General features: G+C 39.9%; 89 protein-coding genes and 1 pseudogene. 39 read left to right on the top strand and 51 right to left on the bottom strand.

Annotated elements, in window-relative coordinates:
- The coding region (locus T530_RS0110620) for an IS3 family transposase (RefSeq protein ID WP_027728370.1) at positions 1-322 on the top strand (322 nt) is incomplete at its 5' end.
- Positions 323-377: 55 nt separating this feature from the next.
- On the opposite strand, the gene T530_RS0110615 is transcribed toward T530_RS0110620, so the two are convergent.
- The 4 genes from T530_RS0110615 to T530_RS0110600 form a co-directional block, all read right to left on the bottom strand.
- The gene (locus tag T530_RS0110615) at positions 378-2,729 is read right to left on the bottom strand and encodes an RND family transporter (protein WP_027728994.1); all 2,352 of its coding nucleotides are present in this window, start codon (positions 2,727-2,729) and stop codon (positions 378-380) included.
- Between the two features lie 113 nt (positions 2,730-2,842).
- Positions 2,843-4,684 (bottom strand): ABC transporter ATP-binding protein, encoded by a 1,842-nt coding sequence (locus T530_RS0110610; protein ID WP_027728993.1) that lies wholly within the window; start codon positions 4,682-4,684, stop codon positions 2,843-2,845.
- 86 nt (positions 4,685-4,770) lie between these two features.
- Positions 4,771-6,570 (bottom strand): ABC transporter ATP-binding protein, encoded by a 1,800-nt coding sequence (locus T530_RS0110605; protein ID WP_027728992.1) that lies wholly within the window; start codon positions 6,568-6,570, stop codon positions 4,771-4,773.
- Between the two features lie 128 nt (positions 6,571-6,698).
- Positions 6,699-7,502, bottom strand: a complete 804-nt coding sequence (locus tag T530_RS0110600; RefSeq protein WP_027728991.1) for a class I SAM-dependent methyltransferase — start codon at positions 7,500-7,502, stop codon at positions 6,699-6,701.
- Between the two features lie 112 nt (positions 7,503-7,614).
- On the opposite strand from T530_RS0110600, the gene T530_RS0110595 reads away from it, so the two are divergent.
- Complete coding sequence (locus T530_RS0110595; RefSeq protein WP_027728990.1) at positions 7,615-8,226, top strand: TetR/AcrR family transcriptional regulator; 612 nt, start codon at positions 7,615-7,617, stop codon at positions 8,224-8,226.
- A gap of 19 nt (positions 8,227-8,245) precedes the next feature.
- Here T530_RS0110595 and T530_RS0110590 read toward each other — a convergent pair whose 3' ends face one another.
- From T530_RS0110590 to T530_RS14855, 8 genes are all read right to left on the bottom strand, one after another.
- Positions 8,246-8,545 (bottom strand): HMA2 domain-containing protein, encoded by a 300-nt coding sequence (locus T530_RS0110590; RefSeq protein WP_197018273.1) that lies wholly within the window; start codon positions 8,543-8,545, stop codon positions 8,246-8,248.
- Between the two features lie 126 nt (positions 8,546-8,671).
- Entirely contained in the window at positions 8,672-10,762 is a 2,091-nt protein-coding gene (locus tag T530_RS0110585; protein WP_027728988.1) for a heavy metal translocating P-type ATPase, read from the bottom strand.
- A 3-nt stretch (positions 10,763-10,765) separates the two neighbouring features.
- Positions 10,766-10,999: a DUF6110 family protein gene (locus T530_RS0110580; protein ID WP_009103403.1), complete on the bottom strand. Its 234-nt coding sequence runs from the start codon at positions 10,997-10,999 to the stop codon at positions 10,766-10,768.
- A 123-nt stretch (positions 11,000-11,122) separates the two neighbouring features.
- Positions 11,123-13,063, bottom strand: coding sequence for a dihydroorotate dehydrogenase (locus T530_RS14860; protein WP_027728987.1), 1,941 nt, complete (start codon positions 13,061-13,063; stop codon positions 11,123-11,125).
- Between the two features lie 145 nt (positions 13,064-13,208).
- Positions 13,209-14,171: an iron ABC transporter permease gene (locus tag T530_RS0110570; RefSeq protein WP_038074457.1), complete on the bottom strand. Its 963-nt coding sequence runs from the start codon at positions 14,169-14,171 to the stop codon at positions 13,209-13,211.
- 35 nt (positions 14,172-14,206) lie between these two features.
- Positions 14,207-15,580: an ABC transporter substrate-binding protein gene (locus T530_RS14200; RefSeq protein ID WP_051537949.1), complete on the bottom strand. Its 1,374-nt coding sequence runs from the start codon at positions 15,578-15,580 to the stop codon at positions 14,207-14,209.
- A gap of 41 nt (positions 15,581-15,621) precedes the next feature.
- Positions 15,622-16,776 (bottom strand): sirohydrochlorin cobaltochelatase, encoded by a 1,155-nt coding sequence (locus tag T530_RS0110560; protein WP_027728985.1) that lies wholly within the window; start codon positions 16,774-16,776, stop codon positions 15,622-15,624.
- 83 nt (positions 16,777-16,859) lie between these two features.
- Positions 16,860-19,328, bottom strand: coding sequence for a bifunctional diguanylate cyclase/phosphodiesterase (locus T530_RS14855; protein WP_027728984.1), 2,469 nt, complete (start codon positions 19,326-19,328; stop codon positions 16,860-16,862).
- Positions 19,329-19,402: 74 nt separating this feature from the next.
- Between T530_RS14855 and T530_RS0110550 the strand changes: the two genes are divergently transcribed.
- A complete protein-coding gene (locus tag T530_RS0110550; protein ID WP_027728983.1) occupies positions 19,403-19,681 on the top strand; it encodes an acylphosphatase in 279 nt (92 codons plus the stop codon).
- Positions 19,682-19,722: 41 nt separating this feature from the next.
- Here the strand turns inward: T530_RS0110550 and T530_RS0110545 are convergent, their stop codons facing one another.
- The gene (locus T530_RS0110545) at positions 19,723-21,816 is read right to left on the bottom strand and encodes a methyl-accepting chemotaxis protein (RefSeq protein ID WP_027728982.1); all 2,094 of its coding nucleotides are present in this window, start codon (positions 21,814-21,816) and stop codon (positions 19,723-19,725) included.
- Between the two features lie 194 nt (positions 21,817-22,010).
- Between T530_RS0110545 and T530_RS0110540 the strand changes: the two genes are divergently transcribed.
- The 3 genes from T530_RS0110540 to T530_RS0110530 are packed head-to-tail and all read left to right on the top strand — an operon-like array spanning position 22,011 to position 25,368.
- Entirely contained in the window at positions 22,011-22,925 is a 915-nt protein-coding gene (locus T530_RS0110540) for a hypothetical protein (RefSeq protein ID WP_027728981.1), read from the top strand.
- A gap of 13 nt (positions 22,926-22,938) precedes the next feature.
- On the top strand, positions 22,939-24,342 hold the full coding sequence (locus tag T530_RS0110535; RefSeq protein WP_027728980.1) for a hypothetical protein: 1,404 nt from the start codon (positions 22,939-22,941) through the stop codon (positions 24,340-24,342).
- 54 nt (positions 24,343-24,396) lie between these two features.
- Positions 24,397-25,368, top strand: coding sequence for a Gfo/Idh/MocA family protein (locus T530_RS0110530; protein ID WP_027728979.1), 972 nt, complete (start codon positions 24,397-24,399; stop codon positions 25,366-25,368).
- A 12-nt stretch (positions 25,369-25,380) separates the two neighbouring features.
- On the opposite strand, the gene T530_RS14850 is transcribed toward T530_RS0110530, so the two are convergent.
- From T530_RS14850 to T530_RS0110495, 7 genes are all read right to left on the bottom strand, one after another.
- Positions 25,381-26,292 carry a DUF2156 domain-containing protein gene (locus T530_RS14850; RefSeq protein ID WP_197018272.1) on the bottom strand — a complete coding sequence of 304 codons (912 nt, stop codon included), beginning with the start codon at positions 26,290-26,292 and terminating at the stop codon, positions 25,381-25,383.
- A 54-nt stretch (positions 26,293-26,346) separates the two neighbouring features.
- On the bottom strand, positions 26,347-27,228 hold the full coding sequence (locus T530_RS0110520) for a radical SAM protein (RefSeq protein WP_027728978.1): 882 nt from the start codon (positions 27,226-27,228) through the stop codon (positions 26,347-26,349).
- A gap of 14 nt (positions 27,229-27,242) precedes the next feature.
- Positions 27,243-28,295, bottom strand: a complete 1,053-nt coding sequence (locus tag T530_RS14185) for a haloacid dehalogenase-like hydrolase (protein ID WP_051537947.1) — start codon at positions 28,293-28,295, stop codon at positions 27,243-27,245.
- A 239-nt stretch (positions 28,296-28,534) separates the two neighbouring features.
- A complete protein-coding gene (locus T530_RS0110510; protein WP_027728977.1) occupies positions 28,535-29,668 on the bottom strand; it encodes an SH3 domain-containing protein in 1,134 nt (377 codons plus the stop codon).
- Between the two features lie 88 nt (positions 29,669-29,756).
- The gene (locus T530_RS0110505; RefSeq protein ID WP_156011630.1) at positions 29,757-30,482 is read right to left on the bottom strand and encodes a hypothetical protein; all 726 of its coding nucleotides are present in this window, start codon (positions 30,480-30,482) and stop codon (positions 29,757-29,759) included.
- An 83-nt stretch (positions 30,483-30,565) separates the two neighbouring features.
- Positions 30,566-31,642, bottom strand: coding sequence for a hypothetical protein (locus T530_RS0110500; protein ID WP_156011629.1), 1,077 nt, complete (start codon positions 31,640-31,642; stop codon positions 30,566-30,568).
- Positions 31,643-31,710: 68 nt separating this feature from the next.
- On the bottom strand, positions 31,711-32,667 hold the full coding sequence (locus T530_RS0110495) for an aromatic acid exporter family protein (protein ID WP_081773718.1): 957 nt from the start codon (positions 32,665-32,667) through the stop codon (positions 31,711-31,713).
- Between the two features lie 57 nt (positions 32,668-32,724).
- Here T530_RS0110495 and T530_RS0110490 point away from each other — a divergent pair, with 57 nt between their 5' ends.
- From T530_RS0110490 to T530_RS0110480, 3 genes are read left to right on the top strand one after another with little or no spacing between them, the layout of a single operon-like run.
- The gene (locus tag T530_RS0110490; RefSeq protein WP_038074452.1) at positions 32,725-34,707 is read left to right on the top strand and encodes a beta-galactosidase; all 1,983 of its coding nucleotides are present in this window, start codon (positions 32,725-32,727) and stop codon (positions 34,705-34,707) included.
- A gap of 52 nt (positions 34,708-34,759) precedes the next feature.
- Positions 34,760-36,580 (top strand): methyl-accepting chemotaxis protein, encoded by a 1,821-nt coding sequence (locus tag T530_RS14180; RefSeq protein WP_051537946.1) that lies wholly within the window; start codon positions 34,760-34,762, stop codon positions 36,578-36,580.
- Between the two features lie 3 nt (positions 36,581-36,583).
- Positions 36,584-37,690 carry a tyrosine-protein phosphatase gene (locus tag T530_RS0110480; protein WP_027728972.1) on the top strand — a complete coding sequence of 369 codons (1,107 nt, stop codon included), beginning with the start codon at positions 36,584-36,586 and terminating at the stop codon, positions 37,688-37,690.
- Here the strand turns inward: T530_RS0110480 and T530_RS0110475 are convergent.
- From T530_RS0110475 to T530_RS0110460, 4 genes are read right to left on the bottom strand one after another with little or no spacing between them, the layout of a single operon-like run.
- Positions 37,680-40,658: an insulinase family protein gene (locus T530_RS0110475; protein WP_027728971.1), complete on the bottom strand. Its 2,979-nt coding sequence runs from the start codon at positions 40,656-40,658 to the stop codon at positions 37,680-37,682. The two genes, T530_RS0110480 and T530_RS0110475, sit on opposite strands and share 11 nt — an antisense overlap.
- On the bottom strand, positions 40,648-41,070 hold the full coding sequence (locus T530_RS0110470; RefSeq protein ID WP_027728970.1) for a hypothetical protein: 423 nt from the start codon (positions 41,068-41,070) through the stop codon (positions 40,648-40,650). Before T530_RS0110470 ends, T530_RS0110475 begins: the two co-directional genes overlap by 11 nt.
- Before the next feature lie 17 nt (positions 41,071-41,087).
- Entirely contained in the window at positions 41,088-43,529 is a 2,442-nt protein-coding gene (locus tag T530_RS0110465; RefSeq protein ID WP_027728969.1) for an AAA family ATPase, read from the bottom strand.
- Positions 43,529-44,602 carry a DNA repair exonuclease gene (locus tag T530_RS0110460; RefSeq protein WP_027728968.1) on the bottom strand — a complete coding sequence of 358 codons (1,074 nt, stop codon included), beginning with the start codon at positions 44,600-44,602 and terminating at the stop codon, positions 43,529-43,531. The genes T530_RS0110465 and T530_RS0110460 overlap by 1 nt, the downstream gene beginning before the upstream one ends.
- Positions 44,603-44,692: 90 nt before the next feature.
- Here T530_RS0110460 and T530_RS14845 point away from each other — a divergent pair, with 90 nt between their 5' ends.
- Positions 44,693-46,396 carry an HD-GYP domain-containing protein gene (locus T530_RS14845; protein ID WP_051537944.1) on the top strand — a complete coding sequence of 568 codons (1,704 nt, stop codon included), beginning with the start codon at positions 44,693-44,695 and terminating at the stop codon, positions 46,394-46,396.
- Here the strand turns inward: T530_RS14845 and T530_RS0110450 are convergent.
- Genes T530_RS0110450 through T530_RS0110440 form a run of 3 tightly spaced genes read right to left on the bottom strand, consistent with a single transcriptional unit; the run spans position 46,393 to position 48,313 of the window.
- Positions 46,393-46,824: a MarR family winged helix-turn-helix transcriptional regulator gene (locus T530_RS0110450; RefSeq protein ID WP_027728967.1), complete on the bottom strand. Its 432-nt coding sequence runs from the start codon at positions 46,822-46,824 to the stop codon at positions 46,393-46,395. The two genes, T530_RS14845 and T530_RS0110450, sit on opposite strands and share 4 nt — an antisense overlap.
- Positions 46,821-47,726 carry an NAD(P)/FAD-dependent oxidoreductase gene (locus T530_RS0110445; RefSeq protein ID WP_027728966.1) on the bottom strand — a complete coding sequence of 302 codons (906 nt, stop codon included), beginning with the start codon at positions 47,724-47,726 and terminating at the stop codon, positions 46,821-46,823. Before T530_RS0110445 ends, T530_RS0110450 begins: the two co-directional genes overlap by 4 nt.
- A gap of 47 nt (positions 47,727-47,773) precedes the next feature.
- Entirely contained in the window at positions 47,774-48,313 is a 540-nt protein-coding gene (locus T530_RS0110440; protein WP_027728965.1) for a glutathione peroxidase, read from the bottom strand.
- A 143-nt stretch (positions 48,314-48,456) separates the two neighbouring features.
- Between T530_RS0110440 and T530_RS0110435 the strand changes: the two genes are divergently transcribed.
- Positions 48,457-49,878, top strand: a complete 1,422-nt coding sequence (locus T530_RS0110435) for a clostripain-related cysteine peptidase (protein ID WP_081773717.1) — start codon at positions 48,457-48,459, stop codon at positions 49,876-49,878.
- A 3-nt stretch (positions 49,879-49,881) separates the two neighbouring features.
- Positions 49,882-50,151, top strand: coding sequence for a hypothetical protein (locus T530_RS0110430; RefSeq protein ID WP_027728963.1), 270 nt, complete (start codon positions 49,882-49,884; stop codon positions 50,149-50,151).
- A gap of 6 nt (positions 50,152-50,157) precedes the next feature.
- Here T530_RS0110430 and T530_RS0110425 read toward each other — a convergent pair whose 3' ends face one another.
- From T530_RS0110425 to T530_RS0110380, 10 genes are all read right to left on the bottom strand, one after another.
- Positions 50,158-52,653 carry an SH3 domain-containing protein gene (locus tag T530_RS0110425; RefSeq protein ID WP_027728962.1) on the bottom strand — a complete coding sequence of 832 codons (2,496 nt, stop codon included), beginning with the start codon at positions 52,651-52,653 and terminating at the stop codon, positions 50,158-50,160.
- Between the two features lie 35 nt (positions 52,654-52,688).
- Positions 52,689-53,393, bottom strand: a complete 705-nt coding sequence (locus T530_RS0110420) for a methionine ABC transporter permease (protein WP_197018271.1) — start codon at positions 53,391-53,393, stop codon at positions 52,689-52,691.
- Between the two features lie 9 nt (positions 53,394-53,402).
- Complete coding sequence (locus T530_RS0110415) at positions 53,403-54,398, bottom strand: methionine ABC transporter ATP-binding protein (RefSeq protein ID WP_027728960.1); 996 nt, start codon at positions 54,396-54,398, stop codon at positions 53,403-53,405.
- Between the two features lie 85 nt (positions 54,399-54,483).
- A complete protein-coding gene (locus T530_RS0110410) occupies positions 54,484-55,335 on the bottom strand; it encodes a MetQ/NlpA family ABC transporter substrate-binding protein (RefSeq protein WP_027728959.1) in 852 nt (283 codons plus the stop codon).
- Between the two features lie 110 nt (positions 55,336-55,445).
- On the bottom strand, positions 55,446-56,528 hold the full coding sequence (locus T530_RS0110405; RefSeq protein ID WP_027728958.1) for a substrate-binding domain-containing protein: 1,083 nt from the start codon (positions 56,526-56,528) through the stop codon (positions 55,446-55,448).
- A gap of 13 nt (positions 56,529-56,541) precedes the next feature.
- Positions 56,542-58,626, bottom strand: a complete 2,085-nt coding sequence (locus T530_RS0110400) for a methyl-accepting chemotaxis protein (protein WP_038074450.1) — start codon at positions 58,624-58,626, stop codon at positions 56,542-56,544.
- 52 nt (positions 58,627-58,678) lie between these two features.
- Positions 58,679-58,960, bottom strand: coding sequence for a hypothetical protein (locus T530_RS15210; RefSeq protein ID WP_197018270.1), 282 nt, complete (start codon positions 58,958-58,960; stop codon positions 58,679-58,681).
- Between the two features lie 231 nt (positions 58,961-59,191).
- The gene (rpsU, locus tag T530_RS0110390; protein ID WP_009104963.1) at positions 59,192-59,398 is read right to left on the bottom strand and encodes a 30S ribosomal protein S21; all 207 of its coding nucleotides are present in this window, start codon (positions 59,396-59,398) and stop codon (positions 59,192-59,194) included.
- A 116-nt stretch (positions 59,399-59,514) separates the two neighbouring features.
- Positions 59,515-61,122, bottom strand: coding sequence for an ankyrin repeat domain-containing protein (locus tag T530_RS0110385; RefSeq protein ID WP_156011627.1), 1,608 nt, complete (start codon positions 61,120-61,122; stop codon positions 59,515-59,517).
- A gap of 134 nt (positions 61,123-61,256) precedes the next feature.
- Positions 61,257-62,261: a hypothetical protein gene (locus T530_RS0110380; RefSeq protein ID WP_027728954.1), complete on the bottom strand. Its 1,005-nt coding sequence runs from the start codon at positions 62,259-62,261 to the stop codon at positions 61,257-61,259.
- A gap of 158 nt (positions 62,262-62,419) precedes the next feature.
- Between T530_RS0110380 and T530_RS0110375 the strand changes: the two genes are divergently transcribed.
- From T530_RS0110375 to T530_RS0110320, 12 genes are read left to right on the top strand one after another with little or no spacing between them, the layout of a single operon-like run.
- The gene (locus T530_RS0110375; protein ID WP_027728953.1) at positions 62,420-64,252 is read left to right on the top strand and encodes an NAD(P)-binding protein; all 1,833 of its coding nucleotides are present in this window, start codon (positions 62,420-62,422) and stop codon (positions 64,250-64,252) included.
- Positions 64,249-66,948, top strand: coding sequence for a formate dehydrogenase subunit alpha (gene fdhF / locus T530_RS0110370; RefSeq protein WP_027728952.1), 2,700 nt, complete (start codon positions 64,249-64,251; stop codon positions 66,946-66,948). Before T530_RS0110375 ends, fdhF begins: the two co-directional genes overlap by 4 nt.
- Positions 66,948-68,144, top strand: coding sequence for a gephyrin-like molybdotransferase Glp (glp, locus tag T530_RS0110365; RefSeq protein ID WP_038074447.1), 1,197 nt, complete (start codon positions 66,948-66,950; stop codon positions 68,142-68,144). Before fdhF ends, glp begins: the two co-directional genes overlap by 1 nt.
- A 3-nt stretch (positions 68,145-68,147) precedes the next feature.
- Positions 68,148-69,224 carry a molybdopterin-guanine dinucleotide biosynthesis protein B gene (mobB, locus tag T530_RS14840; protein ID WP_027728950.1) on the top strand — a complete coding sequence of 359 codons (1,077 nt, stop codon included), beginning with the start codon at positions 68,148-68,150 and terminating at the stop codon, positions 69,222-69,224.
- Positions 69,224-70,264, top strand: a complete 1,041-nt coding sequence (locus tag T530_RS0110355) for a molybdopterin-binding protein (protein WP_027728949.1) — start codon at positions 69,224-69,226, stop codon at positions 70,262-70,264. The genes mobB and T530_RS0110355 overlap by 1 nt, the downstream gene beginning before the upstream one ends.
- A gap of 16 nt (positions 70,265-70,280) precedes the next feature.
- Positions 70,281-70,769, top strand: coding sequence for a cyclic pyranopterin monophosphate synthase MoaC (moaC, locus tag T530_RS0110350; RefSeq protein ID WP_027728948.1), 489 nt, complete (start codon positions 70,281-70,283; stop codon positions 70,767-70,769).
- Positions 70,766-71,530, top strand: coding sequence for a molybdate ABC transporter substrate-binding protein (gene modA, locus T530_RS0110345; RefSeq protein ID WP_027728947.1), 765 nt, complete (start codon positions 70,766-70,768; stop codon positions 71,528-71,530). The genes moaC and modA overlap by 4 nt, the downstream gene beginning before the upstream one ends.
- 8 nt (positions 71,531-71,538) lie before the next feature.
- On the top strand, positions 71,539-72,204 hold the full coding sequence (gene modB, locus T530_RS0110340) for a molybdate ABC transporter permease subunit (RefSeq protein WP_027728946.1): 666 nt from the start codon (positions 71,539-71,541) through the stop codon (positions 72,202-72,204).
- Complete coding sequence (locus tag T530_RS0110335; protein ID WP_027728945.1) at positions 72,201-73,334, top strand: sulfate/molybdate ABC transporter ATP-binding protein; 1,134 nt, start codon at positions 72,201-72,203, stop codon at positions 73,332-73,334. Before modB ends, T530_RS0110335 begins: the two co-directional genes overlap by 4 nt.
- Positions 73,335-73,336: 2 nt before the next feature.
- The gene (gene moaA / locus T530_RS0110330) at positions 73,337-74,317 is read left to right on the top strand and encodes a GTP 3',8-cyclase MoaA (protein ID WP_051537943.1); all 981 of its coding nucleotides are present in this window, start codon (positions 73,337-73,339) and stop codon (positions 74,315-74,317) included.
- Position 74,318: 1 nt separating this feature from the next.
- A complete protein-coding gene (locus T530_RS0110325) occupies positions 74,319-75,236 on the top strand; it encodes an MOSC domain-containing protein (RefSeq protein WP_252507369.1) in 918 nt (305 codons plus the stop codon).
- Positions 75,233-75,979 (top strand): formate dehydrogenase accessory sulfurtransferase FdhD, encoded by a 747-nt coding sequence (locus T530_RS0110320; RefSeq protein ID WP_027728942.1) that lies wholly within the window; start codon positions 75,233-75,235, stop codon positions 75,977-75,979. Before T530_RS0110325 ends, T530_RS0110320 begins: the two co-directional genes overlap by 4 nt.
- 15 nt (positions 75,980-75,994) lie before the next feature.
- On the opposite strand, the gene T530_RS0110315 is transcribed toward T530_RS0110320, so the two are convergent.
- The 6 genes from T530_RS0110315 to T530_RS0110290 form a co-directional block, all read right to left on the bottom strand.
- On the bottom strand, positions 75,995-76,489 hold the full coding sequence (locus T530_RS0110315; RefSeq protein ID WP_027728941.1) for an S-ribosylhomocysteine lyase: 495 nt from the start codon (positions 76,487-76,489) through the stop codon (positions 75,995-75,997).
- Positions 76,490-76,567: 78 nt separating this feature from the next.
- Positions 76,568-79,090: a heavy metal translocating P-type ATPase gene (locus T530_RS0110310; protein ID WP_027728940.1), complete on the bottom strand. Its 2,523-nt coding sequence runs from the start codon at positions 79,088-79,090 to the stop codon at positions 76,568-76,570.
- Positions 79,091-79,104: 14 nt separating this feature from the next.
- Positions 79,105-79,422: a metal-sensing transcriptional repressor gene (locus T530_RS0110305; RefSeq protein WP_027728939.1), complete on the bottom strand. Its 318-nt coding sequence runs from the start codon at positions 79,420-79,422 to the stop codon at positions 79,105-79,107.
- Positions 79,423-79,993: 571 nt separating this feature from the next.
- A complete protein-coding gene (locus T530_RS0110300) occupies positions 79,994-80,995 on the bottom strand; it encodes a replication initiation protein (RefSeq protein WP_027728938.1) in 1,002 nt (333 codons plus the stop codon).
- A 453-nt stretch (positions 80,996-81,448) separates the two neighbouring features.
- A complete protein-coding gene (locus T530_RS0110295; RefSeq protein ID WP_027728937.1) occupies positions 81,449-81,760 on the bottom strand; it encodes a hypothetical protein in 312 nt (103 codons plus the stop codon).
- A 15-nt stretch (positions 81,761-81,775) separates the two neighbouring features.
- Positions 81,776-82,534 carry a ParA family protein gene (locus T530_RS0110290; protein ID WP_027728936.1) on the bottom strand — a complete coding sequence of 253 codons (759 nt, stop codon included), beginning with the start codon at positions 82,532-82,534 and terminating at the stop codon, positions 81,776-81,778.
- Between the two features lie 889 nt (positions 82,535-83,423).
- Between T530_RS0110290 and T530_RS0110275 the strand changes: the two genes are divergently transcribed.
- On the top strand, positions 83,424-84,812 hold the full coding sequence (locus tag T530_RS0110275) for a DNA methylase (RefSeq protein WP_027728935.1): 1,389 nt from the start codon (positions 83,424-83,426) through the stop codon (positions 84,810-84,812).
- Positions 84,809-85,006 (top strand): hypothetical protein, encoded by a 198-nt coding sequence (locus tag T530_RS14165; RefSeq protein WP_038074444.1) that lies wholly within the window; start codon positions 84,809-84,811, stop codon positions 85,004-85,006. Before T530_RS0110275 ends, T530_RS14165 begins: the two co-directional genes overlap by 4 nt.
- An 18-nt stretch (positions 85,007-85,024) precedes the next feature.
- On the opposite strand, the gene folE is transcribed toward T530_RS14165, so the two are convergent.
- Complete coding sequence (gene folE / locus T530_RS0110265; RefSeq protein WP_027728934.1) at positions 85,025-85,624, bottom strand: GTP cyclohydrolase I; 600 nt, start codon at positions 85,622-85,624, stop codon at positions 85,025-85,027.
- Positions 85,625-85,881: 257 nt separating this feature from the next.
- Here folE and T530_RS0110260 point away from each other — a divergent pair, with 257 nt between their 5' ends.
- Positions 85,882-86,643, top strand: a complete 762-nt coding sequence (locus T530_RS0110260) for a hypothetical protein (protein WP_252507368.1) — start codon at positions 85,882-85,884, stop codon at positions 86,641-86,643.
- Here T530_RS0110260 and T530_RS0110255 read toward each other — a convergent pair whose 3' ends face one another.
- The 4 genes from T530_RS0110255 to T530_RS0110240 form a co-directional block, all read right to left on the bottom strand.
- Positions 86,644-87,441 (bottom strand): hypothetical protein, encoded by a 798-nt coding sequence (locus T530_RS0110255; protein ID WP_027728932.1) that lies wholly within the window; start codon positions 87,439-87,441, stop codon positions 86,644-86,646.
- 40 nt (positions 87,442-87,481) lie between these two features.
- Positions 87,482-87,850, bottom strand: a complete 369-nt coding sequence (locus tag T530_RS0110250; RefSeq protein WP_027728931.1) for a hypothetical protein — start codon at positions 87,848-87,850, stop codon at positions 87,482-87,484.
- 20 nt (positions 87,851-87,870) lie between these two features.
- On the bottom strand, positions 87,871-88,491 hold the full coding sequence (locus T530_RS0110245) for a flavodoxin family protein (protein ID WP_027728930.1): 621 nt from the start codon (positions 88,489-88,491) through the stop codon (positions 87,871-87,873).
- Positions 88,492-88,564: 73 nt separating this feature from the next.
- Entirely contained in the window at positions 88,565-89,005 is a 441-nt protein-coding gene (locus T530_RS0110240) for a hypothetical protein (protein WP_156011625.1), read from the bottom strand.
- A 174-nt stretch (positions 89,006-89,179) separates the two neighbouring features.
- On the opposite strand from T530_RS0110240, the gene T530_RS0110235 reads away from it, so the two are divergent.
- From T530_RS0110235 to T530_RS15160, 3 genes and pseudogenes are all read left to right on the top strand, one after another.
- Positions 89,180-89,650 (top strand): GNAT family N-acetyltransferase, encoded by a 471-nt coding sequence (locus tag T530_RS0110235; protein WP_027728928.1) that lies wholly within the window; start codon positions 89,180-89,182, stop codon positions 89,648-89,650.
- Positions 89,651-89,701: 51 nt separating this feature from the next.
- Positions 89,702-89,836: pseudogene (locus T530_RS15325) on the top strand (winged helix-turn-helix transcriptional regulator); the annotation flags it as partial.
- Between the two features lie 5 nt (positions 89,837-89,841).
- Positions 89,842-89,988 (top strand): hypothetical protein, encoded by a 147-nt coding sequence (locus tag T530_RS15160; protein ID WP_156011623.1) that lies wholly within the window; start codon positions 89,842-89,844, stop codon positions 89,986-89,988.
- 10 nt (positions 89,989-89,998) lie between these two features.
- On the opposite strand, the gene T530_RS14160 is transcribed toward T530_RS15160, so the two are convergent.
- Complete coding sequence (locus T530_RS14160; RefSeq protein WP_038074438.1) at positions 89,999-90,544, bottom strand: flavodoxin family protein; 546 nt, start codon at positions 90,542-90,544, stop codon at positions 89,999-90,001.
- A 285-nt stretch (positions 90,545-90,829) separates the two neighbouring features.
- Here T530_RS14160 and T530_RS15250 point away from each other — a divergent pair, with 285 nt between their 5' ends.
- The 4 genes from T530_RS15250 (at position 90,830) to T530_RS0110210 (ending at position 93,662) form a co-directional block, all read left to right on the top strand.
- A complete protein-coding gene (locus T530_RS15250; protein ID WP_051537942.1) occupies positions 90,830-91,042 on the top strand; it encodes an AAA family ATPase in 213 nt (70 codons plus the stop codon).
- A 70-nt stretch (positions 91,043-91,112) separates the two neighbouring features.
- The gene (locus T530_RS14155) at positions 91,113-91,991 is read left to right on the top strand and encodes an ATP-binding protein (RefSeq protein WP_252507367.1); all 879 of its coding nucleotides are present in this window, start codon (positions 91,113-91,115) and stop codon (positions 91,989-91,991) included.
- A 150-nt stretch (positions 91,992-92,141) separates the two neighbouring features.
- Positions 92,142-93,119 (top strand): hypothetical protein, encoded by a 978-nt coding sequence (locus T530_RS0110215; RefSeq protein ID WP_027728927.1) that lies wholly within the window; start codon positions 92,142-92,144, stop codon positions 93,117-93,119.
- A gap of 3 nt (positions 93,120-93,122) precedes the next feature.
- Positions 93,123-93,662: a helix-turn-helix transcriptional regulator gene (locus T530_RS0110210; RefSeq protein WP_027728926.1), complete on the top strand. Its 540-nt coding sequence runs from the start codon at positions 93,123-93,125 to the stop codon at positions 93,660-93,662.
- A gap of 83 nt (positions 93,663-93,745) precedes the next feature.
- Here T530_RS0110210 and T530_RS15360 read toward each other — a convergent pair whose 3' ends face one another.
- Positions 93,746-93,982, bottom strand: coding sequence for a transposase (locus tag T530_RS15360; protein WP_371180460.1), 237 nt, complete (start codon positions 93,980-93,982; stop codon positions 93,746-93,748).
- A 203-nt stretch (positions 93,983-94,185) separates the two neighbouring features.
- Between T530_RS15360 and T530_RS0110200 the strand changes: the two genes are divergently transcribed.
- Positions 94,186-94,818, top strand: a complete 633-nt coding sequence (locus T530_RS0110200) for a GNAT family N-acetyltransferase (protein WP_027728924.1) — start codon at positions 94,186-94,188, stop codon at positions 94,816-94,818.
- A gap of 12 nt (positions 94,819-94,830) precedes the next feature.
- Here T530_RS0110200 and T530_RS0110195 read toward each other — a convergent pair whose 3' ends face one another.
- Positions 94,831-95,778: a YafY family protein gene (locus T530_RS0110195; RefSeq protein ID WP_027728923.1), complete on the bottom strand. Its 948-nt coding sequence runs from the start codon at positions 95,776-95,778 to the stop codon at positions 94,831-94,833.
- An 80-nt stretch (positions 95,779-95,858) separates the two neighbouring features.
- On the opposite strand from T530_RS0110195, the gene T530_RS0110190 reads away from it, so the two are divergent.
- Genes T530_RS0110190 through T530_RS0110175 form a run of 4 tightly spaced genes read left to right on the top strand, consistent with a single transcriptional unit; the run spans position 95,859 to position 97,975 of the window.
- Entirely contained in the window at positions 95,859-96,491 is a 633-nt protein-coding gene (locus T530_RS0110190; RefSeq protein WP_027728922.1) for a GyrI-like domain-containing protein, read from the top strand.
- 11 nt (positions 96,492-96,502) lie between these two features.
- On the top strand, positions 96,503-96,763 hold the full coding sequence (locus T530_RS0110185; protein ID WP_027728921.1) for a DUF3781 domain-containing protein: 261 nt from the start codon (positions 96,503-96,505) through the stop codon (positions 96,761-96,763).
- A gap of 1 nt (position 96,764) precedes the next feature.
- Positions 96,765-97,406: an SAP domain-containing protein gene (locus T530_RS14150; RefSeq protein ID WP_051537940.1), complete on the top strand. Its 642-nt coding sequence runs from the start codon at positions 96,765-96,767 to the stop codon at positions 97,404-97,406.
- Between the two features lie 11 nt (positions 97,407-97,417).
- On the top strand, positions 97,418-97,975 hold the full coding sequence (locus tag T530_RS0110175) for a ClbS/DfsB family four-helix bundle protein (protein ID WP_027728920.1): 558 nt from the start codon (positions 97,418-97,420) through the stop codon (positions 97,973-97,975).
- Positions 97,976-98,106: the final 131 nt, after the last annotated feature.

The raw sequence follows: 98,106 nt of genomic DNA, 5'->3' as shown, positions 1-98,106 counted from the left end.
AATTCCTGACGGGACAAATCTAATTCTTCATTCAGATCAGGGCTGGCAGTATCAGATGTATGATTATCAGAGGCGTTTGAAAGAAAAAGGAATTAGACAGAGTATGTCCCGAAAAGGGAACTGTCTTGATAATTCGGTAATGGAAAATTTCTTTGGTTTATTAAAATCTGAACTTTTATATTTACAGGAGTTTGAGTCTGTTGAAGATTTCAAAAAAGAATTGGTTGAATATTTGTCTTGGTACAACGAAAAGAGAATTAAGGTTAAATTAAAAGGACTGACCCCTTTACAATTCAGGAATCAGTCCTTAAAATCAGCCTAGTTAAAGTGTCCAATAATTGGGGTGCACTTCAGTTTTCGCTCACCAGTTTTTTTTGCTATTTCTTATTTCCAAAAGGCTTAGTTATGTAAATCAGCACCGGAGTAATTGTGTAGTCTGCAATCAGAGCGCTGCCAAGACCAACAATTGAAAGCCAGCCGATATTTACAAGAACATTCATAGTGCTTGTAAGGAAAATCGCGAACATAGCGCAGAGGATAATTGTTGTCATAATCATTGTCTTTCCAATTTCGCGGTATGAATTTTCTATTGCGCTTCGGTAATCGCCTGTAAGTTCAAAATGATATTTGATGTGGTTGGTAAAGTGGATTGTGTCGTCTACGGCAATACCAAGGATCATAGGCATAATCATTGCAGTAATCATGTCCAGGTTTACACCGGCATAGCCCATAATACCGCCAATCAGAATAATCGGTACCACATTCGGAATCATTGCGATAAATCCAGTCCTGAACGAAGTAAAAGCAAGCACAAGAAGAACCAGAATTATAATAAGGGAAGTTCCGATTGACTTAATTGAACCGCGAACAAGTTTTCCGTTCATCTGGGCATACTGTACGACTTCACCTACTACACCAGCATTCTGAGCGTCCGGGAAAAGTTCAGCCACCCATTTTTTTACATCAGCAAGATTTTTTACGATTTCTTCGCCGTCGTAGCCTGCAAGTTCAACCTTAAGATATGCCGCCCTAAAATCATCGCTGATATAATCATACAAATCCGTTCCGCCGGAAATTTCATAAAGGAACATAATCTGCGAAACCAAATCCTGATCATCAGGAATAATATAAGCGTCAGCCTTATCCTCATTTAAAGTGCGGTTCATTTCCTTAATAATTTTTGTTACCGAAGAAACTCGCGGCTTTCCGTTGGAAACCTTTGTCTGACTCAAAGTTCCGATTCTGTCCGCCAGAATATCCATTTTTTTGAGCAGGTCCGGATTTTTGATGGCATCTTCATCGGCATATTCTATAAGAACTTCGTAATCATACTGACTTCCAAGCTGACTTCTTGTGATTTCCAGAAGACGCTTGATGTAAGGAGTACGCTCGCCCATCATATCAGAATAATTCATATTTACCTTGATTTTGAAAATGCCCGGAATAACTGCCGCGGCAACGATGGCTGTAACAATCACAGTCAGCCATTTTTTATTGAGGATTGCCTTTCCCATTGCTTCCACCTGAAGGTCAGATTTTGTAGCCCCCTGTGCCTGAACAAAATCAGGATCAGGTGCCTTGTCTTTTCCAAAACTGTAGAGAACCGGAAGAAGAATTATGATATAGGCAAAAACTGCAAAAACCGTAGCGGCTGTAATTCCTCCTACCCAGCGCATAGGCTTGATTCCGGCAGCAAGGAAGGAAAGCATACCAGCCATTGTCGTGATTACCGTAAAGAAGAGAGCCCAGTCGGAATCCCGAACGCCCATTACAATAGATTCCTTTCGTTTACCGGTTTTTCGGAAGTACATCTTAAAACTGTTGATGTAGTGAACCGAATACCCGACTGCAAGTGCCATGGAAAGAAGGACTGTAATCATAATCATGGAGTTGTTGCCCTTAATTCCCATCCAGCCGGAAAAACCAAGCGTTGTTGTAAGAGCGCCAACAGTAGAAATTGAAGGAACGACAATTCCCCTCATGGAACGGATAAAAATTATAAGGCAGACAAGCATTACTAAAAAACCGATTGAAATGCGGCTGACAAGCTGATTCATTGTTACCGCTTCTTCTTCGAACTCTGTGTAGCTCATTCCCGCCGGGCGGATTTCCCATTCAGCTGATTTATACTTGGGGTCATTGAAAATCTTCATGGCAGGAGGCGCAATTTTTACCATTGCATCTGTCATATTTTCTGAATAATGCTCCAGATTTACGATAAGCCAGGTTTCTGTAGCGTCATCACTGACAAGAGTATTCAAAAGCGACTCGCGGCTTAAGATAAATGCCTTCTTTTGTGCAAGCTCCTGCGGGTCAGAAGGCAATCCGTCCTTAAAGGGGCTGGTAACTTCTATGCTGTCTTCCCCGCCAATCGGGATAGAAAGCTCCATAAGAGAAGTGATGCTTTTTGCATAAGGGACATTTTTCAAAAGGTCGTCACCAAGCTCTTTAATCATCGTAAGAACCTCGGGAGCAAATACATCCTCCGCCTTGATGTGGGCAAGCACGCTGTCTGTCGAGCCGAAAATGTCTTCAAAATGATCCTGATTCTGTTTTGTGGTCTCCCAGTCATCAAACCAGTCTTCTTCTCCGTTATCAAGCTTAAGACGGGAAAGTCCCATGCTTCCGATGACAGAAACAAGAATAAGACAAATCAGAAAAAGCCAGCGGTGCCTGACTTCAAAACGTCCGAACTTTTCAAACCAGTCGTTAATCTTTTTTACTTTCATAAGATATCTCCCATATGATTAGCCACAGATGGGACACAGATTTACACAGATGTTTTTTATCTGCTTCCTATCTGTGTGTATCTGTGTGTATCTGTGTTTATCTGTGGCTATTTTTACAACTTCCAGCTGACAGCCTTTTTACGGCTGTCTATAAAGCGGGCGTAAATTCCGCCGCGTTTTATCAGTTCTTCGTGAGTGCCATGCTCTGCAATGCGGCCTTTGTCGATTACAAAAATCTGATTTGCATTGCGCACTGTCTTTAAGCGATGGGCAATCATGATTACAGTTTTCTCCTTTGTAAGCTCGCTTACGGCAGTCATAAGGTCGCGCTCATTTTCAGGGTCAACGTTGGCGGTAGCTTCGTCAAGAATGATGATTGGAGCGTCTTTCATAATGGCGCGGGCGATTGAAATACGCTGCTTCTCTCCGCCGGAAAGATTTGCGCCTCCTTCACCAATTATTGTGTCGTAGCCGTCCGGCAGGGCTGAAATAAATTCATGGCAGCAGGCCTTTTTTGCGGCTTCAATAACCTTTTCCATAGGAGCGTCTGGCTGACCAAAACGGATGTTGTTTGCAATCGTATCGTGGAAGAGATAGACGTTCTGGAAAACAAAACTGAAGTTTTTCATAAGGCTGTCCATGTCGTAATCGCGGACATTTTTGCCGGCAAGAGTAACAGAGCCGGAATCTACATCCCAGAAGCGGGAAAGAAGATGGCAGAGTGTTGTTTTTCCGCCGCCGCTCGGCCCGACAAAGGCTGTAGTGCTGCCGGCCGGAATTGTAAGCGATACGCCGTCGATGATTTTGCGCTTGTCGTAGGCGAAGGTAATGTTTTGTGCAGAAATATCCAACGGGGGAGTTGTTGTTTCCGTCGTAATCTTAACACCACCTCTAGTTTCTCCCACGGAAACATCAGCATCCTGCTTTGCAGTCTGCTGACATTCAAAATCCCCTCCTTCGTCTTTTCCGGAGATATCCATCGTAGGCAAATCCAGAATTGCATCTGCCTTTTTAACGCCGATGTCGATTATTCTTAAAAGCGCAGAATAATTTCCGCCGACTTCCAGAGCGGTAAAAAGCATAAATGAACAGATAAGCATAACGGCGCAGTTTGTAAGCTCCATGCTGCCGCCCAGATAAAAGATAATTGAAGAAAACATAATTGCAACGCCGGTAAGTTTCGCGACAAGGCTCTGAATGGCGGCAATCGGGATACAGCGCATTTCCATTCCGATGCAGGCATTTATACAGCGGTCAATTTTGGCATTCAAATCCTGACGGCGGTTTCCGGTAAGGTTATAGGCTTTTACTTCGGCAATGCCCTGAATGTATTCCAGAATTTTTCCTACCTGGGCTTCGTCGGCCTGGGTCTTCTGCGAGGAAATATTTTTTACGGCAAGGCGCATAAAAACATTTACAAACTGAAAGAGCAGAAAACCTGCAAGGGCAACAAGCGCGATTCGCCAGTCAAAAAAGAAAATCATAAAGATAATCAGAGCGGAATCCAAAAGCCCCTGCATGACAAGCATTACGGCGCGGGTTGCAACGTCACCTAACAGCTCCATGGTGTTCGTAGTTACCGAGGTAATCTGGCCGAGGGAGTTTGCATTGAAGTAGCCCATCGGAAGGTAGCGCAGGTGCTCGGCAATTTCGATTCGCTTTTTTGCGCAGGTTCTGTAGCCGCCTTCGGTCTGCAGCATCGACATATTCTTTTTTGTGATGATGGCGCAGACTGTACTTGCAAGAATTATTCCAAAAGAAAGCCAGACTGTTTTTGCTTCAAAAGGCAGGTTCTCGCTCAAATTTTTAATCACCGCCTGAATCATTACGGCAACGGCAGCAATTCTCAGCGCCATAAAAAAGGAATTCACGACTCCAAGCGCAATTGAAAGGTGGAACTTTCTTCGGTTTTCGGCATCGCAAAATTTAAAAAATCTTCGTAAAATTTCAAACATATTGTCTCCTGTTGGGGGAAGTCTCCCCCTACGCCCGCACTTTGTTGCGGGCTACCCTCTCTGCGGGGACACCCCGCAACGCCCCGTTAGACGCTGTCTCTGGCACTTATGTGTGCCTCCCACATATCCTTGTAAAGTCCGCCTTTTTTAAGCAGTTCTTCGTGAGTGCCCTGGCTGTCAATCTGGCCATCTTTGATAACAACGATTTTGTCTGCATCGGCAACGGTGGAAAGCCTGTGGGCAATTACGATGAGAGTCTTTCCTTTTACAAGACGGGCAACACTCTGCTGGATGATTGCTTCGTTTTCCGGGTCGGTGTAGGCAGTGGCCTCATCAAGAATTACAATCGGAGCGTCCTTCATCATGGCGCGGGCAATTGCAATTCGCTGACGTTCACCGCCGCTCAAATGAGCGCCGCTTCCGCCGACAATCGTGTCAAAACCATTTTCAAGGCTCATGATAAAATCATAGCAGCCGCTCTTTCTGGCAATTTCTTCGACCTCGGCATCGCTTGCATCGCGTTTCCCGAGCCTGATGTTTTCGCGCACGCTCATGTCAAAAAGGAAGTTATCCTGACTGACATAGGCAACGCGGCGGTTGTATTCTTCAAGTGAAAGATTCTTGATATTCACGCCGCCGATTTCCACAGAGCCGGAATCAACATCCCAAAGTGAAGCAATCAGGCGGGCAACAGTTGACTTTCCGCTACCGGAAGGACCGACAAGGGCTGTGTATGAGCCGGCAGGAAGAGAAAGGTTGATACCGTGGAGTATCTGTCGTTCGCTTCGCGAACTTACCGAGTTTTCTATCGAAAACTCGCAGTCTGATGTGTCTTTCTTATATGAAAACCTAACATCCTTAAGCGTAATCGAATTGTCTTCAGGCACTGCGGCGTCAAATGCCGGGCGGTCAAGTTCCGGCATATCCATAATGCCGCCTACCTCACCAAAAATTACACCGGCCTTGGCTATGTCGTCGTGGTAAGAGTAAACCGTAAGAAGGGGCTGGATAATGCTCATAGAAAGAATGATGATTGTTATAAAATCGACGGCAGTAAGAGTGCCCTTAAGGAAGAAAAGTCCGCCGATTGGAAGAATTGCAAGCAGAGTTGAAGGCGCAATTACAAAGGCAATCGTAAAAGGCCAGATGCAGTCGCGCATCCATTCAACATAACAGTCAGAACCTTCCTTTGCGGCCTTTGTAAACTTTTCGTAGGAAGCCTTAGATTTTCCGAAAGCCTTGATGACTTCGATTCCGTTGATGTATTCGACGGCTGTGTCATTAAGCACTTTTGTCTTTTCAATCGCGTAATTAAAGCGTTCCTGCATGTTTATCATCATAAAGCAGGATGAAACAAGACCGATTGGAAGGGTTATCAGCGAGGCAAGTCCCATGCGCCAGTCCAGGGTAAAAAGATATACGAACATTACGACCGGCAGCAGCAGGTTACTTGTCCATTCAGGAAGAATATGGGCAAGTGTTGTTTCCATGCTGTCGATTCGTTCTATCAGGATGTTTTTGAGAGTGCCGGACGGCATGTCAAGCACACTTCCCAGAGGCAGGCGGGCAAGTTTGTCACAAAGGCTTTTACGAATATTTCCAAGCACATTAAAAGTTGCAATGTGACTGAGCGTTGTAGAAATCATGTGGAAGATTGCGTTACCCGCCCAGAAGACTGCAACTATTCCACATTCCTTTATGTAAAGGTTGATGTCGCGGATGCCGCCTAAAAGCTGACGGACAATCTGTGCAATCATAATGTAGGGCATAATGGCGCAGGCTACACAAAGCACCGCAAAAAATATGCTCAAAACATACATTGGCTTTTTCTGTCCTGCAAAGCGGAAAATCCAGCTTAACAGGCTTTTCTTTTTTTTATCAGACATTTTTCTCTCCTGTGGAGGCGGGCCGGTCAGAGCCCGCCATGTTCTATAGCAAAGCGTTAAAAAAAATTGCGATGTAGCAATTTTTTAGCTTTACTTCTCTGGAGGCGGGCCGGTCAGAGCCCGCGCTACTAAAATTCAAAACTTGCCCAGCGGTCGTTCATTTTTGGAAGAAGCTTTGCAAAAAGCCAGCCGCCAAAAGTGTAGCGGCTCATTTCTTCATTAAAGCTGTGCTCATCTATAAAGCGCATTCCGTCGCAGAGGGCGCAGAGTTCCTCGCCGCTCCAGGTGCCGCTTTTGAATGTGGCATTTGTTGCCTTTACGGTGTCGTGGAGTTTTTCATTTCTTACCATAAGAGGATTGTTCATTTCGGCGTAGAGAGTTGCCTGCGGGAAATGTTTTTTTATGATTTTCAGGCACTTTCCGATTTCTTCAAGGGTAAAGTACATAAAAAGGCCCTCGGCAAGGAAAAGCACCCTTGCATTCTTTTTCTGGATTTCTGCAAGGACCTGGGGGCACCAGGTGTCATCAAGAATAGAGCCCGCAAGCATTTTTACTCTGTCGCGTTCTTCGTAAACTTTCTTTCTAAGCTCGATTGAATCGGGCAGGTCTAAATCAAACCAGGAAATACGGCCGTTATCCACACGGGAAAATCTGTTGTCAAAACCGGCGCCCATGTTCACGATGACGCAGTCAGGATGCTTTTCTATAAAGTCCTTTACCATGCGGTCAAGCATAATGGAACGGGCAATTACGCCTTCATGCGACATAAACTTATCAAAGGGCTTTGTATCAAGCTTCAAATGCTCAATAATCTTTACCGCCATTTCGTCCTGAAATCGTGATTTTTTTCGCAGAGTTTCGCTTGCCTTAATTGCAAGTGGAATTAAAGCTGTTGTTTCAACATCCCCAAGCTCAAGAGATAATTCTTTCATAAAACGCCTCGTAAACTTTTTTTGCAAAGTTAGCCATATCTAACTTTCAATCGTGATTCTATATAACACTGTTATAATTGTCAATATAGCAGTGTTATATTATAATAAAAATATGGCAGAAACCACGACCCTAGAAAAAATTCATAAAATTGCGACTGAAGAATTTCTTCAAAACGGATTCCGGGGAGCATCCCTGCGCGAAATTGTAAAAAAAGCAGGAGTTACTACAGGGGCGTTTTACGGATATTACAAAAGCAAGGAAGAACTTTTTGATGCAATAGTTCAGCCCCACGCAGAATACATAAGAAATTGTTTTGATAAATGTATAAAGGATTTTCTTTCAGTACCAAAAGAAGAATGGTCACAGCACATGAGTGATTTTTCTGAAAACGGAATGGCAGCCATGTTCGATTATGCATTTGAGCATAAAGATTCCTTCCGCCTTATTTTGAATGCTTCAGAAGGAACAAAATGGGAAAATTACATACATGACCTTGTAGAAACAGAAATAGAAATAACCCACAAGTATTATGATGTAATTCGCGAGCAGGGGTTTAAGCCCCACTCTCTTCCGCCCATGCTGGAACACATGATAATCTCTGGAGAATTTACAGGGCTTTTTGAAGTAATTATTCACGACATTCCAAAGGAAGAAGCCATGCTCTGTGTAAAAGAGCTTCATGACTTTTATGAGGGGGCATGGGCAAAACTGCTGGGCTTGTAAGCTGGGATTTATCTGTTTTTTAAATCAGCTGATTCAGTTTTTCCAGCATTTCAATAATTTTGTCCCTATTGCTGCCGTCAAAACGTTCTGCTTCTTTTGCAAGTTCCATAAAAAAATCACGCAGAGAAATAAGTTTTTCCATAGGAACCTTGTCAGCCTCGTATTCGATAAGAACGCTTCCGGTTAATAAATTATTTTCAACATTTTTCAAAGCCGGGAATTTTCTCAAAATTCCGATTGCCTTTTCAACTAAATCTGCTTCCTTAAATACGGGGGCACGGAGTCTTATTCTCCCCGGAAAAAAACTTGTTACCATCATTGTCACTTTCCTGTGTAAGACCGCCGGTCAGAGCGGTCGGTGTTCTATAGCAAAGCGCGAGCTCCGGAGGAGCTCGGTAAGCTCTGCGACTTAAAACTAAAATTGCGATGCAGCAATTTTTTAGCTTTACCTATCCATAATCGGCTGCATTGCTTTGATGCTGATTCCCACCGTTGCCGAATTATGCAAAACTGCCGCAAGCTGAGGAGAAATAAGTCCGAACATTCCAAGCAGGAGCAGAAGTGAATTCAATTCCACAATCAAAAGATTGTTATCATTGATTTTAGAAATCAGTTTTTGTCCGATTTTTCTTGTTACAACGACATTTTCAAGGCCACCTTCCGTAAGTACAATATCCGCAGTATCGCTTGCAATCGATGAGCTTCCCTCAATTGCAATACCGACGTCAGCAGCCCCAAGAGCAGGTGCATCATTTATGCCGTCTCCAAGCATAATGACCTTGCCGCCTTTCTTTTCCTTTTCTATTAAAGACACCTTGTCTTCCGGCAATGCCTGTGAATAATAAAAATCGATTCCGGCAGCAGTGGCAATCTTTTTAGCGGCACCTTCTGTATCGCCTGTAATCATAACGCAGCGTTTAATACCAGTCTTGCGGAGAGCCTTAATCACACCCGGCGCTTCATCTCTAACCGGATCGCCTATTGCAAGAATTCCGCAAAGCTTATCATCATAAGAAAGATACAAGAGCGACATTCCGCTTTCCATTGTCTCTTTTTGAATATCAGTCACCTCATCAGGACGAGGAATGGCCTCATCGTCAAAAATAAAATGGGCGCTTCCTATACGGACTTTTTTGCTGTCGATTGTGGAAGCTATTCCGTGTGCAACAATATATTCAACCTTACTGTGATTTTCAGGATGTAAAAGACCTTTTGCTTCTGCGGCATTAACAACTGCCCGTCCAAGTGGATGCGGGAAATGCTCTTCAAGACAGGCTGCAGTTTGTAAAACAAAATCTTCATCATATCCCTTCATCGGATAGATTTTTTCAAGAGCAGGATTTGCAAAGGTCAGAGTTCCTGTTTTATCAAAAATAATCGTTCCTGCTGTTGCGGCTTCTTCAAGATATTTGCCGCCTTTTACAGAAATACCAAGGCCCGCAGCCTGCTGCATGGCAGACAAAACCGCAATCGGAGCGGCAAGCTTCATAGCACAGGAATAATCGACCATCAGAGTGGACATTGTTTTTACAATATTGCGGCTAAAAAGCCAGGTAAGACCAGCAAGAGCAAAATTAAATGGTACGATTTTTTCTGCCAAAAGCTCAGAACGTTTTTGAACACTAGCCTTAAGATTTTGAGAATTATCAATCATACGGATAATGTTCTGAACCTTTGTATCCTGACCTGTAGAGCGGACACGGATATAAAGCTCTCCTTCTGTCAAAATTGTTCCGGCAAAAAGACCGGCACCTTCCTTCTTTTCAACAGGAAGAGATTCCCCGGTTATACTGGCCTGATTTACCATCCCTTCGCCACATTCAACTGTTCCGTCGCAAGGAATCATACTGCCTTCACGAACAACAACAAGATCTCCCTTTTTAAGCGCGTCAACTGGAACAGTTTTTTCTTCCTTGCCTTCAATAATGTGCACCTTTTCATCAGAAGCAAGAAGGGAATGTGCAAGATTTCCGTATGAGCTTCGTTTTGTTACATCCTCTATGTCTTCTCCCATCTGTAAAAGCATTGCAATCTGACTTGCAGTATTTGTGTTTCCGGTAAGTGCAGCAACTGTAAGAGCTGTTGCGTCCAGAAGCTGGGTACTGAAAAGTTTTCCACCGCTAAAGAGAGCTTCAAGGGCCTGGCAGATACGCGGAATTATATTTTTATATAGAAGAATTTTTCTCAAAGGAAGAGGAAGACATTTCTTGAAAAAATAATCAATCATTGTGGAAATAAAAATTCCCATAATGCTTTCTGTTTCCGGAATCTGAGCCACAGCTTCCAGAAGTTTTTTATCTTCCAGATATTTTGCTCCAAGAGCCTTAAAAAGATTTTCTATTTGAGTCTGACTGATAACGGAAGGATTAAAGAAAACAAGATAAGAGCCGATTTTTGTATTCACAGAAATATCGGTTATGCCTTCCTGAACTGCAATTAAACTTTGTGCAAGAATTGCCTGTCGGGAAGTCACCTCACCCATATTATAATGGATTCGGATTCTTCCCGGCAGAGCGTGATGGATTGAGACAGTCACTTTTTATGCCTTTGCTTCGGCTTTTTTCTGATTGTTGTATTTTGCTTCTGCAACAATATCCTGAGCATCTTCTTTTACAGATTCTGCAAAAGCTGCGGCTTCATCTTTAAGCTGCAAGCCCTTTCCAACAACTGCTGCACAAGCCTTTTTGAAAGCAGGTGTTTTTACCAGTGTAACTGCTGCAGCTCCTGCAAGAACTCCAACACCAAAAGCAACCCATTTGTTAGCAAATGCCATTTTTAAATCCTCCTAAATGCCAGTTTAGTTAGGCATTCCTAAGTTAGTTATATATAACAAGATATATATTTGAGAGGATTTAGTCAATTAGGTTTAACTAACTTTTACAGGATTAAACGTCACTTAATTAATACAGTTACATCCGCTCAAGTTGGAAACAATCGGCTTGTCGGCAAGAATCATGCTTTTTAATTCAGCATATTTTGCACGCTCATCACCCGGGCCAAGCACTGTAGGATGTTTTACCTGTGCAATTCCACGCATTTCTTCAAGGTTGTGATAGCCGTGAGTCTTCATAAAGGTACGCAATCCATTCACAACATCAATTGCAACATTCGGGTTGGTAAACTTAGCCTGCCCTATTTCAACCGCGCTTGCACCCGCCATGATGAACTCAACTGCATCCTGCCATGTGCTGATTCCGCCAATTCCAACAACCGGAATACGCTGTTCCGGCGGAAGTTTGTTGATTTCTTCTACAACGTCGTAAACAATGCGGAGAGCAAGAGGCTTAAGACCAGGGCCAGAGTAGCCCGCATGAACGTTATTAAAGAAGGGCTTTCCTTTTTCAATGTCGATTGCAACGCCGTGAACCATGTTAATCATGCTGAGGGCATCGGCACCGGCCTTAATGCAGGCAAGAGCAATCGGACGGTTATCAGGCGCGTTTGGCGAAAGCTTAACCATTAAAGGCTTTTTGGTTACGGCGCGGACAGAGCTTACGCAGTAGTAGGCAGTATCAGGACTGAGTCCCCATGCAAGACCGGCGGCCTTTACGTTTGGACAGCTGATATTAAGCTCAATCATATCGCAGTCTGTTTTATCAAGAAGTTTTGCGCCTTCTACATAAGATTCAATGTCACTTCCGGCAAGGTTTGCAATTACAACAGGTCCAAGCCCAATCATGCCAGGAAGCAGTTCTTTTATAAATGTCGGAATTCCAGGGTTCTGCAATCCGATTGAGTTCATGTTACCACCGGCAACTTCAAGAGAGCGTTCTCCGTGATTTCCTTCGCGCGGCTCAAAGGTACAACCCTTAGAGGCAATGCCTCCCCACGCGGCCACGTCGCTTACCCCGCGGAAGTTCTGTCCAAATGCAAAGGTACCTGCACTGGCGATAGTCGGGTTCTTAAAATGCACTCCAGCAATGTTAACGCTCAAATCAGGTTCTTCGTCTTTTTCCAGAGGAAGACGGCGGCGGAAAGGCTTTTCAAAAATGATTTTTGAGGCATCAAAAACAGGTCCATCCTTACAGCAGCGTTTAAGCCCTTCAGTAGTTTCAAGCGTACAGCCAAGGCAGGCGCCAAGACCGCAGAGCATTCTGTGCTCCATGCTGATATAGCATTTTATTCCAAGTTCTTCTGCAACAGCTTTTACATAAACAAGGGCAGGTGTCGGACCGCAGGCAAGAATAAGTTCGTAACCAGCTTCTTTGATTGCTTCTTTAGAAAGAGCACAAGGAAGCATTCCCTTAAGTCCGCAGGAACCGTCGTCTGTTGTTACAGCAAGCTTATTTGCCTTTACGTGTTCAAGGCCGTAAGAGCCGGATTTAAAAGCGGCATAAAAGTCATAAGAGCCGTCTGGCAAAGTGTGGGCAAGATTTGCAACAGGCGCTACACCAATTCCACCGCCGACAATACAGATTTTTGCCTTTCCCGGATTTTTGCGGGCAATTTCCTGACATTCTTCCACCGGCCATGGATTTCCCAAAGGTCCGATTACCGAAATATCATCCCAGAGAGTCATATGGCAGAGTTCGCCTGTTCCACGGCCTTTTTCCAGCATCAAAAACTGAACTGTAACCTTCTTTTTGCCCTCGTTATTAATCCATTCTTCGGCATGATAAACGCTTATCGGACGGTTATAGTTTACGGCAGATTTAGCACTACGAATCAGATAAAACTGTCCTGACTTAGGCGAAAGCTGAGTCGGACGCTCAAGTTCAATGGTAGTCTGCAAAAGATAAACATTCGGCTGCCCTTCAACCTTCTCAAGGCGTTCAACCTTAGTGTTTCCAAAAAACAATAAACCCTTTCCATTCTCATCGATTTCAGCTAAGTCCATATTCATACCTCTGTGAAAAAACAATACCACGCTCTAATGGGAAATTATGTTGTAATAACAACAAAATGATTTTGTTAGTTTTAACTAACCTATAATAAAAATACTGATATTTTTCAGAGGCGTCAAGAGACTTTTATTTGCCTTTTTACTTTCGACTTAACATCATATAAATTACGACAGGAACAAGCAGAACTGCGGTAACAGAACTTATGCTGACTTCAGAGGGAGAGAAAACTGTGCGCGCAATTCCATCGCAGAAGACAGTAACAATTGCACCTCCAAGAAAACATGCTGGAACCAGAATAAGAGGTTTTGCCGATTTTAATGCAGACTTCACAAGATGCGGAACGGCTATTCCTACAAAGGAAATCGGACCGGCAAAAGCTGTAACACAAGCAGAAAGAAGACTTGAAATAATAATCAAAGTAATGCGGAGAAATTTTACATTTACCCCCATATTTCGGGCATAGTTTTCTCCGAGTTGAAAAGCACCTATTGGTTTGGAAAGAAAAAAAGCTGAACAGGCTGATACAAGCACAAGAAGGGCCATCATTTTTACTTCATTCATATTGATGCCTGAAAAACTTCCCACCGACCAGTTATGAAGATTTACAATATTAGAATCCTGTGCAAAGGTGATAAAAAAATCAGTTACCGCAGAACAGATATAACCGATTAAAATTCCGCATACAATCAGAATAGTCATACTGCGTACCCGTACAGAAAACAAAAGGACAAGTCCCATTGCCAGAAGAGAGCCGGCAAATGCCGCTGCAACCATTCCCAATGAACTGAGATAAATTCCTCTGTTCAAAAAAAATATCAATGTAATTGCAACAAAAAGTTTTGCTCCTGAAGAAATTCCTAATACATATGGTCCTGCAATTGGATTTTGAAAAAAAGTCTGAAGCAAAAATCCTGAGAGAGCCAGGGCTCCCCCAAGAATAATGGCAGCTAGAATACGAGGAAGCCTTATGTTCATAATAATTTTTTCATTTACATTACCATTATTTGTACCTAGCAGAATTGAAATCACTTCATTGCAGCTGATGCGAACCGATCCGATTGATAGATTCCATACAAAAAGCAGGACGAGAAAAATGAGCATCAATATAAATGTAAGTATAATTCGTCTTTTTCCCACTATTCAACCTTCTCAATAAACGTCAAATCCTTGTTTTTTCCGGCCAAAATTTTATTTACATCAATAATAAAATCTCCAAGTCCGCATGACATTTGAAAGAATTTCTTTTGCGAAGTATAAACCTTCTTATTCTGAACAGCCTTAAAATCTTTGAAAGCAGCATTCTTCTTTATAAGTTCATCAATACTTGCTAATTCTCCGTCGACAGTTCCATTATAAATTATTATATCAGCATTTGATGCGCTTGCAAAAAAATCTTCCATCTGAATATTACTTGTTCCGCCCATCGATTTTACAGAGCCATCCTTACGCTCAATTATCTGAGCTGGAAAATATTTTCCGCCTGCCATTTCAATCATTCTTGCAATATAGTCGTCGGTCTTACGAACATTTACAGCGCCATTCTTATTAATATAGAAGAAAGCTACGCTTTTACCTGTATTTTTTTTATTTAAAACCGGCTGAATTTTTGCAACCTGCTCTTCAAAAAACTGATTTGCCTGCTTTTCCTTTCCAAAAAGAAGACCATACAATTTAATCCATTCAAGACGACCAAGAGGATTCTTTTCATAAGTAGAATATTCAACAAGAAGTGGAATTCCAAGTTCATTTAATTTTTCAAGAACCTCAGGCTTATGATAAATCATTGTATTCTGAATTGCAAAATTGCAGCCCTGGCTCAGCAAAAGTTCATAATCGGGTGCGCTGTATTTTCCCGCATATAAGAGTTTTCCCCCCTGCATGGCATTTACGGCTTCATCGATATACCAGTCATCCTGTCTTGTTCCGGAAAATTTAAGCTTATCCACTGCCCCTATTTTAGCCAGTAAATCCATTACAGAAGTTGAAACAAGATAAGTTTTATCAAGCGGCTGCTTTAAGACAATTACATCAGAAGGCAGATTTTTTGGAAGCTCTTCCCCCTCCGGCTGCAATACAAAATTCTGATTATTTGGAAGGCTTATATAGCGGCATCTCGAATCTTTGATTTTTTTTACCGAAAACTGATTTGCGTATTTTAATTCAAGGGCAGATTCAAGTTCATTTTCAAAGTTATCAGCAAGTTTTACACAAACTTTGTGGTCATACCAGATTCCTTTTTTTCCAATAAGGGCAAGGTCAAAATCTTTTCCAAGTTTTTCTTTTGTAAGGGGAATGTCAAAACCAAAGACTTGATCTGTGGAACCGTCGTCATAGGTTACAGTATCAACAGTTGGTTTAAGCCAGTTTGCCTGGTCATTTTTTGCGTCTTCAGCTTTTCCGCAATAAAGGTTTACAATTTTTTTACCTGTCAGCGTGATGTGGGCACTCATTTTTCCGTCTTTTACGGTGAGCATCGCTTTTCCGTCCAAAACTTCGTTCAGACGGAACATCGTGCTGTCAGTTTTAAAAGTAACGGAATAAATTCCGTCTGCTAGTTCAATTTTTTTTTTGCGTCTTCTGTATGAGCTACATATACAGACTGAACGGCAGGAATACCACCAAGACCTTCAATCTGACAGTCAATTTTTTCGAAGGCAGCTGATGCTGTAAACATAGACTTCCAGCTGTCATCATCATCGCCAGCCATATCGTTGTTCGCGTGATCACCTGCAACAACCATAAGAGGACGAAGTACAACCTTCTTATAACCTGCAGCTTTTACAGCTTCAATTACATTTTCGCAGGCAGTTTCTTCAGGTTCCCCTTCTACAGTTCCAATAAAGACATTACCATAATCAAGGTTTGCCATCTGGGAAGCCATCTGACTGTAAGTAATTTTAGCAGCATGAGAAGTTCCATGTCCCATAAATACGAAAGCTGTGCCGTCTTTATCTGCCTGTGCAAGTGAATCATAACCAGCAAGGCTAACTGCACAGTCAGTAATTGCAATTGCAACTGTTCTTTTATCCTCATTTGTAATTGCAGAAGTTTTTCCAACCTTTCCTAAAAGAGGTTCAGCAATTACAACCTTCTCAAATTTATCTTCATATGCTTTTACAGATTCTGAAAGTTCATCATATTCTGCGCCATGCATAAGGTGAGTTGGCTGAACAATAAGGGTTTTTACACCATTTTTTACAGCACGATCAAGTGCCTGCTGCATGTTATCAATTTTTTCACCGTCACGGGCCTGAACGTGATTAATAATAATCTGAGCAGTAAATGCACGTCGAACAGAAGCATCTGGATTTGCAGCCTGAATTGCCTTTTCAATTCCGCCAATATCCTGAGCGCGACTTGCATTAAAAGAAGTACCAAAACTTACAACAAGGATTTCTGTTTCACCAATTCCGTCCTGATTTAAAGGATTATCAAGACTTGCATCACCAGTATCGCGACCAAAATAATCAGGATCTGCATTTTCGCCTTCAACAAGTTCTTTCTGTGCATCAGAAAGTTTATCCCAGGCTTTTTTTGCCTGTGCACAAAGCTTGTCTGTATCAGAAGTTCTTTCCTGAACATAAATAGCATCAATTAAAGCGGCAACTTTGTCTGCAGCAGCTTTATCTTTTGCTGCCTTATCGCCACAACCAGTCATTCCGAGCAAAATACCCAGAGCCAAAACACAAGAAAAAATTTTTTTCATAATAGTTACACCTACTGACTAAGTTGGTAAAAAGATAACATTTTGTAAGAGAATATGCAATTATTTTGGCTTGAACTAAGGACTTATTTCGGCTGGAAAACAATAGCTTCGTCAGCAGGAAGAGGCTTACTAAAGTAGTATCCCTGAATAATGTCGGCTTCAAATTCCTTAAGCCTGTCGTACTGCCACTCTTCCTCAACACCTTCAATAATCATTTCCTTACCCAAGTCATGCATAAGGCGGATAATATCACGGATAAATGAATCCTTTCCGTCTACAAGATAGGTATCTACCAGCGACTTATCAAGCTTAATAACATCTACTGGAATATAAGTAAGGTAACCAAGAGAAGAATAACCTGTACCAAAGTCATCCATCAAAAGCTTAATGCCCATTTCCTGGAAGTTCCTGAAAATGGCATCTGAAAGAGCACTCTTTGCAAGGAAAAGACCTTCGGTAATTTCAATTTCAATTAAATTTGCAGGAACTTTATACAAATCAAGAAGTTCCTTCATAAAATCAATATAGCCGTAGTCATTCAACTGATTGCTGGAAAAGTTAATTGAAACAGGATAGAGTTTTAACCCCTGATCGCGCCATGAAGCAAGCTGCTTAATTACAAGTTCAGTTGTAATTCGTCCTATTTTCCATATCCAGCCGTTTCGTTCTGCGACAGGAATAAACTGTCCAGGATATATACCCTGCTCTTTCATGCGGACAAGAGCTTCAAAACCGCTGACCTTTTTAGTCTTGGTATTAATCTGAGGCTGGTAAACCATATAGAAACCATCGTGGTCAAATGCTTCCTGAAGCTTTGCCTTAACATGCGATTCTTCATCGTCTTTTTTCTTCATTGCACTGTCATAAAGTGCAACGCGATTCTTTCCGCTGTCCTTGGCAAAATACATTGCCGTCTCAGCATTAATAACCTGACGTTCCGGCAAAGTCTGTCCGTCAGAATTTGCAATACCAAAACTTGCTGTAATTACTAAAGATTCATCACCAAGCGGAATTGGAGCATGAATTGCATCCATTAATTTTACAATAAGTTCATCATCCGGTGTCAAACTTCTGTCCTGGAAGTAGAGGATAAATTCATCTCCACCATAACGGGCAATCTTACAATTATCATCAGTACAGACACCTTTAAATACGGCAACCATGTACTGCAAAATACTGTCAGCAACATGATGTCCGTAGCTTTCATTTAAGTTCTTAAAACCGTCGATATCAATTATGACAAGACTGAACTTACTGGCCGGTGAAAGTTCATTTATAATAAAGTTAGTAATAGTTCGACGATTTAGAATATCAAGGACTTCATCATAATCAACAAGATAGCGAAGCTGCGCTTCAGATTCTATAAGACCATCGCGGGAAGATTTTAGTTCAGCATTAATTTTTCTTCCTTCAGCCTCAGAATAATTCAGGAATATAATTGTTATTAACAGAGCCGTAACTATAAGCCCCATTGCAGGAAGAATTCTTCCATAATAATCAAAAATACTTGCAGGCTTATTGTAGAAAATCGTACCTTCCTGGAAAACTGAAGTGTCCAGCTTCATTCCTTTTACCATCTGCCAGTCAAAAGCACAGCGACTATCTGTAATTTCTACCAGCGGAATTTTTGAAACATCAGCACCGTTAAGAATTTTTGCAACCGTCTGACCGGCAAGATAACACTGATTTTCAAAATCCATATAGATTCCGCCAAGAACACCATGACCTTCACCACCCGGATAGTTTCTGAAAATAGGGGCAGAAGTATGTTTTGAAATTGTCTTAGCACGGGAATTTACAGTATAGATTTTTCCTGTGTTATCATCATAACAGTTCATAAAGAAGACAACTGCATCGGAAGGAATTTGTTCAATTTTTTCTATAAACTCTTTATTTGAAAGTACAGAAGTATCTATATCTGAAAAATCGTATTCTGGATAATTTCTGGAAAGTGCATAGAATTTCTTTGCATCAGAAAGACCTGCAACTGTTTCATCATGAATGGCAACAAATTTCTTGTAATTAGGAAAGAGTTTGCTGGTCAGTTCTACAAGAACATCAAAATAAGTTTCTTCATAAAAGCCGGTAATAAAGTGATTTTTTGCAGCCTGCTGGGCAAGTTCAAAATCATTTATACCAAAGAAAACCATAGGAAGGTCTTTAAATAATTCATCCTGATATTCAAGACCGAACAGGAGAGCATTATCATCACCTAAAATAACTGCCTCATATTCACCCGGTCGCAGCCTGTCCTTCAAAAAATCGTGGAAAACTTGTATATCATGCTTTGAACCATATTTTTTGGCGTCCATAAAAAAGGCATCATAATCAATGCCGTTTTCATCAAGCGCCCTTGTCATACCGGCAGCCTGAGTTTTATAGGTAAAATACTGCGTATTGTAAGAACCAATGCAAAGTACCTTATGTTCAGACTCAGAAAGGTTATCCGTATGTTGTATGGATTTATCTACAGCAAAACTCAAAAGAAAAACTGCTGCAATCAAACAGAGGAAACTAACAGTATGAGAAATAATTCGGATTCTTCTTTTCAAATAATCCCCCGTTAAAATTATACTCTGCCTTTTTTAAAATCGTCAAATTATTTTTTTTGTGCTATAATGCCAGCATGTCAGAAAAAATCAGGCAGCAAATAAGATTTACAGGCCGCGTTCAGGGAGTCGGCTTCCGTTACACAGCGCAATATGCAGCCCAGGCATTCGGACTTACCGGCTGGGTTTTTAATGATGACGACGGCTCTGTACTTATGGAAATCCAGGGTGAAGGAAGTTCCATTAAACGCATGATCGAACGTCTGGATTCCGACAGATTTATCCGCATAGATAATATAGAAAGAAAGTTCATTCCTATTGATGAATTTGAAAGAAGCTTTAAGGTAAAATACTAAAAAAGTCTGCCGGGGTATCCGACAAACTTTTTTTAATCATTCTAAACCTTAAACTGGTCTATCTGACCGCCTATTTCCTCAATTGACTTTTCCAGTTCAGCTGCAATATTTCTGAGCGCTTCACCAGTTTCATTAATCTTTTTAGCACCAATTTTCATCTCATTCATGCTTTCTTCCATAACACCAGTCGCGTTCTGAAGGTTATGAACTTCTTCCAGAATCGCCTTGTTTCCTTCTGCCATTTCCTGTCCGGCAGTATGAACTTCAACTGTACTGTCATTCATAGAATGAAGGGCATTACTGATCTGCTTAGAACCTTCGTCCTGTTCTTCCATTGCAGCCTTAATTTCGCGAACAAGTTCGTCTGTTTCGGTAACCTTTGTTGCCATTGTATTAAAGGCGCGGCTTGATTGCTCAGAAGCATTAACCACATCAATAATGGCATTTTGAATATTAGTAAGCTGCTCACCGATTGTTTTAGACTGCACGGTAGAAGTTTCAGAAAGTTTACGAATTTCATCAGCAACTACAGAGAAGCCCTTACCTGCTTCACCGGCATGAGCCGCTTCAATTGCCGCATTCATGGCAAGAAGATTTGTCTGTTCTGCAATATCTGCAATTGCAGTGTTTGCTTCCTGCAAAGTTTCGCTCAAATCCTTAATCTGTTCAATTTTTTCATTTACGTCCTGCTGAACCTGAACGCCGTTTTTAGCATTCTGATTAAGTTCATTAAAGGAAGTACTCATCTTTTCTACAGAGCCGTTTACTGCGTGAATGTTTCCTATCATCTGCTCAACAGCGCTTGAAGCATCAGAAACGCCGGCACTCTGTTTTTCAATCATCTTTTCAAGTGATTCAATATTCGATGCAATTTCGTTTACCGCACCCGCAGTTTCGTGAACACTGTTAGACTGATTGCTGATTTGAGAATGAACAGATTCAATATTTGCAAGAATCTGTGTAATAGAAGAAGCTGTGTCATTTGTACTGTTTTTAAGGGTTGAACCGACAGAGCCGAGTTGATCTTTTGACCCCTTAATCTGAGAAATAATATCCTGAAGTTTTGCCATAAAGGTATTAAAACCGGCAACGACATCAGAAACTTCATCGTTTCCTTTCTGGGGAATACGCTTCGAAAGATCTGCATCACCAGAAGCGACATCATCAATTGCAATCCTAACTCTTTTAAGAGGCTTAAGACTGATAGACATTGCCGCACCTACTGCAATGAAAGCAACAATAATTGTTCCGATTGCAAGGAAGCCGATAATCTGGCTCATAGTATCAAGCTCACTGTAAAAATCATCGTAACCGCAGACACCAAGAACCGACCAGGTGGTACCAGGAATATCACGATAAGCTGCAAGCATCTTCATTCCGTTTGCCGGATTAACAAAGGCTTCGCTTCCAACCTCACCCTTCATAAGCTTTTCAAGAATAGGACGAATTCCTTCATCTGCATCTGTATCAACCTTCTGGAAAGAGGTAACCTGCTCAAAATGATTTGATGCAATTGTTAGACCTGTCTGGCGGTTTACAACCTGAATATGAGAATCAGAATAGCCGAAGCTCATCTGTTCAATTTTTTTTGAAAGGGTATCACCCAGAAGATTTGCTGAAAGACATCCCACAGGTTTGTGGTTGTAATCATAAACAGGAACAGAATAAATCTGAAAAAGTACGTTTGTTACAGGATTTATAGCTGTATCAGCAACGTAGCGCTCGCCTTTTTTTGCAGCATCAATATAGGCACGTTTTAGCTGAATTTTCTGTCCCTGGGCAGTATAGCTGTTTCCGTCAAGATCATAAAAGCCAAGGTTTTCATATTCTGTACTTACACGGGCAACACTCGTAAGCTGCTGACATTTTGCCAGAAGCGGAGTATCTTCACGGCGAATAAAATCCATCATTGCAAGGGCTTCCAGCATACGGTACTGCTTATCCATTTCGCCCTTAATTTTATTTGCAACACTGTCAGTCACAGCATCAAGAAGATGCTCAACATTATCTGATGTTGATTTTGTAGAAAGTTTGAGTGCAGTACTTACAATAACAACATTAGCTATAACAAAAATCGCAAGAACAATCGCAATCAGTCTGAACTGAAGGCTCTGGAAGAACTTAGTAATTTTCATACAACCTCGCTATGAAATAAACATTATATTTTCTATTGTAAACCCTAATGTTGTTTTTAACAAAAAAATATTATGTTTTCGGAAATCATAGCAAGGTGTAATTTCTTCTATATATATACTAGAATTTATCAGTGATTATTTTTTTCCATTTTGCTAGAATTAGACATATTTTAAATAAATGGAGAAAAAAAACTATGAAAAAAATTACAGCATTAATTCTAACAGCTTTTACAGCACTCTCTCTCACTTTTGCAGATACCGCAAGTGATATTGCAAAAGCCGGGGATTCAGAATGGGACAAAATGGTTTCAACATACAAGGCTAACGGTCAATGGAAAGACACAATAAGCGCAAGTATTGTTGTAGACAACTTTCCGGCTTATTACAACAAAATCATGCCCTTCCCTGCAATCGACTTTTCTGATTTTGTAACTGATAAAAATGGTACAAAATATTACTGGTGCGGCGAAAAAACAAACTGGAATATTTTTGTAATCAAATATAACGATGGAATTCAGGATTATCTCTATAAGCTTAACAATGCACTTGGAAACTACAAAGGCTCTTACGAAGTTCTTGGTAGAATTACAGACGCTTACAGCTGGTGGGGCGATGTTGTAGAAATGGAAGTTGTTGCAGTTCGTGTAAAAGGCCGTGCAACAATCAAAATTGAGGGAGGAAAACCCCTTCTTGTTGGCGAAAAACTCTTAAATGATGCAATGAATGAAAAAGCAGCAAGCTGGACAAAAGGAATTCCTGACAATGCTTCATCTGTTCCTCAGAATCTGACTGCCGAAGAAACTGCTAAGTGGTTTTTGTATTATGGCTCTGTAAAAAAGAATCAAGATATATGGAAGAAATTATGTTCTGCAGAAGAAGAAGCTGTAAAAGCTGATGGAACTTTACTTGCAAAAGGCGAAAGCTGGTGGAGAAATCTTTCAAAAACAGACCGCGACTACTACTTTGTTCGTTCAGATGATTCACGCGGAAGCGCTTCAGAAAAATTCTTTATGTATCAAATTCGCGTAAACGGACAGGATGCTGGTGTTGCAAAACCAATGTGTGTTATTAAGGAAAAAAACGGAAGCTGGAAAGTTAAATCTTTCTAAAACAGGAAATTTTATGAGAAAAATCCTATTTGTTCTGATTTCCTCTCTTTGTCTTTTTTCCTGCAAAGGAAAAAAGGTTGAAGCTGAGAAGCCTGCAGACATCATTAAAACAAAGATGAATGCTGATAACACTGAAAATGAAGAAATCTTTAATACTGAAGATATACCTCCTCAGTTTTTTATAAAGGACAATAAACTTGTAGATACAGTTTATGTTTCACAAAAAGAAGCCTCTATATATTCTGCTCCGGATTGTAATAATCCTACTTCCTTAAAAATCAAAAAAGGACATGCATTAAAACTTATTGCAGTCGGTAACTACGTGGAAATTGGAAGAAAAATAGCTCCAATGCTTAAAGTTTACTATCCGCCTGCTAATAGTTTCGTATGGATTTTTGGAGGCGATGTGGAACTTACAAGAAGAAGCTTTAACCCGGAAATTGACGGCATAGAAGACCTTGAAAATTATCTTTCTTCATCAAAATGGAGTACAGATAAGGAATCATGGAAATGCTTTTCGATTAATTCATTCAGAAAAGACGGCCAATATGATTGGTATTTGATTGAATCTGGTGGAAGCTACTACGGATATTGGCATGCAATATCTTCAAATGTAATCTCAGTTGAATCAAAATTTGTTGATGAGGCACAGGAAGATGAAAACTACACCACAAAAGAGTGGATTTTGACAGACATCAAGCCAAATTCGTTTAAATGTGATGGAAAAACCTATTACAGAAATATACCAACTTATGATTGTGATAAATTAATTGAAACCCGCTATGACGGTTCAATCAATGTATTAAATGAAGACTCTCAGCAGACAGCTTTTACTCTTCAGGCCATTGATTATTCAGACTACCCGCTTACATCCGGTGACTGTTTCGGTGCAAATGACTGGATTCTGGAAAACAACCTAAAGCTTTTGGTTAAATACGGTGTGCCTATAGAAAATTTTGATTTCAGCAAAAGCCCGAATTCAGAAAACAGAAAATACCAAGATTATAATATCGATGATTTGTATCTCTATGAATATATGAGCTACTGGTATCCGATTATGGAAAGAGAACAGAAAAATATCGGGATTCTGGATTTAGAATATCCTAAAGTTGTCCCGCTGGCATTTCATGATCAGCTTGCCGTTGAAATCACAGAGAATTTAAGACTTAGAGTTTCAGCGGGTACAGATTCCGATGTGATTACCACTGCAAAAGCCGGCTCAAAGGCTTATATTGAAAAAATCGGTCCGGCAGATTTCAGAGATAATATTTATTCATATTGGGTTCAGCTGAATTTCCTGGAAGGTGATGCCCTTGATATCGATGGAAATGAAATTCTTGATAACTTTAAGGAAATTCCTTACGGCTGGTGCTTCGGCGGCTATCTGAAACCTGTTATCGGAAATAAAGATGAGTAAAGTCATCAAAAATAAAAATTCTCTTTTTGTAAAAGGCATAATATAATCTTAGCTATGAATGTAGGAATTTTAGGCGCAGGACGAATTGCGGGTACGCTCGCACAGACGATGGCTGGTATGAAGACAGTAAAACTTTATGCGGTGGGAGCAAGGTCGCTTGAACGGGCCCAGGCTTTTGCAAAAGACTACAAGGCAGAAAAAGCCTACGGATCTTACGAAGAGCTGGTAAGTGACCCGGCAGTTGATTTAGTTTATATTGCAACGCCGCATTCTCACCACGCAGAGCACGCAGAACTTTGCATAAATCACGGAAAGCCGGTACTTTGTGAGAAGGCCTTTACGATGAATGCAGCTCAGGCAGAAAAGATTATCGAACTTTCGCGCAAAAAAGGCGTTTTCCTTACCGAAGCGATCTGGACCCGCTATATGCCAAGCCGAAAAATCATCAATGATGTGATTAACAGCGGAATCGTTGGAAAAATCCGGGTTCTTACGGCAAACCTTTCTTACACAATTACTCATAAAGAACGAATCGTGGAGCCGGCCCTGGCAGGAGGAGCACTTTTGGACGTTGGAGTTTACACTCTGAACTTTGCCGCAATGCATTTTGGAAGCGACATCGAGCGCATAGAAAGTTCAGTTCAAATGACGGATAAGGGCGTTGACGGACTTGAATCAATTACGATTTTCTACCGCGACGGAAAGATGGCTGTTTTGAATGCAGGCATCTATACCCGCAGTGACCGCAAAGGCATTTTCTACGGCGAAAAGGGTTATATAATAGTAGAAAACATTAATAATCCTCAGTCTATCAGCGTTTTTGATGATTCTGACCGCCTGATAAAGAAGATTGACGTTCCGCCTCAGATTACAGGCTATGAATACGAACTTCTGGAATGCGAAAAATGTCTTGCGGAAGGCAAAATCGAAAGTAATTCAATGCCGCTTGCAGACTCGCTTTACATGATGAAGCAGATGGACGGCCTTAGAAAAGACTGGGGACTGGTTTACCCTCAGGAAAAATAGCAGATTCCTACACTACTCCAGCGTCACATTAAACTTTGGAAGGAGGATTTCCGGGTAGTAAGAGCGCTTTGCTTTGCGAAGGCCTTCAATACCCAGATCCTCCTCTCTGTTTATATACCTTGTTGTGATAGTTTTGGCATATTCATTGTTGATGACTGCATAACCGCCGTCTCGGGCAAAATCAGAAAGGCATTTTTCAAAATGAATGTCGGTTACATCAGGGCTCAAGGTGCTCGAAAGACAGAAGGCGGCAGGCTCATCAGCCACAAAGAGGATTCCGCCCTTCATGCCAGCCTTTAAAGCAAACTCTTCATAATTCTGGAGTGCCGCACAGATAATTTCAGCTTCCTGCTGCAAATCAAGGCTTTCCGAACTTTCAGAAAACCACTTCTTTTCCAGTGCGCAGACAGTTTTAAAATTGTCAGGTGAAATAAGTTCCAGCCTGAATTCAGGATATTTTTTTCTGAACTGATTTATGTGATTTCGCTTTTTGCTGTATTTTGAACCTGGAAGCCCGGCTAAATCTTCCTGATTATAAATGTAATCGCTTAGATCTGGAGCTTCTTCAATTTTTGATGCTGTAAAATTGGCAAGTAAAAGCTCTTTTTCTTCCGTGGTGATATTTCTAAAAACGCAGGGACGATTATTCTCTTTTGCGTCCTCTACCAGAAGAGAAAGTGCCTCCCTGACCCCGTCAGTTTTTCCGTCCATGCAATGAGGAAAGGCATAGGCAGTTTCGCCCGAGGCATAATATTTTTCAAAAATCCAGCCGTCCTGGACCGCAATCTGAGAATCATATTTTTTTGCGTATAAAATAGAATTTACTGCGCTGTAATTATTTGCAAAAACACCGTTATTTACAGAAGTTTTCTGCAAAAGTTCCAGTTCTTCAATTGTCGCTTTATGCCAATTCAAATTATTCACATAATAAATGTAACATCAAAAACACAATTCGTGAAAGAAAAAAGCGTTATTCAGCTAAAATAATTCAGGCTGATTGGGGTCGCCTTCCGGGAACTCCTCCATCCATTTAAAAACGCTGTCAGTTCCCAGAATGATGTTGTTTTCGTGGCAGAGTTTAGAAAGGTAGGTCATAAGTTCGTGATTATGAGGACTGTTTACTTCGTAGGAATAACCGAAGGTCTTGATGTAACGCTCTTTAAGAGACATTTCTCCGGGACGCGCGGGAAAGCTGCGGTCTAAGGCGGCGTAAAAATATTCTCGGTTGCCTTCCCTCAGTGTCAACCCGATTCCAAAAGATATGATTGCATGAACACCGGCACGCACGCAGTAATCAATAATGCCGTCTATATTTTCTTTTGTGTCGTTAATAAAAGGAAGCAGCGGACTGAACCATACGACAGTCGGAATTCCAGCGTCACGGCAGGCAGTCAGCACTTCAAAACGCCTGCTTGTAGGACAAACACCGGGTTCAATTTTTTTGCAGAGGGCATCATCAGCTGTGGTAAGCGTCATCTGCACAACTGCCTTAGTTTTCTGATTTATCCTTCTAAGGATATCAAGGTCACGAAGCACAAGGTCAGATTTAGTAATCAGTGCTGCCCCAAAATTATACTTATCAATAATTTCAAGACAGCGCCGCATAAGGCAAAGCCCTTTTTCCGCTGGGATGTAGGGGTCACACATAGAGCCCGTTCCAATCATACAGCGTTTGCGCTTTTTACGAAGAGCCTCCTCCAGAAGCTCCGCCGCATTCTGCTTTACCTCAATATCTTCAAACTCGTGCGTAAACTGATAGCACTTACTCCTCGAATCGCAATAAATGCACCCGTGCGAACATCCCCGATAGATGTTCATACTATGAGGCGTAAGAATTGATTTCGCGTTTACAAAGTGCATCAGTTCTAACTATTCTAAAACTTGAAATCCACTTTCTTAACGTTTTCGCCGTAGATTGTCTTAAAATCATCCCGCATGGAAATTACAACATAGCCGGCTTCTTTCCACTGCTGGCCCAGTTTTAGGGCTTTTTCACGGTTGGCGTGGTCGTCTTCGTCGTCATCGGCAATCAGCATAAAGGCGCGGGTCTTGTATTTTTTGTTTGAAAGGCAGTAGTTATGCATTGCAGAATCACCGCCGCTGTTTCCAAAGGAAAGAACAGGCACTTTTCCGATTTCCTGGGCAATATTTTTTACCTTGTTTGTCTTAAGGTTTTTAATAAGCAAAACATCAGTTCTAAGAAGAGTGTCGGAAGTCTTAAAAGTATAGTCAACGCCTTCTTCATCACCCTGATTATCAGATTTTAAAAGCACATCCATACCGATAACGCGGTTAGGAGTAATTCCAAGAGAATCTACAAGAGCACGGCAGATAAAACGGTCAGAACCGGAAACTACATAAAAAGTAAAACCATTTGCAGTCAGATAATCAAAAACTTCCAGCATCGGTTTATAGAAAGATTCCGCATAAGTCATGCCTTCAAAACCATTTGGTGTCTTTTTTGCAAAATTTTTGACATAGGCATCAAATTCAGGAATTGTAAGACCAGCATAAGCCTTTGCAGCAGCACGTCCATGAATCACATCAAAATGGTCTGGGAGCGGCTTTCCGTTACGAACAAAATCCCTGATTGCATTTGCGACAGCAATTTCACTTTCAGAAGCCTTGTCCTTATAATCCGGATCTTCAAGCACGCGGTATTCCAGCATATTGTATTCAAAATATGAAGGATAAAGCTCGCCGATAAAAGTTCCGTCCATATCAAAGGTTGCAATTCTGTCTTCTACCGGAATATAGTTCGGCGATTTTTTATTTGTTACGTCCTCAACATATTCGATCAATGCATTTAATGAGTCACAGTCATTCCACAGCTTAAAATACTGAGCGCTTTTCTTCCCGCAGCTCATAAATGTCAGCATTAAAAGTGCCAGAAAAAATCCACAAAAAGCTTTTCGCATTTTCTTCATAAAAAAGACCTCCTAGGTTAATACTAAGCATATCACGAAAAAGCAGATTTTTGTAACATAATATTATATTTCTGGGGCCATTTTTGCCTGCGGCAAAAACCGGGCTTTTCGCAGTTCCGCGTCTTGCGCGCTCCATACTTTGCTTTGCAAAGTACGCCTGACGGCGCTGCTACAATCCCTTGTCCGTACAAAATCGCAAGGGAGGATTTACAGCTGACAAAGGATTGTTTTGTATTCATTTACTCTAAATAACCACCGTAACACCAGCCGACTGTTCCTGCTTTAATCGGCTTTCCCTCGCGGTCTTTTGCTCCTTTTTGAACTTCAACTTTTACCCAATTTGAAGAAATGCCATCAATTGTTTCTGCTTTGCCAAGCTCCAGAATTTTTACTTTTGTACCTGCAGACATTACGGTAAGAACCTGTGTTGATGTTGCTTCGCCGGAACGGAGTTTGAGGTTCTCACTTACAGTCATTGTTTTGTTTGGAGCAACGTTGGTAGCATTTGTTTTTGTTACTTCCGTTTGCACAGAAACATTGCCATGTTTAGGCATTACAACTTTTGATAAATCGTTCGATTTTCCTTTTATCCAGTTTTCTATCTGATTACAGGCTTCCGGGCTTGTACGTATTAATGTTTGAAATAGATTTTTTTCTGAAACTTCATCTATATACATTTTCATATAATCGCCGTCGATTATCAAATAAATATAGAATGGAGTTTCTTTCTTATATAATGGTAAAAAGTTTTCTTGCGGATGTGCAGTTCGTTTTGTATATTTTTGAAAATGGCTATACATCTTGCACACTTTATATTTTATCGATGAATCGGATACATCTTCTGTTTTTACAAGGAAAGTTGCTTCACCATTACCAATATAGCTGTTTCTGGCAAAAAAATAAAAATCATTAAAACCATAATAGCCAAGAAAGAAATCTTCCTGCCATGTTGAAGGATTTTCAAATTGATTCTGCCATTCTCTCCATAAAGGCTCATTTTTGTAAAGGATAGAATATCTGTCTGTTTTGCTACTTATCTGCTCATAATAATATGCAGGCACCCAATAATTGCTCTTTATGCTATCTTGAATTACTTTTACATTCTCATTAAATGTCAAAAAATTTATAGGAACATTTAAAGATTCATTTTCGCTATTCTTAACCCATATCTCAATTTCTTTTGGGGAATTCGGATAAACAAAACCAATTCCATCATCATCCAATTGAAGAATTTCATCTTTTGAAATATGATATTTTTTCCCAATTATTGAAGTCCAAGTAAAGTCTTTTTTAGCAACAAACTCCAATTGCTGTGCATATAAGGTTGTACATAAAAATAACAAAGTAAATATAGTAAAAATTCTATTTTTCATTTTTATAAGTCTCCATATAATTAAAAGGATTATTTCGTATTCATTTACTCCAAATAACCGCCATAACACCAGTCGACTGTACCGGGTTTTATTGCTTTCCGTCGTAGTCGCATGAGCCGTCGGCATGCCGCGGCCAGGTTACTTTGGAAAGATCTATTTTATTTGTATATATCAATGATTTTAGCTGTTCAAAAGTTTCTTCTGTACACCTAAAATATATCTGCTTGAACTTATCTTCATTTGCATAAACTGTAAGATAATCACCGTCAAAAATAAATTTTGCGTCAATTTGAATTTCATCAAATTTATATTCTTCTTCATCATAATATGCTGGATTTTCAGAATATAAAGGGGTTTTTCGAAGATTTTTTTCTTTAATAAGTTTATTTTCAACATCATTTACAAATGTTAAATACTTAGAAGCTTCTGTCTGCTCTAAATTTAGAAGATAAATATTATTGTTTTCTTCTAAATTTTTTATATAGTATGAATACGAAAAAGAAAAGTGTAATATATAAATATCTTTATTAAATTCTCTTTTTTTTTCTAGTTCTAATTTTTCTGGATCATATACAGACTCATCATACCAATTTTTATATTCATCGAGATAATCCACATAAATCTTATTATCTCCTATTTTTGGTAAATATTGTTTTATCTTTTCCCTATCTACAGATTTTATTACATATAAATATTCAATAGGAATCCATTTACAATCATTAAATTCATATAAATGTAATAAATCATTTGTATTTGCAAACGAAAGAGATATGGAAAAGAATATGACAATAATTATAGAAACTTTCTTTTTCATTTGAATGGTTCCGTATAATCTAAAGTATAATTATTTGCTACATTATTAGTATGCGTCAAGTAACACTTTCTTTCATTCCAAGATTACAACAATTCCTTTACAAAACAGCTATTAAGGCAGGCTGCATAACGCGCAATTGTATAATCAGAAATATCTGTATATTTGTTAAAGGTATTTTTCATCATATTATAGAGACGTATTTCTGTTTCGACAGATTTCTTTGCTTTTTCTTTTGCAACATCATTTATAAAGCTGCCCCAATTATAACCAAGAGAAACAATATCATCGTGTATTGGAGGAAGGTCTTCTAGCAGATCCGGATTGTATAGTTCATATTCGCATATACGGAAAACCTCATAAGTATAGGCTATCTCTTTTTCAAAATTCGTCATTTTTTCCATAGCTATAGTTTCTTCATAGCCCAAAACAACATCTTCAACATGCTTTACAAATCCATAAAAATTTTCCCGGATAAAATATTTGTCTTCATGCTTATCACTCTTGATGCAAAGAATTTCATACAATTCATTGCTGTACAAAGTGTAAAATTCGTACAAATCTTCTTCGCAACCCTGAAAATATTCTTTTACATTAAAATTACTTGTGTATCTTCCGGGATTCTCTTCTCTTAAAGTAAACTTAAAACCTTGGGCAAGCGACATTAAAAGAGCAGGATTAGGCTTCCTTTCTTCATCAGAAAAAAATCCGTAAGCCTGACACAAGGCAAATAACGTGGAAGCCGGTTCAAAATCAGTATTTTTTGCATTTTCGCCAATTTCTCTTTCATACTGATATAAATAGTCGGAGGAAAGGATTCTATCTATTTTATGTGGTGCATCCTCTGCACTCTCTTTTTCCATTCTATTATTATCTGCATTAGCAAAAGTTAAAATACAGAAGATAATCAAGGCTATAAATGAAAAACCAACAGAAGGAAAGCAAAGCGTATGACCTAAAGACTCGTTATTTCCATTTACAAGTCCGATTATTGCAAAAAATAAAGACAACGCAAGGCACAAAAGTCCAATTAAAAAAGTATCAATTTCATTGTCAGTAACAAACCCTGCAAAATCAATAAAAAATAATACAAATGATGCAATCACAAGCAGGCTTGAAATAAGTCCGGCTATTTTGGTTCGGTTTTGTAATAAATATTTCATATTCTCCCTTTTTTTTATCATACCAAAAAATGCAGTTTTAATGATATAAGTTTCCCAATTAAATTTGGTCAAAAATTTTTATAGAAAAAAGTATGCTTAATCTCTAAAAATTCCTGCAGGCGGTCTAAAAGCGCAAAAAGATTTGCCCGGTCTTCAAACTCCGGGCGGGTCTTTGGAAGCAGGACTGCCTTCATTTTTCCCATTATTTCCGATAGTTCGGCAAGCAGCGACTGAACATCATTATCTTTGTGGTATTCAACAGAAACTTTTTCTAAAAAGTCGGCAACCATCTGTGCAGTGGCGGGAACGGTTTTAATCTGGCGGACACACTTGAACATTTCATACAGAACACGGGTTTGATTTTCGCGCATCAAAAGGTAGCGGGAATCGTAAGTGTCCTTACTTGTAAACTGATTGTTGAAATTTTCTTCTGCCTGTTTTTTTGCCGTAAAAAGACTTTCGTTCAGGCTTGCAAAACATGAACCGTCGTAATCAGCAAAATCGGGATTAAGGATACGCAAAGACATTCTGTGAAGAAGGAGTTTTATTTTTTCATCTGTCTGAGCCTTAAGTTCTTCTATATAATCTGTCTTTTTATGAAGAAAAATATTTACAAGAATTCCAAAACCCACACCAATCACAAAAAGAAGGATTTCATTTATGATTTCTGCAGAGCCCGTCTTTCCAAAATTCAAAAAATGCGAAATCAAAACTGAATCCATTGCCATGGCAGAAGTCCAGCCGCGCCACTGGCAGACTAGAATAAAAAGAGCAAGATAGATAAAAAAGACATAAAAGGTAAAACCAAGCAGATTAAAAAGCAGGACGGAAATTACAAGGGCCACTGCAAAGGCAAGAAAACGCGAAAACGCAGTACGAAGCGTTTCTTTTTTGGTAGGCTGCACAGAAAGAATGGCAACAATTCCTGCCGAAACCGCAAATTCCAGTTTTAATTCCATTGCAAGTAAAATTGCCATCACCGCTGCGGCAGAGATTTTAAGAGTGTTTATAAAAATCTGCTTCACATTGCCTCCTGAAAATATTTTATCACAGATTTAAAAATTCCGTGCTATAATTTGCCTATGAATAAAAACGAATTAATTTTTGGCGCCGCATATTACAACGAATATATGCCATACGACCGCATTGAAAAAGACCTTAGCCTGATGAAAGAAGCGGGAATGAATACAATCCGCATTGCAGAATCAACCTGGAGTACGGAAGAACCTCACGATGGAGTTTTCAACTTTAAGCCGGTAACTGATGTTCTGGACGTAGCCCAAAAACTGGAAATGAACGTAATTATCGGAACTCCTACCTATGCTGTTCCTGCCTGGCTTGTAAAAAAATATCCGGACATAATGGTAACAAACCGCAATGGTCAGGTAAAATACGGGCCGCGCCAGAGTATGGATATCCTCAATCCTGATTTTCTGCGCTATGCCGAACGAATTATCAGAAAACTTGCTGAAGCCGTTCAGCCATATAAATGCGTAATAGGCTTTCAGCTTGATAACGAAACAAAACACTACGACAACTACGGAAAATACGCCCAGAAAAAATTTCTGGAACACCTGAAAGCCAAGTACAAAAGCACAGACGAATTTAACAAGGCTTTTACCCTAGCCTACTGGAGCAATTCCATTCACGACTGGGACGATATGCCGGATATTTCCAACAGCATAAACTGGAATCTTCACTGTGAATACGAGCACTTTTTGCGCACTTGCGTTGCCGAATACCTAAACTGGCAGGCAAAAATCATTAAGGAATACAAACGCCCTGATCAGTTTATAACCCACAACTTTGACTTTGGCTGGATCGGCTATTCTTACGGAGAACAGCCGGGAATAAATCATGCAGAGGCAAGTTCTGCCGTCACCATAGCAGGCTGCGACATCTATCATCCTAGCCAGAACCAGCTGACTGGTGCTGAAATTGCCTTTGGCGGCGACAAAATCCGTACCCTCAAAAATCAGAATTACCTTGTTCTGGAAACAGAGGCCCAGGGCTTTAAGGAATGGACACCTTATCCAAAGCAGCTGCGGCTCCAGGCCTTCAGTCACCTTGCAAGCGGCGCCAATGGTCACATGTACTGGAACTGGCATTCAATTCACAACAGCATGGAAACCTACTGGAAAGGCGTTCTTGGACATGAACTTCAGCCTGGTGTAATCTACAATTATGCAAAAGAAATTGGCAAAGAATACAAAAAATACGGTCCGCAGCTAATCAACCTAAAAAAGAAGAATGACCTTGCGCTTGTTATAGACACCGATTCTCTAACTGCACTCAAATTCTACCCGATGGACTTCCCGACCGGCGGTCTTTCTTACAACGATGTTGTGCGCTGGACCTATGACGCTCTTTATAAAATGAACGTTGAATGTGATGTAGTAGACATTAATGCCCTTAATCCTTCCGATTACAAAATGATTGTCACTCCAGCCCTATACTGCATCAGTCAGGAAAATGCCGGCAAGCTCTATGACTTTGTAGCGGACGGCGGCGTTCTCTTTTCAACATTCCGTTCATTTTACGCTGACACTAAAGGCACCGTATACGATGCCCCTCACCCATATAAGCTTACCGACGTTTTTGGCATGGAATATTCTATGATTACTCAGGCAGGTGACGCAAAAGTTCTTGGCTATCCTGCACAGGTTTATGCAGAACTTCTGGAAAATAAAAATGCTCAGATAATTTCAACTTACGAGCACAAATACTGGTCTCAGTATGCCGCCATAACCAAAAACAAGTTCCGAAAAGGTACCGCCTATTACTTTGCTACAAAGACACAGCCTGAAGTTTTTTCTCAAGTTTTAAAGGATGCGCTCGAAGAAGCTGGAATTCCACTTTACCCAGTAAAATTTCCTGTCATCATCAGAAACGGAGTAAATTCCAGAGGTAAAAAGGTTCACTATATTTTCAATTATTCAAGTGAAGATTATTTTATCGATAATCCTTTCCCGGACTGCGTTGATATAATCACAAAGAAGCCTTATTTTACCGGCAACAAAATTGAAATTGCAGACTGGGATCTGGTTATTCTGGAAGAACAGTAAACTTCTAAAAGCTTTCTATTAATTTTTGAAGTAACATATTATAATTATCCTCATGTCAAAGAAAAGAACCTCTATTTCCTTTAAGATTATTTTATGGGCATCGCTTGTGATGACATTTATCCTTATGATTATGGGTGTAGCCCTTTATTATCGTATTTCCGGAATTGACGAAAAACAGTACACAAAGCTTACAAAAAAGAACCTGGCTACAACCGATGCTGCAATCAACAAGTATTTTCATGGACTCGAACAGGCCGGACAGCCTCTGATTATGAATCAGATTGCAATGCTGAGCGGCTCAGTTAATCAAATGGAAGATTTTGCTTCATTTAAAGCCTTCCTTGCAGGTGTAATTGCACATGATGAATCTGAAGTAAATGAAAAAATCATCGTTGTAGATAAAATCGGTACTGTTCTTATCGACCAGCTGGATTCTTCCTACGAGAATAAAAAACTTGCCAATCACAATCTTGCTGGGCTTGAAAATTATAAACTTGGCGACAAAGTATGGTACCGAACAACCTTTAACGGCACAAAATACGAAATCCGAAGCTATCAGTCTGAAAACCTTTACGTACCTATGGACTACGTTTTTGTAATTCCTCTTTCAATTGTTGATGCAGCCGATAATTCCATTTACATCACGCTTGCACTCGCCCTTGTGCTTGGTCTTCTTACAACAATTATCGTTATGAAGATTGTATGCGGTACAATTATTCGTCCGCTTAAAAATGTTTCCCGAATCCTTAAGGATATATCAGAAGGTGAAGGTGATTTAACTCAGCGTCTTCCTGTTCAGGGAAATGACGAAGTAACAGACATTGCAAATTACTTTAACAGCACGATGCAGAAAATAGACGGCACAATGCAGACAGTTCAGGGTGAATCTTCTGTAATGAAAAATGCGGCAACAGTTCTCTCAAACAATATGACAGAAACTGCCTCTGCCCTCAACCAGATTACAAGCAATATTTCAAGCATCAGAGGTCAGGTTACAAATCAGACAGAAGCCGTTGAGCAGAATACAAATATTGTGAACGAAATTTCAGACAGCATTACAAACCTGAACCATAGCATTGAAGCACAGTCCAACAGTGTTGTTCAATCTACAAGCGCCGTCGAAGAAATGGTAGCAAATATCCGCTCGGTAACAGAAATTCTTGAAAAGAATGCGCTGGCCGTAGAAAAGCTGACCAATTCAGCTGATAATGGACGCGAAATTGTCCAGAAGACAGCAGATACCATCCATCAGATTTCTGAAGAATCGGAAGGTCTTATGGAAGCCACCTCAATTATTCAGAATATTGCCGAACAGACAAACCTTCTTGCCATGAATGCAGCAATTGAAGCAGCTCACGCAGGGGAAGCTGGAAAAGGATTTGCAGTAGTTTCAGATGAAATCAGAAAACTTGCGGAAGATTCTAACGAACAGAGTAAGAAAATTTCTACTGTACTTGGCGGTCTTGAGGAACTAATTGCAAAAGTTACCGAAGATTCAAAGGAAATTCAGCACCAGTTCAACATTATTTTTGAAAATACACAGGACGTAAAAAATCAGGAAGCTGTAATTAAAAGCGCAATGGACGAACAGAGTGCCGGAGGTCAGCAGATTCTTGATGCAATGCAGCAGATTAATTCAATTACCTCTCAGGTAAAAGATGGTGCAAAGATAATGTCCAGTGGCGGGGAAAAAATCCAGAGCGAAATGGAAAAACTTGCCTCTGTTACACTCGAGATTTCTGGCAGTATGAATGAAATGTCTACTGGAGTAAGCGACATCAACAATTCAATGCAGGCTATAAATGACCAGAGTCGTCAGAATATGGAAAGTATTGAAAAGGTAACCGGCGAAATCAACAAATTCAAGGTGTAAAGAATGTATAAACTTTCGGACATCGGAAAAACTGTTACTTTTGAACTGAACTTAAAAAATTTCGCTGTTTCCAATGCAGATCCGGATAACATAGAAAGCATTACAGTTACTGCAAGCTTTACTCTCTGGCGGAAAAATCCGGATTTTGAAATGAAACTTAGCCCGGAAGGCATCTGGATTTTAACAAAACCTTATGAGGAAGTATCTGCCCCAGGTAATATCGGCTTTCCAGAATTCAACTTTCTTATTTATTATAAAAATGGAAACTGTGATTACGTGACAGCAGATACTCCTCTTTCTGAAAGGGCTAGTAAAAACGCTTTTTTCCACGCCCCTGAGAAATTCGGAAGCAATTTTGTAATTCTTCTTGATAAATCATTTATCCCGGAAATCAAAGAAAATGAAAAATACCTGGAAAATATCGAAGAACTTTGCAATATCGACCTTAAAAAACCTGAAGAAAGGGCAAGGATTTCAAATGTGAGAAAAGTTCCCGGAACGACAAAACTCTGGAGAGGCTATCATCCCTACAAAAAATCACGAGCTTCTTTCAGCACTGAAAATATAAGAATAAAACTTGTAAACAAGGCGCTTTCAAAAAATAAAATCCGTTCAGTAATTACTCTCTGTGGTGATGAAAACCTTAACAAAGAGCTTGGAGAAAGATTTTTCCACTCTATGAAGAAAATCCGCAAGGCAGGAAATCAGCTGATTATAGATACGTCCTACGAAACAGTTTATTTTGAACCTCAAAGTGAAGAATACGGTCAGACCGTACAAAAAATTGCAAGATTTATAATAAATCATCCTGCTCCCTTTTATATCCATTGCCGGCTTGGTTCAGACCGGACAGGAACAATGAGCAGTATTCTGGCAGCCCTTTGCGGCGCCAGCTGGCAGGAAATTACACAGGATTATTTTAAAACTTCGCTTGCAGGATTTGGTGAATTCAGAAGTCCTCGCCTTCTGGAATATTCATATAAAAAACTTCTGGGAAAGTCCCCGGCAGAAATCCCGAACCTTCAGCAGGCCCTGAGCGATTACTTTATAAATGCCGGAATCCTTTCCCAAGAAGACATTACAGACCTAAGAAAAAAACTTACTTCATAAACTCTGTGATAATTAAATCAAACATGTCTTTGTTGGCATAAATCTGCTCGGCACTTCCGGCAACAACTCTTACACCATTCTTTTTCAGCAATTCAAGATAGCCTGCAAATTCCTTAATATCTTCGGGCTTTACAGATTTTACTTGCTTCATCATGCGCAGGACTTTTCCGTCCTCAAAATCATTGGTTAAATAACTGGAAATTTTGTTGCTGAGGGCAGCTGCATCAGAAATCGGTTCCTGCAGTCCTGAATAAATTGAAGTGATATAGCCTTCCAAATCCTTTTGTGTGACATAGGTAGTTTTTAAATAATCTGCTGCTTCATCAAAAATTCGGAAGGTATTTTTAAGCTCAGGATCGCGGTATGAATAAAGGGTAAGCCCGTTATCATTTATCTGGCTTGAAGCCCCGTAGGCTCCATACTTAAAACGAATCTGAGTATAAAGATAAAAATATTCCAGAAAAGAGCTGATAACCTTATACTTTGCGTCCAGCTTTTCTGTTAGCGAATCAAGTGAAATAGAGCTAAAGCAATAGTTTGAATTTCCGGGAATAATTACCGCAATATTCTTTGGGAAAGGTTCATGCTGTGCAAAAGGATTTACTTCCTTAAGTTCATCCTGCCCCAAAGTTTCTGCAAAGGCTCGTTCATATTTAAGATATTTTTCAATCTGTTTTTTATCACCTACGCAGGTTACAGTAAGATTCTGTCGGTTAAAGACGATTTTTAAGCCCTCGCGGATTTTTGCAACAAGCCCGTCCAGCTCTTCTGTATCCATCTTAGAAACCTTTTCCAGGAAATCCCAGTAATTATATCTGACGGCATAGTAACGTGATGTATAAGCAGGGTGAGCCGCAGTAAAGGCAAGCTCATAAGCCAGATTTGCCGGATTATTCATATTTCCCTGACGTTTTGCCTTTGCAAACTGTCCGGCGGAACTTTTTATCGTATCATAATCCTCAAGACTTGTTTCTGTAATAAGCTCATGAACAAGATCCAGTGTATCAGTCAGATTTTCATTAAGACACATAAAATCAGAAGTTGCATACACTGCCGAGCCGCCGCTTTCATATTTGTCCTTCAGCATATAAGAGGAAGTATAAAAAGACGATGAATAAGTATAAATCATTTCTCTTGCTTCAAGCTCTTCCAGACTGTGTTTTTCTGTAGGAAGATTTTTCAAAAGCTCAAAATAGAACATTACCGGGTGAAGATATTCCGGCGGCAAGGTATTCAGGCTGAAAAGCAGAGAGCCAGACACATACTGAAGTCCTGGTTTTTCTCCAATCAGAGCCCTGAAACCATGCTCTTTTGTGTCAGTAATTTCAACATCTTCATCTTCTTCCGGCAAATTCTGGGCACTTACAACCTTCACCTTATCAATAAGGTTGATTTTTTCATTCTCAGAAGCCCATTCATTATACCGCTTATTTTCTGCAACAAGATCAGCAACATTCTTCGGCGTCATCGATTCCTTTTTATCAGCAAAATACTTTGCATTTTCTTCTGCCTTCTTTTCTGCAAGACCTGCAACAGGCTTGGTTACCAGAACTACACTCTGCTGTGGATTCAAAAGGTATTTTCTGGCAGTCGCAAGAACTGTTTCAGGTGTGGAAGTTTTTGAAAGTTTTAAAAGATTCTTTCTGTATGTAATAAAATTTACAGGATCATCAGAAATTGCCCATAAAATACCTGCAGAACGTAAGTCAGTAATTCCATCAGGATTTTCTTCATCCAGAATTGTATCCAATTTAAAATTATTTGCAAAAATTTTGATGTATTTTTTGTCGATTTTTTCTGTACAAAGCTGATTTACTGCCTCTTCAAAAATCTTTTTCAGCTCATCTTTATCATCTTCATTAATATTATGAACTTCAAAAGTATAATAGGGTCGTCTGCAAAGATTATTAAAATAACAGCTGAAATTTGCGTCTGGAAAATGCTCCTTGAGTGTACGGCTCAGCCAGGAAGATTCCTGCCCGATATAATTGTTGATAACACGAAGGTCGTTGAAGTTGTCAGGACTTATATCTTTAAGCGCAAAGGCATATGAAAAAATAGAGGCATTATTAGTATTTGTGTCCTTTGTAACCGGGAATTCTGCTGTCTGTTCGCGGAAACCTTCCCATTCTTCATAATATTTATCTGAAAGATCAACTTCTGTGCGTTCGTATTTTGAAAGGAATTCTTCGTCAAAATATTTTAAGAAGCGGTTTACATTAAGCTTTCCGTAAAGGTAGATTACCATGTTGGAAGCTTTGTAATATTCTTCGTGATAATCCTTTACGCTCTGCCAGGTGACATTAAGAATATCCTCCGGTCGTCCGCCGGTTATAAAGCTTTCTGTACTGTTAGGATAAAGAAGCTTACGGAGATTGTAAAAATTCACTGTGTTTTTATTCGCCATTACACCTGTAAGCTCATTGTAAACAGCGCCGGTTGCCGTAATCTGACCGTCCGGGGAATCAAGAACAAAACGTACGGCTTCGCGCTTGAGGTCATTTTCCTCTGTAAGAACAATCGGGTCAAAAATACCGTTCATGTAAACGTCGAGGCTGGCAAAAAGCTGCTCTTCTGAAAGTGAAGCAATCGGATAACAGGTAAAAAGCTGATATGTCAGGGCGTTCTGAAAGGTATTATAGGTCTGAACCCCCATCTGGAAGGTAAGGTTTGAGCTTGGATATTTTGGAGAACCTGCAAGACAGCAATGTTCAAAAATGTGAGGAAGTCCCACATCATCATAAGAGCGGGTCTGGAAGGCAATATTAAAGGCACGGTTTGTGTCATTGTTTTTTAGCCAGACAAGGCGGGCACCGGATTTTACGTGTTCATAGTAAAGAACCTGAGTTCCAGGTGTATATTTGAGGGTTTTCAGCTGACGGAAACCAAAGCTTTCCTTTGAAAAAAGACTTGTAAAAATCGAGATAAAACCAAGCAATAAAATAGAATAAATACGTTTATTTTTCATTTTTAAACTCCGAAAGTTTTTTATTTACTGTTTCCAGCTCTTGATTTGCCTTTTCTGCCTGAGAATTCAGGTTTTCTTCATCTTCAATAGATGCCGATATCTGCTGGGTATGAAGGTCTGAAAGAAGAGCTTCAAGTTCATTTTTCTGTTTTTTAAGATCGGTTACAAATTTAGGAGGTCGCCCACCCTTTTTTCCGTTTTCGCGACTAGCAGCAACCTTAGCGTTACTTTTTGAAGTGCCGTTATATTTGTAAAGCATGCTAATCCAAAGTTTTAGGTTTTGTAATTCAGATTTCATCTGTTCGCAAAGAAGACTTACTTCTCCTTCTGACGAGACTGCCTCACAGAACTTAATCTGAATTTCTTCCAGTCGTGCAATAGATTTTTTTATTTCATCAGTTTTTCGAGACAATTTATCCTCCCAAACTTTTATTTTACTTCGCGACTCTTATGGCAGGCAAAATACAAAATCTGCTTTTCCTTTGCCATCAGCTTTAATAAGCCCAGTGCCCGCGGAATTTTATCATCATCAAGATTTACAAAAGGGTCATCAAGAATTACAGGCGGTTTTTCATCTTTAAAAAGTGCATCCACAAGCGCCATTCTGGAACAGAAATTCACCAGATCCTTATAGCCGTCGCTTAAATATTGGCTTTCACGCAGTTTTCCATTTTCGTCCACGCAAACCTTAAGTTCTGTATCAATTACAAGTTTTTTGGAAAGTGCCTCCGACTCTGTTCCTGCATCAATCATTCCAAGATATTTTGCAAACCCCTCTTTCATAGGATCACTGTAATTTGCATCAAGCTGCTCTTTTGCCCGCCTTAAGAAATCCATTGTCTGCAAAAGAAGCTGATGTTCACAAGTTTTTTCCTGCTTTTCTACAGCAAGCCTTTCAATCTCATTTTCAAAATCATCTTTTTTTTCAATGAGCGAATTATTATCGTTCATTTTCTTCTGATATTCTGCCCTCAAGGCAACTTTTTCATTAACCTGCTGATTTATAAAATCAAGTTCCGACTTTAGCTGCTCGTTAGATTTTTCCGGCTTTTTAAGCGACTCAAAAGACTGAACATCATTCTGCGGATCGTTCTCAAATTCACTGACTTTTGCCTCTGCCTGTCTGATATAGGCCTCCGCATTTTTTAAATCATTAATTCTGTCGTGAAGTTCCCGTACCTGAGCAGGATAATCAAGTGTTTTTTCCGTTTTATACTGACTCAAAATTTGCATAAGCTTTTCTTTTTTTTCACTTTGAAGCTGAAAATTCTGGCTGCTCGTATTTATGCGTTTTTCCAATTCGGAAAGCTTATTCATTTTTTCATTAAGAATTTGAATTTCTGTCGGAATGGAAGAAATATCATCTGTCTTACAAAAGCGTTTTACAAAAGCACGGAGTTCTGCCTCATATTCAGACGCCATTTTTGGCTGAGCCTGCAGCCATTCAAAATGCGCTTTTGACTTTTGCTGAAGTTTTAAATAACGGTCAAGATCAACCCCTCGCTGTATAAGAACCGAAATCTCTTCCGGGCTTGTTTTTGCACTGCGAGTACTTACAAAACCGAGAACAAAAAACAAGGCCGCAAGTCCAAGCGACATTGCAGATACAAATAAAGGAAGCCTCTGAAAAAAACAAAAAGAAGCGCCAATCAAGATGAAAAATCCGAGGCCCATAAATACTGCTGTAAGAATATTTTTACCTTCCTCGGCCGGAAGTTTTGACTGGTCACTTCCTGAACTGGCAGTTTCAAGATCCTTGTCACTGAATTTCAGTTTAAGCTCCTTAAACTCAGCTTCTTCCAAAGCCGTAAGTTTTCTTTCGCTTTCCTGCTGCTTAAAAATCTTGAATTCTCCATCAGTTTTCAAACATAAATCAATCTGAGCTTTTGAAGGAATATCACCTGCAAAATAATTTTTCAGACTCTCATATTGGTCTTTTTCACTCTGAGACATCTGGCCGCTTTTAAGATTAGAGGCAAGAGTTGTATATGAACTTGAAATTTCATCAATTTCTTTTAAGACACCAGCTTCCGGTACCTTTCCATTAAAGAAATCTACCAGAGCCTCTTTCCCTCGTTTCGCCTCTTCCAGATCCTTTTTTAGCTGTTCGTAGCGTAATTTTCCTTCGTATTTTATGAGCACCGTAAGTTCACGTGTCATGCTATGATGTTGTGTCTTGAATTTTTCTATTTCCGCACCCAAAGCAGCTGCCTTTTTTTCAAAATCCTCGTTCTGAACTTCCCTTGCCTTAATTTCTTCAAGAGTTTCACGGTCGCGGTCAATCTGATTTTGGATTTCAAAGAGTTGACCGATTTTTCCTTTTTTTGCCTTAAGGGAAGTTGCCTTTTTATCAAGTGCCAGCACAGCCTTATCAAAGGATGCAACATCACCTGCTTCTACAAGATTATTCAGACGGGCAGAAATATCTGTTGAACCAGCAGGAGATTCGCTGAGCACAACATGAACGCTGCGTCCGTAAGTTTCGCGGTTAATTCCAAAAAGTTCGCTACCCAAATCCGATGTAAAATCTGAACTAGGAAGATTTGTTTTCAAATCACGAAGTTCATAGGTATCATCATTTTTTTTAGGTCCAAAAGTTCGAGTCACAAGATAATTTTTTCCCTTATAAGAGAACTCAAGGCTGCCACCGTATTCGCCACCCTGCCATGGAGCATATTTCAGTTTTTCATTTTTTTCTAAATCACGTGAAGTCGTATACTCCATTCCATAAAACATCGCCTTTATAAAAACCGAAAGTGTCGTTTTTCCCCAGCCGTTTTCATGGATAAAAGTATTGAGTCCTTTTTTAAAATCCACGTCATAATTTCGTAGTTTTCCAAAATTCGTAATATGAGCTTTAATCAGTTCCATCAGTTCATTCTCCCCGCAAGAGCCCGAATTCCTGTCATTATAATTTTTGATTTTTCCTCTTCGCTCAGCTCTTTCTGCGCCTTTACCAGACGGATAAACTCACCTTTTAGAGAAACATCCTTTTCGTATTTTTCGTAATCAATCTTTGGTTCGGTCTGGTTTTTAAATCTGATAAAATAAAAATTTGATGCCAAAGCAGCTTCATATGAATCGGTTTCAATTTCCGTATCCTCAGAAATTTCGCCCTTTAAATCAATTTGAACAATATCTTTTGCAGAAATTGATGCCGTCGCTGCTGCACAGGCCTTAAGAATTTCGTTGTAAGACATTGTTCCGCTAAGAGGCACTTCAATTTCGTGAATCACCCGTTGAGAATTGCGTACAAAAGTCGGCTCAACCTTCCCGCCTTCAATATTCAAAAGCACAAACCCTTTTTCTCCGCATTCATCAAATCCGCGTCCTTCAAGACACCCCGGATAACACCAGAGCCCGCGGCTATCCAGTTTTTCCAGTCTGAAATTATGAATATGTCCGAGAGCAAGATAATCAATGTTCTGATTTACAAGTTTTGGAAGGGAAATTACAGGAGCATCTTCCTTTGGCGCGTAATCTGCAAGCTGCCCGTGAAGCATAACAATATTAACTTTCTGAGCTTCAAGCTTTAGCTGGCTGTAGGCAGCGGCAGGAATTGAAGAACCGAACTCTCTGCCTGAAATTTCGACATCGCCGTATGAATAGGAAGACCAGGCATCCTTAGAAAAAAGCTTGAGATTAGGATAATTCTCTTCGATATGAAATTCTTCATCATGATTTCCACGAAGATACAGAAAATCAATCTGGGGATGATTTGAAATAATATAAAAAAGTCTGTTTTTAAGAGTTTTATGCTGGTTTTCCTTTGTATCAAAAAGGTCTCCCGAAATAATTATGGCACGAACACCATTTTTCTGGGCAAAATCTACCATGCGGGCAAAAGCATCTACAATTTCTTCCCTGCGCTGAGAGGCAAGCTTTGAAAAATGCCCCTTCATTGCAGAATCCGCATGAATATCGGCACAATGAATAATTTTCATACTATTATTTTAACCGATTTAAATACGAAAAAACAATAAAATTTTGCCACATGGCTTTTCATGGTGTAAAATAATCATAGGAATTAAAAAATGCTTTTATATTACTACATCCTGCTTTTTGTAAGCTCAATTTTACTGACGACATTTTTCTTTGTTAAATGGGGACGTAACGTTTCCATTTATCTTGCATTGCTATTCCTGCTGATTCCTCTCATCAATCTCTGTTATTTGAAGTTTGCTCTTTCTACCTCAACCTCAGAAGCACTTTTACTAAACGGACTTTTGTATTTCCTAAACTTCGGAGTCCAGTTCTTCAGTTTTCTTTACGTTTTTACCTTCTGTAAAATTAAATTAAACCGGTACATCACCTCAATTTGTTTTTTGATTCTTTCCACTGGAATAGTGATTATGGCTTTAAGCCCATGGACTGTTGGAATCCTTTATAAACAGGTATTTCTAAGAAATACAAACGGAATCGCCTATCTTAGAAAACAATATACTTCAGTTCACACAATTTATTACTGTATTCTTGTTATTTTCATCATAATAGACTTCCTGATAATGCTGCTTAGTATGAGAAAGAAACACATTTCCAGACGTAATGCTACAGTAATGCTTCTTTCTTACAGTATTATTTCCATTGCCTTCATTATTGGACGAGCCATCGCTCCAGAATTTGACGTAATGCCTTGTTCCTACACAATTTTACAGATTATGCTGCTTATTATGATTCGCAGACTTGCCATTTACGATATCGACTTAATGGTAAGTATTGCGATTCAGCAGAGTGAAACTATAGGTGTAGCATCTTTTGATAATGAGCACCGCTATCTGGGTTGTAATTCAATTACGGAACATTTCTTTCCGGAATTTAAGGAACTTTATGTTGATTCCAAACTGGACAACTCCACTGAACTTTTTGCTACCGTAAATCACCTTATGGAAACTGCTGAATCTCATAAGGGTATTGCAGAAACCACATTTAAATATCAAAAGCAGAGCTTTAAAATTAGTGTTTCAAATCTTTATATTTCCCGCTTTTTTTCAAAGCGGCACAAACCTGTTGGTCATCAGATAAAAATTGAAGACAATACCCGCGAACAGCTTAATCTGCGGCTTTTAAATAATTACAATGAAACACTTTCAAAAGAAGTAAATGAAAAAACAGAAAAAATCGAAAGATTGATGGAACAGTTTGTATACGGAATGGCAGAAATGGTACAGAACCGTGACAATAATACAGGAAGCCACATCCGACGAACAAGCCAGATTGTAAAGATTTTGACTGATGATATGAGAATAGAAAACCGACTGGGACGTCCGGAATCATTTTATATAAGCCTTGTAAAGGCCGCCCCTATGCATGATTTAGGAAAAATAGCCGTTGATGACCAGATTTTACGCAAACCCGGCAAGTTTACTCCGGAAGAATATGAAATTATGAAAAGTCACGCTCAGAAAGGCGCTCAGATTGTAAGAAATATTTTTGGAGATTATGATGATACCGAATTTTCTCAAATCTGCGAAAATGTTGCTCATTACCATCACGAACGTTTTGACGGTTCTGGATATCCGGAAGGATTAAAAGGCAGTAAGATTCCTCTTGAAGCCAGAATTATGGCTATCGCCGATGTATATGATGCTTTGGTCAGCGAACGCTGTTATAAAAAAGCCATGCCACCTGAAGAAGCTTTCCAGATAATTCAGGATGGAATGGGCATTCATTTTGATCCGATGCTAAACTATTACTTCCTTCGCTGCCGTGAAAAGATTGAAGAATATTATAAATCCTAATTACCTATAATCTTATAGAGAATTTTATAAAGAGTTTCGGCTTCCTGCTGACTAAGATTTACACAGCTGCCAATTTTCTTAGGAACAGAAGAAGCTTTTTCACGAAGAGCTTCACCTTCCTTTGTAATTGCAACCATTACAATGCGTTCGTCGTTTTTACTGCGTGTACGGCAAAGAAGTTTTTTCTTTTCCATTGATTTTAAAAGCGGAGAAAGAGTTCCTGTGTCCAGAAAAAGACGACTGCCAAGTTCTGTAACCTTAAGTTCCTTTTCTTCCCACAAAACCATCATTACGATGTACTGTGTATAAGTTAAATCTAACTCTTTAAGAAGCGGCGTATATTTGCGTAAGATTTCGCGAGATGCCGCATACAAAGGAAAGCAAAGCTGATTTTTCAAAAGAAGGCAGTCATAGTTCTGTTCACTCATTTTTTAATACCTCTAACATATTCTACCGCACTTAAGCCTGCAACGCCACCTTCATATACAGCTTTACATACCTGTAAAAGGCCGCCATTTACGTTACCGCAAGAATATACGCCAGGAGCATTTGTCGCCATTTTTTCATCAGTCTTGATGCTGTCGCCTTCAAGTGTAAGGCCAAGTTTCTTTGCAAAATCAGCGCCACCGGCACTTCCAAGAGCAACAAAGAATCCGTCGGTTGCAAGTTCACTGCCGTCTTCAAATACCACAGCTTCTACTTTGCCTTCGCCCTTAATTTCTGAAAGATTCTGATTATTAAGCTGGATTTTTTCTGCAGCACCACCCTTTGCTTTTTCTTCATCCAAAAGGGCTTTTACTTCTGAATCGTCCATTCCGTTTGTAAGAATGGTAACCGACTCTGCCATATTGGCAAGGTGCATGGCTTCTTCAAGCGCATAAAGTTTGTTTCCAAGAACACAAACCTTCTTTTTTCTATAGAAGAAACCATCACAAACTGCACAGTAACTTACACCTTTTCCTTCATGCTCCACAAGGCCTTTAAGGCTGGGACGCAGTTTTTTGTTTCCTGTAGCAAGGATTACCGCGTGACCTTCGTAATCGTCATTTGTTGCAGATACCATGTACGAATTCTGACTTGCCATCTGAATATTTGTTACTTCAGAATCAAGAACCTCTACACCAAGATTCTTAGCCTGCTTAATTCCTGCAGCATACAAATCAGGGCCTGAAATTCCGTTTTCAAAACCATAGTAATTATCAATTTTATTTGCCTTTTCCAGCTGGCTTTCGCCGTGGTAAAGCACAAGAACATTCAGATTTGCACGTTTAGCGTAAAGAGCCGCAGAAACCCCCGCCGGCCCCGCTCCAATTACAATTACGTCGTACATGGTTTCCTCCTTGTCTAAGGCGACCGGTCAGAGCCGCCGGTGTTCTATTATAAAAGACCTGCTACCTTATCATCAATCTTCTTTGGTTCAACTGTAGATTCAAAGCGGTCAATAACATTACCTTCGCGGTCAACAAGGAACTTTGTAAAATTCCATTTGATGTTAGGGTTATTCTCATAGTCAGGATCGAATTTAGAAACCACAGTCTTCATAAGAGCACCTTTTACACCTGTAAATCCAGTAAAGCCCTTCTGCTCTTTAAGATAATTATACAACGGAATTGCATTTTCGCCATTAACATCAATCTTCTTAAACTGATCAAAAGTTGTGTGATACTTCATTGTACAGAACTCGTGGATTTCATCATCATCACCAGGAGCCTGATGTCCAAACTGATCACAAGGGAAGTCTAAAATCTCAAGTCCCTTATCGTGATACTTCTGATAGAGTTCTTCCAGACCCTTGTACTGAGGTGTAAAACCACAGCCTGTGGCAGTATTTACAATCAAAAGAACCTTTCCTTTGAATTCCGATAAAGAAACTTCGTTTCCTTTTCTGTCCATAACCTTAAAATCATAAATTCCCATTTTTTATACCTCTTATATAAGTGAAATATTAAGTTCAACCATGCCGTTTCATTTAATCATATTATATTGTATACAACTTAATATGTCAATTAATTTCTTTTATTTTTGTTTGAAATTCAGTTTTTATAGGTTATGATTTTTGTATGAAGATTATCTTCCGGTTAAGCAGATATATTCTCCTGACCGCTTTTTCATTTTTAAGCTTCTCTTGTCTGTGGAATCCCGATAATTCCTCCTACAGAAACGGGCATCTGTTAAATCTTATTTCCCCTTCTGGAGAAAAAATCAACACAGATTATCTCTTTATGATGTATCTGGATGGGGACAACAATCTGAACGATGTTTCATATAACAATTTAATGCAGGCTAAAAATGGTCTGAAAATCAAAAATGGCAACGCATCAATAACCGTACTTGCCTTAATTGACGGAAATATTTCAAGCAAGGGTGGCAAAACAATGGACGGAAAAAGCCACCTTTATATTCTGGAAGCTTCTGTTGCAACTGATTATTCCCGCTATATAGACTGGGTATACCTAAATGGCAGTCAGGAAGTAAATATGGCAAGCGGGAACACCCTTTACAACTTCTTATACGAGGCATCCAGTTCTTTTAATGCAAAAAATACAATCCTAATCATGCATAATCATGGTTCAGGCCCCTTAAATGAGATCTCAACTTCAATCTCACAAGACTCCGCAAGAGCTCTCTGTTATGACGACACAAACGGCAATAATGGTTACCTGACATCAAGTGATATTGCTCTTGCAGTTAATCGCACCTTTGGAAAAATCGATATGCTTGTCGAAGATGTTTGCCTTGAATGTTCAATAGAAGCAATATATGGTCTAAAAAACAACATTCACTACCTTGTAGCATCTCCAAACTCCACTCTTACAAATACCTACAATTACGACCGGATAATTTCATATGCAAGTTCAGGACCATTAATTGAAGATATAGGAAAGAGATTCATTGATTATAATTATGAAAAATGCAAATACTTGTCATTAAACAATAATTCCAGTCTATACTGCAAGGAATTATCACTCACCCTAGTTGACTGCTCTAAAACTAACATTTTGGAAAATATAAAAATGCACACAAGCCAGCTGTACAGTGCAATATCTGATTCCGTTGCTGGGACACAACAATGTTTCAGGTACCTCTTAGGCGAAAACCTCAATACTGATGATTTCCGCGGATTTATTTTTCCGGCAGCCTGCGGCCGAACAGCAGATTTAGGGCTTATGGCATATCTGCTGGCAAATAAAACTACTGATGGAAATGTAAAAACAGCAGCAGAGAATCTTTATTCTGACCTGAAAAATGGAGGACTTATAGTTTATGCCTGGGCTGGCGACACTAGCAATAAATGGTATTATAGCGGCGCCCCTGATTACGGACAAAAAGATTTTTTAAAAATCTCTGATGGAAAATGTCCATGGGGAATTTCCATAACAAGCGGTATGCAAGTGAAATATTCCGGGCAATATAAAGGCTGGTCCTTATTTGCCAAGAACAACAATTGGTCGTATTTATTTGAAAATCTTGGAGTAAACTAAAATATGAAAGGTTTATACTCTCTTGCACTTATATTTGTAATTATTTCCGGTCTTCTCCAATATAACAATAAGAGCTTTGTAATCCTTACAAATTACGAATCACAAAGCCGTACAAGTTATATTATCGATAAGAAATCGAGCAGCAGAAATGCCTGGAAAAAACTGAAAAAGCATAACGGAAAATACGTCACCGCAGAAGTTGAAATACTCAAGTCTTCGAGTCCTTTTTCACACACGGCAAAAATTATAACTATCGAAGAATTACAGCAGTAATTATAACTACTCCAGATATCCGCCAAAAACCCAGCCTGCTGTCTGATTTTCAGATTTATACCCTTCCACAAAAGGTACGTCATTTACCAGCTGAACCTTCACCCAATTTGAAGAAAGTCCATCAATTTTTACTGTTTCACCTTCTTCAAGAACTTTCAGAAGAAAACCTGGTTCAAGTGTATAAAGTTTCTCAGAATTTACAGTCGGACCCTCCCGCATTTTCAAACGGCATACAGGATTAACATATTCACCAGTTTTTTTAACTCTGCTATTGCCAGAAGGTTCTCCCCCCGGATAAGCAGATAATTCGAACTCGTAAGGATTTTTGCTATTTTGTTTCCATACTACATGAATGTCCTTAAAGACCTGACCATACTCCTGCTCATAAGAATAAGTATCAAGAGTGTCTTTTGTAAAATAATACCAGCCGGTTCCCGTAGGACCACCGTCTGTATCATTATATTCATACTCACAAACAGGATTTAACACTGCACTGTAATTATCTCTAAGTTTTAGAGCTTTTGGGTCAAGAGAATAGATTTTTGTAGTATAGCAGCCTCCACCATTACCACCCTTATACAAACGCTCAACAATAAAGGGAACTGGTTTTTCCATATTCAGCGGATATACGAGAGAAAGGTTTCCATGTGAATCAATATCAACTTTTGATTGAATTCCATCAGAATCAATATATAAAGCTTTTTGTATTTTCCATCCGCCTCTTAAATATGCCACTTCATAGGTCACCCAGTTGTTCAGGAATTCTTCAATTTCTTCCTTTGAAGGTGAATGCATACCGTTTTTTCCAGGCGCCACAAGAGAAGGCTGACAGTAAAGACTCATTTTTCCGCCCTTTCCATCACTTACAAAACATATGTTTTCAGGTTCAGTAATGTCTACCCCGCGTATAAGACCGACACAAGAAGCGTTGTTTTCCTCATCATAATACTCTGCAAAATAAATCGGATAAAGAAGTCCACTTTGAGTTAGCCCATAGCCCATAACATCCTGAAGCTGAACTTCTGTCCCTGTTTTTAATAGGAACAGTGAATTATAGACCCCGTATGTTTCAGGCATGTAAAGAAAAAGTGCCTGGTCACTTATAGTTACAGCAGTTACCGAGCCTGACTTCATGCTGATATAATTTGGAAGAATATATTCACATTGAGCATACGTCTGGCGTTCCCACTCCCAGCCTGTATTTTCTCTCATAAAATCATAGCCATAATCGCCTGTTTCCGGGAAAAAATCAGAAACATAAAAATCATTTTTCCTCATATATTCATACATTTCTTCAAGCGACAGAGGGCACTGGAGCGAAAGATTACCAGCAAATATCCAGCCATATTCTTCAGTCTTAGATTTCCATTCATCCTCATAAAGAACAATTTTTACCCATGAATCAGTGATACCGTCAATGGTATCTTCATTACCGATTTCACGTACAAGCAGATAATCACCGTGTTTTAGTTCACAAATTTTTGCAGAAGAAGAATCTGCATCTTCATAAACGGCAGCTCCTTTTAAGGAATCTACATAAACTCCCTTTACCTGACTTTCTTTGTTAATCAGGCTTTTACGTTTTTTTTCAATTTTATGATTCTGGTCGCCTGCAAAGTCACGAATTGCACAGGCATATAAATCACTATTCTCAGTAAAAATTGAACCGTCATTGAAATCTAATACAAAGGCAGCAAGTTTATCTGCTGAATATGAAGAAGAAACAAAAGGGTGCTCCCTTTTCGAAATTTTGTCACCGCCACAAATTGCCAGAGCTCCATTAACAGCCGGCATAGACTTCCAAAGCTGATATAATTCAGCGATAGAAGGCAAATACCAGCCATTTTCATATGCAGTTTTCAGAAGATGTCCGCCTTTTGCCTTTTCGTATGAGCTTGCATATTGTTCAGCAAGAAAATAATCCGGATTAGATACATACAAATTTATTTGATGATGGTTAACATAGTCATGAATCCGAGCCCAAAATTTATAACCATTCTTATTTCCATAAAAAGAATAGTTATCTGGAGTACCTTTAACATTTACCTGAATTGCTTCAATATTGTTTTTTCGTGCAAACTCATCCTTCAAATCAAGCAAGAATTTTTGGTGTAAGCCGACACCTAAAATACGTTTTTGATTAATTGCCTGATTATTTGAAAAATCGGAACATTCAGTTCCAATATAAAAAATTACAGCAACAGCATTTTCTTTTTGCTCATCCGTAAGATACAGATGCTCGTTGTAAGCAATCGCAGAACCGTCTGCAAACAAAATGTCACCCACACTATCCGGATGAAGTTTTTTTCCCAGAAGTCCGAGTTCTCTGGCTTTTCTTGCTTCTTCCTCAGCTTTTTCTGCTAAAGAAATCTCATCTTTTATGGAAGAAATATCTTTAAAATTTGGATTGAGGTTCGTCTGTTTTCCTGAATTTTTTCCACAGGAAATAAAAATAGCACTTGCCCAAAGCAGCACAAATAAAACAGATACGTTTTTTTTCATAAACTCTCTCCAATAATCGATTATTAAAAAACAGGCTATTTTTTCAAAATCTTATTAGACTTGATGGCAAAATATGTTCCAATCGACTGCAAAACCTGAACAAGAAGAATCAAAAGAATTACAGCAAGAATCATAACTAAAGTCTTATAGCGGTAGTAACCGTAATTAATTGCAATTTTTCCAAGTCCACCGCCACCGATGATTCCACTCATTGCGGTATATCCCAAAACAGTTGTGATGGCAATTGTCATATTCGAAATCAAAGAAGGCACACTTTCAGGAATCATAACCTTAATGATAATCTGTAGAGGTGAAGCTCCAAGACTCTGAGCCATCTCAATAGTATTAGGGTTTACTTCCCGCAGGCTAGATTCAACAAGACGGGCAATAAAAGGAAATGCTGCAATTACCAGAGGAGGAATTGTTGCAACAGTTCCTACGATTGTACCAACCAGAAGGCGTGTAAGCGGGAATACAACAATCATAAGGATAAGAAAAGGAACCGAACGCAGAATATTGATAATCACATTGAGCGCATGCATAAATCCCTTTGGAAGAGGCTTAATTCCCTTCTCTTCTCCAGTTACAAGAATAACTCCAAGCGGAAGTCCGATTACAAATGCAAAAAATGTTGAAAGGATTGTTACGTATATAGTTTCCCAGGTAGAAAGCAAAAACTGAGAACGAATAATATTCCAGGCATCTTCAAGTGCCTCTGCAGAAAAAATTTCACCAAACATCAGCGACTCCTATATCTCGTTAATAATTACATCCTGCGTTGCAGAAAGATAATCTTCAGCAATCCGCATCTCTTCTTTTGTAGCAAAGCCCAAAATCATAGAACCATAAGCCTTGTCCCCGATACTTTTTGTGCTTGCCCAGCAGATGTTAGCCTTTATGTTCTTTTCAAGCGCAAGAGTTGCAACCATAGGTTGATTTGCAGCAACAGCGCCATTGAAAACAATGCGGACTACATACTTCTGCTTGTCCGAAATACCGCCTTCTTCCTGTCCTTCAGGAAATACAAGAGTTTTAGCTGCCTTTGACTGTGGACGGCTGAAAATTTCTTCTACATCGCCCTGTTCAACTACACTTCCGTTTTCAAGAATTGCAACACGGTTGCAGACACTTTCTACAACACTCATCTGATGAGTAATGATGATAACTGTAATTCCAAGACGTTTATTGATGTCGCGGATAAGTTCAAGGATTGAGTTTGTAGTATTTGGGTCAAGGGCACTGGTTGCCTCGTCACAAAGCAAAACCTTTGGGTTTGTTGCAAGGGCTCGGGCAATAGCCACACGCTGCTGCTGACCGCCCGAAAGCTGAGCCGGATAAACCTTTGCCTTATCTTTAAGGCCTACCAAATCAAGGAGTTCAAGAGCGCGTTTTCTGGCTTCTACTTTAGGGGTTCCCGCAAGTTCAAGTGGGAAGCAAACGTTTTTAAGACAGTTGCGCTGCATAAGAAGGTTAAAGCCCTGAAAAATCATAGTTGTTGTGCGGCGGATTTTTCGCAGTTCCTTATCAGAAAGACTACCAATATCCACTCCGTCAATCACAACATTACCGTCGGAAGGTCGTTCAAGCATATTAATTGTGCGGACAAGGGTACTCTTACCTGCACCACTCATTCCGATAATACCAAAAATATCGCCGTTATTAATCGAAATTGAAACGTTTTTAAGGGCCTCAACCGGGCCACTGGAAGTTTCAAATGTTTTTGAAAGGTTTTTGATTTCTATCATATTTATAGTATAACAAATTTAAATATAAATAAAAATGGCAGCCGGATTAAGGCTGCCACTTGCTATAGTATGTTTTTGCTTATCACTACTTCTTGATTACGTCCAAAGAAGTCTGTTTTCCAGGATAAAGCCCAAATGGTTCTACGTGAATTCCTGCAACAGAAACGATATGTGTCTTGTTTTCCTTGTTGAAGTCATTCAAGTATGGAACGTGCTGGAAGAAGTTAGCATCGATTTCGCCGCTTTCTACAACATTGTTTGGCTGAACATAGTCTGTAAACTCAACAATCTTAAGATTTACACCTTTAGCTGCCAAAGTCTTTTTAGCAATTTCAAGGATTTCGCAGTGTGGTGTTGGAGTTGCAGCAATTGAAATTGTCTTTCCTTTAATTGCAGCATAATCAACAGAAGAATCATATCCGTCAGTTGGATTATCAACTACAGAAATTACAGCACCTGCATATGTTTTAGTGATAAAGTCTTTTACTTCTTTACTCTGAACAGCAGCAATCAAAGCCTTAATTTCAGGTTTATTTTCATTTCCGGCTTTTACAGTAATGATGTTTACGTAAGCTGATGATGAACCTTCTACAAGAAGAGCATCTTTTGAAGGATTAAGCTTTGCGCCTAAAGCGTAGTTTGCATTGATGATTGCAAAATCAACATCACGGCGAACACTAGGAAGCTGAGCAGCTTCTACTTCCTGGAATTTGATATTGTAAGGGTTTTCCTTGATATCAAGTGGAGTTGCGGTAATTCCAGCTCCGTCCTTAAGTGTGATATAACCCTTGTCCTGAAGAAGAAGCAAAGCACGTGCTTCGTTTGTTGTATCATTTGGAATAGCGATTTTTACGCCTTTCTTTGCCTTAGCACTCAAAGGTGCAAGTACAGACGCTGCAATCAATGCAGCAGCAAAAAGTTTAGTAATTTTTTTCATAGCATTCTCCTCGCAAGGCAGTCTAAAAAGCTCGCCTCGTTTTTTTTATGTTTTTGTTATAACGCTTTATTACCTACTTAGTCAATAGGTTTTATAAAATTTTATTTCTCTTATTTTGTTACCGGTACAAAAGGAACAATAAAACACTGATCAATTACATTTCTGTCTGTAAGAGGCGCCTCTTTTGTTGTTTCTTTAGCAGCCGAAAGTCCACCTTTTGTTGTATAGCCCTGAGCTGTGCCGTTTTCCAGACACTGCCATACAAGTTCAAGAGCAGTTGCAGCCTGAGCATTTGCATCCTGCAATACAGTTCCATACATCTGATTTTTCTGCATTGATGCCTTACCGCCTTCTGTTGCATCTACACCAAGAACAGGAACAGAAAGTGCTGTTCCATCGCGGTCTACATCCTGAGTTGGATTAGATGGATTATCAACATAACCGTGACTTACAAGTGCCTCTACCGCACCTAAAGCCATTTCATCATTCTGAGCAATTACAACATCAAAATCAGAGTGCTTGCCTTCCAGCCAGAGTGAAAGGTACTGGCGGGCACTGTCAATGTTCCAGTTGGCACCAAATTCAGCCACAACATTTACGTTATAACCAAGTTTTGCAAGACCTTCCATTACACCAACTTTGCGGTAAATCTGAGCCGGATGACCATATTCACCATTGAAGTAAACAACCCTTAGATTTTTACCATCTAGTTTTGACGGATTTTTCTTAAAATAACTGTCGATAATCTGAGCCTGAAAGTTTCCGGCATCAGTTTCAGGGGAAGAAGCATAGAAAAAGTTTTTTCCAACTTTAAGGGCTTCAACAGAAGGGATTACATTAGAAAAAGCTGCAGAACCGCCCTGTGAATTAATGATTTTCGCCATCTGCTCAGTAAGGTCTGTATTGAAAGCAATAATAACAAAATTCTTTACACCGTTCAAAAGCATTGTCTTAAGCTGGTCGATTTGGATTGCAGCATCATTATTTGCAGAATAAGACTGAAGGGTAATTCCACTTTCTTTTGCAGCTTTTACAAGGCCATCTTTATAGGCCGCAAGAAAAGCTTCATTGTCGTTTCGCAAAAGAACACCAATCACTTCCTTTTTTTCTGAATGTTTTTTACAGCCAGTAGTACTCAGCAAAAGAGCTGACAAAACAAGCAATGCACCGATATATTTACAAAGTTTTTTCATAATTGCCCCCAAACTAAACAGTAAACTGATCTATCTGGCTTCCAATTTCCATGATAGAGCTGTACATAATCTTTGTGATATTATCCAGAGACTCGCCCGTTTCGGTGATTTTTTCAGTCGTATTAGAAATAATCTGCATACTTTCCCTGATAGCGCCTGTAGCGTCCTGAAGCTGCTGGATTTCTGTAAGAATTGCTTTATTTCCTTCTGACATTTCCTTAGAAGCTGTTCTAACCTCAAGAGTACTGTCGTTCATTACGCTGAGCGCGCTGCCAATCTGGCGGGAACCTTCAGCCTGTTCTTCCATCGCACCCTTAATCTGATTAACAAGATGATCCGTGCTTTGGATTTTGTCCGTAACAGAATTGAAAGCTTCACTTGAAGCCTGAGAAGCAGAAACAACGCTTTCAATAGAATCCCGGATTTTCTTAAGCTGATTTCCGATTGTCTTTGACTGAGCAGAAGATGTTTCCGAAAGTTTTCGAATTTCGTCGGCAACAACCGCGAAACCTTTTCCTGCCTCGCCTGCATGAGCCGCTTCAATTGCCGCGTTCATAGCAAGAAGGTTTGTCTCGCGGGCAATATTTGCAATTGCAGTATTTGCTTCCTGAAGCATTACAGATTCCTGCTCAATCTGACTGATTTTTTCATTTACATCATTCTGGCGTTCTGTTCCAATTGCAGAAGTTTCTTCCAGTTCAACAAACTGGTCTGCCATCTTCTTTACAGAACCGTTTACAGAATCAATGTTTCCAATCATCTGTTCAACAGCAGCAGAAGCCTGACTAACACTCTGAACCATCTGTTCAATCATGCGCTCAAGCGATTCAATGTTAGATGCAATCTCATTTACCGCGCCTGCAGTCTGATGAACACTTTCTGACTGGTGTGTAATGCGGGAAGAAACGGTTTCGATATTAGAAAGAATCTGTGCATTTGAATCAGCAGTTTCCTGGGTGCAGGAATGCATTTCTTCACCGGCAGCGGCAAGAGCATCTTTAGAATGTTTAAGTTCAGTAATAATAGTCTGAAGCTTTTCTGCAAATTTATTAAAGCCGTCTACAACCGAACCGATTTCAGTTTTAGAATCAATTTTAATTCGCTGGGTTAAGTCAGCATGACCTGATGCAATTCCATTAATAGATTTTTCTACAATTCCAAGAGGCTTAAGCATAAAGCCAGAAACAAGGAGAGTACACAAAGTCAAAATCAGGATTGTGAGAACAGAAATAATTACATTTGTGTTTCGCAGCATATTTCCGGTTTTATTCATCTGAGATTCAGCAATTGTAAAAGCAAAAACCCAAGGTGTATAAGCAATTGGAGTATAAGTAACAAAGATATTTCCTTTAAGTCCACCCCAGTCTTTAGTCCAGCCGGTACCAATACCACCATTAACAGCTTTTTGTACAATTTCAATAACTGACTCGTCATTTGAACTATTCAGAAGATTTGTTTTCATTACGACATCAGGATTTACGTTTGCGACAACAGTTCCATCATCAGCAATAATCCAGGTCTGTCCTGTCTCTCCAAGAAGAATGTAATCCACCATGTTCTTTACATTTTCAAGGGAAACAACCGCAGAAAATACACCGAAAATCTCACCGTGAACCTTAGCCGCACGCGCAATATGGAAAACTGTATTTCCGTTTGAATCGCGGGTCGGATTATCAACATAGCTTGATTTTCCGTTTCTCATTATTTCTTTGTAGAAGCGTTCGTTAGAAACATTTTCAACGCCTCCAACATCGGTATAACCGCGTCCATCTTTTCCTGCATAAATTATAGAAGAAAAGTAGGTTTTTCGTGTTCCGTTATGCTCTTTAAGCCAGGTAACAATCTTTGCATCATCTCCAGTTGCAACAACATCCGCATCAGAATAGAAACTCATCTGATTCATGTACTCACTGATTTTATTAGCAATCGCAAGTGAATAGGCGTTTGTAATCTGAGTACAATCCATAGCATAACTTTCGCCGGTTGATTTTTTTGTGTAAGAAGACATGAAGACTCCCTGCACCGCATTAATAATTAAAATCAAGCCAACAAGAATCACACAAAGGATGACTGAAATTCGGTAACGTTTTTTACTCATAAAGAAAAACTCCTGTATATCTATTTTATATCTAAAAAACAAAGGTGGCAAATCAAAAAATCAATTCTATAATTACTGTTGCTATCAGGCCTATGCTCATAAAAGGAACATAAGGAATGCGAATAGCAGCTATTTTATGATTAAATATATAGAAGAAAAGTGCAAATAGAAGAGCAGCAAGTGGCGGGATAACCAGCGTCAGCCATAAAAATCCCCAAAAAGTAATTGATAAACCTGTAAAAGCTGCAAAGAGGATATCTCCAGAACCAAGTTTACCACGGGCAAACCGGCTTTGAAAAAAATAAAAAAGTGTCAGAACTATGGAATTAATCAAATGAGGTATCAGCAAATCAAAAGCTTCTATAGCAATAAGAATTATTTGAAGAAGAAAAGCAGACAGCAGGATAGGGACAGAAATTTTTTTGCATTTTACATCCTGAATAGAAAGAATTGCGCATATTATAAAAACTAGGGAAAGGCGGAGTATTGTCAGCATTTTTAAATTATAAAATCAGCATTATAAAAAAATTAAGCCCTCGGGAATTTCCGGGGGCTTTACGACTAACTAGTAGTCTTTTCTCTCTGTCTTACGTCTTTTGTTCAAAAGTTTTCTTTCGAGAGTTGTTTTCTTCTGGTGAAGAGTTGCAGAAGGTTTTACAAAGTATTCGCGCTTTTTGAATTCGCGGATAATACCTTCTTTTTCAACCATACGCTTAAAACGTTTGATTGCTTTTTCAAGGTTCTCTGAATCATCTACGTTGATTGTTGCCATTTAATGTCACCTCCTTCTGCCGGAATACCGAAAACAATAGCAATATAATATATATTTTTGAAAATAAATTCAATATTCGCTACAGCCTTTTTTATAAAATTCACATGATTACCCCTCTAGTGTCTATTAGTCGTGTAGATGTGTTTAAGTCGATTGCCATCCACAAGATATCGGTTCGTATTAATCTTAAAAACATCAGTAAAATTAGGATTATATCTTATTCCTCTAAATTCGCGGGTAATATCAAAATAAAGCTCATGTTTTTCTGAAGGTTCAAAGCAAGCAGGTCCCAAAGAAACAGATAACTCTGTACTCAAAGAGATTTCTCCACGGCAACCATCTTCATCTTCATGCGCCTCCCAATAGTAGCTGAATTCCAGAAGATCATCAAATGACAGAGGTGTAATAGTCATAGAATATGAACCATCTTCTTCCAGGTTTTCTTCAATCATAAGAAAATCTCCCAGAAAATCCCTTTCTTCCCAATGTTCTTTTTTAGCAGTGAACAATTTTGCAAGAATTGTTTTATAACCGGTAAATTTTAATCCCCAGTCATAAGAATCATAATCTTCATCATCTTCATCAAGCTGTTCATAAAAAGATTCACGACAACTAAAGCGATAGAATGTAAGCGCATTTATAATACCCAGTCTTCCGTCGTCTTTTTTTACAAGGAAAAAAGGTGATTCAACTGTTTTTCCGTCTATTAAGACAGTATGCTTATATGGCAGCATTCTGACAATTTCCAGACTTTCAAGAATTCCTACAGGTATTTTTTCTCCTTGATCAGTAATCATGTACTGATTCGTAGCAGAAACTAATCGACCCAATTTATTGGAAATAGTGATTTCTGAAAGATCCAGTTTTGCTTTTTCTTCTATAAATTTCAGGTCTTCTCTAGCCTTTTCATCATAAGATTGAATTTCAGTTTTATCTGTACCCCAGATTCTTCTGTTTTCAGAATCAGGAAATTTTATATCAAGTTCCTCTTGGGAATGTTCGGGCCAGTTTTCGATTATTTTTTCATATGCGGCATCATGATTTGAAGATTTAGAAGAATTTGCAGCATTGACAATATCCGTGTACCCCTTTTCGGCAGCATAATCAAAGACTGTTTTGCCATATTTGTCTTTTACAGTTAAATCCCATTGATTTTTAAGTGCATACTCAAACAAGTCCGGCTTATCATTTCTTATTGAATATATCAGGATTGTTTCGCGATTTTTTCCCATAGGAATATTGAAAAAATTTAATGCTTTAAGTTCCTTGGAATCGACAAAATCTTTAATGATGTCTGCATCAACCATTTTTAAATACATACAGTCTTTGCCGTTTAAGGCATCAAAATCATGTATTTTTGTATTTCTATAAAAATGATAAAACAAGTACTTCTCAAGATCAGAATTATACTGTTCGATTCCCGGATAATTATAAAGCATCAGAATATAATCATTTATTTCAGAAAGCTTTTCATATTTTATTCGCTGTATTATTGAAATTATAGTATAGTCACCATCAGCAATAAAATCTGTAAGGTATTTTATTACATCAGGTTTGAATTCAAGGTCTGACGCATAGCACCAGCCAGGACTATATGATTTAGCAGTTACATGAAATGTTCCGTGTTCTTTGCTGTAACCAATTATTTTTACCGGAGTACCTTTTGCAAAGCGTCTTAAATCTCCCATTCCATTTTCATTTTCTACAATTCCGTAATCTCCCACAAATGTACAGGTTTTATACGAAAACAATTTATTCTCTGCTTTTTTTCCGCCACAACTGCCTGAGAAAACACAAATAAATAAAATAAGAAGGGTTCTAATAAAATTCTTCGGCGAAATAAACGAAGCAATTTTTTTCATACATTATAATTTTTGCGATAATCAAGTACAAAATCAATAACCATGCGTTCACAATCAAGAAACAGTCCTTCCCTTTCCCGTTTAGTATATCCCCCACGATTTTCATAGGGTTTATATAGTTGTGTGAGAGGAATCGGCAAAAGCATAAGGCTGTTTATTGGAGCAAGCTCATCAGGAAACTCGTAAAATGCTTTCGGTTCAAAAGAAGCCTGAGAAAGTATATATTCAAGATATTTGCGTGAAAAATTCTTTGCCTCAGGATATTCGATATTAGAAAATTCTTCCGGCGACATAAACTTTTTTGCAATCATAATAAGAGTTACAGCAGCCTGACAGAGCACTTTTTCAGTTTCGTTTATTTCCTGCCTGTTCCAATTTGATACAGCTATCTGCAAGCCCTCATTAAAGCGTCCAACATCATGCTTTAAGATTCCGAGCAAGCACATTAAAACGCCACAAAATGCCTTGTCAGATTTTTTTGTAAGACGCTTTTCTGCCTTTAAAACAATAGATTCTTCATCATACTTTTTAGATTCCGCAGTATTGTACATAATGCAAATCAAGAGATTTACAATTATTGTAGTTATTGGATAACCATTGTTAGAAAATGGAACATCATTGGGAAAGCATCTGTAAAGTACATCAAGACCAAGACATGAAGCATATTTCATTACCTCAAGAAATCGTCCGCTATGGTCATAGCCGGATGTGCTTCCAGTCTCTGCATGCTCTAAGAATGTAGCCTGATACATAATCACACGGGCTTTTTCAAAATCGCCATCCTTTAATGCCTTTTGCAGATTCTTTGCAAGAAAAGAGTACATAACCTCGCTATAGGTTGCATATTTCATAGCGTACAGAAGCTGGGCTTCCCAATATTTGCAATATTCCGGCGTTTTTTCATTAACAGGCCTGTCATCACGAATAAGACAATTGTAGAGACCTTTCATTCCCGAAATATAATCTTCAAAAGTTGGTCCATTTATTTTTTTTGATTCCATTTTTTATTTTCTCCTAGAACACCCAAAAAAAGAGGATATGCATCGTTAAAATTATACGTACAGGTTTAAAAATTTTAAACCGCTTGATCTGCCGTTTACACACAATCTTTTTTACAAGTGCCATTTCCTGAGTTATAATAGATTGTTAAGGAGATTTTATGCATCGTCTGGCAAAAAAAGGAAACATGAATGACCGCATGAATGTCATTCTGAATAAGTTTAAAACAAGAATTACTTCATATCCGCCAGGAATGTGTCCACTCGTTCTTTACCGCTCACTTTTACAAATGTCGATGAACCAGAGCTGCGGAAAATGTGTTCCCTGCCGCGATGGTCTTGTTGAAGTTGAAAGGCTTCTTAATTCAATTCTAAAAGGCGAAGGTTCTGAAGAAACATTAAGTAAAATGAAAGACCTTTGTACTATGATTGTCCAGACTTCTGACTGTGCCGTGGGTGCCGTTGCCGCAAACATGGTTCTGCACAGCATGGAAGAATTTGCAGATGAATACGAAAGCCATATAAAGTCCAGAAAATGCGTCGAGAATACAATTCAGACAATACCTTGCCTTACCCTTTGTCCTGCTCACGTAAATGTTCCTGGTTACATAGCTCTTATAAAGGAAGGAAAATTTGATCAGGCCATCAATCTTATACGGGACAAGAATCCTTTCCCGACAGCCTGCGCAATGGTTTGCGAACACCCCTGCGAAAATAAATGCCGCCGCCAGATAATAGATGAGGCTATAAATATCCGAGGTCTTAAAAAATTTGCCGTTGACCAGATGAATGCCCGTAAGGTGCAGCCACCAAAAGCAAATGTAAAGACCGGAAAGAAAATTGCAATTGTTGGAGGTGGTCCTTCAGGCCTTACATGCGCCTACTTCCTTGCCCTCATGGGACACAAAGCCGTAGTTTTTGAAGAACATCAGAAACTTGGAGGTATGCTGCGTTACGGAATTCCTGAATACCGTCTTCCAAAAGAAAAACTTGATGATGATATAGAAGTTCTTATAAAGGCCGGTGATATTGAAATCAAATATCAGACAAAGGTTGGCCGCGATATACAGTTTGAAGAACTCAGAAAAAATTATGATGCTGTTTTCCTGGGAATCGGTGCCCAGATTGGAAACCGCATGCCGGTAGAAAATGCCGACGCTCCGAATGTAATTCCTGCCGCAGATTTCTTGCAGAAGGTTGCAAAGGGTGAAGGAATGGATCTTACAGGTAAAAAGGTTGTATTGATAGGTGGTGGAAACGTTGCAATGGATGCTGCCAGAACTGCAGCCCGACTTAATGCCGCAACAATCCACGTATTTACCCGTAAGCGTGATGATATGACAGCCCTTTCAAGTGAAATCCGCGCTGCAATGCAGGAAGGAGTCCGCTTCAGAACCCTTTTGAGCTTTTTGAACCTTGAAGCAGATAAAGAAACAGGTCTTGTTCAGGCTCTCTGGCTCCAGCCGGAAATTGTCGGTCCATATGATGATTACGGAATGATGACAACTGAACATTCAAGTGCCTACCCTTACCGCTTTAAGTGCGATCTTTTGATTTTAGGCGTCGGCCAGCGATGTGATGCAGAACCTTTCGAGAAAGCCGGAGTCCCTGTAAACCGCGGACGAATTATCGCAGATGAAATGTGCCAGGTTCAGAATCTGGACGGTGTTTTCTCTGGCGGAGACTGCGTAACAGGTCCTTCTACCGCTATCAATGCAATTGCGGCAGGTCAGGTTGCAGCCTACAATATTGACGAATATCTTGGATATCATCATAAGGTCGAATGTAATGTAAAAGTTCCTGTTGCTACACCAAAAAGTTATATAGCTACAGGTCGTGCAGAAATTGAAGAAAGAGACCCTTTCGAACGTGTTTGTGATTTTAACCACGTTGAAATTCCTATGACACAGGAAGAAGGTCAGCGGGAAGCAGGAAGATGCCTGCGATGCGATCATTTTGGCTGTGGTTCAATGGTAGGAGGAAGAGGCGAATGATTTCCTGTACAATTAACGAAAAATCAATAAATGTTGAAGAAAATACAAGCATCCTTGAAGCTGCAAGACAAAATGGAATTGACATCCCTACCCTCTGCTATCTAAAAGGAATTAATGAAATTGGATCCTGCCGGCTTTGCATGGTAGAAGTCGAAGGATTAGATTGTCTTATTGCATCCTGCAAAACTCCTGTTACTAATGGAGCTGTAATTCATACTGAAAGCGAAAAACTTACTTCATATAGAAAGGAAATGCTCAAACTTTTGCTTTCTAATCACCAGGTAGACTGTATGAATTGTCCTGAAAATGGTGTATGCCGCCTTCAGTATCTTTGCAATAAATATGAAGTACGCGAATCTGAATATTACGGTTCGCGTACTAAGCTGAAAAATAAATTCCCGATTCTGGATTCAAATCCTTACATCGCTTATGACCCGCTTAAATGTGTACACTGCCAGGCCTGCATAAGCGCATGTAACAAGGCTGCATGTAATCATACGCTGCAAAGTGGAAGAACCGGCGTTTTCCATTTGGTTGAAGCCCCTTTTGGCGAAAACTGGAAGGCGACAAACTGTGAATCCTGCGGAAACTGTGCCGCTGCCTGCCCGACTGGCGCCCTTACGATGAAACGCCAGCAGCATTACCGCGAGTGGGAAGTAAAAAAAGTTCTTACAACCTGCCCTCACTGCGCAACAGGCTGCCAGTATTATCTTGTCGTAAAAGATAATAAAATTGTGAACGTAGAAGCTGCCGATGGTCCTTCAAATCACGGACTTTTGTGCGTAAAGGGAAAATCTGGAAGCTTTGATTTTGTTCACTCGCCGGACAGATTGACTCAACCGCTGATTAAAAACAGGAAAACAGGCAAGTTTGAAGAAGTCAGCTGGGAAAAAGCGATTTCTTATACCGCAGAACGTTTTATGGAACTTAAAAAGAAGTACGGCGGGGACTCGCTTGCGGGTTTTGCCTGCTCACGTTCTGCAAACGAAGATATTTACATGGTTCAGAAGATGGTTCGTACCTGTTTTGAAACCAACAACACCGATAATTGTGCCCGTGTCTGCCATTCCGCTACTGTTGCAGGTCTTGCAAAAACACTGGGAAGCGGCGCAATGACAAATCCGATTTACGACATCACTCACGATGTGGACTGCATTCTTCTTGTCGGCTCGAATCCGGAAGAAGCCCATCCTGTTGTCGGAATGCAGATTCGTCAGGCAGTGGAAAAGGGAACCCGGCTGATTGTAGTTGACCCTCGCAGTATCGGACTTGCCTCAAAGGCCGATATTCACTTAAAGCTTCGTCCGGGAACTAATGTTGCATTTGCAAACGGCATGATGCATGTGATGATAGAAGAAAATCTGATTGATGAAAGCTATGTAAAGGATTTCACCGAAGGCTTTGAGGAAATTAAAAAGCTGGTAGCTGATTATACTCCTGAAAAGGTAGGAGAAATCTGCCATATAGATCCTGATAAGCTTCGTGAAGCTGCCCGCATGTATGCCACAGCGAAGAAGGCACCAATCATCTACTGTCTTGGTGTTACAGAACATTCAAGCGGAACTGAAGGCGTAATGAGTATGAGCAACATGGCTCTGCTATGCGGAAAGCTTGGAAAGAGCGGCTGTGGTGTAAATCCTTTGCGCGGTCAGAACAATGTTCAGGGCGCCTGTGACATGGGGGCCCAGCCGACAGATTACCCGGGCTACCAGAAGGTTGATAATGATGAAGTCCGCGCCAAGTTTGAAAAGGCATGGGGCGTTCCTTTGAGCCCGAAACCCGGCTTAAAGGCAACTGAAGTTTTCCCGGCCGCAATCAAGGGTGATATTAAAGGCCTTTATATCTGCGGTGAAGACCCTGTTGTTTCTGACCCTGATACTCACCACATCATCAAAGCGCTTGAAAGCCTTGAATTCTTTGTAGTTCAGGACCTCTTTATGACAAAAACTGCTGAATATGCGGACGTAATTCTTCCTGCAATCAGCTACACAGAAAAGGAAGGAACCTTTACAAATACAGAACGCCGCGTTCAGAGAATCAGAAAGGCAGTTACAGTCCCTGGCAATATGAGGCCGGACACCGACATTCTGATTGATTTGATGAATGCAATGGGCTACAAGCAGCCTTACCTTACACCGTCTCAGATTATGGATGAGGTTGCAGAGCTGACACCAAGCATGCACGGAATTTCATTTGCCAGACTTGATGCCGGAGAAAGCCTTCAGTGGCCTTGTAAGGAAAAAGACCAGCCTGGTACACCGATTATGCACGTTGGAAAGCCAGTCCGCGGCAGAGCCCTTTTGTACCCTGCGGTTTACAAGCCTGCGGCAGAGCTTCCTGATGAAGAATATCCATATTTCCTTACAACCGGACGCATTTTGTACCAGTACAATGCTGCCGCTATGACAGCCCGCGCCCCTGGATTAAACGAAATCGCCGGCGAAGGCTTTATTGAAGTGAACTATAAGGATGCAGAAAAGCTGGGCTTTAAAAACGGAGAAAAAATCCGTGTTACAAGCCGCCGCGGCTCAATTACGGCTACTGCCCGCGTTGGAAGAAAATGCTCTGAAGGTGAAACCTGGATGCCATTCCACTTCCCGGATTCTCCTGCCAATGTTTTGACTAACGCTGCCCTTGACGAGTTTGCCCGCATTCCTGAATTCAAAGTCTGTGCAGTAAGACTGGAGAAGCTTTAATGGAAATTGAAGAAGCCGTTTCTATACTTAAAAATGCGCTAAAACCGATTGAAGAAACGGAATTCTGCCAGATTTCTGAAGCTTATGGCCGGATTGCCGCTTGTGACATATTTGCCCCGATAAATGTGCCTCCTTTCGCAAAGTCTGCCATGGACGGATATGCTGTAAGGGCTGCTGACCTCGAGGGGGCGTCTGCGGAGACCCCGGTGATATTGAATGTTACGGGACAGCTTTTTGCGGGGGATTGGCAGAAGAAAGCGCATGAGGAAGGTGCCATCCGCGTGATGACCGGTTCGCCCGTTCCCAATGGCTTTGATGCCGTTGTAATGCAGGAAGACACCGACTATGGTGAGAAGAAAGTCCGCATCTACAAATCCGTCCGTGTCGGACAGAACTACTGCGCCCTGGGTGAAGACATAAAAAAAGACTCTCTTGTTCTTAAAGCCGGAACTAAAATCGGGCGGGCTCACATAGGGCTTCTTGCAAGCCTTGGAATTGCTGAAATCGAAGTCCGACGTAAAGTAAAAGTCTCAATAATCACTACAGGAAGTGAGCTCCTTGAAGCTGGGAAAACTCTCGCATCCGGAAAAATATATTCCAGCATTGCGCCAATGCTTTCTTGTGCCGTTCAGTCTGCAGGACAAACTGTAACAGTAAATCAAATTGTAAAGGATGACGAAAAAGAAATTTTTTCTGCTATAAAAATTGCCGCACGCAAAGCAGATATTATTATCACCACCGGCGGCGTTTCTGTAGGCAAAAAAGATTATCTTCCAGAAGTTTTGAATTCCCTTGCTGCACAAAAACTTTTTTCTCACGTGAATATACAGCCGGGCACACCTACCCTTGCAAGTCTGCTTACCGGAAAATTACTCTTAAGTCTTTCTGGTAACCCCTATGCTGCCCTTGTCAATTTTGACATCTATTTTTATCACGCAATCTCATTGTTAACTGGTTGCAAAGAACTTTCTACTCAAAAAAAAATCGCAATCCTAAATACACCTTATGAAAAAATCAATAAACTTCGCCGCTTTGTACGCGCTTACTTTGAAAACGGATTTGTAAATCTTCCGGTAGAAAATCACGCGTCGTCTGTTATCAGTAATTTGACAGAATGCAATTGCTATATCGATTTACCGGCAGGTAAAGCTTTCAAAAAAGGTGATAAAGTGACCGTCTGGATGATTAAGGATTAGGATATGACAGATTTTCTTTCAAAAAATATTCCACTTTCTATTGCCATCCTTGCCGGGGGAAAAAGTTCCCGCATGGGACAGAATAAGGTACTTCTGACTTACAAGGGAAAAACTTTTCTTGAAAGACTGATTGAAGAATTTTCTGCCTTTGACCAGATTCTTGTGAGTGCGAAATATGAAAATCAATATGACTTAGGAAAATATGGCGAAAAAATCAAAATCATCATAGATGAGAATCACGACAAAGGCCCTCTTGAAGGAATACGCCGCGCGCTTACAGAAAGTAAAAATGATTTTGTTTTTGTCTGTGCAGTTGACATGCCTTTCATGACAAAAGAGCTTCCACAATACATCGAGGAATTTTTCTGCTCAGATTATGATTGTTATGTGCCACTTATGGATGGACACGAGCAGCCGCTTTGCGCTGTCTATAAAAAATCAGTGTTGCCGACGGTAGAAAATCAACTTGCCGGGGGAAACCTGAAACTTTCCCTTTTATTCGAAAAAGTACCAACAAAGTTCATCTCAATAGAAAAATCCTCGCTAAACCAAAAAAACTTTTTGAACGTAAATACGCCCCAAGAATATGCCGCTTTGCAAAAGCCATTTATTTTTGCCGTGAGTGGAATCAAAAATAGCGGAAAGACCCGGATGATTCTTGCTCTGATCGGCGAAATCAAAAAGCAGGGCTACAGCGTTGCAGTAATCAAGCACGACGGGCACGACTGTTTTACAGACGCGCCTGGAACGGATACTTTTCTTTTTGACCAGGCAGGAGCTGTAGCAACTGGCATTTTTTCAGATAAACGTTTTATGTTTGGGACAAAGACGTCTGCAGGAACTGGCGGCAGAAATATTCTGAATAATCTCATAAATCAAATCAAATCGCTTCCTTGCCCGCCCGATTTTATCATTCTTGAAGGAGTAAAGGATTCCGATTACCCGAAAGTTGAAGTTCTGCGAAGCGGCGTGAGTGAAAAATCAGTTTGTAAAAATCCTGTGATTTGCATCGCGCGGGATGGTTACGATCCTAAAGAAATTTTTGAAATAATTGAAGCTTACTTGTTGAGGAATAAATAATGAAATGTATAAAAACTGAAGAGGCTGCAGGCCACGTTCTCTGCCACGATATAACACAAATTATCCCCGGAAAGAAAAAAGGACCCGTTTTCAAAAAAGGCCACATTGTACAGGCAGACGACATTCCAATTTTGCTTTCTGTGGGTAAAGAAAATCTTTACGTTTGGGAAAGACACGAAGGAATTCTCCATGAAGATGAAGCTGCTGAGATTCTGCGTGATATTTGCATGGGAAATTCCAGTACACTGAAGGCTTCCGAACCAAGCGAAGGTAAAATTGAAATCTTTGCTGCAACAGACGGACTTTTTAAAATCAATTCTCAAAAACTTTTTGAAGTAAACAGCCTTGGTGAAATGATGATTGCGACAATTCACGGAAATACTGTAGTTCATAACGGTGATAAACTTTGCGGAACCCGAATTATTCCTCTTGTAATTGAAGAAGAAAAAATGAAACGTGCAAAAAAGACTGCCGGCTCTACCCCCCTTTTGCAAATTCTTCCCTTTAAGCTGAAAAAAATCGGACTTGTTACGACCGGAAATGAGATAAAAAAAGGACTTATAAAAGACGGCTTTGGAAAAGTAATAAAAAGTAAACTTTTTGAATTTAATGCAGAAATTATCGGACAGACTTTTCCGGGCGACGAACTTGAAGCAATAAAAACTGACATTCTTTCTTTTGCAGACAAGGACGTAGATATGATTTTGTGTTCCGGCGGAATGAGTGTTGACCCTGACGACAGGACCCCAGGTGCCGTTAAGGCTTGTGGAGCAAAAATTATTTCTTATGGAGCACCAGTGCTTCCCGGCGCTATGTTTTTGCTTTCATATCTGGAGTATAATAATAAACAGATTCCAGTTCTTGGACTCCCTGGCTGCGTGATGTATGCAGGACGAACGATTTTTGATCTGGTATTGCCTCGCCTGCTTGCAGGAGAATGTCTGACAGCAGCTGATTTGAATAGATATGGAGAAGGCGGACTTTGTCTGGGATGCAAAAACTGCACCTATCCTAACTGCGGATTTGGAAAGGCGAACTAAAATGGAGAAAGCATCTATGAATAATTTTACACATTTAGATAAAAACGGAAATGCGTCCATGGTGGACGTAAGCCAGAAAAATGAAACAGAACGCTTTGCCCTTGCAAGCGGAATTATTTCTGTGAGCAGTGAAGTGATGGAGGCAATCCAGAAGGACGCTGTTCCAAAGGGAAATGTTCTTGCCACCGCCAGAATCGCGGGAATTATGGCTGCAAAAAAAACTCCGGAGCTTATTCCTCTCTGCCACACCCTTTTGCTTTCAAAGGTTGCAGTTGATTTTGAGCTCTGCCCGGAAAAAAATCAAATCCGCTGCTTTTGTTCTGTAAAGCTCTGCGGAAAAACCGGGGCGGAAATGGAAGCCCTGACAGGAGTCAGCACAGCCCTTCTTACGATTTACGATATGTGTAAGGCAATCGATAAGACTATGGAAATCGGTCAAATTCATCTTGAAGAAAAATCCGGCGGAAAATCGGGGCATTTTATTCGAAGTGAGGCTGTAAAATGAAAAAAATGCTTTTGGCTGTCGGCTTGCTCAGCAGTCTGATTACTGGCTGTAGTAAATCCAAAAAAACTGAACTTACAATTCTTGCGGCGGCTTCTCTTACCGACGTTTGTGCCCAGCTGAAAAATGAATATGAAAAAGAAAATTCTGATGTAAAACTGCTTTTTTCTTTTGGCGGGTCGGGGGCACTTCAGGCTCAGATTGAAGCCGGTGCACCTTGTGACCTTTTTATTTCTGCCGCCACAAAGCAGATGAAAGCTCTTGTAGAAAAAAATCTGATGGAAGAGGGCAGCGTTTCAAATCTTCTGGAAAACAAAGTTGTGCTTATTCTTCCAAAAGACAGCAGCCTGAAACTTTCTTCTTTTGAAGATTTAACTTTGCCTGAAGTAAAAATGATTGCCATCGGTGAGCCGGACAGTGTTCCTGCAGGCCAGTACACAAAGGCAATCTGCCAGAAACTTGGAAGCTGGGAATCTGTCAGCAAAAAGGCAAACTTTGCCAGCGACGTACGCACCGTACTTTCATGGGTAGAAGAAGCAGCATGTGACTGCGGTCTTGTTTACGCAACCGATGCGGCCGTAAGTCAGAAAATTCGTGTAGTCGCAGAAGCACCGGAAGGCTCCTGCCCGCCAGTGATTTATCCGGTTGGAATCGTAGAAAACAGCCGTCATAAAGAGACAGCCCAAAAGTTTGAAGCTTTTTTATATTCAGATAAGGCAAAGGCGATTTTTGAAAAAGCCGGCTTTGTCACCCTGAAAAAATAGGTTTTGCCATGGATTTGTCGCCGCTTTTGATTTCCTGTAAAATTGCTTTCTCTGCCACGCTGATTACTTTTGTGCTTGGAATTTTTGCCGCGTGGGGAGTGGGAATGTCAAAAGGCGCCCGTCCCATTTTAGATGCTGTGCTTTCTCTTCCTCTTGTACTGCCGCCAACGGTTGTGGGCTTTTTCCTTTTGATGCTTTTCAGCCGCAATGCCGGATTCGGGAAATTTCTTTTTTCAATCGGCATCAATCCGCTTTTTACCTGGGGCGGCGGAGTTTTTGCGGCAACAGTCGTTTCTTTCCCGGTCATGTACAGAACGACCCGGGGCGCTTTTGAGCAGGTTGACGGCAGCATAATTGCCGCTGCCAGAACTCTTGGCATGAGCGAATTCCGCATTTTTACAAAAATCATGATCCCGGTCTCTCTCCCGGGAATTGCCGCTGCCGTAATTCTTTCTTTTGCCCGCGCCCTTGGAGAGTTTGGCGCTACAATCATGGTTGCAGGAAACCTTCCGGGAAAAACCCAGACAATGGCGGTTGCAATTTACACCGCAATGCAGGGCGGAAACAAGGCTCTTGCACTCAGATGGGTTTTAATCATTTTTGCCCTTTCTGCAATTATTCTTCTATTGATGAATGTCATAACCCAGCGTTTTTCTAAAAGGAGGACCGCATGAGTCTTTCTGTAAAAATTGAAAAACGGCTTGGTAACTTTCTTTTAAGCGCTGATTTTGAAAGTGATAATCAGACTCTGGCTGTGCTTGGTCAGTCGGGCGCCGGTAAATCTCTTCTATTAAAATGCATTGCGGGCATTGAAAGTCCTGACAGCGGCCGTATTATTCTTGATGACCGCATTTTGTTTGATTCAGAAAAGAAAATCAATCTTCCTCCGCAAAAAAGACGGGTGGGCTACCTCTTTCAGAATTACGCCCTCTTTCCCAACATGACGCTTTATCAGAATATAAGCGAAACTGCAAAAAATAAGGACGAGGTTCAGAAATTAATCAGCCGGTTCGGGCTTAGCGGAAAGGAAAATAATTATCCTGCTAAGCTTTCCGGCGGCGAACAGCAGAGGGTTGCTCTTGCCCGCCTGATTGCTTCTCAGCCGGAAGTTTTTCTTTTTGATGAGCCATTTTCGGCTCTCGACAGTAACCGAAAATCCGAACTTGAAAGACTGATTTTGGATTTGCTTGAAGAAAAAAAATGCCCTTCAATTCTTGTTACCCACGACAGAAACGAGGCTTTCAGAATGGCAAAGAATATTGCTGCCTTTGCAGAAAAAGGAAAACTTTCTGCTCCGGTGGAAAAGCATGATTTTTTTGAAAATCCTTCAACTGTGGGAGCGGCGCGGCTTTCGGGCTGCAAGAATATAAGCCGGCTGCAATGGCTTGATGATGAGACTGCATTTGCACTGGACTGGGGAATAAGGCTGCATGTTGGAAGGAAAAGGGAACTTACAAATGTGGGTGCCCCCTGCCACAGCTCAGCTGCCCCCTACGCGGCCTTTCGTGCCCACTACCTTGAATTATGCACCGAAGCAGACGCGCAGAAAGAGAACGTATTTACCTGCCGCATTAAACGCGTGATAGAAGACGCTTTTTCCTTTACGGTTTACTTTGAGCAGGAAGTGCCGGCGGGGGGGAAGGAGGCACTTACACGTCCGGAGAAGGCACTCTCACTTGCAGACCGTCCCCTCGTTCACTGGGAACTCCCAAAAGCCGCCTGGAAAGAAATCGAAGCCAGCCTGACAGATAAAAAACTCTACGCCAGAATCCCGCATGACAAGCTCATGCTTTTGGAGCCTTAAAAATGGAAAGTTTGACCGACAGCTTTGGACGCACAATCAACTATCTTAGAATCTCACTCACAGACAAATGCAACCTCCGCTGCCGTTACTGCATGCCGCCCCAGGGAATAAATCACATTCCCCACCAAGAAATCCTGACTTTTGAAGAAATCACAGAGCTTGTCCGCGTGCTTGCAGGTCTTGGCGTTAAAAAAATCAGACTGACCGGCGGGGAGCCTCTTGTCCGCCGCGACATTGTAAGTCTTGTAAAATTGCTGAAGGACATTCCCGGCATCGAAGAAATCTGCCTTACAACAAACGGCATACTCTTTTCAGAACTGGCAACCGACCTCAAAGCAGCAGGACTTTCCCGCGTGAATATCAGCCTGGATACGCTTAATGACGACACTTTTTTTGCGATTACCGGAAGCCGCGGAGTTGAAAAGGTGCTGCAAAGCCTTAAGACGGCGCTTGACCTCGGTTTTCCTGTAAAAATCAACTGTGTTCCAAGCCAATATAATGCCTCTGAACTTGCAGAAATCACCCTGCTTGCAAAAAGCAATCCCATTGACCTGCGCTTTATCGAACTTATGCCGATTGGCTGTGCAAACGGAATGAAGGGGCTGAAATCTGATTTTATTCTGTCTGAACTTGAAGAAAAATTCGGAAAAGCCGCGCCCCTCAAAAGGCAGAATCACTCCCCGGAAACCTTATATCATTTTGACGGGTTTGATGGAAATATCGGCTTCATTTCACCTCTTTCTCACGCCTTCTGTTCTGACTGCAACCGCATCCGCCTTACAGCCAGCGGACTTTTAAAATTCTGCCTCTGCTACGACGACGCTCTGGACGTAAAGAAGCTGTTGCGCTCGGGGGAAAGCGGCATTAAACTTTATGATATACTTAGCAAGGAAATTCAAAAGGCTATCAAAGAAAAGCCTGAAGCACATACATTTAATCAGCAGGGACTAAAATCCCACATGATGACCGAAATTGGAGGATGATTTGATTAAAGGGAAAATCCGTGCTGTCTGCATAAGTGAAAAAAAAGGAACGCCAAAAAAGGACGTCGGCACTGTAAATATAATAGAAAACTTTGGTCTAGAAAATGACGCCCACGCCGGAAGCGAGCGCCAGGTCAGCCTGCTTTCCTGGGACCAGGTAGAAGAATTTAAGAAATCTGGCGCTGACGTTAGGGCCGGTGACTTTGGCGAAAATCTTTTAGTCGAAGGTTTTGATTTTAAAACTTTCCCGGTCGGCACAAAGTTCAAATGCAATGACGTAATTCTAGAACTCATTCAGATTGGAAAAAAATGCCATTCAGCCTGCACTGTTACCCAGCGAACAGGAAAATGCATAATGCCTGTGGAAGGTGTTTTTGCCCGCGTTGTTCAGGGTGGAAAAGTTTCTCTTGGTGATGAAATTGAATTGCTTGAGGGACGACGATTTTCTGCTTCTGTTTTAGTTGCAAGTGACCGCTCTTCAAAAGGCGAGCGCGAAGACAAAAGCGGCCCTCTTATCAAGGAAATTCTGGAAAATGCGGGCTACCTTGTAACAGGCATCACCCTTCTTCCTGATGATGAGGAGGGTCTTTACAAGGCTCTCTGTCAGATTGCCGATATTCAGAAACCGGATGTAATTTTTACTTCCGGCGGCACAGGCTTTTCTCCGCGCGACATGATGCCCGAAGCCACAAAACGAGCCGCCACAAAAGATGCTCCGGGAATTGCAGAAGGACTCCGCGCCTACAGCATGACCATCACGCCGCGAGCTATGCTCAGCCGCGCCACAAGCGTCATCCGAAATAAAACGCTGATTATCAATATGCCGGGAAGCCCTAAAGCTGGCAAAGAATGCCTCGAATACCTTCTGCCTGTTTTAGAGCATGGAATTCCGGTTTTACGCGGGGAAGGTGACGCATGACAGTCAGCCCTCTGAAAATCCAAAAGGTATTCCCCGACGGAAGTCATGAAGAAAAGGAAATCCTCAGTCTGAATGAGCACAGACTTGCAATCATAATAAACGGCAGGCAGATTTTCTCCCTTGTCTGCACGGACTCAAATCTTATGGAACTGCTTGCAGGTCGGCTTTTAACCAGCGGCATAATAGAAAAAAAAGATGATATTGCAGAAATCCGTTTTTGCGAAAGTAAAACCCGAGCTTTTGTAACTCTGAAAGAAGAAATCATCTGGAAAGAAAGTCAAAATCTTGAAGCTTCCTGCTGCACAAAAAATATAGAATATGCAAAAAATGCAGATGAAGTTCCGCTCCCGGTTTTGAAAAAAGCAACTTGCCCGCCAGAATGGATTTTCTCAATTGCTCAAGAATTCTCTAAAGACAGTATAATTCATACTCATACTGCGGGAACTCACCGCTGTATCCTTGCTGTAGAAGGAAAAATTCTTTTTAGTGCAGAAGACATAGGCCGCCACAACGCTCTGGATAAAGCTGTGGGGTATATGATTTTAAATGAAATCCCCGCTCAAAAAGCAATTCTTTTTACGTCGGGGCGCGTTCCTGTAGATATGGTGGAAAAAGTTATCCGTGCAGGAGCAGGAACCTTAATTTCAAAATCAGTTCCCACTGCACAGTCAGCAGCCCTAGCCCGCGAACACAAGCTTACATTAATCTGCCGCGCCTGGCCGGACAGCTATGATCTTGTATAAATAAAACGAAAAATTTTATGCGTCCGCGAAAACTTTTCCGTCAGAAAGTTTAACCTGAAGTTGAGTGTATTCACTATGGAAATCGTTTTTAAGGCGATCCAAATAACGGGCACATTCCCACTTACACATAGGAAGATCGTGAAGAAGGTAATTTCCGCATGTTTCAGGAGTTGTTGCAGGAACTTCCTTCTGTGTAATAATCCATTCAAGACATTCGATTGTAAGACGACGCATATCTTCAACAGAATATTTTCCTGTCATAATGATATACATACCTGTAAGACATCCCATTGGACCTACATAAACAACATCATCTTTTGCCTTTGAATTACGGAACCATGTTGCCATAAGGTGCTCAATACTGTGAATTGCAGCAGGTGCAACAGCCGGCTCTTTATTAGGCTCAGTAATACGAAGATCATAAGTTGTAAAACCCTTATCTTCTCTGGATACATAAATACCAGGCTTTAAATGTGTGTGATCAATTGTAAAACTTTTAATAACTTCCATAATTAATTTATATCACAGGGTAAAATTGAGGGCAAGAGCATTTTGAACTCTTTATCAAAATGCCCTTGCCTAAAAAATTTAGCAGATTCCAGCGTATTCATAACCAGCTTCTTCAACAGCAGCCTTAATGAGCGCTTCGTCCACATCTTTTGAAGTTTCAATTGTTACAAGATTCTGCTCATGTGATGCAGTAGCACCTGTAATTCCATCGATTGCTTCAAGAGCCTTTTTTACGTGAGCCTCACAGTGGCCGCACATCATTCCTTTAACTGTAATTTTCATAGTATTCTCCTTTCCCTTTGAGGGATTTTTAACTGATTTATCTTTTCTTGCGTCGTAAACTTTGACCAGATTCAGACGCAGTGCATTTGTAACAACACAGAAGCTTGAAAGCCCCATTGCTGCAGCTCCGAACATGGGGTTCAAAGTCCAGCCAAAAGCGGCAACATAGCAGCCGGCAGCAAGAGGTATGCCGATTACATTGTAGAAAAATGCCCAGAAGAGGTTTTCGTGGATGTTACGCAAAGTTGCACGGCTGATTCTGATTGCAGCTGCAACGTCCATAAGGCTGTTTTTCATCAAAACTACGTCTGCTGCGTCGATGGCAACATCAGTCCCCGCCCCGATTGCAATTCCAAGGTCGGCGCTTGTGAGGGCCGGGGCATCGTTTATGCCGTCCCCTACCATCGCTACCTTTCCATGATTCATAAGCTCGCGTATTACAGCCTCTTTTCCGTCAGGTTTTACCGAAGCAATTACTTCATCAACCCCTGCCAGATTTCCGATTGCACGGGCAGTTTTTTCGTTGTCGCCTGTGAGCATTACAACGCGCAGTCCCATATTTTTTAGCTGATTAATTGCGGACGGAGAATCATCCTTAACTGTGTCTGCCACAGCGATAATTCCAAGAAGTTTATCTTCACTTGCAAACAAAACAGGTGTTTTTCCCTGGGAAGAAAGCTCATCAAGAGTATTTTTAATAGAAGAAATATCTGTTTTTGCATTTTCATCTATATATTTAGCATTTCCACCGTAAATCACTTTGCCTTTTATGCAGGCTTTAAGCCCCTTTCCCGGGACAACTTCAAAATCAGAGCTTTCAAGGACTTCTACACCATTTTCCTTACCGTACTCAACAATTGCCTTAGAAACAGGGTGTTCACTTTTTGATTCAAGTGAGTAAGCGGCGGCAAGAAGTTCAGATTTTTTAATCCCATCTGCCTCCACGAGGTCAGTCACCTTCATAAGGCCGGTCGTAATTGTTCCGGTTTTATCAAGGGCGATAATCTTAGTGCGGCCCGCCTCTTCAAGTGATGCCGAAGTCTTAAACAAAATTCCAGACTTTGCGCCGATTCCGTTTCCCACCATAATGGCAACCGGAGTTGCAAGCCCAAGAGCACAAGGACAGCTGATTACAAGAACCGAAACGGCACGCGCAATCGCATAACCAAAAGTCTGACCGGCAAGAAGCCATGCCACAAGAGTAACGATTGCAATTGCTATTACAGCAGGAACAAAAATACCCGAAACCTTGTCTGCAATTTTTGCGATTGGAGCCTTGGTTGCCGCCGCATCACTTACCATGCGGATAATTTCAGAAAGTGTTGTATCTTCTCCAACGCGGGTGGCACGGCATACCATGTAACCGGAAGTATTAATCGTTGCAGAAGTCACCTTATCGCCAGCTTCTTTTTCCACTGGAAGACTTTCTCCTGTCAAAGCGGCTTCATTTACAGCACTTTGCCCCTGAGTAACGACGCCGTCTACAGGAATCTTATCTCCCGGGCGCACCACAAAAAGGTCACCGACTTTTACGTCTTCCACCGCTACAGTCTCTTCCTTACCGTCAGCTAAAATTACAGCTGTCTCCGGCGCGAGTTTCATTAACGCTTTTAAGGCATTTGTTGTTTCCCCCTTTGATTTTGCTTCTAGCATTTTGCCTACAGTAATCAAAGTCAAAATTGTTGCCGCAGATTCAAAGTAGAACTGATTCATGTAATACATAATTTGCTCTTTATCAGCTTCGACGACAGCACCGGTCATGGCAAAAAGTGCAAAGACGCTGTAGCCAAAAGCCGCAGTCGCGCCAAGCGCAATCAGAGTGTCCATATTTGGAGCCTTGTGAAGAAGGCCTTTAAATCCGCTTACAAAAAATTTCTGATTTATCACCATCACAAGGGCAGAAATCAAAAGCTCGTAAAGACCCATTGCAACATGATTTCCGTCAAGAAATGCCGGAAGCGGCCACTTCCAGAGCATGTGCCCCATGGAAACGTACATCAAAGGAATAAGTAAAATCACAGAGGCAACAAGACGCTTTTTCATTTTTGGAGTTTCTGTATCTTTTAGCGAGTCAGAATATGCCGCTTTTGAAGATGCCTTTCCCTGACCGCCAGCCTTTGACGCTTTCAAACTTGCCCCATATCCAGCATTTTCAACTGCCTGAATAATTTCATCTGCCGGCACATCGCCTTCTACCCCCATAGAATTAGTCAAAAGACTTACGGCGCAGCTCTTTACACCCGGCAGTGCAGACACAGCCTTTTCAACTCGGGTCTGACATGCCGCACAGCTCATACCTGTTACATTAAACTGTTCCATACCTTCCAGCCTCCTTATTTCATCAGCTTTTGCAAGGTGCCTACAAGTTCATCAATAACTTCGTCATTACCAGAACGGATATTTTCTGCCACGCAGGTCTTAAGGTGATTTCCAAGCAAAACCTTATTGAAACTGTTGAGTGCAGAGGTAATTGCAGAAACCTGCATCAAAATGTCGGTACAATAGGCTCCGCTTTCCAGCATACCTTCTACCCCGCGCACTTGCCCTTCAATCCGCTTAAGACGGTTCATCAAATCTTTTTTTTCTGTATCGTCTCTGTCCTTGTGCTTTCCAGAGCAGTATGGACATTCCTCAATATTTTCTTCTGGCATAAAAATCTCCTGAAATTCTCAAATTATCGCATATACCCCATAGGGGTATAATCTTAATTCGGAGTATATACCTGCCAGGGGTATATGTCAATAAGCAGCAAAAATATTATCAAATTCAAAAAGTGGATATAAGGAGTCGTTAAACTACAAAAAAAAAGAAGAAAAGTGGAATTTGGTAGTCGAAGTGGATATCAGTAGTCAATTACAGATTCTGTCTACCAAAATGGTGGATAATGGTAGTTTTTCAGGTGGAATTTGGTAGTTATTCACTAACAACTACCAAATTCCACTGTTTAAAATTTTAAACAGACTACCTCTATCCACCTGGTTAACGACTACTGATTTCCACCCGAAAAATCTTCGTTAACAGTTAAGATAGTGTTTAAAAATTCATACAAATTTGGTTCAAGAGCAGAAAAAATTTAAAAATCTTGGATATTAGTAGTCGTAACTCCTATACCCTACCAAAAATCGACCTGAGTTAAAAAACAAACGACTACCAATATCCAAAACTATGGATTCTGGTAGTCGTTACTGGTTATCATTTGAAAAATATGGATTTAAGTAGTCGTTACAATCCCTGAGCCTTAAGAATATCAACTGCCCTTGCGTCAGTTACCATTTCCATCTCAAAAGGAAGTTCATTCTGCAGCTTTGCAGTTCTTACAGCTTCTTCCCACTGCTCAGGAAACTTTGTCTTATAATGCTGGATTTCAAGCTCTTCCTGATTAATCACCTGTTTTTCATTAATTTCTTCCGGTGTATCAGTACTTTCAATTTTCAGAATATCTGACTGAGTACATGTAAATTCAAATCCGACCGTCTTATGATTTTCGACAATTTTTGCATAAGACATCTGGAAATCTTTATTAACCTTATTCACTTCTTCAATAGGATTTTTTACAACCTTTGTGATGAAGTTATTCATTCTGTCTTTATATGCATCTTTATCGATTTTGAACATCGTTTTAATTTCATCAACCTTTAACGGAAATTTCCATTCATTTTTCTTATTTCCGTAGCGGCCTTTCATATTGTAAAAAGAACAGGCAAGTTCAAAATACCTGAGGGCGTAGAACGACTGAATCTCACCAATTGTCTTTATGTTCATTGCAGAGAACTGCTTGATTTCTTTCCACTCCTGAATTGCAAGTCCGATCTGAGGGTTAAAATCCAATTCAATCAAATCGTTTGCTTTATCATAGGTCGCAGAAGAAAACCATGTATAGGCCTTATACTTTTCTTCAGTATTTTCAACCTGAATTACACTTGTTGATAGTTCCTCTACTGCTCTTTTTACCTGTTTGTAGGTATTTGAGCCTTTTGAAATTCCCAAACGATTAATGAATTCAGAAATGGAAAATGAACTCTTAAAATGATGAAGAACATCAATATTTGTATAAACGGTTGAGTTCAGATTTTCTGGATAATGATTGATTTTAAGAATACAGTAAGCTATTAATTTTCTGGCAGTTGGACTGCATGAATAAATACCACGGCTTATACTGTTTGACTGTACAACAATTTCTTTATCCTTCGATATTTTCGTCGAAGGAATACTTTTTGAATTCATAAAAGCCCCTCATTCTTTTATAAATTTATATATTTATTATTTAACGGACGTCTAATTTCTGTTAAAATATAGATTTAAGAGCCCACCCGACTACTTATGTCCATGCTTTCAACTACTTATGTCCATTTGTCGACTACTTTTTTCCACAAATTCGACTACTGAAGTCCAAATTTTAGGCAAAATCAGGACAATGACTTTAAATCCTGAAATTTCAAAGTTATACGACTACTAAAAGTATAAAACTGGTAGTTTATATTTTCAACATTATTTTTCCCATATGAGGGCTTTTTGAAGGAAATTTTACAATTTTTATAAAGAACGACTACTATTATCCACTTTTTGGGACGTTTTTATCGGCTATTTCTGTTTTATAGGGAAACGACTACTTATTTCCACTATTTCTTCTTTTATTCTCACGATTTTTGGTGGAAAAAAGTAGTCGTTCAATTTTTTTTAGACTTCCTGATGAACTTCGCGCAAGCCGCCCTTGTTCAGCATGTATTTTCCGCTTTGAACATCACTTATCAGATGGAGCATTGCTATCTCTACTCCCTGAGTTGTATTTAAATCGTGCTCAATAAAGAACTGCTTCCAGGCTTTTCTTGTAGATTCTTTTACCAGCATTGTTAGATGTACGTCTTTTTCCGGCTCTTTATGGTTTTCAGCAGCCGCTTCAACTTTTTTAGATTTTCCAGGATTGAGCAAATCCGAAAAAACATCTGTATTACCTGCCAAATCTTCCGGTTTAATTTTTACTCCTGCCATTTTTTTTACCCTACCCTATTTTAAATCTTCTGCAAGTTTCTTGATTGTATCAAGCGTTTCTTTTTTTGTTCCGTTGAAATCCTGAATGGCAATGTGCGCGCTCTGAACTTTACGGTATGCCTGATCTACCGGAATTACATAAAGATTATAACCGTGGTCTTTTAATGGCAAAAACTGATTTAGAATAATTCCCTGCTGCGAGATTCTGTCATCTTTTGCATTGAATACAATTTTGTTAAAGGTAGGACGTGCTTCGTCTTCTTCAAGGTTGTCGTTGATGAATGACTGAAGGCGGTCATTGAAAATCTGAAGTCCGTCTTTTGAAAATTCATCCAGCTGAAGAACAGCCACGATTTCATTGGTTGCATAAAAGATTCCTCGTTCAAAGTTTCCAAAACTTGGTGAAGTATCAATTACGCAGTAGTCAAAATTTTTGGCAATCTCTTTAAGGGTCTTTTTGATTTTTCCCTGATTACCGCCAGCCTTGTTCTCCGAGTATTCTTTAAGCTCTCCACCAATTCCGGCAGTCGGGATAATAAAGAGGTTCTGTGTTGATGTCTGGTTTATACACTGATCCATGCCGCATTTTCCGTTCAGCAAATCTGCAAACTCATACTGCATTGTCTGGATGTTTAGCCAGGTTGTTGCGTTACCCTGAGGGTCTGCATCTATAAGAATTGTCCTTCCAGATTTTGCAAGTTCAACCGCAAGACTCACTGCTGTGGAGGTTTTTCCTACCCCACCCTTTTGCAAAGCTACAGTGATAATTTTCATAAAAAATAGCCTCCCAAAATGTTTTTTAATTTTCAAGCTTTTAATTTATTATACTTCAAGAAATCTTTTAAGTCCATACCAAAATACCGCAGTTTATACTAATATACTACCGTAATACCGCGTAATAAGGTAGAGTATAGGTAGTAACTAGGTAGATATTAGGTAATAAATACCGCAATACCGCAATATTAGGTATGTTTTAAAACCGGCCCTAGGATTGCTTCTGACGCGTTCTTTTCAAAAAATCATGTAATATCATTACCACCCCCCCTCAGAAGCCCATTTTTGCCCCTTTTTTGAATTTTTGAAAATCCGGAAAAAAAATTATGGGCGGGGGCCAATTTCCTAGTCGCAACTCCGGGTTCGCTAACGCTCATTCGTCCGCTTCGCTCCCGAACAAGCCCTCCGTTTCTCCCGCCGGGTGGGGACTGACAATTGTGAACGGTGCTTAAGAAACGGCACTGCAAATTTGTAGGACAAGAAAATGCGTAGCGGGGGTTCATGATTTGCGACGCTTTTTTCACGATGAGGGGCACACAACGCGTAAAGAAGCCTACAGAGCAAGCGCAGCTTGCGGCGAGCGAAAAGCTGGCGGAGCAAAGCATGGTTCCACGCGGAAGCATTTTCGTTTTCCTGCATATTAATTTTCCTGGTGGATAACAGTAGTTGTTGCAATAGGTGGAATTTGGTAGTTGTAATTCTGTTTTCTAAACTGCCCTGAATAATCATCAGTGTCTACCTAGATATTCGGTATATACCGTAACAGTTAATCATATTGCGGTATTGCGGTAAATACTAGGTAAATCGGTATAAAGGTATCGTGCAAACTTAATTTTTTAATCTCAAAATTTACGCTATACTATTTATCATCCCCAGTGCGGAATAATCAATGGACAACAAAACCTATATCGCAATTGATTTAAAAACTTTTTATGCCTCTGTAGAATGCCGTGAACGCGGACTGGATCCATTGACGACTAAACTTGTAGTTGCAGACAAAAGCCGCACGAGTAAAACAATCTGTCTTGCTGTAACACCGGCCCTGAAAGCTTACGGACTGAGCGGTCGTTCACGACTTTTTGAGGTAGAAGCAAAAGCCCGCGAAATCAAAAGGCAGACCGGCAGGGAACTTGAATATATTGTGGCCGTTCCGCGAATGGCGCTTTATATTCAGTATTCAACCCGAATCTATAATGTCTATCTGAAATACTTTGCGCCAGAAGATATTCACGTTTATTCAATTGATGAAGTTTTTATAGATGCCACATCTTATCTTTCTTTCTATAATTTGACGGCTCACGAGCTTGCTGTAAAAGTTATTCACAATGTCCTTTCAGAAACCGGCATTACTGCAACGGCTGGAATTGCGCCAAATCTTTATCTTTGTAAAATTGCAATGGATATTGTTGCAAAGCATATTCCCGCAGATAAGGACGGAGTTCGCATTGCAGAACTTGATATTCCGTCTTATCGCCGCCAGCTCTGGAATCATCAGCCAATAACTGATTTCTGGAGGGTAGGGAAGGGGACAGCCCGCCGGCTTGAAAAATATTTTATTCGCACTATGGGAGATATTGCCCGAACTTCTCTTTCGAATCCCGAGATTTTGTATGACGAGTTTGGAATTGATGCTGAAATTCTGATGGATCACGCATGGGGACTTGAACCTGTGGGGATGAAGGATATTAAAAAATACAAATCTCAGGCAAAAAGTTTTGGTAGCGGTCAGGTTCTTCACGAGCCTTACACTTTTGAAAAAGCAAAAATCATTGTGCGCGAGATGGCAGAACTTCTTGCTCTTGATTTGTTCAAAAAAGAGTTCGTTGCAGATTCATTTACGCTTTATGTGGTATATGATATTGAAAGTCTTAATCTTAAAGATTTTGATGGCGAAGTTGTCAGTGATTATTACGGCCGCGAAGTTCCAAAGCCCGTTCACGGAAGCTGGACTTTTGGGAGTGAAACGAATTCTTCAAAAATTATTGTAGAAGGCTTTGTCTCGCTTTTTGAAAAGATTGTGAATCCCCTCTGGCTTGTACGCCGTGTAAATCTTACTGCCAATGGAGTTAAACCTCTGAGCGAACGTCAGCCAGGTCTTTTTGATGAAGTTGATAAAAAAGAAGGCGGTTTAAATCAGGAAAAAGAAGACAGCCTTCAAAAAGCGCGTCTTAAAATCATCAAAAAATATGGAAAGAATGCAATCCTAAAGGGAATGAATCTGGAAGAAGGTGCAACAACCATAGACCGCAATCAGCAGATAGGAGGGCACAAGGCATGAAAACTGAAAAAGATTACTCAGACATCATAAATCACGAGTGGAATTATGATTCCCTTTCTAACCGTATGCCTCTTTCCCAGCGAGCAAAAATCTTTCTTCCTTTTGCAGCACTTACAGGTTATGATGAAGCCTTGCAGGAAACTCTTCGGGCAGAAATTGCCGAAATGGAAGAAAAACACGGAGAGAAATTATAAATCGTATTCACCTGAGTTTTACAGCTGTCCCTGAATCAGCTGGTAGAATTCAGCGCGTAGTTTGCTTCCGGACAGGAATTTTCCAGTAAGTTCAGCTGTTTTTGTAATTACGTCTTTTTTTGCGCCTCGGAACTGAATGCATCCGTGCTTTGCTGTTATGACAACGGCAACGTCTTCTGCTCCTGTTGCCAGTTGTACACATTCTGCAATGTCCATTCCAATTTTTTCCTGCAGGCTAGGGCGTTTTGCGCAAAGCTCGGCAATTCTTGCAAGTTTTGAAAGTCCGATTACTTTTCCCTTTGGAATATAGCCGATATAAACTGTCATGTCATACATTGGCAGCAGGTGATGCTCACACATTCCGTTCAAGCCGGGACCTTCAATTTTTTCAACGACAATTCCGGTTGCCGGATTATCAAAAAGAACTTTATTATATTCTGCGATTTCTTCGTTTGTATATTTACAGCCTTCAAAAATTTCTTCAAAGGCTCTTGCTACGCGGTCAGGAGTTTCAGCAAGACCGGGACGGTTTGTGTCTTCACCAATGGCTTCGAACATCAGTTTTACGGCCTGTTTGATTTTTTCATGGTCAAAATCGGGTTTTGTCGGTAATGTCATAAATCATACTCCTGCAGCAATGGGGCATACTCTCATCAAAAATTACGATTTTCATAATATCATTTTCTGAAATAATTTTTAAGATGTTTTGATTACTTGTCTTTTTAGATAACTTGTATCAAGATAAAAATATGCATTATCATCTTCCAGGCCTCTTTGAATTTTACGAACTTTATAAGGGCTTTCTTCCTTTGTGGCGAGAGCATCGGAACTGGTTTTACGAATGGTGTGATATTGGTTCGATTTATGGAGCACCCATGGATTGCCTGTGGGGTGGGGGACGGGTTGGATTTGGAGATGCTGCCCCGGATGACGTTATTGCTCTGATGAATGAATATGGAATTTCTGCCCGTCTTACCTTCAGTAATTCACTTCTGAAAAAAGAGCATCTGTCAGATAAAAAATGCAACCAGCTTTGCAAACTTTTTTCTTCTACAAAAAAAGAAAAGAACGGTGTAATCGTGCATTCGGATTTACTGACGGACTATCTTAAGGAAAATTATCCGGAACTTTATCTTGTTTCTTCTACTACAAAGGTAATTACAGATTTTGATGATTTTGAAGCGGAATTGAATAGAAGGGAATTTGAATATGTTGTTCCGGATTTTCGCCTGAATAAGAGTTTTGAGCGTCTTTCATCTCTTTTGAAAAATCAGAAAGATAAAGTTGAATTCCTTTGTAATGAATGCTGTGATTTTGCCTGTAAAAATCGTAAACGCTGTTATGAAAATGTGAGCCGTAAAAATCTTGGTGAAGAGGTGTCAGAACATAAATGCAGGGCTCCTGGCGGGCAAGACGGTTATAAGTTCTCCCTTGCAATGAAAAATCCGGCATTTATCAGTATTGAAGATATTCAGAAAACCTATATTCCGCTGGGATTTTCAAATTTTAAGATAGAAGGTCGAGGACTTGGAAGTGCAGTCGTGCTGGAATTTCTACTGTACTATATGACAAAACCAGAGTGCCAGCTGGAAGTGCGTGAAGCAATTTACCTTGATTCGATGCTGGATTTATTTTAATTATCTATATCCACAGGTAAACTGCAGCTCTAAATGATCTTCTGGTGTCCATCCAAATTCTAAATCACAGATTACATAGCCTTCAAAAACCCAACCTCGTATATCGTTATATACAATTTCCAGCCAGCGACCTGACTTTCCATCGATAATTTCTTCTTCTTCGGTCGCATTTATAACTTCTATTTCCGTACCCCACTGTTCTTCCCCGGGGAGTTCTTCATCCTTGTAGAACAAATAAATCTTGTTTGTTTCATTTATGCCGGGCTTGTCTCTTACAAAAAGTCGTTCCTTTACCCAAAACCAACCATTATATCTGGCATTTCGGATAGTCCACTGCTTTCCAGAACTGTTTATACGTCCGACAACTGCCCAGTACCCTTTATCGTAGAAATCACATTCCTCTGCGAACATATATCCTTTCTTGCCTTCAACTTCTACATAGTATGTGTAATAAGGTTCTTCGTCCGCCCTGCTGATTTTTAGTATTTCCATAATGTGAATGACTTTGCCTGAGCAGTCGTTAATAAGAGGGAATATGCCCCCTTCTTGAATAAGGCAGTATTTTGTCTCATACAGATAGCTGTAATGTTCCCAGAGAGCTTTGTTTTTTTCTGGAAAATCTATATTTTCAGCCATTTTTATGGTTTGCACATGCTTACGCCGAACTATCTGCAACTCGTTATCGCCCCAGGTTTCTTCGGCTATGACTGTTCCATTGCCATTATTATAGTTTTGGGAAAAAGCAAGCGAAAGGCTGGCGGTAAAAATAAGTGTAAAAATTGCAATCAGTTTTTTCATTATTTTTCATTTTAATAAATAATTATTGCAATTTACAAGTTCAGGATTCCTTCCAGCTTATAAAATATTCTTTTGCTTTTAGTTCGTTTATATCCCGGTAATTTTTCCAGATAGTTGTAGTTCCTTTTTTATTGAATTTTAGTGTTCCTGGAATTTTGAATTCTACATCGGTTAAAAATTTTAAGACATTCAAAAACTCTTCTTTTGAATAATTCTGAAAAAAGTCTTCTTTCAGGCGTAGTTCTTTAAAGTGTGTATATATATTGCTGTATTCACCGTTTCCGTTATTTTCAATTATGACACTTGTAAAAATTAACTGTTTATCCTGTTGAGCTATCGATAAATCATAATCATATATGCTGTCTCGGTCACCAGTTCTATAATGCGGGAAAATAATTGGAAATTTCATAGGCTTCTCATATAGCACTTTTACTTTTTGATAAAATGAGTTGGAGTCCATTCTTCTTTTTGAGGAAGGCCGAACTTTTCTTTTCCGAGGGCTATGCTCTTCATTAAAAAGCTCATGTTGCGGGCAAGAGTACGCATGGTCTGCAGGCCTTCGGCATCAAGTTCAGCGTCGCCTTTTTCGCGGCCGTGAAGACTGTTCCAGTACTGGCTTGAAGCAACTGGCATTCCGCAGATTGTAAAGTATTTATTCAGTTCGTCAAATGTTGCAGAACATCCGCCGCGGCGGGCAACAACAACGCTGGCACCAACTTTCATTGTTTTATCAAAGTGGGTACTGTAAAAAAGTCTGTCCAGACAGGCGATAAGTGTTGCATTTGCAGAGGCATAGTAAACTGGGCTTGCAAGGATAAGACCATCTGTGGCTTCAAACTTAGATGCGATTTCGTTTACTGCATCATCAAAAGCACATTTTCCAGTTTTTCCGCAGGAACCGCAGGCAATACAGCCACGAATATCTTTGTTCCCAATCTGTAGTGTTTCTGTTTCAATATTTTCCTGCTCAAAAATTTTGGCGAGTTCGTTTATTGCAACTGTTGTGTTTCCGTTTACCCGCGGGCTTCCGTTTAAAATTAATACTTTCATGATCTTACCTCTTAATTTATACACCCTTGCAAGTGCAAATCATATCTTCCCATAAATATTCTATTATTTTCTCTTATCGATTTCCAGAATTGCATGGCTTGTTACTGTCTCTGTCAATTTTTTCTGCAACCAGATAAAGTGAAAGGGGTTCTTCTTTTATACTTACTTTTTCTTCTCCGCAAATTTCTTCCGAAAGTATTTTCATCAATATATAAATACAAGTTTCTTCTTTTTTTAAGCGGAAAGATCTTGTTTTTGGTTTTTCTGCCTCATTATCAATAATCTGCATCCTATATGGAAAATTTTTATCGTTGGAGTTTTCAATCCATGCCAGATATTCATGCTTTGATTTAGAAAGTTCTTCATAGTGCTCTTCCACAAATTTCAAAAGCGGAAAAATAGTCTGGTTTTTATCTATATTTTTTGGAGTGTAAGTAAGCCCCCAGCCAAGGTTCAAGTAAAAAGAGTCTATAGAAATGCAGATATCATCGTCGTTTTCTGAAAATGCCGGCATTGTGTTTGCGCAGCTTAGAATTAAGATTAGTACAAATATTTTATAAAACTTTTTTAAGCAGCGGAGTATGTATTTCATTGGTTTTTATACCTCTACAAATAGAATAGCACGAAATTTGAATTAGCATAGTGTCTAGTGAGAATATATCTATTATAATTAAAGAGCGAGGTATAAATGATTAATTACAAAAAAGCAGATTTGAATGAACTTGATGAAATTATAAGATGTCGTATGGAATTTATCCGGGAAGACATTGGGCCTCAGACTTCAGAAATGGAAGCCGCAATCCAAACCCAGCTTCAGGAATATCTTCCAAATCATCTGAACCGCGATTGTTATGTTTTTGCGGCAGAGGAAGATGAACGTATCATTTCAATTGCTTTTTTGCAGATTCTGGAAAAGCCTGCAAATCCAAATTTTCCTCATGGACGTATTGGAAATATTATGAATGTTTATACTGTTCCAGAAAAACGACGCCAGGGAATTGCCGGCAATGTCATCAAGCAGATTATGGATTTTGGTAAAACTCAGAATCTTGATTTCCTTGAACTCAAGGCAGCTCCGATGGGATATCAGCTGTATAAAAAACTCGGCTTCGAAGATGCCTGCAGTCGTTGCAAAGAAATGAATTTTAAGTGGGAATAAAAAATCTCGCAGTATTTTTTCTGCGAGATTCTAACTTGGTCTTGCAGTCCTGATTTATCAATTAACCGCAAGGTTTACGCGGTTGTTCCTCCAAAAACTGAATACAGTTTGACAGAACTTGGCAAATCGGTAATTCCAATTCTGGATGCCATGTGTTCCTGGGGACAGCAATTTATGGAAGAATAGGCGAGTTGTCTGACTCCACAATGCGTCAGGATGGTCTGGAAATCAAAAAACTCTACCCGGAAGAGAATGCCCAGGCTCGCTTCAAAATCAGCGGAACAAAAAAGTTTGCTTTTTACTGTAATCATCATGGTTTTTTCTGTAAAAAACTATAAAAACTATGAGTTAGCTGATTTTTTTTGTGACTTTTGTATTCGATAAGTTTACTTTTTTTACAATTCTGAAGCCGGAGCTTTTCAGGACTTCTTTAACTGCTCTGAAGGCGCCTGAGCTCTGACCGCAGATATAATTGAAGGGAAAAGGGGTTGTGCAGCTTGTTACTACAACTGCCTTTTTCCCTTTTTGAAGAGGAAGGGGTATGCCAAATTTTGATTCTGCCATCAAGACTCCAACAAGACGGTCAAAAAGTGATTTTAGTTTTCCGTTCATATTTCCCCAGTAAACTGGAGTGCCAACAAAAATCATATCACAGTGATTTATTTCTTCTGCAATCCTGTGAGCATCGTCGTTTGGAAGGATACAGTTTTTTTTGGAACGACAGGCCATGCATCCCCTGCAAAAATCAAAATCTAATTCGGCTGCATTCTCCCAAATGATTAAAACATTCTCTCTGGCAGAATATTTTTGCGATATTTTTTCAACTTCTTTTTTAAGTGTTTTTGATACATTACCATTCTTTCGCGGACTTCCGTTTAATACAAGAATTTTCATAGATCCTCCATTATAACCAGGTTAATATAACGATGTTATTTTATAATGTCAATCATTTTCCCACCTTTCAATTTAAATTGGTCTGGATATCTATTTGCATTTCATCGGCAAAAACAGGTATCTTGTCTGAATCTGCTTCATTCAAATTTTTTTAATGATTGACATTCCGTCTCTTATGCCTCAAAATGTCCTTAGGATTTCGTGATAAAATCCTAAAAAGTCCTTCGATATTTGTGATAAGTATGCATAAAAGTCGTTAGAATTTCGTGATTAAAAGAGAGCAGAATGTATAGAAAAATTATAGAAGACTTGCGAAAATGGAAAACTTCCAGAACAAGAAAGCCGCTTATTTTACAGGGTGCCAGACAAACTGGCAAAACCTGGATTATGAAGGAATTCGGCAGGCTTGATTATAAAAATACAGCTTATCTTTTCTGTCAGGAAAACCCTGCTCTGGAAAATCTTTTTAATGCCCCTTTTGGGAGTTTCACTGCATGAAGGAATTTCCTTTCCTGTCGGCAAGGTCAATTTTTTAAATCTTTATCCGCTTTCCTTCACTGAGTTCTTAATGGCGATAGGAAAAGAACAGCACGCAACTCTTATCAATTCAAAAAATCCAGATATGGAGCTTATAAAATCTTTCTCTCATGATTTCACTGAATTCTTAAGATATTATTTTTTCATTGGCGGAATGCCCGAAGCCGTTTCTACATGGGTTGAAACAAATGATTTTAATGAAGTGCGCCGTGTTCAAAAGGAACTTCTCAGAACTTACGAAAATGATGTTTCAAAGCACACAACAGACGAAATGGCAAATAAAATCAGGCAGGTATGGGATTCTGTCCCAAGCCAGCTTGCAAAAGAAAATAAGAAGTTTTTGTATTCAGTAGTAAAAGAAAGTGCCAGAGCACGTGAATATGAAAATGCAATCAACTGGCTTAAAAGCGCAGGACTTCTTATAAAGGTTCACCGCATAAACAAACCTGGAATTCCTATAAAAGCCTACGAGGATTTGGAAGCTTTCAAAATCTTTATCTTGGACACAGGACTTTTGTGCAGTATGACAAATCTCAGTGGCAAAGTTTTGCTGGAAGGTAACAGGCTTTTTACAGAATTTAAGGGTTCATTAACTGAGCAGTTTGTCTGCCAGCAGCTTATAAGTGAGTTTGGAATTGAGCCGTATTACTGGTCATCAAAGAGTAGCACTGCAGAAGTGGATTTTATTTTCCAAAATGATGATGAAATTGTTCCTATTGAGGTAAAGGCAGAAGTTAATCTTCAGGCAAAAAGCTTAAGGCAGTACAGGGAAACTTATAATCCAACGACAGCGTTACGCTTCTCACTCTCGGATTATAAGAATCACGGTGTCCTAAAAGACTGCCCCTTGTATGCATTGCCAATAATCAGGGAATTCTTGACGGAAAAATTGCGGTCATCTTTGCCCTGAACAAATGGCAGGACGAGGAACTTTTGTAAGCGTCAATTGACATTTAGTTTACAACTCAAATTACAACTTTTTGTATCTTGTATTTATCAGTTTGTAGATAGATAATTTAGATATTCGATGGCAAGCCGGCTACTTTCGAAAGGGGGACTTATGATTATCGAATTTCTTTTATCTTTTGGGGTGCTTTGTTTAACTGCGACTATGTGCAGTCTTACAAGCGGTGGTTTCGTATGGGAAATAATTGAGCCGGTCTTGTTGCCTGGAGTTTTACTGATTCTTGCAATGATGATTTTTCTTTCAGGATATGGAAAATCTTTCATTAAAATTTTCTCATCTACAAAAACAATAAATAAAACAGAATTGCCAGAACTAAAAAAAATGGAAACATCACTTAGTTTTTCATTTAAGGCTCTGATTTTTGTTTCAAGTTTTTTTATGCTCATCAGCGCAATTTATTTCTATCTGAATATTGATGAATGCCAGAGTCTAGGACCAAACCTTGCGACTATAATTTGTTCATTTTATTATCTTGCTTTCTTTGGAATGATGCTTATAACCCTAAAAGCCAAGCTTCGCCGCAATATCATAAATGTTATGACAGAAGAAAGCGATGCAGAAAATAAAACTGCAAGCCTTTCAAAAAAAGAAATCATTCTGAAAACATTTAAAATTTTGATTTCTATAGCTTTGATTGTAGGCTTGTATTTATTGGTTATGTTTACAAGTACAATTAATCACACTGAGCAGGAACCTTTGAGTTTTTATTATCTTAGAGATCTTCCCGGCTTGATTTATATTTTCATCCCGACATTTTTGCTGCTTACTATTTCCGGTAACTTCAAGATTTTTTTTAGCGCGTTAAAATGTGTTTTTAAGAATCAAAAGGTTTCAGTTTCACAAAAAGCATTATCAGTAAATTCAATAAAAACTTTTTGTACACTTCTGATTCTCGAAGGAATAATGACGACACTAGGCGGCTTTATGGGAATGCTTGTTCATCTTGAAGATCGTTCTGCGCTCGGAGTAAACTTTACCGTTGCCTGCGTCCCGCTTATTTATGCTTTGCTTCTTAATCTGGTTTTGCTTCCTGTAGAAAGTAAAGTTTCTCTGCTTTGTGATTCGGAATAGTTTATGCTGATAGATAGTATTCTTGTGATTGCTGGAATTGTAGTTTTTATGATTCCTGCAATTCTTCTAAAAGAAAAGGTGGCTCAGTTCAAGGTTGATTTTCCAGTCCAGATATCAAAATTTGCAATCCTAAGCGGGTCCTTTGTCTCAGTTGTAAAAATCCTAATTTTGATTTCTGATTTCGAACTGTTGCAGCAAGCTGATCAAGAGACCATTTCCTCAATTTCTTCAACAGCTTTTTTTATAATGATTTTTGTAAAGCTTCGTCCAGCTCTTATGGGAATTCTAATTAAGTTGATTTTACTACCATTTTCAAAAAAGAAGAATGATGATTCGATAAATCAGACAAACAAAGAAGCCCCCTTTGACGTCCTTTCTTCTCGCGAAAAAGAAGTGGCCCGCCTTGCAGCCCGCGGTTATTCAAATGTCCAGATTGCTGAAGAATTATTCATCAGCGTAGAAACTGTAAAACGCCACATGGCAACAATTTTCAAAAAACTCAAAATTGAGTCACGCAGGGAACTGAAAGATCTTCAAGCTTAAATGTTATCTCCAAATCAATTTTAAGTTTACCAAATTATAACACACCTTAAATCCATTCTCCACGAATCTTATAAGGCGTGATTTCAATGTTTCACGGTAACCTTACCGCTACCGCTGAAAAGAAAGTTGCGTCTAGCCATTACCCAGCTTTTTACACTACGCTCCGCAAAATTAGTCGAGAACGTTGCTTCTGGATATTTTATGAAGCTTTCAAGGTTTTGCCAGCGGTTAAGGCAGTAATTAACAGCTTCCTTTGTCTTTGAGGAATCAAGAATCATTTCCTTCTGTATCTTGTCTGAAAATTCTTTCTTTAATTTGATTTCAGGCGTATAATTAGGTAATTCAATTTAAGGAGGCTGGATGTCAAAATCTGGCAAAAGTTGGTTCATTGCTTAAAGCCTTGAAAGACTGGAACGACTAAGGTCGAATTTCAATTCTTTTTGGGCGGGTCTTTCAAGGTTTTTGTTTTAGGCTCAAAAACGGGTATTTCAAAAAACCCCTAAAACAATTCCTGGAGATAACAATGAACAACAATTATTCTATCCGCGTGGAAGAGCCACGCGATTATGAAGCAGTAGAAAATCTTACCAGAGATTCTTTCTGGAACGTTTATCGTCCTGGCTGTAGTGAGCATTATGTTCTTCACTGCTACCGGAATAACCCTGATTTTATTTCTGAGCTTTCCCTAGTTATGGAAGCTGATGGAAAAATCATCGGGCACGTGATGTATTCAAAGGCAGAGATTGAGCTTGATGAAGGCGGAATCCTGCATACCTGGACTTTCGGGCCAATCAGCATTAGTCCTGATTACAAAAGGAAGGGGTATGGTCTTGCTCTTTTGAAATATTCAATTGAAAAGGCCCGTAAAATGGGAATCGGATTTCTCTGTATGGAAGGAAATTACGAATTCTACAAGCATGCAGGATTTGACCTGGCATGTAAGCTTGGAATTCACTATCACGGAGAGCCAAAGGACGCAGAAGTACCATATTTCCTTGCACAGGAACTTATTCCAGGTTTCCTGAACGGAAGAAAAGGCACTTATTGCCCGCCAAAAGGCTATTTTGTGGCAGAAGAAAACCCGGAGGCTTTTGAAGCTTTCGATGCAAAATTTCCTTACAAGGAAAAATTAAAACTTCCCGGTCAGTTATTTTAGGGTAGGGTAAACTTAAGAGACAGCTGGTGAGCTTTCATATAAAGCCGCCAGCTTTTTTATTTTCATCTTAATCTTTTCGCGGACAAAAGCCGGTTCAAGACATTCACAATTTTCTCCCATTGAAAGAAGCATATCATAGGAATAATCACTTTCGACAAAAGGATAGCTTACAATAAAATGTTCGTCACCATCGGGAATAATCTGGTCTTGTGAGCAATAATCAAGTATGCGGTCAATATTTGATTTATGAATACGCAGTTTTATATCCGTTATTGTTTCTGGATTTACATTTTCAAAATCGAGGACAGGTGCTTTATATTCGCGCGGGGAAAAATCTTCTTCTGTGATTTTCAGTTCTGTCATACGCGAAAGCTTAAAAATCCGCCAGTCCTTTCGTACAAGGCAGAAGCCGTAAAAATACCAGTTGATTCCCTTCAGTACAAGCCGGTATGGTTCCACAGTGCGTTCTGTCTTATTGCTGCTGCCATCAAAATATGAAAAGGAAACAAGCTTATTTTTTTGCAGTGAAGTTTTGAGAATTTCAAGATAGGGCCTAATATTTTCGTTTCCGTACCAGGGTTTCATATCGATTATAATCTGACTAGCCTTTAGTTCAATCTCATCAGCTTTTTCCTTTGGAATAAAGCTTTTTATTTTTGCCATTGCGGCTGCAAGTTCGTCACTTTTTATCATTCCTGAAATGCTGGACAAGCCCATAAGAAGCGCCGAAAGATCATCTGAAGAAAAGACTTTTTTATCCACTTTATACGACGGAAGAATTTCAATGCCTCCGCCAACTCCCGGAACAGCACAAACCGGAATCCCGGCCAGGTTGATTGATTCAATGTCGCGGTAAATTGTTCGCTCGGAAACCTCAAAGCTTTTTGCAAGTTCATGAGCGCTCATCCGTTTTTTCTCAAGAAGAAGCATTATGATGCTTACCAATCTGTCAATTTTCATGTTTTTATTTTGAATTGTTGACAGATAGTTGTCAAGAATTGGATGGTAAAATTGGGGCATAAAACAGAAGGAGTAATATTATGGCATTTGATTTTAAGAAAGAATACAAGGAATTTTATCTTCCACCAAAGAAAGCTCAGATTGTAACTGTACCTGAAATGCAGTATGTCGCAGTACGCGGAAAGGGTAACCCAAACGAAGAAGGCGGTGACTATCAGAAAGCCGTAGGTCTTTTATATGCTATTTCGTACACAATCAAAATGAGCAAAAAAGGTGACCACAGAATTGAGGGCTATTTCGACTATGTTGTTCCGCCTCTGGAAGGGTTCTGGTGGCAGGACGGCACGGACGGATGTGATTATTCAGCTAAAGAGTCATTCTACTGGATTTCCGTAATGCGCTTACCGGACTTTGTGACAAAAGTGGATTTTGACTGGGCTGTTCAGGAAGTGACAAAAAAGAAAGGTCTGGACTGTTCGCGCGCAGAGTTATTGAAAATCAGCGAGGGCAAATGTGTTCAAATTATGCATGTCGGTTCATATGACGAAGAGCCTGCTTCGATAAAGCTGATGAATGATTTTTTAATGTATAGCGGTTACGAAAATGATTTTACGGATACGCGGCTTCATCATGAAATTTATCTTTCTGACCCGCGAAAGACCGCAGTGGAAAAACTCAAAACTGTAATCCGCCATCCGGTGAAAAAAATTTAGGAGATACCCCAATGGAAAACAAGCAAATCCTTTTAGACAACATTGCAAAAATCCACACGACGGAAATGGGAGCAGACAGAATCAGGCGGAACCTTGGGCTTGATAAAACTGCAACTGATTCAGACCCGGTTGAATATTGCAGAAAAAAAATTCTTTCTCCCGGCTGTAACATCTACAAACAGGGGAAAAACTGGTACTGCGAGATTGACGGAATAAGAATTACCGTTAATTCTTACAATTATACAATAATTACTGCGCATAAGATGAAGTAAAATGATACGACCGGAATTTGATGAAATCAAAAGCTTTGAAGAGTTTTCAAAATATTACTGGTATCGCGAGGAACTCATAAAAATCTGCCGCTCACTCGGACTTAAATATGATGGTGGAAAGATTGAACTGAACAAAGTTATTCAATCATATTTTGCAGGCGTAAAAATTTTACCGCAAAAAAAGATACGGAAGAAAAAAGCCAGAGATGAAAGAATAGTAACCATATCCGCTTCAGGCTTGACTTTATCGACCGGAGTGATTGAATGCGGTTTTACCTTTGGAAACCGATTTAGAGATTTTTTTGCCAGTCAGACAGGTCTTCAGAACTTTAAGTTCAATGCAGACATGGTTGCCACCGTCAAAAAAGTAAAAGAAAGTTGCGACACAAGCTTTACTCTGGGCGATCTTTTAGAAATTTATAACGGCAAAAAAACTTATGCAAAATACGACAGATCAGCATTACAATGGAACAAGTTCGTAAAAGATTTTTGTGCCGATCAGGCAACGGTAGTCTTTTCAGAACGGCTTAAGGCTGCTGCAAGGCTATGGAAAATTGTTCGGGAATCAGATAAGCCAAAAGTTTATTCACATGAATTGTTGGGTTTATTACTTCGATGTAATGACACTGACGCGGAATTTTAAAAGGAGAGACAATGCCAAGACCACGAGACAAAGAATCACTGCTTTCTGCAGCAAGAGAAAATTATGCAAAGCTGAATGAAATGATTGATGAATTGAGTGAAAAGGAACTTGCAAGCCCCTTCGATTTTTCGGGTGATGCAAGCAAAAAAGAAGCGCACTGGAGCCGCGATAAAAATGTACGCGACCTTCTTATTCACCTTTATGAATGGCATCAGCTGATGATTAAATTTATCGAAAACAATAAAAGCAATCCTGATGCAAAATCTGCAATTGCTTTTCTGCCGTCTGAGTACAGCTGGAAAACTTACGGTGCAATGAACCTTATGTTCTGGAATCGTCATCAGAAGACAAGTTTTGAAGATGCAAAGAAAATGCTTGCTGAAAGTCACAAAAAAGTGCTTGCCCTTGTTGAACAATACACCAACGAAGAACTTTTCACAAAAAAGTATTTTGCCTGGACTGGTACTACAGATTTAGGTTCGTATTTTGTAAGTTCAACTTCAAGTCACTACGACTGGGCAATCAAAAAGCTTAAGGCTCACAAGAAAAACTGCATTTCATCATCATAAACATGCATTTTATGTGAAAATCTAAGTTAATCCCTATAATTTGATATGTTGTGCCTTTGTCAATAGAGAATAAAAAAATGGAAGTAGCAGGCAGAAACTAACCGGCATTTGACCATTCTGATATACGTGGA

The organism is Treponema sp. C6A8 (assembly GCF_000619925.1).
GTDB lineage: Bacteria > Spirochaetota > Spirochaetia > Treponematales > Treponemataceae > Treponema_D.
The sequence above is the reverse complement of the archived record's forward strand: the minus strand, read 5'-3'. Positions and strand labels throughout refer to the sequence as shown.

What these genes read in the sequence shown, in the direction of transcription:
- T530_RS0110615 (WP_027728994.1), bottom strand. Translation starts at nt 2,729, where the DNA reads ATGAAAGTAAAAAAGATTAACGACTGGTTTGAAAAGTTCGGACGTTTT.
- T530_RS0110610 (WP_027728993.1), bottom strand. Translation starts at nt 4,684, where the DNA reads ATGTTTGAAATTTTACGAAGATTTTTTAAATTTTGCGATGCCGAAAAC.
- T530_RS0110605 (WP_027728992.1), bottom strand. Translation starts at nt 6,570, where the DNA reads ATGTCTGATAAAAAAAAGAAAAGCCTGTTAAGCTGGATTTTCCGCTTT.
- T530_RS0110600 (WP_027728991.1), bottom strand. Translation starts at nt 7,502, where the DNA reads ATGAAAGAATTATCTCTTGAGCTTGGGGATGTTGAAACAACAGCTTTA.
- T530_RS0110595 (WP_027728990.1), top strand. Translation starts at nt 7,615, where the DNA reads ATGGCAGAAACCACGACCCTAGAAAAAATTCATAAAATTGCGACTGAA.
- T530_RS0110590 (WP_197018273.1), bottom strand. Translation starts at nt 8,545, where the DNA reads ATGATGGTAACAAGTTTTTTTCCGGGGAGAATAAGACTCCGTGCCCCC.
- T530_RS0110580 (WP_009103403.1), bottom strand. Translation starts at nt 10,999, where the DNA reads ATGGCATTTGCTAACAAATGGGTTGCTTTTGGTGTTGGAGTTCTTGCA.
- T530_RS14860 (WP_027728987.1), bottom strand. Translation starts at nt 13,063, where the DNA reads ATGGACTTAGCTGAAATCGATGAGAATGGAAAGGGTTTATTGTTTTTT.
- T530_RS0110570 (WP_038074457.1), bottom strand. Translation starts at nt 14,171, where the DNA reads ATGCTCATTTTTCTCGTCCTGCTTTTTGTATGGAATCTATCAATCGGA.
- T530_RS14200 (WP_051537949.1), bottom strand. Translation starts at nt 15,580, where the DNA reads ATGTTCCGTCTGAACGAAGTTTTGGACGGAAAAGCGATGCTCACCGTA.
- T530_RS0110560 (WP_027728985.1), bottom strand. Translation starts at nt 16,776, where the DNA reads ATGAAAAAAATTTTTTCTTGTGTTTTGGCTCTGGGTATTTTGCTCGGA.
- T530_RS0110550 (WP_027728983.1), top strand. Translation starts at nt 19,403, where the DNA reads ATGTCAGAAAAAATCAGGCAGCAAATAAGATTTACAGGCCGCGTTCAG.
- T530_RS0110545 (WP_027728982.1), bottom strand. Translation starts at nt 21,816, where the DNA reads ATGAAAATTACTAAGTTCTTCCAGAGCCTTCAGTTCAGACTGATTGCG.
- T530_RS0110540 (WP_027728981.1), top strand. Translation starts at nt 22,011, where the DNA reads ATGAAAAAAATTACAGCATTAATTCTAACAGCTTTTACAGCACTCTCT.
- T530_RS0110535 (WP_027728980.1), top strand. Translation starts at nt 22,939, where the DNA reads ATGAGAAAAATCCTATTTGTTCTGATTTCCTCTCTTTGTCTTTTTTCC.
- T530_RS0110530 (WP_027728979.1), top strand. Translation starts at nt 24,397, where the DNA reads ATGAATGTAGGAATTTTAGGCGCAGGACGAATTGCGGGTACGCTCGCA.
- T530_RS0110520 (WP_027728978.1), bottom strand. Translation starts at nt 27,228, where the DNA reads ATGCACTTTGTAAACGCGAAATCAATTCTTACGCCTCATAGTATGAAC.
- T530_RS14185 (WP_051537947.1), bottom strand. Translation starts at nt 28,295, where the DNA reads ATGAAGAAAATGCGAAAAGCTTTTTGTGGATTTTTTCTGGCACTTTTA.
- T530_RS0110510 (WP_027728977.1), bottom strand. Translation starts at nt 29,668, where the DNA reads ATGAAAAATAGAATTTTTACTATATTTACTTTGTTATTTTTATGTACA.
- T530_RS0110505 (WP_156011630.1), bottom strand. Translation starts at nt 30,482, where the DNA reads ATGAAAAAGAAAGTTTCTATAATTATTGTCATATTCTTTTCCATATCT.
- T530_RS0110500 (WP_156011629.1), bottom strand. Translation starts at nt 31,642, where the DNA reads ATGAAATATTTATTACAAAACCGAACCAAAATAGCCGGACTTATTTCA.
- T530_RS0110490 (WP_038074452.1), top strand. Translation starts at nt 32,725, where the DNA reads ATGAATAAAAACGAATTAATTTTTGGCGCCGCATATTACAACGAATAT.
- T530_RS14180 (WP_051537946.1), top strand. Translation starts at nt 34,760, where the DNA reads ATGTCAAAGAAAAGAACCTCTATTTCCTTTAAGATTATTTTATGGGCA.
- T530_RS0110480 (WP_027728972.1), top strand. Translation starts at nt 36,584, where the DNA reads ATGTATAAACTTTCGGACATCGGAAAAACTGTTACTTTTGAACTGAAC.
- T530_RS0110475 (WP_027728971.1), bottom strand. Translation starts at nt 40,658, where the DNA reads ATGAAAAATAAACGTATTTATTCTATTTTATTGCTTGGTTTTATCTCG.
- T530_RS0110465 (WP_027728969.1), bottom strand. Translation starts at nt 43,529, where the DNA reads ATGGAACTGATTAAAGCTCATATTACGAATTTTGGAAAACTACGAAAT.
- T530_RS0110460 (WP_027728968.1), bottom strand. Translation starts at nt 44,602, where the DNA reads ATGAAAATTATTCATTGTGCCGATATTCATGCGGATTCTGCAATGAAG.
- T530_RS14845 (WP_051537944.1), top strand. Translation starts at nt 44,693, where the DNA reads ATGCTTTTATATTACTACATCCTGCTTTTTGTAAGCTCAATTTTACTG.
- T530_RS0110450 (WP_027728967.1), bottom strand. Translation starts at nt 46,824, where the DNA reads ATGAGTGAACAGAACTATGACTGCCTTCTTTTGAAAAATCAGCTTTGC.
- T530_RS0110445 (WP_027728966.1), bottom strand. Translation starts at nt 47,726, where the DNA reads ATGTACGACGTAATTGTAATTGGAGCGGGGCCGGCGGGGGTTTCTGCG.
- T530_RS0110440 (WP_027728965.1), bottom strand. Translation starts at nt 48,313, where the DNA reads ATGGGAATTTATGATTTTAAGGTTATGGACAGAAAAGGAAACGAAGTT.
- T530_RS0110435 (WP_081773717.1), top strand. Translation starts at nt 48,457, where the DNA reads ATGAAGATTATCTTCCGGTTAAGCAGATATATTCTCCTGACCGCTTTT.
- T530_RS0110430 (WP_027728963.1), top strand. Translation starts at nt 49,882, where the DNA reads ATGAAAGGTTTATACTCTCTTGCACTTATATTTGTAATTATTTCCGGT.
- T530_RS0110425 (WP_027728962.1), bottom strand. Translation starts at nt 52,653, where the DNA reads ATGAAAAAAAACGTATCTGTTTTATTTGTGCTGCTTTGGGCAAGTGCT.
- T530_RS0110420 (WP_197018271.1), bottom strand. Translation starts at nt 53,393, where the DNA reads ATGTTTGGTGAAATTTTTTCTGCAGAGGCACTTGAAGATGCCTGGAAT.
- T530_RS0110415 (WP_027728960.1), bottom strand. Translation starts at nt 54,398, where the DNA reads ATGATAGAAATCAAAAACCTTTCAAAAACATTTGAAACTTCCAGTGGC.
- T530_RS0110410 (WP_027728959.1), bottom strand. Translation starts at nt 55,335, where the DNA reads ATGAAAAAAATTACTAAACTTTTTGCTGCTGCATTGATTGCAGCGTCT.
- T530_RS0110405 (WP_027728958.1), bottom strand. Translation starts at nt 56,528, where the DNA reads ATGAAAAAACTTTGTAAATATATCGGTGCATTGCTTGTTTTGTCAGCT.
- T530_RS0110400 (WP_038074450.1), bottom strand. Translation starts at nt 58,626, where the DNA reads ATGAGTAAAAAACGTTACCGAATTTCAGTCATCCTTTGTGTGATTCTT.
- rpsU (WP_009104963.1), bottom strand. Translation starts at nt 59,398, where the DNA reads ATGGCAACAATCAACGTAGATGATTCAGAGAACCTTGAAAAAGCAATC.
- T530_RS0110380 (WP_027728954.1), bottom strand. Translation starts at nt 62,261, where the DNA reads ATGGAATCAAAAAAAATAAATGGACCAACTTTTGAAGATTATATTTCG.
- T530_RS0110375 (WP_027728953.1), top strand. Translation starts at nt 62,420, where the DNA reads ATGCATCGTCTGGCAAAAAAAGGAAACATGAATGACCGCATGAATGTC.
- fdhF (WP_027728952.1), top strand. Translation starts at nt 64,249, where the DNA reads ATGATTTCCTGTACAATTAACGAAAAATCAATAAATGTTGAAGAAAAT.
- glp (WP_038074447.1), top strand. Translation starts at nt 66,948, where the DNA reads ATGGAAATTGAAGAAGCCGTTTCTATACTTAAAAATGCGCTAAAACCG.
- mobB (WP_027728950.1), top strand. Translation starts at nt 68,148, where the DNA reads ATGACAGATTTTCTTTCAAAAAATATTCCACTTTCTATTGCCATCCTT.
- T530_RS0110355 (WP_027728949.1), top strand. Translation starts at nt 69,224, where the DNA reads ATGAAATGTATAAAAACTGAAGAGGCTGCAGGCCACGTTCTCTGCCAC.
- moaC (WP_027728948.1), top strand. Translation starts at nt 70,281, where the DNA reads ATGAATAATTTTACACATTTAGATAAAAACGGAAATGCGTCCATGGTG.
- modA (WP_027728947.1), top strand. Translation starts at nt 70,766, where the DNA reads ATGAAAAAAATGCTTTTGGCTGTCGGCTTGCTCAGCAGTCTGATTACT.
- modB (WP_027728946.1), top strand. Translation starts at nt 71,539, where the DNA reads ATGGATTTGTCGCCGCTTTTGATTTCCTGTAAAATTGCTTTCTCTGCC.
- T530_RS0110335 (WP_027728945.1), top strand. Translation starts at nt 72,201, where the DNA reads ATGAGTCTTTCTGTAAAAATTGAAAAACGGCTTGGTAACTTTCTTTTA.
- moaA (WP_051537943.1), top strand. Translation starts at nt 73,337, where the DNA reads ATGGAAAGTTTGACCGACAGCTTTGGACGCACAATCAACTATCTTAGA.
- T530_RS0110320 (WP_027728942.1), top strand. Translation starts at nt 75,233, where the DNA reads ATGACAGTCAGCCCTCTGAAAATCCAAAAGGTATTCCCCGACGGAAGT.
- T530_RS0110315 (WP_027728941.1), bottom strand. Translation starts at nt 76,489, where the DNA reads ATGGAAGTTATTAAAAGTTTTACAATTGATCACACACATTTAAAGCCT.
- T530_RS0110310 (WP_027728940.1), bottom strand. Translation starts at nt 79,090, where the DNA reads ATGGAACAGTTTAATGTAACAGGTATGAGCTGTGCGGCATGTCAGACC.
- T530_RS0110305 (WP_027728939.1), bottom strand. Translation starts at nt 79,422, where the DNA reads ATGCCAGAAGAAAATATTGAGGAATGTCCATACTGCTCTGGAAAGCAC.
- T530_RS0110300 (WP_027728938.1), bottom strand. Translation starts at nt 80,995, where the DNA reads ATGAATTCAAAAAGTATTCCTTCGACGAAAATATCGAAGGATAAAGAA.
- T530_RS0110295 (WP_027728937.1), bottom strand. Translation starts at nt 81,760, where the DNA reads ATGGCAGGAGTAAAAATTAAACCGGAAGATTTGGCAGGTAATACAGAT.
- T530_RS0110290 (WP_027728936.1), bottom strand. Translation starts at nt 82,534, where the DNA reads ATGAAAATTATCACTGTAGCTTTGCAAAAGGGTGGGGTAGGAAAAACC.
- T530_RS0110275 (WP_027728935.1), top strand. Translation starts at nt 83,424, where the DNA reads ATGGACAACAAAACCTATATCGCAATTGATTTAAAAACTTTTTATGCC.
- T530_RS14165 (WP_038074444.1), top strand. Translation starts at nt 84,809, where the DNA reads ATGAAAACTGAAAAAGATTACTCAGACATCATAAATCACGAGTGGAAT.
- folE (WP_027728934.1), bottom strand. Translation starts at nt 85,624, where the DNA reads ATGACATTACCGACAAAACCCGATTTTGACCATGAAAAAATCAAACAG.
- T530_RS0110260 (WP_252507368.1), top strand. Translation starts at nt 85,882, where the DNA reads ATGGATTGCCTGTGGGGTGGGGGACGGGTTGGATTTGGAGATGCTGCC.
- T530_RS0110255 (WP_027728932.1), bottom strand. Translation starts at nt 87,441, where the DNA reads ATGAAAAAACTGATTGCAATTTTTACACTTATTTTTACCGCCAGCCTT.
- T530_RS0110250 (WP_027728931.1), bottom strand. Translation starts at nt 87,850, where the DNA reads ATGAAATTTCCAATTATTTTCCCGCATTATAGAACTGGTGACCGAGAC.
- T530_RS0110245 (WP_027728930.1), bottom strand. Translation starts at nt 88,491, where the DNA reads ATGAAAGTATTAATTTTAAACGGAAGCCCGCGGGTAAACGGAAACACA.
- T530_RS0110240 (WP_156011625.1), bottom strand. Translation starts at nt 89,005, where the DNA reads ATGCCGGCATTTTCAGAAAACGACGATGATATCTGCATTTCTATAGAC.
- T530_RS0110235 (WP_027728928.1), top strand. Translation starts at nt 89,180, where the DNA reads ATGATTAATTACAAAAAAGCAGATTTGAATGAACTTGATGAAATTATA.
- T530_RS14160 (WP_038074438.1), bottom strand. Translation starts at nt 90,544, where the DNA reads ATGAAAATTCTTGTATTAAACGGAAGTCCGCGAAAGAATGGTAATGTA.
- T530_RS15250 (WP_051537942.1), top strand. Translation starts at nt 90,830, where the DNA reads ATGTATAGAAAAATTATAGAAGACTTGCGAAAATGGAAAACTTCCAGA.
- T530_RS14155 (WP_252507367.1), top strand. Translation starts at nt 91,113, where the DNA reads ATGGCGATAGGAAAAGAACAGCACGCAACTCTTATCAATTCAAAAAAT.
- T530_RS0110215 (WP_027728927.1), top strand. Translation starts at nt 92,142, where the DNA reads ATGATTATCGAATTTCTTTTATCTTTTGGGGTGCTTTGTTTAACTGCG.
- T530_RS0110210 (WP_027728926.1), top strand. Translation starts at nt 93,123, where the DNA reads ATGCTGATAGATAGTATTCTTGTGATTGCTGGAATTGTAGTTTTTATG.
- T530_RS0110200 (WP_027728924.1), top strand. Translation starts at nt 94,186, where the DNA reads ATGAACAACAATTATTCTATCCGCGTGGAAGAGCCACGCGATTATGAA.
- T530_RS0110195 (WP_027728923.1), bottom strand. Translation starts at nt 95,778, where the DNA reads ATGAAAATTGACAGATTGGTAAGCATCATAATGCTTCTTCTTGAGAAA.
- T530_RS0110190 (WP_027728922.1), top strand. Translation starts at nt 95,859, where the DNA reads ATGGCATTTGATTTTAAGAAAGAATACAAGGAATTTTATCTTCCACCA.
- T530_RS0110185 (WP_027728921.1), top strand. Translation starts at nt 96,503, where the DNA reads ATGGAAAACAAGCAAATCCTTTTAGACAACATTGCAAAAATCCACACG.
- T530_RS14150 (WP_051537940.1), top strand. Translation starts at nt 96,765, where the DNA reads ATGATACGACCGGAATTTGATGAAATCAAAAGCTTTGAAGAGTTTTCA.
- T530_RS0110175 (WP_027728920.1), top strand. Translation starts at nt 97,418, where the DNA reads ATGCCAAGACCACGAGACAAAGAATCACTGCTTTCTGCAGCAAGAGAA.